The sequence below is a fragment of the Phocaeicola sp. GP0067 genome (assembly GCF_031119655.1).
In the GTDB taxonomy this organism is placed as follows: Bacteria; Bacteroidota; Bacteroidia; order Bacteroidales; family Bacteroidaceae; genus Phocaeicola; species Phocaeicola vulgatus.
Window position 1 is genome coordinate 1 of record NZ_JAVHZY010000021.1, and the last position, 81,024, is coordinate 81,024.

At 42.9% G+C, this 81,024-nt stretch carries 80 protein-coding genes and 1 riboswitch; of the genes, 23 read left to right on the forward strand and 57 right to left on the reverse strand.

The genetic code is table 11. The features are described 5' to 3' along the window. Both RE317_RS14960 and RE317_RS14965 read left to right on the forward strand, forming a co-directional pair. Positions 1–209 (forward strand): hypothetical protein (locus tag RE317_RS14960; RefSeq protein WP_303446029.1); only part of this gene is annotated, 209 nt, incomplete at its 5' end. 77 nt (positions 210–286) lie between these two features. Next, a complete protein-coding gene (locus tag RE317_RS14965; RefSeq protein WP_022508713.1) occupies positions 287–1,564 on the forward strand; it encodes a phosphoribosylaminoimidazolecarboxamide formyltransferase in 1,278 nt (425 codons plus the stop codon). Between the two features lie 101 nt (positions 1,565–1,665). Here the strand turns inward: RE317_RS14965 and RE317_RS14970 are convergent, their stop codons facing one another. The 10 genes from RE317_RS14970 to hpt all read right to left on the reverse strand — a co-directional run bounded on the left by RE317_RS14970 (position 1,666) and on the right by hpt (position 8,786). Then, entirely contained in the window at positions 1,666–2,337 is a 672-nt protein-coding gene (locus tag RE317_RS14970) for a porin family protein (protein WP_005853566.1), read from the reverse strand. A gap of 146 nt (positions 2,338–2,483) precedes the next feature. Continuing rightward, on the reverse strand, positions 2,484–3,089 hold the full coding sequence (locus RE317_RS14975; protein ID WP_005840300.1) for a porin family protein: 606 nt from the start codon (positions 3,087–3,089) through the stop codon (positions 2,484–2,486). A gap of 203 nt (positions 3,090–3,292) precedes the next feature. Further along, positions 3,293–3,829 (reverse strand): outer membrane beta-barrel protein, encoded by a 537-nt coding sequence (locus RE317_RS14980; protein WP_008667901.1) that lies wholly within the window; start codon positions 3,827–3,829, stop codon positions 3,293–3,295. A 204-nt stretch (positions 3,830–4,033) separates the two neighbouring features. Further along, complete coding sequence (locus tag RE317_RS14985; RefSeq protein ID WP_005839609.1) at positions 4,034–4,225, reverse strand: hypothetical protein; 192 nt, start codon at positions 4,223–4,225, stop codon at positions 4,034–4,036. 3 nt (positions 4,226–4,228) lie between these two features. Then, entirely contained in the window at positions 4,229–4,852 is a 624-nt protein-coding gene (locus RE317_RS14990; RefSeq protein ID WP_005853570.1) for a M23 family metallopeptidase, read from the reverse strand. 9 nt (positions 4,853–4,861) lie between these two features. Continuing rightward, positions 4,862–5,521 carry a B3/4 domain-containing protein gene (locus tag RE317_RS14995; RefSeq protein ID WP_005839606.1) on the reverse strand — a complete coding sequence of 220 codons (660 nt, stop codon included), beginning with the start codon at positions 5,519–5,521 and terminating at the stop codon, positions 4,862–4,864. A 39-nt stretch (positions 5,522–5,560) separates the two neighbouring features. Next, the gene (pgeF, locus tag RE317_RS15000) at positions 5,561–6,343 is read right to left on the reverse strand and encodes a peptidoglycan editing factor PgeF (RefSeq protein ID WP_005853572.1); all 783 of its coding nucleotides are present in this window, start codon (positions 6,341–6,343) and stop codon (positions 5,561–5,563) included. Then, complete coding sequence (gene obgE, locus RE317_RS15005; RefSeq protein WP_005839602.1) at positions 6,340–7,524, reverse strand: GTPase ObgE; 1,185 nt, start codon at positions 7,522–7,524, stop codon at positions 6,340–6,342. The genes pgeF and obgE overlap by 4 nt, the downstream gene beginning before the upstream one ends. Before the next feature lie 115 nt (positions 7,525–7,639). Further along, entirely contained in the window at positions 7,640–8,209 is a 570-nt protein-coding gene (locus RE317_RS15010; RefSeq protein ID WP_008667898.1) for an adenylate kinase, read from the reverse strand. Between the two features lie 40 nt (positions 8,210–8,249). Further along, positions 8,250–8,786, reverse strand: coding sequence for a hypoxanthine phosphoribosyltransferase (gene hpt / locus RE317_RS15015; RefSeq protein ID WP_011965263.1), 537 nt, complete (start codon positions 8,784–8,786; stop codon positions 8,250–8,252). A gap of 119 nt (positions 8,787–8,905) precedes the next feature. On the opposite strand from hpt, the gene RE317_RS15020 reads away from it, so the two are divergent. Together RE317_RS15020 and RE317_RS15025 are read left to right on the forward strand one after the other, a co-directional pair. After that, positions 8,906–10,441: a bifunctional ADP-dependent NAD(P)H-hydrate dehydratase/NAD(P)H-hydrate epimerase gene (locus tag RE317_RS15020; RefSeq protein WP_005853577.1), complete on the forward strand. Its 1,536-nt coding sequence runs from the start codon at positions 8,906–8,908 to the stop codon at positions 10,439–10,441. Positions 10,442–10,477: 36 nt separating this feature from the next. After that, positions 10,478–11,527, forward strand: coding sequence for a DUF4831 family protein (locus RE317_RS15025; RefSeq protein ID WP_005853578.1), 1,050 nt, complete (start codon positions 10,478–10,480; stop codon positions 11,525–11,527). Between the two features lie 81 nt (positions 11,528–11,608). Here the strand turns inward: RE317_RS15025 and RE317_RS15030 are convergent, their stop codons facing one another. Beyond that, positions 11,609–12,997 carry an MFS transporter gene (locus RE317_RS15030; protein ID WP_005838636.1) on the reverse strand — a complete coding sequence of 463 codons (1,389 nt, stop codon included), beginning with the start codon at positions 12,995–12,997 and terminating at the stop codon, positions 11,609–11,611. 173 nt (positions 12,998–13,170) lie between these two features. Here RE317_RS15030 and RE317_RS15035 point away from each other — a divergent pair, with 173 nt between their 5' ends. Further along, positions 13,171–13,722, forward strand: a complete 552-nt coding sequence (locus RE317_RS15035) for a DUF3332 domain-containing protein (RefSeq protein WP_005853580.1) — start codon at positions 13,171–13,173, stop codon at positions 13,720–13,722. Between the two features lie 80 nt (positions 13,723–13,802). Next, the gene (locus tag RE317_RS15040) at positions 13,803–15,035 is read left to right on the forward strand and encodes a DUF4934 domain-containing protein (RefSeq protein ID WP_008667891.1); all 1,233 of its coding nucleotides are present in this window, start codon (positions 13,803–13,805) and stop codon (positions 15,033–15,035) included. A gap of 80 nt (positions 15,036–15,115) precedes the next feature. Here the strand turns inward: RE317_RS15040 and RE317_RS15045 are convergent, their stop codons facing one another. The 3 genes from RE317_RS15045 to RE317_RS15055 are packed head-to-tail and all read right to left on the reverse strand — an operon-like array spanning position 15,116 to position 20,825. Then, the gene (locus RE317_RS15045; protein ID WP_008667889.1) at positions 15,116–16,489 is read right to left on the reverse strand and encodes a TolC family protein; all 1,374 of its coding nucleotides are present in this window, start codon (positions 16,487–16,489) and stop codon (positions 15,116–15,118) included. After that, a complete protein-coding gene (locus RE317_RS15050) occupies positions 16,486–19,701 on the reverse strand; it encodes an efflux RND transporter permease subunit (RefSeq protein ID WP_005838650.1) in 3,216 nt (1,071 codons plus the stop codon). The genes RE317_RS15045 and RE317_RS15050 overlap by 4 nt, the downstream gene beginning before the upstream one ends. Before the next feature lie 8 nt (positions 19,702–19,709). Beyond that, positions 19,710–20,825 carry an efflux RND transporter periplasmic adaptor subunit gene (locus RE317_RS15055; RefSeq protein ID WP_008667887.1) on the reverse strand — a complete coding sequence of 372 codons (1,116 nt, stop codon included), beginning with the start codon at positions 20,823–20,825 and terminating at the stop codon, positions 19,710–19,712. A 147-nt stretch (positions 20,826–20,972) separates the two neighbouring features. Between RE317_RS15055 and RE317_RS15060 the strand changes: the two genes are divergently transcribed. After that, positions 20,973–21,803, forward strand: coding sequence for a helix-turn-helix domain-containing protein (locus tag RE317_RS15060; protein ID WP_005853589.1), 831 nt, complete (start codon positions 20,973–20,975; stop codon positions 21,801–21,803). A 171-nt stretch (positions 21,804–21,974) separates the two neighbouring features. Here the strand turns inward: RE317_RS15060 and RE317_RS15065 are convergent, their stop codons facing one another. Beyond that, positions 21,975–22,979 carry a class II fructose-bisphosphate aldolase gene (locus RE317_RS15065; RefSeq protein ID WP_005943012.1) on the reverse strand — a complete coding sequence of 335 codons (1,005 nt, stop codon included), beginning with the start codon at positions 22,977–22,979 and terminating at the stop codon, positions 21,975–21,977. Positions 22,980–23,310: 331 nt separating this feature from the next. On the opposite strand from RE317_RS15065, the gene RE317_RS15070 reads away from it, so the two are divergent. Beyond that, positions 23,311–23,565 (forward strand): type B 50S ribosomal protein L31, encoded by a 255-nt coding sequence (locus RE317_RS15070; RefSeq protein ID WP_005838658.1) that lies wholly within the window; start codon positions 23,311–23,313, stop codon positions 23,563–23,565. Positions 23,566–23,649: 84 nt separating this feature from the next. Here RE317_RS15070 and RE317_RS15075 read toward each other — a convergent pair whose 3' ends face one another. Then, positions 23,650–24,297, reverse strand: a complete 648-nt coding sequence (locus RE317_RS15075) for a DUF3256 family protein (protein WP_005838660.1) — start codon at positions 24,295–24,297, stop codon at positions 23,650–23,652. Positions 24,298–24,410: 113 nt separating this feature from the next. Between RE317_RS15075 and RE317_RS15080 the strand changes: the two genes are divergently transcribed. After that, the gene (locus tag RE317_RS15080) at positions 24,411–25,709 is read left to right on the forward strand and encodes a phenylacetate--CoA ligase family protein (RefSeq protein WP_005838662.1); all 1,299 of its coding nucleotides are present in this window, start codon (positions 24,411–24,413) and stop codon (positions 25,707–25,709) included. Between the two features lie 11 nt (positions 25,710–25,720). Then, entirely contained in the window at positions 25,721–26,149 is a 429-nt protein-coding gene (locus tag RE317_RS15085; RefSeq protein ID WP_005838664.1) for an amino acid-binding protein, read from the forward strand. A 42-nt stretch (positions 26,150–26,191) separates the two neighbouring features. Here the strand turns inward: RE317_RS15085 and RE317_RS15090 are convergent, their stop codons facing one another. From RE317_RS15090 to RE317_RS15110, 5 genes are all read right to left on the reverse strand, one after another. Then, positions 26,192–28,918, reverse strand: coding sequence for a substrate-binding domain-containing protein (locus RE317_RS15090; protein WP_008667879.1), 2,727 nt, complete (start codon positions 28,916–28,918; stop codon positions 26,192–26,194). 196 nt (positions 28,919–29,114) lie between these two features. Continuing rightward, complete coding sequence (locus RE317_RS15095) at positions 29,115–30,002, reverse strand: carbohydrate kinase (RefSeq protein WP_005838670.1); 888 nt, start codon at positions 30,000–30,002, stop codon at positions 29,115–29,117. A 27-nt stretch (positions 30,003–30,029) separates the two neighbouring features. After that, positions 30,030–31,190 (reverse strand): MFS transporter, encoded by a 1,161-nt coding sequence (locus RE317_RS15100; protein ID WP_008667877.1) that lies wholly within the window; start codon positions 31,188–31,190, stop codon positions 30,030–30,032. A gap of 15 nt (positions 31,191–31,205) precedes the next feature. Further along, positions 31,206–33,089, reverse strand: a complete 1,884-nt coding sequence (locus RE317_RS15105) for a DUF4980 domain-containing protein (protein ID WP_032939365.1) — start codon at positions 33,087–33,089, stop codon at positions 31,206–31,208. A 148-nt stretch (positions 33,090–33,237) separates the two neighbouring features. Next, positions 33,238–35,556: a TonB-dependent receptor gene (locus tag RE317_RS15110; RefSeq protein ID WP_005838677.1), complete on the reverse strand. Its 2,319-nt coding sequence runs from the start codon at positions 35,554–35,556 to the stop codon at positions 33,238–33,240. Between the two features lie 635 nt (positions 35,557–36,191). Between RE317_RS15110 and RE317_RS15115 the strand changes: the two genes are divergently transcribed. Continuing rightward, on the forward strand, positions 36,192–36,803 hold the full coding sequence (locus RE317_RS15115) for an HU family DNA-binding protein (protein WP_008667872.1): 612 nt from the start codon (positions 36,192–36,194) through the stop codon (positions 36,801–36,803). Between the two features lie 41 nt (positions 36,804–36,844). Here the strand turns inward: RE317_RS15115 and lgt are convergent, their stop codons facing one another. Both lgt and RE317_RS15125 read right to left on the reverse strand, forming a co-directional pair. After that, positions 36,845–37,651 (reverse strand): prolipoprotein diacylglyceryl transferase, encoded by an 807-nt coding sequence (gene lgt, locus RE317_RS15120; RefSeq protein WP_005838681.1) that lies wholly within the window; start codon positions 37,649–37,651, stop codon positions 36,845–36,847. A gap of 106 nt (positions 37,652–37,757) precedes the next feature. Continuing rightward, a complete protein-coding gene (locus RE317_RS15125) occupies positions 37,758–38,657 on the reverse strand; it encodes a diaminopimelate dehydrogenase (RefSeq protein WP_005838684.1) in 900 nt (299 codons plus the stop codon). Between the two features lie 175 nt (positions 38,658–38,832). Here RE317_RS15125 and ruvA point away from each other — a divergent pair, with 175 nt between their 5' ends. After that, complete coding sequence (gene ruvA / locus RE317_RS15130; RefSeq protein WP_005838686.1) at positions 38,833–39,426, forward strand: Holliday junction branch migration protein RuvA; 594 nt, start codon at positions 38,833–38,835, stop codon at positions 39,424–39,426. Positions 39,427–39,513: 87 nt separating this feature from the next. Here the strand turns inward: ruvA and RE317_RS15135 are convergent, their stop codons facing one another. Next, positions 39,514–40,338, reverse strand: a complete 825-nt coding sequence (locus RE317_RS15135; RefSeq protein ID WP_008667869.1) for a hypothetical protein — start codon at positions 40,336–40,338, stop codon at positions 39,514–39,516. Positions 40,339–40,355: 17 nt separating this feature from the next. On the opposite strand from RE317_RS15135, the gene RE317_RS15140 reads away from it, so the two are divergent. The 4 genes from RE317_RS15140 (at position 40,356) to nrdG (ending at position 45,533) form a co-directional block, all read left to right on the forward strand. Further along, the gene (locus RE317_RS15140) at positions 40,356–41,858 is read left to right on the forward strand and encodes a CCA tRNA nucleotidyltransferase (RefSeq protein ID WP_008667867.1); all 1,503 of its coding nucleotides are present in this window, start codon (positions 40,356–40,358) and stop codon (positions 41,856–41,858) included. A gap of 4 nt (positions 41,859–41,862) precedes the next feature. Next, positions 41,863–42,498 (forward strand): hemolysin III family protein, encoded by a 636-nt coding sequence (locus RE317_RS15145; RefSeq protein WP_008667865.1) that lies wholly within the window; start codon positions 41,863–41,865, stop codon positions 42,496–42,498. Positions 42,499–42,579: 81 nt separating this feature from the next. Then, positions 42,580–42,763: riboswitch (cobalamin riboswitch) on the forward strand. Positions 42,764–42,792: 29 nt separating this feature from the next. Further along, positions 42,793–45,069, forward strand: a complete 2,277-nt coding sequence (locus RE317_RS15150; RefSeq protein ID WP_005838694.1) for an anaerobic ribonucleoside triphosphate reductase — start codon at positions 42,793–42,795, stop codon at positions 45,067–45,069. Positions 45,070–45,074: 5 nt separating this feature from the next. Next, the gene (nrdG, locus tag RE317_RS15155; protein ID WP_005838696.1) at positions 45,075–45,533 is read left to right on the forward strand and encodes an anaerobic ribonucleoside-triphosphate reductase activating protein; all 459 of its coding nucleotides are present in this window, start codon (positions 45,075–45,077) and stop codon (positions 45,531–45,533) included. A gap of 573 nt (positions 45,534–46,106) precedes the next feature. Here nrdG and rseP read toward each other — a convergent pair. Genes rseP through tsaB form a run of 7 tightly spaced genes read right to left on the reverse strand, consistent with a single transcriptional unit; the run spans position 46,107 to position 52,754 of the window. Continuing rightward, positions 46,107–47,450, reverse strand: coding sequence for an RIP metalloprotease RseP (rseP, locus tag RE317_RS15160; RefSeq protein ID WP_005839240.1), 1,344 nt, complete (start codon positions 47,448–47,450; stop codon positions 46,107–46,109). Positions 47,451–47,506: 56 nt separating this feature from the next. Further along, entirely contained in the window at positions 47,507–48,655 is a 1,149-nt protein-coding gene (locus RE317_RS15165) for a 1-deoxy-D-xylulose-5-phosphate reductoisomerase (RefSeq protein ID WP_005853614.1), read from the reverse strand. Between the two features lie 7 nt (positions 48,656–48,662). Continuing rightward, positions 48,663–49,520 (reverse strand): M23 family metallopeptidase, encoded by an 858-nt coding sequence (locus RE317_RS15170; RefSeq protein ID WP_008667863.1) that lies wholly within the window; start codon positions 49,518–49,520, stop codon positions 48,663–48,665. 18 nt (positions 49,521–49,538) lie between these two features. Next, positions 49,539–50,057, reverse strand: coding sequence for a ribosome maturation factor RimM (rimM, locus tag RE317_RS15175; protein ID WP_005839232.1), 519 nt, complete (start codon positions 50,055–50,057; stop codon positions 49,539–49,541). Positions 50,058–50,068: 11 nt separating this feature from the next. Next, positions 50,069–51,373: a UDP-N-acetylglucosamine 1-carboxyvinyltransferase gene (gene murA / locus RE317_RS15180; protein ID WP_005839229.1), complete on the reverse strand. Its 1,305-nt coding sequence runs from the start codon at positions 51,371–51,373 to the stop codon at positions 50,069–50,071. Between the two features lie 18 nt (positions 51,374–51,391). Beyond that, entirely contained in the window at positions 51,392–52,018 is a 627-nt protein-coding gene (locus RE317_RS15185) for a DUF4290 domain-containing protein (RefSeq protein WP_005853616.1), read from the reverse strand. A gap of 46 nt (positions 52,019–52,064) precedes the next feature. After that, positions 52,065–52,754, reverse strand: a complete 690-nt coding sequence (gene tsaB / locus RE317_RS15190) for a tRNA (adenosine(37)-N6)-threonylcarbamoyltransferase complex dimerization subunit type 1 TsaB (RefSeq protein ID WP_005839224.1) — start codon at positions 52,752–52,754, stop codon at positions 52,065–52,067. A 95-nt stretch (positions 52,755–52,849) separates the two neighbouring features. Between tsaB and RE317_RS15195 the strand changes: the two genes are divergently transcribed. From RE317_RS15195 to nadD, 4 genes are read left to right on the forward strand one after another with little or no spacing between them, the layout of a single operon-like run. Further along, a complete protein-coding gene (locus tag RE317_RS15195; protein WP_303266255.1) occupies positions 52,850–53,725 on the forward strand; it encodes a YicC/YloC family endoribonuclease in 876 nt (291 codons plus the stop codon). A gap of 46 nt (positions 53,726–53,771) precedes the next feature. Beyond that, positions 53,772–54,341, forward strand: coding sequence for a guanylate kinase (gene gmk, locus RE317_RS15200; protein WP_005839220.1), 570 nt, complete (start codon positions 53,772–53,774; stop codon positions 54,339–54,341). Between the two features lie 4 nt (positions 54,342–54,345). After that, positions 54,346–54,528 (forward strand): hypothetical protein, encoded by a 183-nt coding sequence (locus tag RE317_RS15205; protein WP_005839218.1) that lies wholly within the window; start codon positions 54,346–54,348, stop codon positions 54,526–54,528. Then, positions 54,510–55,082, forward strand: a complete 573-nt coding sequence (gene nadD, locus RE317_RS15210; protein WP_005839217.1) for a nicotinate (nicotinamide) nucleotide adenylyltransferase — start codon at positions 54,510–54,512, stop codon at positions 55,080–55,082. Before RE317_RS15205 ends, nadD begins: the two co-directional genes overlap by 19 nt. An 82-nt stretch (positions 55,083–55,164) precedes the next feature. On the opposite strand, the gene RE317_RS15215 is transcribed toward nadD, so the two are convergent. Both RE317_RS15215 and RE317_RS15220 read right to left on the reverse strand, forming a co-directional pair. Beyond that, positions 55,165–55,635, reverse strand: a complete 471-nt coding sequence (locus RE317_RS15215) for a DUF3836 domain-containing protein (protein WP_005839215.1) — start codon at positions 55,633–55,635, stop codon at positions 55,165–55,167. Positions 55,636–55,861: 226 nt separating this feature from the next. After that, the gene (locus RE317_RS15220) at positions 55,862–56,701 is read right to left on the reverse strand and encodes a metallophosphoesterase (protein WP_005839213.1); all 840 of its coding nucleotides are present in this window, start codon (positions 56,699–56,701) and stop codon (positions 55,862–55,864) included. 73 nt (positions 56,702–56,774) lie between these two features. Here RE317_RS15220 and RE317_RS15225 point away from each other — a divergent pair, with 73 nt between their 5' ends. Beyond that, positions 56,775–57,665 carry a 1,4-dihydroxy-2-naphthoate polyprenyltransferase gene (locus tag RE317_RS15225; RefSeq protein ID WP_005839212.1) on the forward strand — a complete coding sequence of 297 codons (891 nt, stop codon included), beginning with the start codon at positions 56,775–56,777 and terminating at the stop codon, positions 57,663–57,665. Positions 57,666–57,715: 50 nt separating this feature from the next. On the opposite strand, the gene ispF is transcribed toward RE317_RS15225, so the two are convergent. The 3 genes from ispF to RE317_RS15240 are packed head-to-tail and all read right to left on the reverse strand — an operon-like array spanning position 57,716 to position 59,467. Continuing rightward, a complete protein-coding gene (gene ispF / locus RE317_RS15230) occupies positions 57,716–58,198 on the reverse strand; it encodes a 2-C-methyl-D-erythritol 2,4-cyclodiphosphate synthase (protein WP_008667861.1) in 483 nt (160 codons plus the stop codon). Next, complete coding sequence (locus RE317_RS15235) at positions 58,195–58,812, reverse strand: fumarylacetoacetate hydrolase family protein (RefSeq protein WP_005839207.1); 618 nt, start codon at positions 58,810–58,812, stop codon at positions 58,195–58,197. Before RE317_RS15235 ends, ispF begins: the two co-directional genes overlap by 4 nt. A gap of 4 nt (positions 58,813–58,816) precedes the next feature. Next, a complete protein-coding gene (locus RE317_RS15240) occupies positions 58,817–59,467 on the reverse strand; it encodes a redox-sensing transcriptional repressor Rex (protein ID WP_005853629.1) in 651 nt (216 codons plus the stop codon). 117 nt (positions 59,468–59,584) lie between these two features. On the opposite strand from RE317_RS15240, the gene RE317_RS15245 reads away from it, so the two are divergent. Continuing rightward, positions 59,585–59,923: a translation initiation factor gene (locus RE317_RS15245; protein ID WP_005839203.1), complete on the forward strand. Its 339-nt coding sequence runs from the start codon at positions 59,585–59,587 to the stop codon at positions 59,921–59,923. A 59-nt stretch (positions 59,924–59,982) separates the two neighbouring features. Here RE317_RS15245 and tsf read toward each other — a convergent pair whose 3' ends face one another. From tsf to RE317_RS15300, 11 genes are all read right to left on the reverse strand, one after another. Then, a complete protein-coding gene (gene tsf / locus RE317_RS15250) occupies positions 59,983–60,972 on the reverse strand; it encodes a translation elongation factor Ts (protein ID WP_005839201.1) in 990 nt (329 codons plus the stop codon). A gap of 132 nt (positions 60,973–61,104) precedes the next feature. Next, entirely contained in the window at positions 61,105–61,944 is an 840-nt protein-coding gene (gene rpsB, locus RE317_RS15255) for a 30S ribosomal protein S2 (protein WP_005839199.1), read from the reverse strand. 132 nt (positions 61,945–62,076) lie between these two features. Continuing rightward, a complete protein-coding gene (rpsI, locus tag RE317_RS15260; protein WP_005839197.1) occupies positions 62,077–62,463 on the reverse strand; it encodes a 30S ribosomal protein S9 in 387 nt (128 codons plus the stop codon). A gap of 6 nt (positions 62,464–62,469) precedes the next feature. Further along, entirely contained in the window at positions 62,470–62,931 is a 462-nt protein-coding gene (gene rplM / locus RE317_RS15265; RefSeq protein WP_005839194.1) for a 50S ribosomal protein L13, read from the reverse strand. A gap of 299 nt (positions 62,932–63,230) precedes the next feature. Then, entirely contained in the window at positions 63,231–63,476 is a 246-nt protein-coding gene (locus RE317_RS15270; protein WP_005839191.1) for a hypothetical protein, read from the reverse strand. Continuing rightward, the gene (locus RE317_RS15275; protein WP_005839189.1) at positions 63,466–64,041 is read right to left on the reverse strand and encodes a zeta toxin family protein; all 576 of its coding nucleotides are present in this window, start codon (positions 64,039–64,041) and stop codon (positions 63,466–63,468) included. Before RE317_RS15275 ends, RE317_RS15270 begins: the two co-directional genes overlap by 11 nt. Positions 64,042–64,401: 360 nt before the next feature. After that, the gene (locus RE317_RS15280) at positions 64,402–64,896 is read right to left on the reverse strand and encodes a DUF4488 domain-containing protein (protein ID WP_005839187.1); all 495 of its coding nucleotides are present in this window, start codon (positions 64,894–64,896) and stop codon (positions 64,402–64,404) included. A 162-nt stretch (positions 64,897–65,058) separates the two neighbouring features. Further along, entirely contained in the window at positions 65,059–66,462 is a 1,404-nt protein-coding gene (gene asnS, locus RE317_RS15285) for an asparagine--tRNA ligase (protein WP_005853636.1), read from the reverse strand. A 22-nt stretch (positions 66,463–66,484) separates the two neighbouring features. After that, positions 66,485–67,948 carry a pseudouridine synthase gene (locus RE317_RS15290; RefSeq protein ID WP_117873785.1) on the reverse strand — a complete coding sequence of 488 codons (1,464 nt, stop codon included), beginning with the start codon at positions 67,946–67,948 and terminating at the stop codon, positions 66,485–66,487. Positions 67,949–68,023: 75 nt separating this feature from the next. Further along, the gene (gene purB, locus RE317_RS15295) at positions 68,024–69,370 is read right to left on the reverse strand and encodes an adenylosuccinate lyase (RefSeq protein WP_005839180.1); all 1,347 of its coding nucleotides are present in this window, start codon (positions 69,368–69,370) and stop codon (positions 68,024–68,026) included. Between the two features lie 93 nt (positions 69,371–69,463). After that, on the reverse strand, positions 69,464–70,729 hold the full coding sequence (locus RE317_RS15300; protein ID WP_005853642.1) for an MATE family efflux transporter: 1,266 nt from the start codon (positions 70,727–70,729) through the stop codon (positions 69,464–69,466). A gap of 246 nt (positions 70,730–70,975) precedes the next feature. On the opposite strand from RE317_RS15300, the gene RE317_RS15305 reads away from it, so the two are divergent. Continuing rightward, positions 70,976–72,469, forward strand: coding sequence for a M28 family peptidase (locus RE317_RS15305; RefSeq protein WP_303266254.1), 1,494 nt, complete (start codon positions 70,976–70,978; stop codon positions 72,467–72,469). Positions 72,470–72,566: 97 nt separating this feature from the next. Here RE317_RS15305 and RE317_RS15310 read toward each other — a convergent pair whose 3' ends face one another. From RE317_RS15310 to RE317_RS15355, 10 genes are all read right to left on the reverse strand, one after another. Further along, positions 72,567–72,932, reverse strand: coding sequence for a GntR family transcriptional regulator (locus RE317_RS15310; protein WP_005853646.1), 366 nt, complete (start codon positions 72,930–72,932; stop codon positions 72,567–72,569). After that, complete coding sequence (locus tag RE317_RS15315) at positions 72,929–73,822, reverse strand: hypothetical protein (RefSeq protein ID WP_005853648.1); 894 nt, start codon at positions 73,820–73,822, stop codon at positions 72,929–72,931. The genes RE317_RS15310 and RE317_RS15315 overlap by 4 nt, the downstream gene beginning before the upstream one ends. A 14-nt stretch (positions 73,823–73,836) precedes the next feature. Continuing rightward, positions 73,837–74,679: an ATP-binding cassette domain-containing protein gene (locus tag RE317_RS15320; RefSeq protein WP_008667848.1), complete on the reverse strand. Its 843-nt coding sequence runs from the start codon at positions 74,677–74,679 to the stop codon at positions 73,837–73,839. Between the two features lie 185 nt (positions 74,680–74,864). Next, positions 74,865–76,280 carry a lipopolysaccharide assembly protein LapB gene (locus tag RE317_RS15325; protein WP_008667847.1) on the reverse strand — a complete coding sequence of 472 codons (1,416 nt, stop codon included), beginning with the start codon at positions 76,278–76,280 and terminating at the stop codon, positions 74,865–74,867. 23 nt (positions 76,281–76,303) lie between these two features. Then, complete coding sequence (locus tag RE317_RS15330; protein ID WP_008667846.1) at positions 76,304–77,248, reverse strand: PstS family phosphate ABC transporter substrate-binding protein; 945 nt, start codon at positions 77,246–77,248, stop codon at positions 76,304–76,306. Between the two features lie 9 nt (positions 77,249–77,257). Continuing rightward, complete coding sequence (locus RE317_RS15335; protein WP_008667845.1) at positions 77,258–78,070, reverse strand: energy transducer TonB; 813 nt, start codon at positions 78,068–78,070, stop codon at positions 77,258–77,260. 29 nt (positions 78,071–78,099) lie between these two features. Beyond that, a complete protein-coding gene (locus tag RE317_RS15340) occupies positions 78,100–78,750 on the reverse strand; it encodes a biopolymer transporter ExbD (RefSeq protein WP_005839162.1) in 651 nt (216 codons plus the stop codon). Positions 78,751–78,762: 12 nt separating this feature from the next. Continuing rightward, positions 78,763–79,368, reverse strand: coding sequence for a biopolymer transporter ExbD (locus RE317_RS15345; protein ID WP_008782507.1), 606 nt, complete (start codon positions 79,366–79,368; stop codon positions 78,763–78,765). 28 nt (positions 79,369–79,396) lie between these two features. Next, positions 79,397–80,212, reverse strand: a complete 816-nt coding sequence (locus tag RE317_RS15350; protein ID WP_005853661.1) for a MotA/TolQ/ExbB proton channel family protein — start codon at positions 80,210–80,212, stop codon at positions 79,397–79,399. Positions 80,213–80,322: 110 nt separating this feature from the next. After that, positions 80,323–80,727 (reverse strand): hypothetical protein, encoded by a 405-nt coding sequence (locus RE317_RS15355; RefSeq protein ID WP_008667842.1) that lies wholly within the window; start codon positions 80,725–80,727, stop codon positions 80,323–80,325. Between the last annotated feature and the right edge of the window lie 297 nt (positions 80,728–81,024).

The following is an 81,024-nucleotide window of genomic DNA, read 5'->3' on the forward strand; positions in this document are numbered from 1 at the left end:
GTTACGAAACACAAACCATAGAGCTCTCAAAAGTGCTGACTCCGCAAACACTGGGGAAAAACTGTAGGAGAAAAAATAGAAAAACAGTCGCATCAAGCTCGGATCATACTTCCCCACCAAAGTCCGACAAACCCAAAATTCCGAATAAAGAAATGAAACTTAGTTCCTGTTTAACTGTTGTTCCGTATTCTTTTGAAAGTTCTTTTTAAAGAAAATTTAAATATATTTTCATATTGCAAAGCAATTCCTATCTCACATTCCAACTTCCCCAAAATAACACCCGAGCATGTTGCCTGCAACCAAAAACAGTTCTTATAACCTGTCTTCCCCATTTATTTTGTACCTTTGCCACACATTGAAAATCTATAAACCGAAATATTATAAAACTATGGCAAAGGAATTAGAATTAAAGTACGGATGCAATCCCAACCAAAAACCGTCACGCATCTTCATGCAAGAAGGGGAATTGCCTATCGAAGTATTGAACGGACGTCCCGGATACATCAATTTTCTGGACGCTTTCAACAGCTGGCAACTGGTCAAAGAATTGAAAGAAGCTACCGGACTACCCGCAGCAGCCTCCTTCAAGCATGTCAGTCCGGCAGGAGCCGCAGTAGGAATCGAGTTGAATGACACCTTGAAGAAAATTTATTTTGTGAATGACTTGCCACTTACCCCATTGGCTACCGCATATGCCCGTGCTCGTGGCGCTGACCGCATGTCTTCTTACGGAGACTTTATCGCATTGAGCGATACTTGCGACGAAGCTACCGCGCGCCTCATCAACCGTGAAGTTTCAGACGGCGTCATAGCTCCCGATTACACACCGGAAGCGCTGGAAATCCTGAAAAACAAACGCAAGGGAACATACAATGTAATTAAAATAGACCCAGCTTACCGCCCTGCACCTATTGAACACAAAGATGTATTCGGCATTACTTTTGAACAGGGCCGCAACGAAATCAGACTGGACGAAAGCCTGCTGACTCATATTCCAACTAAAAGCCAGCATTTTCCAGACGAAGCAAAACGCGATTTGATTATTGCCCTTATCACCTTAAAATATACACAAAGTAATTCTGTTTGTTATGTAAAAGACGGGCAGGCTATCGGCATCGGTGCCGGCCAGCAAAGCCGCATCCACTGTACACGTCTTGCCGGTAATAAAGCGGATATATGGTATTTGCGCCAACATCCTAAAGTAATGAATCTGCCGTGGGTAGAAAAAATCCGCCGTGCAGATCGTGATAATACAATTGATGTCTATATCAGTGACGATCATGAAGATGTTCTGGCTGACGGCATCTGGCAACAATTCTTCACAAAAAAACCGGAAGTGCTGACTCGCGAAGAAAAGCGCGCGTGGCTGGATACCATGAAGGGGGTATCATTGGGTTCGGATGCTTTCTTCCCATTTGGTGACAATATAGAACGTGCGCATAAGAGCGGAGTGGAATACATAGCACAAGCCGGAGGCTCTGTACGTGATGACCATGTAATTGACACTTGTGACAAATACGGCATCACCATGGCATTCACTGGTGTTCGTTTATTCCATCATTAATTATTCATACTCAGTGCAAATTGCAACACGGATTTACAGATAAAAAGCAAACCATACTTAGCCTGTAAGATCCGTGTTTACAATCCATATAAAAAATCGTCTTAAAATTTATATCCCGCTGTTACAAAACCGGTAATATTCTTCCCTTGAAGTTCTTTTTGAAGTTTGCACAGCCCTAATCGTCCTTCCACTCCTATCACATAATGCCGGTATTCCACCGATAAACCTATCGCCACTCCATAATCGAAACGACGCAGATCAAGTCCATCTTTGCCAAAAGTATTTATTTCAACCACATTTCCAGTATTCCAATCCGGTGTAGACGATGATGACCAGCTATACCCTAAAGCCTTGGTTTTGCCACCAATCCCCCATGCGCCATAGGGACCTGCCGCAACAAGTATATAAGTATTCCGATCCATTGCAAACCGGGCTGCCACCATTACAGGCAACTCCAAATAGGATGCATTTACTTTAGCCTGAGCCGAAATTCCATCTGTTTCAACAATCGTATGATTAGTGCCTTTGGAAACAAACGAAACGCCTGTTTGTAAAGACCAGATCTTATCAAAAGGGCACTCCAAGCCAATGCCTAATTTATACGCCAGTTTTACTTTAGGAGATCCCATATTATCACCTATAATATTTGCCATGCCTATACCGGCCTTTATACTCCAATCCACCTGACTCTGAGCCGGAGTCACCATGCTTACCATCATAAACAGTGCAAAAAGAAGTAGTTTTATCACTCTTACCTTATCTATTAATGCCATATCCCTAAAAAATTGTGTCTTTAATCATAATCTGCAAATATAGCTTTTATTTCATAAACCACGCTTCATCTAAAAAAAATGGCTGCTTCTTTCTAAAAGAGAAACAGCCGTTCTTTATATATTTAAAGGTAAGATTATATCTGTGGTCAGAATTTATAACCAATAGTGGCCAATGCAGAAAGGTTATGAGCACTAACACCACTAGCTACTTTAGTAAAACTTGTGCCAGTTTCAACACCTACAACTATGTTGCCAAATTCAAAAGCAACTCCTAACCCCAAACCGGCATCAAACCTTTTTAAACCATCATCACCGAAAGTATCAGCCTTCTCGGATACACCATCTATTTTAGTTTTTCCGCCAACTCCATAAGCCAAATACGGACCACCTTTGAAAAGAAGATCAAAATTGCTGGCCGTATGTATCCGAGCACCAACCATCAAAGGCAGTTCCAAATAAAGCTGGTTGATCGTCACATCAACCACGTCCCAGGCGTCAGTTACTCCATCACCTTTCACACCTTTAGAAATAAAGTTCAAACCTGTCTGGAAAGACCATATATTAGTATTAGCAAAAGGTACCTCCAAACCTATACCCACTTTATAAGCAAATTTAGCATCTGTACCATCCGTATCATCACCATACCAGTTTGACATACCAATACCCGCATTCACATTCCATTTCAGATTTGATTGTGCAGAGACACCTAGTGTAACCAATGACAATAAAATAAAAAAGGCTAGTTTTTTCATGACTGTTTGTTTTTAGTTAATAATAAATTTCAGTTCCCAATTCCTTTGTACCGTCATTACATTCACAAATATAAGCTTTATTTTGGAAACCAGTCCTAATGTGTAAAGAAAATAAGCGGAATCTTTCATAAAATGAAAAATTCCGCTCACCAAACTATTATATAGTTATATGATTCCTGATTATCAGATACATTTATATATGATTAGAATATATAATGAAAGCCAAAGTTTAACTCATCTGTATCAAAATCTATACCAACATTTTCACTCTCATATCCATGATTCTCTTTTTTGGAATATCCAAGAAAACCATACTTGGCAACCAGACAAAAATGATCAGACAATTTGATGGCAATACCCGGTTTAATACCAATATTCCACGAATTCAAAGCGTCATTCCCCTTCGTTTTTGAAGTAGAAAAGCCAAATCCGCCATCGGCAAATAATCGGACTACATCACTATTCAAAAAGAAATAACGCGCATAAGGAGCAATAGTGAAAGTATTAGTTTTCACATCACCGCTTTTATTATATTCATAACCGACTACTGTACCGACAGACCAATCTTCATTTAGTTCATAACCGACCTCCGGCAGAATCTTGAAAGTAGTATTCTTAACTTCTGTTCCTTCTGTTTCCACTTTATCAGAACCTACTCCAAATGTTCCACCTACATACACCTGCGCATTTGCAGTAATAGCAATCAATGCTACAATAACAGACAATACAATCTTTTTCATCTCTTTTGTCATTTTTAAATTAAACTTTTTACCTATTAATCCACGCCGAAGAGGTTTGCCTTCTTTGTGTTTTACATTGCAAAGGTACAGTTTATTCTATGTTTTACAACATATTTTATATAAAAACGAATAATTCCAAAACAAAGGAGAGGATAATTGTTTAATTATTAATAAAGTACTGAATATTAAATTCAATCTACATTCCTATTTATTCTTATGTCTGTTAGCACGTTTTTTACGAAACTCAGCTTTCATCTTGGCAGCTCCCGACCCATGCAACCCTGTTATATAGCTTTTCTTTTTAGCCTTGGTCTTCACTTTATCTTCTTGCTTACCACTAGGAGATTTACCACCTTTGAATACAATTCCTTCGGTGATTGCTTTTTCTATGTCCATCGTCTATTTTTTAGGTGTTAAATTCTGTTTTACTATCACTCTATTGCCGGCTTTGGTACAAACAATTTCCGTTTTGTGCAAAGTACGGTCTTTCATATCAAAAATCAGATTCGGATTGAAATGTTGTCCATCTATCCGGAATTCCAGATGAAGGTGTTCAGTAGTGGCACGTCCGGTTCTGCCTGTCAATCCTACTGCATCACCGGCCTTCACGATATCTCCGGATTTTACCAAATTCCGGGAATTATGACTATAAATACTTTCCAATCCATTATCATGACGCACAACAACTACATTTCCATAAGCAGCGTATGTTTTTGCCATACGTACTATTCCATCAAACGCACAACGGATAGTATCATTGGCCTTAGTCTTTATATCCGTTCCACTGTGCCCCCGGCGGGCTCCGTATGCAGAAATCACTTTACCACCGGGAAGAGGAAAACAATATTCATTCTCTTTTATACTATCCAGATGAATGGAGAAACTTTTGCGCCCGTTAAAAAGCCCGGGAGTCTTGACTCTGATATGGTTTACTTCCATTGCGGTAAAATTACTCTTGGCCGGCCCCCCAGCCCATGCCGCCACACTTATGAACAATAAAAATAGTAATTGTGTGCTTTTCATTATCTCATTTTAAAAATAAATTAATTCTTCATCCTTGGACGCTGCAAACTCTTTCAAGAGCTCCAACATATAATCTGCCGCTTCCTGCAAACCTTCCTTGCCGCTATATCCATTAATAATAGTCAGCAGATGCGTAGTTCCTGCCTCCAGTTTAGTACGCTCGTTATCACTGGTCGGCGTACCGATTCCGCCCATAGCATCTCTGTAAACAGGCATTCCTTCTATATTCAACTCTCCACGTCCTATCCCTTCATAAGGCTCTCCGGATTTACCGATACCCAACACCAATGTATCTCCTTGTATTTTATCCGCATCAAAGCCACCGATGGAATATCCGTAACGAATAGATACCAAGTTAATAAGATCTACCAAAGTATCTATCTGATACAAGGAAATTCCACGCAGGATTCTACGGCAGAGCGCTTCCCCCGAAGGACGATAACGGCTAGGGTCTTTCCCACATTTCTTATAAGCCTCCCGAGTGGCATGAATCGTAACCATATCCTTAATGGAATCCGTAGTGTACATTTCACGATAGCGTATAGTGAACTCGTCTATCTTTTTCCACAAAGATTCGCTATAAGCAGTGTTCTCTACCGTAGCACGGATGGCTATACCGGCAAACTGCGGACAGGCTTTCTTTATTTCTTCCGATACTTTTATTTCCATATTTATTTTTATACTGCGTTATTCCAACGAGCGTATTCCTCAGACACCTAAAAGAATGCCCGATAATATCCTTCCCGACCGGATTCCTTGCCGGCGGGCCGAAAAGAAATCATCGTTATTATGATACGTACAAATGCCGGATATCTCAATATGTTCAGGCTTCACACCGTATGCCAACAATTGCTGACGGTTGGCTTCCCACAAATCAATATGCCATTTTGCTTCTTTACGGGCAATCTGATTCATATCAAACCCCGCCTCACAAAAAGCTTGATAAACTTCATCCCCTACTTCAAAAGCCTCCAATGAAATACTGGGACCGATGCAAGCAATGAGATCTTTCCCTTGCGAGCCGTATTGGTTACCCATGACTGAAACTGTCTTCTCCACAATCCGGGCCACCGTACCACGCCATCCGGCATGAATGGCAGCCACTACCTTCTTTCGGGTATCATATAATAAAACAGGAACACAATCGGCCGTAGATACACACAAGCAATAACCGGGAATGTCTGTTACCAATGCATCCACTCCTTCCAATTCAGTATTTACCTGAATAGTATCCACAACTTTCACATGGTCACTATGGGTCTGATGCGGAATTACGAGTTCTACCGATTCCCCGGGTAACAAGCTACGCAGCAATTCCCGGTTGCGGTTCACATCTTCTGCCTCGTCCCCGCAATATCCGTTACAATTGAACGAAGCGTAGTTTCCCTTACTACAACCTCCGTGACGGGTGGTAGAAAAACAAGAAATGTTGGGATATGCCTTCATCAGCTCATATCCCAACATTTTATTATCTGATGTCAGCCGTTTCATTTCTTTTCCTCTTCTTCGTCCCAATTCTCATCTTCATATTCATAATCGAAGTCATCATCGGCATCTTCTTCATATTCATATTCAAAGTCCTCATCCTCACCCATGTCTTTCAACTCTTCCTGCAGTTTGGCAACATCTTTGGCGCGATGAACAATTGTTTCCGTACGGACACCTTCCAACTTATTGCTGTCCTTATTCAATTCTGTCCATAAAATATCCTTCAGCTGCTGTATCCCCAAGCCAGTTACCGACGAGATAAAGATATGCGGAACATTATCCGGCAATGTCGGCTCCAACATGGCAATCAGTTCTTCATCCAACATGTCACTTTTGGTAATGGCAAGCACACGTTGTTTATCCAACATTTCCGGGTTGAAGGTAGCCAACTCATTCAGCAGGATTTCATATTCCTTACGGATATCATCTGTATCACCCGGTACCATAAAGAGCAACAAAGAGTTGCGTTCTATATGGCGCAGGAAACGAAGTCCCAGTCCTTTTCCCTCACTGGCCCCTTCAATAATTCCGGGAATATCCGCCATGACAAAAGATTTTCCTTCGCGATAGGACACGATACCCAAATTCGGCTCCAGCGTAGTAAACGGATAATTGGCTATTTTAGGACGTGCCGCCGATACGGTAGACAATAAAGTGGATTTCCCTGCATTTGGAAAACCTACCAAACCTACATCAGCCAACAGTTTTAATTCCAAAATAACCATCAGCTCCTGCATGGGTTCTCCCGGTTGTGCAAAACGTGGCGCCTGACGGGTTGCTGTACGGAAGTGCCAGTTTCCCAATCCCCCACGTCCTCCTTTCAACAGAATTATTTCTTGTCCGTGTTCGGTGATATCACAGATATATTCACCTGTTTCAGCATTATAAACCACTGTACCACAAGGTACTTCAATAACTTTGTCTTCACCATCTTTACCAAAGCTTTTGTTCTTCGATCCATTGCCGCCGTGTGTGGCAAACACGTGGCGGTCATACTTCAGGTGAAGCAATGTCCAATAATTACGGTTTCCCCGCAAAATAACATGACCTCCTCTACCGCCATCACCACCGTCAGGGCCACCATTGGGTACATACTTCTCACGACGCATATGCGCAGAGCCTCGCCCGCCCTTACCCGAGCGGCAATATATCTTCACATAATCAACAAAATTCGATTCAGCCATAATTAATAATTTACTAATTTATCAATTTACTAATGTGCCAACGAAACTGTACTCCATGTATCATTATGCAGACTGACACATTGGCGGACTGCTGCATCAGCACATTAGCATATTATTATAATTTTTCAACAGCAGCAACAATGTCGGCAAAAATAGCATCCATCGTACCCAAACCGTGAATGTGCTGATATTTACCTTCGTTCTTGTACCAGTCAATCAGCGGAGCCGTCTGCGAGTGATAAACAACCAAACGTTTCTTTATTGTTTCCTCGTTATCATCCGCACGTCCCGATTCCTGTCCACGCTTAATCAGGCGAGTCATCAATTCTTCTTCGGGTACATCCAAGTCCAACATAACAGATACTTCCTGTCCACGTTCGGCCAGCATTTTCTTCAACGCTTCTGCCTGGGCGATGGTTCTGGGAAATCCATCAAAAATAACCCCTTTGCTTTCCTTAAAGCTATCCAGCGTGCTTGCCAGAATATCAATAATCAATTCATCAGGCAGCAACTGGCCCTGATCGATATATCCTTTGGCTGTCTTTCCCAATTCTGTACCTTTCTTAATCTCAGCACGAAGCACATCCCCTGTTGAAATGTGATTAATACCGAATTTCGCTACAATACGTTCACTCTGAGTACCCTTACCAGAACCCGGAGCTCCAAAAATTACAATGTTCAACATCTTGTTTTACCTTTTATTTTTATATTTAGTTGTACAAATTTCATTCCATTACGGTGTAAATATCCCGATAGTTACGTCCCAAGCCATCATAATCCAAACCATACCCCACAATAAAATCATTAGGAATACGCATGGCCACATAATGTATATCCAGTTCCACCTTCAATTTATCAGGTTTCAGCAGCAAGGTAGCGATACGGATCTCTTTCGGTTTTCTAGCTTGTAATGTTTCCAACAAGTGCTTCATTGTCACCCCGGTATCCACAATATCTTCCACAATCACCACTGTACGACCCTCAATATCATCATTCAAACCTACCAACTCTTTTACCTTTCCTGTAGAAGAAGTTCCTGCATAAGAGGCCAGTTTCACGAAAGAAATTTCACTGGGAATGGTAAGGTTACGCATCAAGTCGGCAGCAAACATGAATGCGCCGTTCAATACACTTAAAAACAAGGGATTAGTTCCTTCTAAATCCCGATTAATCTCACTCGCTACCCGTGCCACTTCTTTTAAGATCCGTTCTTCAGGAATGAAAGGAGTGAAACGTTTATCTTTGATTTGAATGGTATCCATAACCGCTATTTTATTAAATTGCTGCAAAAATAACATTTTTATTCCAAGTATCGAAGTATTCACATAACCTCTTTTTGTAAATAGTGTTATCTTTGTACGTTCAAACAAAAGAGATTGTCATGAAAATTATTTCGAGCACCCAACTAAAAGAGCTGGACAAGTACACGATTGCCAAAGAACCGGTTGCCTCCATTGATTTGATGGAACGGGCAGCCGAAGAACTGACTCGTGCCATTACCCACCGATGGGATACTTCTTTCCATATTGTAGTATTCGCCGGACCGGGAAATAACGGGGGCGATGCGCTTGCCGTAGCCCGTATGTTGTCTAAGCAAAACTATCACGTAGAAGTCTTTCTGTTTAACACCAAAGGAAAACTGTCGGAAGAATGTCAGACCAATCTTGAACGGTTAAAAGAATGCGGCTCGGTGTACTTTACTGAAGTAAGCACACAATTTGATCCTCCAGTCCTGACAGAAAGGCATCTGGTAGTAGACGGATTATTCGGTTCCGGACTCAACAAACCACTGAACGGTGGATTTGCTGCCGTAGTGAAATATATTAATGCATCCAAGGCACAGGTAGTAGCCATTGATGTACCTTCAGGATTAATGTGTGAGGACAACACTTATAATATCCGTCAAAACATGATACGCGCGGATGTCACTCTCAGCATTCAGCTACCTAAGTTATCCTTTCTTTTCCCCGAAAACGAAGACATTGTAGGCGAATGGCAACTATTGGACATCCAACTGAAAAAAGACTTTATTGATACAGCACAAAGTCCCTACTATATCACAGAGGAAGAAGAAATTCGCAGCCTCATCAAACCGCGGAAACGATTTGCCCACAAGGGAGCTTTCGGCCATGCACTGCTCATCGCAGGATCTTATGGCATGGCAGGAGCATCCATTTTATCTGCCCGTGCCTGCCTGCGTTCGGGAGTGGGATTACTGACTGTCCATGTACCTATCCACAACCATGATTTACTTCAGACCACTGTTCCCGAAGCCATTGTACAGACAGACATACACGACCATTATTTTGCCGAGCCCGTGGATACAGACCGTTATCAAGCCATAGCCATCGGTCCGGGGTTGGGACAAGAAGAAGATACAGCGTTGGCCATGATGGAACAAATACAAGGTTGTCCGGTACCTTTAGTGCTGGATGCGGATGCCATTAATATTTTCGGCACTCACCGCAACTGGCTCAGCCGGATGCCGAAGCGCTGTATTCTCACCCCCCATCTAAAGGAACTGGAACGACTGATAGGTAAATGCATGGATACTTACGAACGGCTGACAAAGACGAAAGAACTGGCAGCCTATCTGCAAAGCTATATCATTATAAAGGGATCATGGAGCACAGTTGTCACCCCCGAAGGAAATTGTTATTTCAATCCCACCGGGAATCCAGGTATGGCAACCGCCGGCAGCGGTGATGTGCTGACCGGTATTCTGGCAGCCTTATTGGCACAAGGATATACTCAAGAAGATGCATGCCGCCTGGGCGTCTACGTACATGGTCTGGCAGGAGACATTGCAGCGGAAGAAAAAGGAGAAATAGGAACCACCTCAAGTGATCTTATTGACGCATTACCCGCAGCATGGAAGAAATTAACAGAAACAAAAGGCAGATTTACAAAAGAATAGCTATATTTGCTTACATATATGATAGAATATAGAAATATGAAAAAAGGATTAATCGCAGCAGGGTTACTGGTTTCATTAAGCGGCACCGCACAAGATGTCAGTACATATACTCCCGGAACCATGGGAGAAGGAGTGGTTTATTATTTGCCTAAGACCGAAATAGAATTGCAAGTCACCGCAACCAAAGTTGTCTACACGCCCGGAGAATTCTGCCAATACGCCGACCGCTATCTGCGCCTTACAGGCATATCATCCCAACCGGAAGAACATTGGGAAATAAACAGTATCAAGGTAAATTCCATAGGCATTCCTGACCCGGACAATGCATACGCTGTAAAACTGAAAGACAAAAGTGCGGCCTCACAGGTAGAATTGACTCCTGAAGGAATCATAAAGGCTATCAACACCACCTCTCCTATAGAGAAAGCACCTGTGACAAAAGTTGCCGATACGGCCAAAAAACGTATTGACCCACGCAGTTTTATGACCGAAGAGATTCTGATAGCCGGTTCTACCGCTAAAATGGCTGAGTTGGTGGCGAAAGAAATCTACAATATACGAGAAAGCAAAAACAGCCTGACCCGCGGGCAAGCAGATTATATGCCCAAAGACGGAGCCGCTTTAAAACTCATGCTGGACAATCTGGATGAACAGGAACAAGCCATGATGCAAATGTTTGCCGGCACAACAGACCGCATAGAAAAATCATTTACCATCCGCATAAAACCAGAAGCGGACATGAAAGAAAAAGTAGCTTTCCGTTTCTCAAAGAAACTAGGGATGCTGGATGCCGATAATTTATCCGGTGAACCTTATTATATTTCCATCGTCAACCAAGAAACATTGCCACCGATGGATCCGAAAGGCAAAGAAAAAAAGAAGACGGATGGTGTTATTTACAATATTCCGGGAAAAGCTCAGGTTACCGTATTCACTCCAAACAAACGTTATTTTGACGGAGAACTACCTGTTACACAATTTGGGACAACGGAATGTCTGATAGATAACCTTTTTAATAAAAAAGTAAATACACGAGTGATCTTTAATCCTAATACTGGAGGAATTGTGAAGATTGATAAAGACTAAAGCTCCATCTCACCCCTACATAGCAAAATGAGGGTATCCATAATACACTGGACACCCTCATTTTCACTAAAAGACAATCAATTATTTTTTAATATTTGGTTCCTCCAATCCATACCCCTTTTTCTTATTCTCACCTTTCAGCCACAAAGCAAAGAACAATGCAGCCACACCAAAGCCTGCAAATATCCACATGGGAAGTGTATAATCATAAGTCTGCATTCCATCTACTACCGGTCCTTTGCAATACTCATTCAAGACAAAACCAATCAAAGCAGGTACACCCATCAACCCCCAGTTTTGTACCCAGAAGATCAAAGCGTAAGCTGTACCCAACTGCTTTTCCGGAATAATTTTAGGAACAGAGGGCCACATAGCCGATGGCACCAAAGAAAAGCCAATCCCCAATATAATCATAATGATAGTGGCAAACCACCATACATTCAAGACAGGTAACGCAAACATTGTATGAACAAAAATCAACAGCACAGAACCGATGATCATCAGCGTAGCTCCCTTGCCTATCCGATCGTACACATTACCGAAAAGCGGAGTAAGGAACAAAGTTCCCAATGGTAACAGGCTAGGAATAGTACCCGCCAATTCCGGATCTACATTATATTTCTGCACCATCAGGTCTGTAGCATATTTCAAGAAAGGGAATACGGCAGAATAAAACAACACACACAGCAACGCAATCAGCCAAAATCCTTTATTGGTTACAATCAACCAAATATCTTTCATACGGAAAGGCTCTTCAGGTTCCGCCCCTTCTTCTTCTAAAGAAGCATCCAGTTTCTTATCATAGAAAGTATAAATAAAAAATGCTACCGTACCAATACAAAGCATAGTAAGGCACAGCAACAATGGAGCAGGGATATTAGGATGGAACACACCCTCATCATCAGTAATACCAAAGAAAGTAGCGATAGGAACCGTAACAGCCAAAGCCAGCATAGTGCCTAAACGGGCTGTCGCCATCTCCATACCCATGGCCAGAGCCATTTCTTTTCCTTTAAACCACTTCACAATAATTTTTGAGACCGTGATGCCTGCAATCTCTACACCGACACCAAATATAGCATATCCCAACGCAGCCAGTCCTACCTGGGTTTTCATTCCAAGCAAAGTGCTTCCCTCAGCAAATGTAGTAGAAATAGCATAATATTTTAACCCACAGCCCAACACCATCAAAAGGCATGCTCCCATACCAGTAAAGCGCACTCCCATCTTATCCAAAATGATACCACCGATAATAAGCATAAAGGCAAAGACATTGAACCAACCGTATGCACTGGTAAAAATACCATAATCCAGACTATCCCACAGCAGCTCCTTTTCAAGCATCGGTTTTAAGGGGGACATTACATCGGTCAAAAAATAACCGCATAGCATGGTGAAAGCCACCAACGCCAACACACTCCACCGAAGAACCTTGGAGTCATTGAGCTTTTTTTGAATTTGTTCTTTCATTCTTTTATAAGATTTTTGATTAATAGTTTTTCATGTTCAGCTTACAAAGATACAGTTTTTTAGGTAGAGAAGCCTCTTTCCATAAAAAAGTTCTATCTTTGCGTGACGATTAAATCGTTTTATTGTAGGAAATCGTCATAAAATTACTTTTTATAAACTTAACTTTATTGATCATGAAAAAAAGCAAAACATTTCTTGTTTGCGCCATGTTGAGTGGCAGCGTCTTATTTTCATCATGCATCGGTTCTTTCGGATTATGGAATAGTTTGAAAGACTGGAACCAGGGGGTAAGCAACAAGTTTGTCAACGAACTTATCTTTCTCGCTTTCCATATTGTCCCTGTTTATGAAATTGCTTATCTGGCAGACGCATTGGTTTTAAATTCCATCGAATTCTGGAGCGGTTCCAACCCTACAGCTTCTATCGGTGAAGTAAAAACAGTGCAAGGAGAAAATGGCGAATACTTGGTAAAAACCAACGAAAACGGTTATACCATTACCAAAAAAGGAGAAGACAAATCTGTAGATTTGGTCTATAACAAAGAAAACAATACATGGAATGCCGTAGCCGACGGACAGAGCTTCGAACTTGTGAAAATGAACGAAGACGGAACGGCTGTTTTGAGCCTGCAAAACGGAACCTCCATGACTGTCACTCCTGATGCACAAGGTATTGCTACCGCAAGAATAGCTACAGGAAACTCCTTGTTTTTTGCTGCAAGATAATAAACACAACATCATTTAAACACAAAGAAAAGAAGTTGCCCATGCAAACAACTTCTTTTCTTCCATAAAACAATACTACTATGAAGAAGCAAATCATGCTGGGCGGCCTACTCCTATTATTAGGCTCCTGTACTCCCCAAAACAAAGCGAATGACCCGAATGCAATTGACATTGCCGTAAGTCTGGAACACCTCACAGAATTAAAGACCTCCCAATTGGGAAAACAAATCCGTTATATCCCTTTGGAAACAACAGACTCATCCCTGATTGGCAACTCCTATTCCATCAAGTTATCTAAAGACCATATCTTTGTCTCTACCAACGGACGATGCCTGTCATTCAACAAGCAAACCGGAAAATATCTTGGCAGCATCGGGCACAAAGGAGAAGATCCACAAGGCTACAGCAATGCCAGCTGCTTTATTCACCCCCATACCAACCATCTCTACTTTTATCGCCAACCCGACAAGTTGGTAAAATACGATACAAAAGGTAACTATCTAGGGCAAGTACACCTACCACAAAAGATTTCCCCATCCCTTTACTTTACTTTTTCCGACTCCCTTATTCTTGCTCATTATGGAGAAGGAATAGGACAACCGCAAACAAGTGCGTTACTTTACTTCAACGAACAGGGAGAAGTAAAAGACTCATTGCCGGAATTTGCCAATCCGGGTGATCCTATGGGCATGGACCAGATATCCAGCATCAACGTATTCAAGCAATTACCCGGCAACGCCAACATAGGAGGGTTAATATATATAAATTATCAGGATGGAACAATGACTGTTCTTCCTATAGACCAGCCTTCACTTTGGCTGAGCAACGGCAGCATACGTTTCAGAAAAGCGTTCAATGACACAATCTACGACATTAAAGGACACGAAGCTACTGTCCATACCACTTTCCATACCGGGCAATGGCATTTCCCGGCTGAAAAAATGGGACAAAAAGAGGATACAGACAACTACATCGTTATAACCGGTATTCTGGAAACTCCCAAACATCTCTTCTTTATATCTCTACAGGAATTATACGACAAGAGAAAACCCTTCTACGGTATTTACGACAAAGAAAAACATATTACTTATATGAATGATGCCAATGTGGGGCTGACAGATGACCTGACGCATTTCATGCCTTTCTATCCCATCACTTGTACAGAAGAAGGAGAGTATGCCGCTTTATTGGAGATAGGGAAAATAGACGAATGGATGGATAAAAATCCGGGAATTGTCCAAGAAGGAAAGCTAAGCTTTTTACAGGAAATCAATGAAGAATCCAATCCGGTTTGTGTTATAGTGGAACCTTGACAACCATAAAAGAACGCTGCTTTCCTCACGGAGAGCAGCGTTCTCTTTCTTCAACACGTTGAAGATAACAGTATGCTAAATTAGTCACGACCTCCACCCAATGCCTGATAGAGATTGATTACGCCTTGCATTTCAGTAAAACGGTTAGCAACCTGAGTTAACTCCGCATTAAGCAAAGTCTGCTGAGCCGTCAAAACTTCCAGATAAGTCGTATTCCCATGTTGCATCAGCAAAGAGGTACTTTCCAAAGCTTTATTTAATGAATTTATTTGTTTATCATAATAAACTGATTTATCACGGGCCGTCTGATATTTCACCAAAGCCTCGTTCACTTCACTTCCTGCATTCAACAAAGCCTGTTGAAAACTCAGTTTGGCTTCTTCTTGCTGAGCTTTAGCTATCTTTAGCTGTGCTATGTTCGCACCTTTATTAAACAGTGGCTGGGTCAACGAAGCTACAGCCGTTGCAATGAACTTGCCCGGATTGACAATCATACTTCCTGCTGAATTAGTCCATCCCGCACTTCCACTTAAAACAATAGAAGGATAAAAGGCGGAACGAGCCTGATTTGTGGCATAGAAAGCTGCTTCCAACGAACGCTCCGCACTGCGTACATCGGGACGGTTGGCAAGCATTTGCACAGGGATGCCTACCGGGAAATGTTCCTTCATCATATAAGAACTGTCCCATGTGCCCGTTCTCTCAATAGCATGAGGAGATTCAGCCAACAACAACGACAAACTGTTTTCTACCTGGTTAATTTGTTCTTTCAGATCAAGAACTGAAGTACATATAGTATAATATGTAGCTTCCATTTGTGAAACGGCAGCTTCATTTGCCAATCCGGCTTCCATCAGAGCACGGGTTGCATCTACGGTTTCTTTCCAGGACTTTTCAGTCCGGACAGAAATGGCCAGCTGATTGTCCAGCATCAGCAAGGTATAGTAAGTATTAGCTATACCGGCTATCAGCTGTGTCCGGACAGCCTGTTTATAGTCACGGCTCTGTTCCAGCAATGCTTTCGCCTGGCGTTTCGCATTACGGATGCGGCCGAAAATATCAATTTCCCAACTTGCCGCCACCGGTAAAGTATAAGTTTGTACAGCTTTTCCTTTGTCAAAACTACTTGCTGTCCCCTGAGGTGACAGAGCGAAAGAAGGCAGATAAGCCAATTTGGCTGACAGCATAGCAGCTTCCGCCTCTTTCACACGCCATTGTGCTGACTGCAAATCCGTATTGTTCCGCAAGCCTTGCTCTATCAATTCCTGAAGCCGCGGATCTGTAAAAATCTCCTGCCAGCTCAGATTGCCGATATTATCCACGGTATCAGCAACTGCCACCTCTTCCCCATACAAATTATCGGGCACTTCGGTTGCAGGTTTATATTGGGTATATATGCCGCAGCTACTCAGTGTGAGCGCTGCGACAGTCAGAGTGATGATCTGTTTTTTCATTTTTTCTCTTCGTTTTTGCTTTCGATGTGGTGTTGTCTCTCTTCTTTTGCTTCTACACATTCCTCTTGAATCTGCCAATCGGCCGCCGGCTGAAACTGAATAGGACGTACCTTTTCCTGTAAATATTGGAATACGATAAACAAAGAAGGTACAATAAACAGCAACGCCAGCGTACCGATCACCATTCCACCCACAGTACCTGTTCCCAGCGAACTGTTTCCATTAGCACCTACTCCACTGGCAACCATCAACGGGAACAGACCGAAAATCATAGTCAGTGCCGTCATCAGAATAGGACGCAAGCGGGCTTTGGCGGCAGAAAGTGCAGCGGAAGTCAGGCTCATACCTGCCTTACGACGCTCGGTAGCGTACTCGGTCAGCAAAATGGCAGTCTTAGCAAGCAAACCTATCAACATAATCAAACCGGTCTGCAAATAAATATTGTTCTCCAGTCCCATCATCTTCGCAAACAGGAAGCTACCCATCAGCCCAAACGGAACAGACAACAACACCGCAAACGGAATGAGGAAACTTTCATAAAGTGCACTTAAAATCAGATAAATCATCAAGAAACAGATAGCAAAGATGATAATGGTAGTACCTCCCTGGTCGGTCTCTTCACGGGTAATACCACCAAAGTCGTACCCAAAACCTTTGGGAAGTGCCTGTACGGCAGTTTCCTGAACGGCACGGATGGCATCACCGGTACTATACCCTTCGGCAGGCATTGCATTTACAGCAATAGAATTGAACATATTGAAACGGCTCAGCGATTCTGCCCCATAACTGCGGGTCAATGTCACAAACTGGCTGAGAGGAGCCATCTCGCCATTAGACATACGCACAAAGATATTATTCAACGAGCTTTCATCCACACGATACTTCGGATCTGCCTGAATCATAACCTTATATACTTTAGAGAAACGATTAAAATTTGAAACATACTGCCCACCATAATAGCCGGACAATGTGCTTAGCACAGCATCCGGAGTGATACCGGCACGCTTACATTTGGACGCATCCACTTCTACCGTCCATTGCGGATAACGGATATCAAAAGTAGAGTATGCCATCGCGATCTCGGGACGTTGGTTCAGAGCACCCAGATATTGTTGAGTGGTATTGAAGAAAGTGCCCACATCACCACCTTGTTTATCCTGCATATGGAGTTCCAACGCATTACCCATACCATACCCCGGAATCATACCCGGAGAAATAGCAAATATACTGGCATCCTTGATGTCTGCCGTACGGCCATATACCTGTCCGATTACTGCCTGAACATCATTTTCCTTTCCTTCACGCTCATCCCAAGGTTTCAGTTTCAGAATCAACATACCAAAAGAGTTACCCTGTCCGGCTAGCAGACCATAACCTGCCACACGCTGCACATGCAGCACCTGAGGAATATCCATCATGCGCTTTTCAATACGCATCATTACGTCATTAGTCGTTTTCAATGAACTACCTGCCGCCGTGCTGACATTCACAAATACAACCCCCTGGTCTTCATCAGGCACCAAACTGGTTTTAGTTGTATTCATCAAGAAAGCCAATAGTACTACCGAGGCCGCAAGAAGTGTCCATACCATCCATTTGCGTTTGATAAAGAACAATACCCCTTTCTTATATCGTTCAATCATTGCATCGAAAGCAGCATTGAACGCTTTACGGAAACGTGCTGCAAAATTGTTTTTTTCCGTTCCATCCTCATTGATATACGGTTTCAAGAACAAAGCACACAGCGCCGGACTCAAAGTCAGTGCATTGACGGCAGAGATACCTACGGCAACCGCCATAGTCAAACCAAACTGAGTATAGAAAGTACCCGAAGTTCCACTCATAAACGAAACCGGAATAAACACAGCCATAAATACCAACGAAGAAGAGATGACCGCATTGCTAATCCCCTTCATCGCATCAATACTAGCCATATAAGAAGAACGATATCCCACATCAAAACGCGCCTGCACCGCCTCGACGACAACAATGGCATCATCCACCACCGTACCGATCACCAACACCAAAGCAAACAGGGTAATCAGGTTGATACTGAATCCTGCTATGGACATAAAAGCAAATGTACCAATCAAGGACACGATGATCCCCACCAACGGAATAATAGTAGAACGGATATCCTGCAAAAATACATATACAATTAAGATTACCAAAAAAATGGCCTCGAACAAGGTTTTTATCACCTCATGGATAGATGCATACAAAAAGTCATTGGAGCTCATAACCTGAACCATCTCCACCCCTTTGGGCAGATCCTTCCTTGCTTCTTCCAAAAAGGCATCAATATTATTGTTTACTTCTGTCGCATTCGATCCTGCCGTCTGAAAAATCATACAGGAAATACCAGGATGACCATTCATAGCCCCATGATAGGCATAGCTTTCCTCGCCCATCTCTATATCGGCAATTTCTTTCAGCTTCAACACTTCGCCATTATCCGAAGACCGGATCACAATTTCCCCAAACTCTTCCGGAGTAATCAGACGCCCTTTATACTTCATTGTATATTGATAAGTTTCATCAGAGTTTTCTCCGAATGAACCGGTAGCCGATTCAATATTCTGTTCAGCCAACACTTGGGTCACATCCGATGGAATCAATTTATACTGGGCCATCACGTCAGGCTTCATCCAGATACGCATACTATAGTCACCCCCCATAATCATCATATCACCCACACCCTGGATACGAAGAATAGCAGGTTTCAAGTTAATACTGATATAGTTGGACAAGAATTTCTCATCATACGAATCATCCGGACTATATAGTGAGAACATCTGCAAAATACTGGTCTGCCGCTTTGAGGTAGTCACACCCACCTGCGTTACTTCTGCCGGTAACTGTCCGGTTGCCTTCGATACACGGTTCTGCACATTGACCGCTGCCATATCGGGGTCTGTCCCTTGTTTAAAATACACAGTGATATCCACAACTCCGGCATTTGAAGCGGTAGAAGTCATATAAGTCATATTTTCCACACCGTTAATCGCTTCCTCCAACGGAGCGATAACACTCTTCTGAAGAGTTTCCGCACTGGCACCAAAATAAGAGGTACTTACCTGAATGGTAGGCGGAGCAATATCAGGATATTGTTCGACGGGCAAAGTGAACAGCCCGATGATACCCACTACCACTATCGAAATAGAAATAACAGCCGACAGGATGGGGCGTTCTATAAAGGTTCTTAAATTCATAGTCTTTCTTAATTCTGTTTTACTTTAATGGGAGTACCTTCACGCAGCAAACCTACGCCTTCCGCTACAATGACATCCCCCTCTTTCAATCCATCGTTCACGATATATTCCTGTCCTCCATTTACACGGGTCACACTGACAGGAGCTGATTGTGTCTTGCCGTCCACGACTTTATATACGTATGTAATATCCTGAATTTCAAAAGTGGTAGCCTGAGGAATAACCAAACTTCCTTTCATCGTAACCGGAAGAATCACATTTCCCGATGTTCCGCTATACAGCAACCCATTCTTATTCGGGAATACGGCACGCAGACTTGCGGTACCCGTATTACGGTCTACCACCCCACTGATGGTTTCAATGCGTCCCTTTTCGCCATACATAGACTTGTCATTCAATTGCAGTTCCACTTCCGGCATATTTTTCAACGCTTCTGCTTTGGAACCATATTGACGGGTCAGAGCCAACAATTGATTTTCAGTCATCGAAAAGTAGACATACATATCCGAATTATCAGAAACCGTAGTCAACGGTTGTGGCAAACTGGCACTAACCAATGTACCTACCCGATAAGGCAATGTACCAATCACCCCATCCGAAGGACTTTTCACTTCTGTATACGAAAGGTCATTGCGGGCACTCACCTCCTGCGCTTTCGCCTGGGCCAACTGGGCCTTGGCAGTAAGCCATGAGTTTTCTGCCGTCCTCAAATCAAATTCAGAAACTACTTTCTTTGCAAACAATTCTTTCTTGCTATCGTATGTCAACTGTGCTGTTGCCAGTCCGGCTTTCGCCGATTCCACATTGGCGACAGCTGTTTCCAATGCCGCCTTATAAGGCACTTGGTCAATAATAAATAAGACTTGCCCTTTACGCACTGCCTGTCCTTCCTCCACACAAAGCCGGGTAAGGAAACCGGAAACTTGCGGATAAATATCAATATCCTGGCGGCCACGGATCGTAGCCGAATAAGTAGTAGACAAAACTTTGTCCGACGGTGATACCTTTAATACCGCATACTCCGCCTCCATTTGTGCAACAGGCGCCTGTTTACACGACGCTGTCAAAGCAGCACAACCAACCAATACCATTAGTCGCATCCATTTTTTGTTCAATGTCATCATATTCCAATCTTTTTAAATTCGGGGCAAAGGTAGTTGGAATTTCTCATCCCCAAGCGTTCAATTCGTAGCGACAAATGTTCAAAACAGGAACAAACAACTCATTATATCAAAAAAAACATTTAAATTCGCGTCAAAATAAGAACAAGAATGGAAATTTTACACACCACTAATGAAGAGCCCTTTGTATCGGGGACCGGCCACTTTGCCGGCTGGGCGAACCGTTTGATGAAGCTAGAAGACACGGCTATCCTTTTCTGCCGGGAGGGACATGCGCATATCATGATTGATTTGCAGGAGTATGAGCTGGCGCCTAATACGCAAGTAGTTTTGCTGCCGGACACAATTGTCAATTTCACCAATATCAGCCCCGATTTCACCATCTCATATATCGCTTTCTCGCGCATATTGTTTCAAGAAGTGACGGCGCGCCTTGACCTTTCCTTCTTCCGTTTCCTCAAGGAGAACCCTTGCGTAACCCTTCCTGAGGAGCGCACGCGGAGCATCAACGGGCTTGCTTCGGGCATTGAAGACCTTTATCACGACCGGGACAACTGTTTCCGCCAGCAAATCCTGAAGAATTATATCCAGAGTTTCCTGTTGGATATCTACGACAAGACTCATCGCCTGTTTCTCATGAAACGTCCCGAAGGTATCAGCCGGCAGGAAGAGCTGTTCAAGCGGTTTATCCAGTTGGTACACAAGCATTGCACCACCCAGCGTGAAGTCTCTTTTTATGCCAACAAGTTGTTTATCACTCCCAGATACTTATCTACTGTGATACAGAATGTGACAAACACCACCGCCAAAAGCATCATAGACAAGCATGTCATTCTGGAAATCAAAGTGTTATTGAAATCAACGAACTTAAGCGTGCAGGAAATATCCAATCAGCTTTGCTTTCCGGACCAGTCCTTCTTTGGGCGTTATTTCAAGAAGCATACGGGGCTGTCGCCTTTGCAGTATAGAAACCAGAATTGACTACTGCATAGTAGTGGGTGCATTACTATGCAGTAGTTGGGCAACTACTATGCGGTAAATGCTTCATTACCCTATAGTAGTTGAGAACCCTTCAGCGTTTATGACGGATAAAGTAAAAGGCTGCCTTCACCTCCGAAAGCAGCCTTTACCTTATTATATAGGATGAATTAATTATTCAGCCAATTTATTGTCTGAACCCAGCACGTTAATAATTTTGTGCTTGTACAGTTTTTCCATATTGTCACGAGCCGGACCTAAGTACTTACGCGGGTCGAATTCTGCCGGTTTTTCAGCAAAAGTCTGACGGATAGCAGCAGTCATAGCCAAACGAGAGTCTGAGTCAATGTTGATTTTGCAAACAGCAGACTTGGCAGCCTTGCGCAATTCTTCTTCAGGGATACCGATAGCAGCCTTCAATGCACCACCATACTTGTTGATTGTTTCAACTTCTTCCTGAGGAACTGATGAAGAACCATGAAGAACGATGGGGAATCCCGGAAGTTTTTCCATTACAGCATCCAATACTTCGAATGCCAAAGGAGGAGGAACCATACGACCTGTAGCAGGATCAATGTGGCACTGTTCCGGAGTAAATTTGTATGCACCGTGAGAAGTACCGATAGAGATAGCCAATGAGTCGCAACCTGTACGAGTAGCAAAATCAATTACTTCTTCAGGGTCAGTATAAGTATGATGATCAGAAGAAACTTCATCTTCCACACCGGCCAATACACCCAATTCACCTTCTACAGTTACATCAAACTGATGAGCGTAGTCAACCACCTTCTTAGTCAAAGCAACGTTTTCTTCGTAAGGCAGGTGAGAACCGTCGATCATTACAGAAGAGAAACCTGAGTCGATACAGCTCTTGCAAGTTTCGAAAGTATCTCCGTGGTCAAGGTGAAGAACGATTTCAGGTTTTGCACAACCTAATTCTTTTGCATATTCTACAGCACCCTGAGCCATGTAACGCAACAAAGTAGCGTTAGCATACTGACGAGCACCTTTTGAAACCTGCAAAATAACCGGAGATTTTGTTTCTACTGCAGCTTTGATGATAGCCTGCATCTGTTCCATATTGTTGAAGTTGAATGCAGGAATTGCATATCCACCTTTGATAGCCTTAGCAAACATATCTCTAGTGTTTACCAGACCTAAATCTTTGTAATTAACCATTGTTCTAATATTTATAATTGTTAGTGAATTAAATTCCACTGCAAAAGTAATCATAAATGCGCTAACTATGGCAAGTTCACACCAAAAATATCTCATAAAAAATGATTTTATTAACTATTTTCTTCACTAAAACATACAAACTGATTATATTGTAATGTCTACCTTACAATACTATAAAAGAAGAAAATAAGGCTTTTAGAAGAAAAAACAGCCCGAAGTTTTTTCTATTTCAAAGAAAAGCAGTATCTTTGCGGTCCAAAATGGACCATTACACCCAATATTGTTTACCAGACAAGTAAAAAAAATAATAACAATAAAATAATATACAGAAATGAAAAAAGGTATTCATCCTGAAAACTATCGTCCCGTAGTATTCAAAGACATGTCAAACGGTGATGTATTTTTGTCACGTTCAACTTGTAGCACAAAAGAAACCATCGAATTCGAAGGTGAAACTTATCCGTTGGTAAAACTGGAAATTTCTAATACATCACACCCGTTCTACACTGGTAAATCCAAGTTAGTAGATACAGCTGGTCGTGTAGACAAGTTCATGAGCCGCTACGGCAACCGTATGAAAAAGTAATTTGTAACTTATACATAAGTTCCAAAATAAAAGGCTGCAACCCGATAAGTTTGCAGCCTTTTATTTTATCATACGTATCCACCTTTATTTCAAAGATACATCATTATACTTTCCCCCCTTCCATTCATACACTACAGGTTCTTTCCTGATGTATACAACCAATTTTTCCCGTTCCGTCTTTGCCAGATAATCCGGAGTAGTATAAGTAAAAGAAATAATAGGTTTGTCTTCTGATAAAGTGGCTTTCACCAACTCCATATCCGCCTTCTCTCTAATCGCGGCATAAGCCTCATCGGTCAGCGTATCCACCGGCAGATAAAAAGCCCCGACGGAGGGAAGCTGAATAAAATCCTCCTTCGCCAGTTGCTGCCAGTCCGTATTATAAAAACGAACTTCACTATCACAAGCCGGACCGCAAACAGTATTCACTACACAAATCACCTTTACAGAATCATTCAAGGGTAACAGTTTCATTTCCATAGAGCTACTTCCGGTGGTTTGCAGAAACAAATAATCATCCGTCAGTCTTTTCAGTTCAGATACTTTGCCAAAACGATTTTTCACTTCCGCTTTCATATTGCTTGCCAGAAAATCCACACAATCCTCACGATTTACCTTTGTCAATAAAGGAGCCACCGAATCGGGCATGGCAATAAAAAGAGTTTTCATATCCTGAGCGTACAATGAAAGCCCACATAACAGCATACCTATTACAAACAATGTCTTTTTCATCACATTTTCAAATTAAAATCCTCCAAAGATACATATTTTGTCAGCTTATTCCCAACCGCATTATATTTTTTTCTATTTTTGTCGGACTGATAACCAACTAAACAGGAAATGCTATGTATTTACACAAAGAGTTAGAGACCCTGACACGACCCGAAATTGAGAAACTACAATTGGAACGACTGCAAAAGACTGTCCGCCATTGCATGAATTCCCCTTTCTATAAACAACGGTTTGCCGAAAATCATCTGAGTCCGGAAGATATCCGTTCATTGGATGATTTACAGAAAATCCCGTTTACCACCAAACAAGATCTACGTGACACTTATCCTTTCGGACTGGCGTCCGTACCTTTGGAAAAAACAGTCCGCCTTCACTCATCCAGTGGAACAACCGGAAATCCCACTGTCATTCTGCATACCCAAAAAGACCTTGACGAATGGGCTAATGCAGTGGCCCGCTGTCTTTATATGGTAGGATTACGTCCGGGAGATATTTTCCAGAACTCTTCCGGCTATGGAATGTTCACCGGCGGGCTGGGCTTTCAATATGGTGCTGAAAGGCTGGGAATGCTGACTGTACCTGCCGCTGCCGGAAACACCAAACGCCAGTTGAAATTCATCTCCGATTTCGGAACCACCGCCTTGCACGCCATTCCCAGTTACGCAGCCCGTATGTACGAGGTAATGCAGGAAATGGGGATTGATCCGCGTCGTGACACCAAATTGAGAACATTGATCATAGGAGCGGAACCTCATTCCGAAGAACAACGCCGCCGCATCGAAGATATGCTGGGTGTAAAAGCCTACAACTCTTTCGGTATGTCCGAAATGTGCGGTCCCGGTGTGGCTTTTGAATGCCAGGAACAAAACGGATTGCATATATGGGAAGACTATTATATCGTAGAAATCATCGACCCCGACACATTGGAACCTGTGCCCGAGGGTGAAGTGGGCGAACTGGTACTGACCACCATCAACCGCGAGGCGATGCCGTTATTGAGATACCGTACCCGTGATCTGACCCGCATTCTGCCGGGGGAATGCCCCTGCGGCCGCCATCACAAACGTCTGGACAGAATGAAAGGGCGCAGCGACGATATGATTATCCTGAAAGGGGTCAATATCTTCCCCATTCAGATTGAAACGATTTTATTGCAATTCAAAGAATTGGGCAGTGACTATCTGATCACACTCGAAACCGCCGAATCTAATGACGAAATGACTGTAGAAGTGGAATTGAGCCAACTGTTCACCGATGACTATGGACGCCTGCAAGCATTGACCCGGGAAATTACCCGCCAACTGAAAGATGAGATATTGGTTACCCCACGTGTGAAACTGGTACCCAAAGGAGCACTGCCTAAATCGGAAGGTAAAGCAGTCCGTGTGAAAGACTTACGTAAAACCTTTTAAAAAATAAGTTTATGACTATACAACAATTATCCGTCTTCATCGAAAACAAATCGGGGACACTACAGAAAGTATTGAACTTATTGAAAGAAGCAGGCATACAGCTGATTGCCTCTACCATTGCCGATACAGTAGAGTATGGCATTTACCGTATCATCTGCTCGGAACCCAAACGCGCATACGAGACGCTGAAAGAGGCAGGAATCTCCGTGGCACTCTCCGATGTGTTCGCCATCACACTAGACAATCAGCCGGGGCGGGCGGCAGACGCCATCACCATTTTCAGTGAAGCCCAAATAGGCATTACTTATCTGTATTCCTTCCTGTTAGGAAATAAAGGCATCTTGATTTTCCGGACAGACAATCCGGACAGAGCAAGGGAAGTGATTATTCTTAATAATCTCTCTTTTGTAGCCGAAAAAGATTTATCAACACTGATTTAAAGTATTCCTTGTAGGGGCGGAGCTGCGTGTCCGCCCCCACAATTATCCTCTGCGTTTCAAGAAATCCGTAGGACTTTCTCCGAAATATTCCTTGTAACACTTGGTAAAATAAGAAGGAGATGTAAAACCTACCTCATACGTTATCTCGGATATGGTTTTCTCAGAAGAAGCCAACAAAGAAGCAGCTTTCTTTAATCTGGCAATACGCACCAGTTCATTGGGAGAATAATTGGTAAGTGACTTAATCTTACGATAAAGCTGCACCCTGCTTAATCCCATCTTACTGCCTAATTCTTCCACACTTAACTCAGAATCTGTCAAATTTGCTTCTATCAGCTCTCTGAAGCGCTCCACAAATCCTTTATCCACCTCGCTTACAGACTCTTTAGACAAAGTAATCTTATCTCCGAAAAACTGTTTCAACCGCTTATGGTTATCAATCAGATTCCGAAGACGCACCAATAACAATTTGGAATTAAAAGGTTTGGAAATATAAGAATCCGCTCCACATTCAAACCCCTGTATCCGCTGTTCATCCAAAGAACAGGCAGTAAGCAACATCACCGGAATATGAGAAGTCTGTAATTCCATTTTCAGCTTCCTGCAACATTCCAATCCGTCCATCACCGGCATCATCACATCACAGATAATGGCATCAGGCACATATTTCATAGCTTTCTTTAATCCGGCATGTCCGTCGGCAGCCTCTATCACCGTATATTCCTCTTTCAATAATGATTTCACATAGCCACGTACATCCGCATTATCGTCAATTATCAAGATGCATTCCTTATTCTCATCCGGAAGCCGTTCTTCTGTTTCCGTCTCCTCCAATTCCTCCACCACCGTCGGCTGTGTAGTGTGCGGTTCCTGTATCCGATCTACAGACTGCCCCTCCACTATCTCCATAGGAATATCCACCGTAAACACTGTTCCTTTTCCTTCCACACTGTCCACCGTTATCACCCCGCCGTGCAACTCGACAAAAGCCTTTGCCAAAGCAAGACCAATACCTGAGCCCGCATGGTTCACATCCATCTGATAAAAGCGGTCGAAAATATGCCGGATGTGCCGGACAGAGATTCCCGAACCGGTATCAGCAACTACCAGACGGACATATCTTCTATTTTCCTCCTTTATTAAAGTAGAAAGTGTGACAGTGATAGTTCCATTCTCCGGGGTAAACTTAAACGCATTGGACAATAAATTAAAATAGACACGTTCCATCTTTTCGGCATCCAACGCCATCAGACAGTCTGTCCGGTCATCGTCCACGTCCAGAACAAAATGGATATGCTTTCTCAAAGCCAATGTTTGAAATGCATGGCTCCATTCCTGTAATTGCGCACGCAGGTCCATATTGGTTCTCACCAACTCCAGTTTACCATTTTCATACTTACGGAAATCAAGAATCTGGTTGACCAGCCTCAACAGAATATTCACATTCTTATGTACCACTTTCAATAAGGATCGTTGCTTAGAGGTCAAGTCTTTATCCTCTAAAAGCTGTTCCACCGGATCGGCAACCAAAGTAAGCGGAGTACGGAAATCATGAGAAACATTCGTAAAGAAGACCAGCTTGGCATGAGTCGCCTCTTCCAACTGCTTGGAGAGGCTGATCAGTTGGTCGCGTTGTTCCTCCAATTGTTTCTTTTGACGGGATAACTCCATGTTCATCCGGTTCTTTGTCCAATACGCACGGACGATGATCGCCAATAAGGCAGCAAACAGTAACAGGATAATCAGACATGCATACAGAAACATGGTCTGGGCAGAGTATCTTGACCAATATTCGTCCACCTGATTATTCAGCCGTTCTATCTTTCCGTCCTGTTCGGCAATGTGGTCTGTCTGCAACTGCATGACACGGGCATTCGTTTTATCAACAAGGGCTGTTGATAACTTAGTATCCCGTTCATACGGACGCTTCTCCAAAATATCCATCGCCACCTGCATCACTTTATCTCCTCCGGTAGGGTAAATAAAAGTGGCATCCAACACCCCTTCCAGTACCTGCTCCACTCCATACCCCTTGCCAGGCAACGCATCAATACCGACAAACAACATTTCCTTTTCCAACTGTCGCTGTCTGGCCGACAAATAAGCCCCGACAGCCATGCGGTCATTTTGGGCAAAAACCAGATTTATACCCTTATTGTCTTGAAGTATGGAATCCATTTTCTCCCCAGCCACACTTTGCAGCCAGGCTCCGTCCACGCTGGCGGCAATTTCTATTCCAGGCTCTGCCTTCAAGGCATCCGCCAATCCTCTATGACGCTCCATAGCCGGAGTGGAACCTTCCAGTCCCGTTATCTCCAAAATCTTCCCTTTTCCACCCAAACGGTTCACAATATATTGTCCCACATCTTTGCCAATCTCACAATTATCAGCGCCCACAAAAGCCGTATAACGGTCCGACAAAATCTTACGGTCAATTACCACAACAGGTATTCCCAGCCCGTATGCCTTCTCCACAACAGGAGTGACAGCCGCCGCCTCATTCGGAGCGACAATCAATAAATCAACTTTCCTGTCAATAAAATAGTTGATATCTTCTATCTGATTCCGGTTATTATCTTTCGCGGTACGGATCTCCACCTCCACCCCATCATAAAACAAGGCTTCACGTACAATTTCATGATTCATTTTATGCCGCCATTCGTCATCACTACATTGTGAAACACCAATGTAATAGCGCGTATGTTTCTGACTGCACGATGTCAGAATTCCCATAAGGCATAAAATCAAAAACAAAAGATGTTTTTTCATGTTCCTCAAGGTATTTATAGATAACAAAGATAAAAGGTAACCGCTAATAAAACAAACATCTGCAAGAGAAAGTAAAAAAAAGAACATCGCGAAGAACCTGATTACATCTACTTTGTATTTACAGGTTCTTCGCGATACAGCCTCAGAGAATATGATTTCCAATCCAATTTGAATGAGTATCCGCAATCATTAAAATTTAAATCAACTCATTCTTTAAACGAGCCGGCAACTCAGGCATAGCCCCGTTTTGCGTACATACGTATGCAGAAACCTCAACAGCCAGTTTATGCGCCTCGGCAACCGGCTTTCCCTTCAAAATAGCAGCTACAAAAGTCGCCGTGAACGAATCGCCCGCACCTACCGTATCGGCCACCTCCACCTTCGGAGTCTCTACAAATGAAATCTCACCCGGAGTAAAGACATAACTGCCATTGACACCACACGTTAAAATCAACATCTTCAGATTATATTTCGCCAACAGAATCCAGCATTTATCCTGCAAGTCTATGCCGGGATAACCGAACATACGGCTCACAGTGACCAACTCCTCGTCATTAATCTTTAAAATATTACATTTTTTCATCGAGTTGCAAAGAATCTCCTTCGTATAGAAACCTTGGCGCAAATTCACATCGAAAATTTTACATTGTCCTTCTCCTTCGGGCATCACATCCAGAAAACGATTGATTGTTTCCCTTGAAACCACACTACGCTGTGCCAACGAGCCGAAGCATACGGAACGGGTATTCTTTGCCAACTCTTCCAAAGCAGGTGTAAAAGGTATATTATCCCAAGCCACCCCTTCTTTTATATCATACATAGGTACCCCATTAGGGTCCAGTTCCACCTGTACGGTTCCTGTGGGATAAGGCACTTTCTCTATCTGATACTTCAAGTTCTTGCCATCAAAATTCTCAAGTATCTCATTACCCAGCTTGTCATCGCCAATCGCACTGACCACCCGGCTGTCAAAACCGAATTGTGACACATGATAAGCGAAGTTTGCCGGAGCACCACCAATTTTCTTTCCTTCGGGCAGCACATCCCATAGTGCCTCACCCATTCCTACGATGATTTGATTCATGATATTATTTACTGTTTACAATTAAAATCATTTCTTTATTTTCAAGGTATACATCAACAAATAGATAACTCCGACAGTCATCACCGCCACAGCGCCACTCTGCCCCATGGCATCACTGGCAACTCCCATGGCCAACGGAAATACCGTACCGCCGAACAGCCCCATAATCATCAATCCGGAAACTTCATTTTTCTTTTCGGGCATGGCAAACAATGCCTGCGAGAATATAATAGAGAACACATTGGAGTTACCGAAACCAATCATGGCAATGCAAATATAAATAATTGTTTCCGAATGGAATATAAATAATCCCACCATTGCCAGCAACATGAACACGACACTGAGAGCAAAGAAAGACTTTGCAGAAGCCTTTTGCAAGATAAAGGCTCCGAGGAAGCAACCCACCGTACGGAAAATAAAATAAAGACTTGTTGCAAAACCGGCCTCAGCCAATGTCATATCCAAACGCTCCATCAAGATTTTAGGAGCCGTTGTATTCGTACCGACATCAATACCGACATGGCACATGATCCCAATGAAAGACAAGAGAATAAACGGTTTTCCCAACAAGGAAAAGCACGCTTTGAAGCCGGACGCTTTATCGGGTTTCTCTTCCTCAATAGGAGTCAGCCCCAACAACACGATGGCAAAAACGGCTATCACCATATAAACAGGAAATAATACCCGCCAGCCAAGCCCGAAAGTAGGAATAGCCTGCATCGCTCCCCACATGGCAATGTAAGGGGCAAGAAAGGAAGCAATAGCTTTTACAAACTGACCGAAAGTCAATGTACTTGCCAACTTTTCCCCCGCAATAATATTACTCAGCAACGGATTCAAAGAGGTTTGCATCAATGCATTACCGATACCCAGTAAAGAGAAAGAAATCAACATAAGCGTATAGCCGTCGCCGAATATAGGGAGCAGCAAAGAGGCAAAAGTGACAATCAGACTCAGAAGAACTGTCTTCTTACGCCCTATCTTATTCATCAGAATACCTGTAGGTACGGAGAAAATCAGGAACCAGAAGAAGACCAAGGAAGGAAATATATTGGCTTGAGAGTCTGTCAGATCCAGATCCGCTTTTACATAATTCGATGCAATCCCCACCAGGTCTACAAATCCCATGGCGAAGAAACACAGCATCACCGGAATTAATTTGGCATACAGATTTTTATTGCTATTCATGGCTTTATACTTAGTTTACAAACCTAACTTATATATTGTGAAATTTGAAATCTTCATCTCTCCTCCTTTACTATAAAAACGCAAAGAGTTATAAGGTTCATTCGGGAATACCAGATTAGTCATGGCAACGCGGCCACCGTCAACAAACAACTCCACACTTCCATTATCCACAAAAACTTGAATTTTATGTGCCTTCGCGGTGTTTATCGGAGCCCAAGTCCCCAAAGCAAAATCATTTTTATAATTCACCGTAACCTCTTTATAACGAGCATAACTTTCTTCAGTATCCAAATCATGCGGTTTTACCTTCTTGCCAAAATCTACAATACCACTTTCCGCACGGTCCATTACCACACGTCCCTCCGAAGCGTCCAAATAAATCTTCACCTTCTCACCCAAACTGTTCAGCAATTCAAAACCAGCCTCTTTACCAGCCGACACCAGTTGCAATTCCAGTTCAAAAGCGCCGTCGTTATTTTCAAAAAGTGTTTCTAAACGCTTCTCGCCATTTACTGTAAAATCATCCAGCTTTTTAGAATCTTTCCGCAAGTGCTCCGTTTCCTTTACCGGTGCGGCACTCAGATAAAGCTGTTTGTCTTCTCCCGTATACAGACTCAGCTCACGCGGCAAAGCATTGGCACTGCGGAACTGTTGTATAGGAGTATAGTTAGCATACTGCCAGTTGCTCATCCAAGGTACGGCAATGACACGGTCGCCGGTATTCGAGAAACAAACAGTGGCATAATGGTCTTTTCCCCAGTCGAGCCATTTCACCACCTCGGGTTTCGTATCACATACAAACTGATGCCCGTCAAAGTCTCCTGTAAAATACATCGTACCGCTGCCTCCATAGACAAATCCCGGATTGATATTGACAATCATCACCCATTTCATCCTGGTCCGGTCACCATCTACAGGCAGTTGGATGAAATCCGGACATTCGAACTGATTGGGCTGAGGACCAAATCCTTCTCCAAACTCACTCATGTATTCCCATTGCTTCAAGTTGGCAGATGAATAAAAACGCATATTCTTGTCCGCACTGACAATCATAATCCATTTCTGTTCGGGTTCATACCAAAAGACCTTCGGGTCACGGAAATTCTGTAGTCCGTCAAACGGAGTAAGAACCGGATTCTGTTCATACTTCGTATAAGTACGCCCGTTGTCCGTACTGTATGCCATACTTTGCACCTGGCTCTGCCCACCGGGTATATTACGGTGCGAAGTATAAAAAGCGACAATTGTATTTTCACCGTAGCCTGCGCTGTTATGTTTATCCACAATGGCACTTCCCGAAAAGATATGCCCCAATGTATCACGGGCAATCGCCGGGTCAAGATGCTCCCAATGAACCAAATCCTTGCTCACGGAATGTCCCCAGTGCATATTTCCCCATACGGAGCCGTATGGATTATATTGAAAATAAAGGTGATATTCACCGTCTTTATAAACCAGTCCGTTGGCATCATTCATCCAGCCATAAAGCGGAGTGTGATGATAAACCGGACGGAACTTATCCCTGTTTGCCGTATCAAATGTATCCGAAACCCGGATGCTGTCCCAACACAGCGCATCTGCCGCCACCTTCTTTATAATGACAGTAGCTTCCTCACTTCCCTGAGGCAAGGCAAACGGAACATAATATTCAACGCTGTCTGTAGCCAGACGCACATCCATATCGGTATCTGCGGGGCTCCCAGTATCCAGCCTTACCAGTCCTTCCTTGCTGCTCTCCTGAATCGGAAGCAACAAATATTTAGCGGGACGGACAATATGTACGATTGTCACCGTATCTCCCTGATGTTCGAAAACCAGGTCATTTTTTTGTGACTGACAAGAAACAGCGCCTCCTGTAAAGGCTAAACCTAATGCAAGGTTAACAAGATTTGTTTTCATGAAGTATAGGATATTAAAAGTTTTGTTTGATTGTTTTTCGTTATCGGCAAAGTTAACGGAAACCTGCCTTACCGGCTGAAACATTTGTTTCATTCTTATGTATAAATGTTACTTTTCCACCATAAAGAAGAATTAAATCCCTCTTGAATCAGAATGTTATTTTCGCCGCAAATTCTACGGTGAACGGACGGATATAGCTGCCTGCCATCCATGCGCCGTTATATGCCGCCGCATTCTCCTTATCTACCAGCTCGGCTCCCGAAATACTTCCTTTCGCCCCGGTCTGGTTCAAGAAGTTTATCACAGTTCCGCTTAAGGACAGATGTTTGTTCACATTCCAGTTTATTCCACCGAATGTTTCCCAACGGCCGTTGAAATAATAAGCATTTTTAATATTTGCATACGTCTTGCTGAAGTAACGGAAACTGGCCCATACCTTCAAGTCTTTGGTAATGTTGTAACTAGGGTCCAGCTCAATCAGCACCTTCGGAATTTCGGTAACGATATTGCCGGTGGCATTGATACCCGATGTTGTCCCGTCACTAAAGGTCACTCCCGTTTCATACTTCTTATACTTCGGGCTTTGGTAAGTGAACAGGAAGTGGAAATCAAATCCTTTGAAAGGTTTCACCACCGCATCCGTCGTCCACCCTATTGTTTCAATATCATAACTCAATGCAGCCGCCTTAATATCCTTATCATTATTCGGATTAATCAGATTCAAGGTAGAGTTGTTGTTAGTCTTGGCAATGTAACTGAACAGTGAGGTCAGACTAATCCAGTCATTATTGAAATAAATACCCGCACGCCCCAACGGAATCGTAATCTTATCTACATTCGGCATCTCGGCAGGAGCAAAGTTCGACATATTCGGCCGCTGGGTATTGTAGGTGAAATCGGCGGTAAAGCCAAACTGCTTTGTCATTTTATAAGTGGCGGCAGCCGTGAAAGCCATGTTCAGCCAGTTGTAACTGAAATAACGGGGAGCTATCTTCGTACCATCGGCTGCAACTGCCCCGATATGATAACCGGCAAAGCGGCCTACCGGATTGCCTTCGGCATTATATACCGCCAGGTTCTTTCCTGCCAGACGCTGGTACTCGAAGCGTGCGCCATAATACACATTCCATTTATCGGTGATGTCCCAGTCGTGAGTAGCATAAAGAGCCAGTTTGTTTTCATGTCCTTTGTAATATTCGGAAGCATTCTGGTTCAGATTATAATAAGGAGTGTTTCCGTAATGATGAATATCCTTCGTATCGGCGCTGTACAACATTTGGGGATATTCTTCCACCGTATGGTCATACATGGTAGTGTTCGAAGCATAGTCCACATCATAATACCATTCGTTCACCCCCACACGCCAAGTCATATCATCATACTTCCGCGACAACTCGGTGGTAAAGAAGAACTCATCTATATTCCCCCGGTTGAAACAGGACATGCGGCTCTGTACATATCCCTCATAAGGATTCAATGTTCCATCCAGTCCTTTGGTGCTATAGCCGTCGGCTCCTACTTTCTGCTCCATAGACATCGGAGTCTGGTACAGATAGGAACCCAAAGCATGGTCATACTTCATATTGATTTTCCACTCCAACCCGTTATCCCACCGGTAACGGTTCAGAACCGTCAACTGATTTCCTTTACTGGCCGTAGCATCATACAGACTGATCTTTTTCATCTCGCCGGTACGCATGTCCATATAAACCATATCCGATACATTGGGCAGATAAGAAGAAGTCCCCAGTCCGAAACCGGGAATTTCCTTCACACTCCCATCGCCTACATAAATAAATGGTGCACCGGTGGTAGCATTGGACAACCAATGGCTGTTGCTGTAATGGTAGATGGCAGAGAGCTGTCCACGTCCTTCATTGTAGAACTTGGTCAAGGCAAACTTATAGATCTGAGTCCGGTCCTGATATTGCGCAAAACGCAGTTTGAACGAACCCGGATCAAAATTCTGATAGATGCTGCCGCTGTAAAACCAATCTTTTCCGATGCTTCCATTCAGATTGAAGTCAAATTGCTGTTTACCGAAATGATTGGTGCCGTAGTTCAGCACACCATTCATTTTCTTCTCTTTATCCAAGCCGAGTTCCGTAAACGAATTGACAGCATAACCTATATTACCGGTAGTAATCGCTGTTTCGGAAATCTTCAGCAATCCGGTATGTCCCAAGCTGCTGTCTCCGCGCCAATGCGTGTTTACATTATGAGGATTCGAATTATATACCACAGGCAGACCATTTTCGAGTACATTCACATCACCACCGGGCAGACCGATAGAGATTTCACGAGGACCATTGGCACTAGCCGCATTCAACATGACATTGCGATTGCCTTCCTCTTTCGAATCAGAGGACACTTTGGTAGAATCTTGTTGTGCATAACCATTCAAGCAAGCGGCGGCAAGTAAAATAATGACCGCGCCCATCCGGTTCTTTTGCTGATTTTTGTTCATAGCATTAAATGTTTTTAGAAGTTTTTCTGAGGCAAAGGTAGGGGACAGCCGGCAACCTCTATAAAACATTTGTTACAGCTGCCGGCATTTTTGTTTCATTGCAACAAAAGTGACGGATTATGTAACATTTCTCGTGAACCATACGCCTTTTCACCTCTAAAAACAAATTCATGCCAATTTTCCTTCAGCCTTCAGTTTGGGCTGTTTTTCCCCATTCCATCGAAGAAAACACCTGAAGGATAATCCTTCAGCCTACTGTCAGCCCGCCTCCTCTTTTTCTATCCGAAGTATGCCGGTAATCAGCATAAAACACTTACCTTTACAGCACACCAACTGAAAAGAAAGACACCACAATGAAAGGAAAACCCCTCAAACCTTCAAGGGAAACATCTAATTTGCCCGTACAAGCTCTTTTCTCCTATGAATTAATAGGTTTTTCCAGTATGATTAAGTACTTTTGTCCTGAATACTAAGACAGACTCCGATGGCAGACTGTACAATCCACTATAGCAGACCGTACAGTCCACTACAGTAAACCGTACGGTCCATTGCCTGCGTCTATAGAAGTTAATAGAAAGAATCCCCTTAGCGTTCAGCAAGAAACGACTTAATCTCCCTATTAAAAAGCATTAAACATGGCAGCAAAGTATGATTTCAAAACCTCCCCCGACATACAGGGAGAGAAGGAACAGCCCACCCTGTATCCGCAAATTGTAGTATCGGGCACAAAAAACCTGAAAGACCTGGCTAAAGACATCGCCCGGCGTTCTACCGTCCACGAAGGGACCGTCGTCGGTCTGTTATGTGACCTGGAAAGCATTATCGCCAATTACCTGGCAGACGGTTATAACGTAAAACTGGGAGAACTGGGCACATTCTCGGCCACACTGACTTGCCGCAAGGTAACGGACAAAAGCGAGATACGCGCCGCATCGGTACATTTTGACAACATAAAGTTCAAACCCACCCGGAAATTCCGTAAGGAGGTACGAAGCAAAGGAAAGCTGGAACGGGCGGAATATGGTTTCCGGACCTCCTCCACCCGATATTCAGCAGAAGAACGCTTTGTACGGCTGACAAATTATCTGAAAGAGCACTCCATTATCACTTGCAAGGAATATTGTGCCTTGACAGGGTTGCTGAAAACAAAAGCCGGCAGCGAACTACGCCAATGGAGCAGCGAAAAGAAAATAGAAAGAAACGGACGCGCCCCGCACGTGATATACAGGGCGATGCCGGAAGGCTGAAAAGGTATCCTTTCACCTGCTTCCCCCCTCTCCCGGAACCTTTATTCTTTCCGGGTGCGGCTGGTGGCTATGAGATACGCCCCCAGCAGAATCAGCGGCACACTGAGCCACTGCCCTATGTTAAAAGTCATATCCGCCTCTTCGGCAACCTGCGGATTCTTCATAAACTCCAGAGCAAAGCGAGTGCCAAAGAATATAAGCAAGCTTACTCCGGTTATTAATCCCACCCTCTTTTGTAAATGGTATGTATGGTACATCACCCAGGCAGTTACACCGGCAACCAGGCAATACAGCATTTCATAAATCTGAGTAGGATGGCAAGGCAAACCTTCATACAGCTGATGCCACTCCCGGGAACGGACAAATTCAAATCCCCAAGGCAACGTGGTGGGATATCCGAATATCTCGGAATTCATTAAATTACCAAAACGGATACAGAAGCAGACAATCGCCACAGCAGGTATCATGCGGTCAAACAACCACCACACACTTTTCCGGGTTACTTTTTTCGAGTACCACATCAGAGCCAGAATGATGGCGAACACCCCTCCGTGACTTGCCAGCCCGCCTTTCCAAATCTTGAATATTTCAACAGGATGGGCGCCATAATAGTCCCATTCATAAAACAGACAGTGCCCCAGACGGGCGCCAATGACCGTACTGACTATGCAATAGACAAAAAGCTTGTCCACCCACTCTTCCGGATACTTCTCTTTTTTGAATAAACGGCTTACCATTTCATAAGCCAATATGAAACCAAGGCCCCACATCAGCCCATACCAACGCACTTCCCAACTACCTACTTTAAATAAGATAGGATCCACATCCCATACAATACTTGCTATCATTGTTCTATTTCTTTGTTTATGAACACAAAGGAAATAAAAAAATCTCTTCTCCGGAATAAAACAGAGAAGAGATTTTCAGAATATCGTTCTTTTTGAGGAAACCTCTTTATACCAAATGGGCAATCAGTTCCTCACGGTCGCCGCACAGCAGATCAATTACAGGAACTTCGATCATGGTATAACATCCGGGCTGCTGTTTCATGGAGGCGCGTGCCACGCAAACCAGCACCTGCGCGGTAAGAGCCGGATTATTAATCTTCATGTCAAACTCGAACAACTGATTGTGAGTCTTGCCCGATACCCCTTTGCGAACCAGGTTAACGCCATGACCCACGTCGTTCAAATCGTCCACACATGGAACTTGTTTTACATGTGTCTCGTCATTTACAAAATAAGGATCCGACTTGATGGCGGCTTCCACAGTCTTGAAGTCCGCACCTTCCTCCAGTTCCACATACACCATACGGCGATGGATACCGGTTCCCACAGGAATAGTCATGGACAAAGCATCCTTCACTCCATCAATGGCACGGACTGCTACGGAATGCCCCATGCTGCGTCCCGGACCGAAATTGGTATAAGTAATGCCCTTCGGAGCGATGGCTTCCAGCAGTGTACGGACTACAGAATCGCTTCCCGGATCCCATCCGGCAGAAATAATAGCGACAGCCTTACCGGCCTTTGCCGACTCATCCAATGAACGGCGGAGAGAAGTGATTTGCGTATGAATGTCGAAACTATCTACCGTATTGATACCCATTGCCAGAATCTCTTTCGCATATTCTTCCACGCTACGGGTCGGAGTAGCCAGCACAGCCACATCCACATCTTTCAATTCCTTTATATCTTTCACCACAGCGTATGCTTCCAACTCGGCAGGCTTGTTTTCCGCACCGCTACGACGGACGATACCTGCAATCTCAAAATCGGGAGCAGCTTCCAAAGCCTCCACTACATACTGACCAATGTTACCGTATCCAACCACGGCCGCTCTTATTTTTTTCATCTTTTATTGGGTTTAGTTTACTATTATCTGTTAATTCGCTGCAAAAATAAACATTTTGCCTCGTTTTTTTGTTCACTACGACCTAATAATTTAAAAATATTCTTGCCGAACTTATAATTTAAAAGATAGATGTCCTATTTTTGCAAAGAACTGTAAATTTTCAAATGAAACAACCATGATAGAATATATTAAAGGAGACATTGCGGAGATTACTCCGGCAACGGTGGTTTTAGATTGTAACGGGATGGGGTATGGCATCAATATCTCATTGAATACGTATTCGGCCATTCAGAATCAGAGCAATACGAAATTATATATTTATGAAGCGATCCGGGAAGATGCCTACGTACTCTACGGATTCTCGACCAAACAGGAACGGGAGTTGTTTTTGTTACTGATTTCCGTATCGGGCATCGGCGGCAACACGGCACGTATGATTCTGTCGGCCTTATCCCCTTCCGAGCTGTGCGGAGTAATCAGTTCCGGTAATGACAAGTTATTGAAAACAGTAAAAGGCATCGGCCTGAAAACTGCCCAACGCATCATAGTGGACTTAAAGGACAAGATCGCCACTTCGGGCGTGGAAACGGTGAACAGTGAAATGTTTGCCAATCCGGGCAATACGGAAATTCATGACGAGGCTGTCGCCGCACTCACCATGCTGGGATTCGCACAAGCCGCATCACAAAAGGTAGTGGCTGCCATACTGAAAGAGGAGCCTGCCGCCCCGGTAGAGAAAGTGATCAAGCTGGCCCTGAAGCGATTGTAAGGGCTGTACATGAAACAAGGAACACGGACAATGCGGACTTTGGGGAGATTCTCTTCAAGATCCGCATTGTTTGTGTTCCCATCCACATCACTTCTCTTCCTCCTGTTCCTGCATTTTGCGGGTTACAAACTCTATTTTCAAGTTCGCTTCTTTCTTATCTTTACGGATTTGTTCCATGCCGGACAGGATGCGCGCCAACTCCGTCAATTCTGCAATTGCCTTACGGTCATTGGGTTGCATAGCTGTTTTATAAGTACGGTCTCCGATAAACTGAAGTTGGATATTCTTATCTTTGTTCGCTACAATAAAAGCGATAACGCCGCCGTCTTCCCCCATCTTGTAATCGGCCTTCTCGATTGCACGGCCCAAGTCAGTGGTTTCATAGCTGTCTTTCGAGGCGGGAGTTTCGGCAAAGGTACCCCCCACACTCACCTTCACCGCCGTGTGATGCAACGTGCCGCCAGCACAATAAATAGAGGTAAGGGACATTTCCCCCTGCTCGTTCACCTGTCCGCGCAAGAATGAACGGCCTATATTCTTTTCTACCGTCTGGGTGGGATAAAAATAGTTACCCACCTCCTGATATGCAGTATCTTTCTCAAGAACAAAATTACCCTTGACGGAATCCAGCTGAGCTTGTTTCACCACCATCATGCTATCCAGGTAAATCAGACTTTTCCGCTGTTCTTTCAAATCCACCTGCTGCATCAGCTTGACTCCCTGTTTTCTGGCTTCAAACGCTTTCGGATAAAGGATGCGGATACTGTCTATCTGCAATTTGGCCTCATTAAAGTTCTCTTTTTCCAAAGCCGCTTCGGCCTTACGCAAATTTTCTTGCGCTTTCTTCTCGCCGCCATCATCACAACCGGCCAGCAACAAGGCAAATAATGCTACTAATCCTATCTTTTTCATGTACTTGATCGTTTTATATGCAGGCAAAAATACAATTTAATTGCGTGATTTCTCCTTATCCTGCGCAAAAAATCGTAAATTTGCCCCTCTTTAAGATGAATATGGAACTAAAAGAACATTTTAATAATAAGATATTCAAGTTAATCTCCGAAACGGCAGACGAACTGGGATTGGAATGTTACGTTGTAGGAGGTTATGTACGAGATATATTTTTGGCACGTCCCTCGAAAGATATAGACGTTGTAGTAGTAGGAAGCGGAATTGAAATGGCACAGACCTTCGGCAAGAAGCTGGGACGCGGAGCACACGTTTCTGTTTTTAAGAATTTCGGCACGGCACAAGTTAAATACCATGACACGGAAGTGGAATTTGTCGGTGCCCGTAAAGAGTCGTACAGCCATGACAGCCGTAAGCCCGTAGTAGAGGACGGCACCCTGGAGGATGACCAAAACCGGCGCGATTTCACGATCAATGCCATGGCAGTGTGCCTGAACAAAGCACGTTTCGGTGAACTGGTAGATCCTTTTAACGGGCTGGACGATTTGAAAGAGAGAACTATCCGTACACCGCTGGACCCGGACATCACTTTCAGTGACGATCCGCTCCGCATGATGCGTTGTGTCCGGTTTGCCACACAACTGAACTTCTATATTGACGACACCACTTTCGAAGCACTGTCACGCAACAAGGAACGCATTCATATTATCTCCAAAGAGCGCATCGCCGACGAGTTGAACAAGATCCTGCTCGCCCCCATACCGTCCAAAGGCTTTATAGAACTAGACCGCTGCGGACTGCTGCCTTTGATTTTCCCCGAACTGGTGGCGCTGCAAGGAGTGGAAACCCGGAACGGGCGTGCCCATAAAGACAACTTCTATCATACCCTGGAAGTTGTGGACAATATTTCCAAACATACCGACAACCTATGGCTGCGTTGGGCTACGCTGTTGCATGATATAGGCAAGCCACGTACCAAACGCTGGGAGCCACGTATAGGATGGACTTTCCATAATCATAACTTTATCGGTGAGAAAATGGTTCCGGATCTCTTCCGCAAGATGAAACTGCCCATGAATGAGAAGATGAAATATGTCCAAAAGTTGGTCAGCCTGCACATGCGCCCCATTGTTATCGCAGATGATGTAGTAACCGATTCCGCCGTGCGACGTCTGCTTTTTGAAGCCGGAGATGATATTGACGACTTGATGCTGCTGTGCGAAGCGGACATCACTTCAAAAAATGAAGCACGAAAACAAAAATTCCTGGATAACTTCAAACTGGTACGCCAGAAGCTGAAAGACCTGGAAGAAAAAGACCGGATACGCAATTTCCAACCTCCGGTAGACGGAGAAGAAATTATGCGGATATTCGACCTGCAGCCCTGCCGTGAAATAGGCAGTCTGAAAAGTTCTATCAAGGATGCCATACTGGATGGAATCATCCCTAATGAACATGATGCCGCTTTAGAACACATGTTGAAGAAAGCAAAAAGCATGGGATTAACTCCCAAAAACTTATAAGAAATTGACCATACACTATACCAAAGGAGAAGAGTGGGCCAATACCCTGTCACATGGCGTTGGTATCCTAATAGGTATCGCCGGCGGCGGTTATCTGTTGCTTACTGCCATGAAAAGTGGCAATCCGTGGGCAACAGGCGGCATGTGGCTCTACCTATTCGGTATGCTGTCTTCCTATATCAGCTCCACCTGGTATCATGCCAGCAAACCATCTCCTCACCGCGAAGTGTTGCGCAAATTCGATCATGCTTCGATTTATCTGCATATCGCAGGCAGCTATTCCCCCATCATGCTGATAGCCTTGCGGGAAGCAGATTATTGGGGATGGGGAATTTTTAGTTTCGTATGGCTATGCGCCCTCGCCGGGATCATTCTATGTTTTTGTAACCTGAAAGAACATAGCAACCTAGAAACAATTTGCTATATAGCCATGGGATGCAGCATTTTTGTAGGTTTCAAGCCGCTCTGCCAACATGTGCCTCCCGCTTTTATTTATTGGTTAATCGGCGAAGGAGTGTCTTACATCACCGGAGCTGTCTTTTATTCCTTCCCCAAATTGCCCTATATGCACTCTGTTTTCCATCTGTTCGTATTAGGAGGAACGGTCTGTCACATGATGGCATTGTGGTACATTTTATAACCTTCCCATCTTCAATAAGTTATCCGTTTTGGGAAACTTTTATTCATTTTTTAAACAGAAAGTTTCCCAAAATGTTATACCTTTGCAGCTGTCCGACAAGGTGAAGTTAACCACTTCCAAGAGGGAATGCCGTGAAAATCAGCAACAGTACCCGCTGCTGTAATTCTCGTAGAGCTGAAACAATATGCCACTACAAAACCATTTGCGGGAAGGCGTTTTAAGGGAGAGATAAGTCAGAAAACCTGCCTGGAAGGACAGCCAAGTTTTTTAAATTAACAATTAATTTTTCAAACAATGAATTACGCTGAGATTTGTATTATTAAGCGTGATGGAAAGCGGGAAGACTTTTCCATCAGTAAAATTAAAAATGCAATCGGCAAGGCATTCCATGCCTCCGGAATTGACAATGAAGACAAACTGATTGCTGAAATTACCATGCGGGTTATCAGCAATTTCGTATCTCCAACCATCAGTGTGGAAGAGATTCAGGACCTGGTAGAAAAGGAACTGATGAAAGTACGTCCCGAAGTGGCCAAGAAATATATTATTTATCGCGAATGGCGGAATACGGAACGCGACCGTAAAACGCAAATGAAGCACATCATGGACGGCATTGTAGCCATCGACAAAAATGATGTCAACCTGAGTAATGCCAACATGTCCAGCCATACTCCCGCCGGACAGATGATGACTTTTGCCTCGGAAGTTACTAAAGACTATACCTATAAATACCTGTTGCCTAAAAAATATGCCGAAGCACATCAGTTGGGCGACATACATATACATGATTTGGATTACTATCCCACCAAGACTACCACTTGTATCCAATATGACCTGGATGACTTGTTCGAACGCGGCTTCCGCACTAAAAACGGAAGTATCCGTACTCCACAGTCCATTCAAAGTTATGCCACTCTGGCCACCATCATATTCCAGACAAACCAGAACGAGCAACACGGCGGACAAGCTATTCCCGCCTTCGACTTCTTTATGGCGGAAGGGGTACGGAAGACATTTCGCAAACATCTGAAAACTTTAACCGAGTTTTATATAGAAGTAGAGGGAAAAGAACCCGGAACAGAGGCTCTCAAGAAAATTGAAGAGAAAGCATACGCCATGACGCGCAAAGATACACATCAGGCCATGGAAGGATTCATCCACAACCTGAACACCATGCATTCGCGAGGGGGAAATCAAGTCGTGTTCAGTTCCATCAATTATGGAACAGACACTTCTCCCGAAGGCCGCATGGTCATAGAGGAACTGCTGAAAGCTACCATCGAAGGCCTGGGTACCCGTGGCGAAGTACCGGTCTTCCCCATACAGATATTCAAGGTTAAAGACGGAGTATCTTATTCCGAAGAGGACTATAAGAAAGCCATGGAAAACTTCGAAGCGGCACTGGAAGGCAAAATGGAATTCCAAGCTCCCAATTTCGACTTGTTTCTGAAAGCCTGCCGTACCACCGCAAAAGCCTTGTTCCCTAATTTTATGTTTTTGGATACTCCTTATAACAAAAATGAGAAATGGGATATCAAGGACCCTAAACGTTACCGCTATGAACTGGCAACTATGGGATGCCGTACCCGCGTATACGAAAATATAGCAGGTGAAAAAAGTTCATTAGGACGTGGCAACCTGTCATTCACCACCATGAATATGCCCCGGCTGGCCATCGAAGCACGCATCAAGGCAGAAAGTCTGGAAGAGTCAGGCAAGAAAGAGGCCATAGAAAGAAAAGCAAAAGAAATATTCATGGAAAGTGTACATGCTTTGTCCGAACTGATTGCCGAACAATTGTATGCACGCTACCAGTATCAACGTACAGCCCTGGCACGCCAGTTCCCGTTCATGATGGGGAATGATGTGTGGAAAGGCGGAGGAAAACTTTCGCCCAACGACCAGGTGGGGGATGTATTGCGTCAAGGCACATTAGGGATAGGCTTTATCGGCGGACACAATGCCATGATGGCTCTTTATGGAGAAGGTCACGCACATAGCCAGAAAGCATGGGATACATTATTCGAAGCCGTTACGGAAATGAATAAAGTGGCAGACGAATACAAACAGAAATATCAGTTGAATTTCTCCGTACTTGCCACTCCTGCCGAAGGACTTTCCGGACGCTTCACCCGTATGGACCGCCGCAAATACGGCATCATTCCCGGCGTGACGGACAATGACTATTATGTAAACTCTTTCCACGTAGATGTAAAAGAGCCCATCACCATCACCGAGAAGATAAAACGGGAAGCTCCTTTCCACGCCATTACCCGCGGAGGGCATATCACTTACGTGGAACTGGACGGAGAAGCTCAGAAAAATGTAAAAGCCATAGCCAAGATTGTAAAAGTAATGCATGACGAAGGCATTGGATACGGTTCCATCAACCATCCTGTTGATACTTGTCAGGCTTGCGGTTACAAAGGAGTCATTTACGACAAGTGCCCTGTTTGCCAGAGCGAGAATATAATGCGAATGCGTCGCATTACCGGGTATTTGACAGGCGACCTCAGCACTTGGAATTCAGCCAAGCGTGCTGAAGAACGTGACCGGGTAAAGCATGGATAATCAGCATGAACTTGTTATTTACCTATCCTGAAACAATAGTCGACGGTGAAGGCATCCGCTATTCCATCTATCTGGCCGGATGCCGTCACCATTGTCGCGGTTGCCAGAATCCCGAATCCTGGAATCCATCGGCAGGCACTCCGCTCACACCGGAAAAAATAGAAAAAATGATCTGCGAAATAAATGCCAATCCATTATTGGACGGAATCACCTTTTCCGGTGGAGATCCACTTTATCATCCCCAAGAATTCCTGGCTCTGGTCAAACAGATCAAAGAAGCTACCGGACAAAACATCTGGTGTTATACTGGATATACATTTGAACAGATACAAAACGATGAAATGTTAAAACCGATACTGGATTATGTGGATGTTATAGTAGACGGACGATTTGAGCCGGATTTGTACTCTCCTTACTTGGAATTTCGGGGCAGCAGTAATCAACGCATCATCCGTGTGCGATAACGCTAAAAGAAATAAAAAAGGGGTGTTTTCTTGATATATATCATGAATTCACCCTTTTTTATGTTTTTCAGCATATATTTACTTGCTAATTTCAAGAAAAGCCGTACCTTTGCAATGTGGTTGTGAAACCAAATATTAAGTTAATAAAGAAAAGAACAAAATTAGGTATTAAGTATTAAGGTAAAGATTTTAATTTAAGGTATTAGATTTAGGTAAAGAAAGATTGATTTAGAAAGGTATTAGTAGTAAGATTTAAGGTAATTAGAAAAAGAAAGTTTTCAGGAGATTAGTTTTATAGGTATTAAAAGAGTTGTTTTTTTAGGTACAAGAGAGAGAGGATAACACAACTGAGACGAGAAAGATGAAAAGAACCCCATAATGGAGGGGGGTTCTTCAGGATGTGAGCGGGTTTGATAAAAACTTTCGCTCTTTTTTTATGTCTTTTTTTCACCACGGGAGAGAAACAATATAAAAAACGCAGATTTCCGCAAAGACGATTGATTCAATCTTTGCGGAAATCCGTGCCTATCGGCATTGTTATAAAAATGCCGTGTCCTTTTCTGTCATGCAGACCTAGAACAAGAATCGCATGATATCATTAAAGTTCGCCCAAATGAGCAAGGCAAACAGTAAAAACATACCTACCATCTGTGCATATTCCATAAACTTGTCACTCGGCTTACGGCGGGCAATGATTTCATAAAGCAGGAATAATACATGTCCGCCATCCAATGCCGGAATAGGCAGAATATTCATAAACGCAAGAATGATTGACAGAAAAGCAGTCATTTCCCAAAAACGATGCCAATCCCATACTTTCGGAAAAATACTTCCTATCGTTCCAAAACCACCTACGCTCTTGGCTCCTTCCTTAGTGAACACATATTTCATATCGTTCACATATCCCTTCAACGTATTTACCCCCAATTGCACCCCGGCAGGAAAAGATTCAAAGAAACCAAATTCACGGGTTGTTTCTTTATAATCAGCCAATGAAGAGAATGTTGCACCCACTCTAAACAAAGAGTCTGTACGCACCGTCACGGTGTCACGCAGTCCGTTACGCGAATATACCATTTGTAGAGAAGCATCTTTATCTCCTGTAGCTTCCGCATCAGCCTGCATATTATCCAGTTTTTCCACCAATGCATTCCATGAGTTCAACCTCTCGCCATTGACCGCGACCAGACTATCTCCCTTCTGTATACCGGCCTTATCCAAGCCACCGCCCGGTATCACCGAGTCAACGACATTAGGAACTAACGCCGTAACAAACATCGGATCATCCTTTGCTATATCCAACAAGCTGATCTCAGGCATATATACTTCGGCTTCCTTTCCGTCGCGCAATACAGTCACTGTACGTGCCTCAGCAATATCACGAAGCATATCCACCCCGAAACGCTCCAATGGTTTTTCATCTGCACGAAGAAGAATATCACCGTCACGGAAACCTATTTCCCGGGCACGCTCATTAAATTTCATACCATGAGTCATGTCTTGCAGCGATACAAAAGAATCTCCCCAATGGAATAAAATCATGGAATAGATGAAGATAGCCAGCAAGAAATTCATCAAGACACCACCCACCATGATAAGCAGACGCTGCCAAGCCGGTTTTGAACGAAATTCCCATGGCTTAGCAGGCTGTTTCATCTGCTCGGTATCCATAGACTCGTCTATCATACCCGAAATTTTCACATATCCCCCCAAAGGCACCCAGCCAATACCATATTCCGTATCACTGTTCTTCGGTTTGAATTTGAACAAAGAAAACCACGGATCAAAAAATATGTAGAACTTCTCTACTCTTACTTTAAAAAGACGTGAAAAAAGAAAATGTCCTCCCTCATGAATAATGACCAATAATGAAAGGCTCATTATCAATTGAAGAGCACGAATCAAAAATGTTTCCATCTAACTATTTACTATTTTATAATTTATAATTAACATAATTCTCTGCCAACTACCATTTAAGATGACAAAAGGGACAACGCTACCCGACGCGCCTCAGCATCAGTATCCACATAGTCTTCATAAGTCGGTTCCTTGATATAAGCAACTTTACCCATAGTCTGTTCTATGACATCACTCATACCCAGGAAAGATATTTTGTCTTTCAGGAAAGCATCCACCACCACTTCATTAGCTGCATTCACTATACAGGGCATATTTCCGGCCCGATACAAAGCCTCGTATGCCAATGCCAAATTACGAAAACGTTTGGTATCAGGCTGTTCAAAAGTCAGGTCTGTTATACGGGCAAAATCCAACCGCTCGAAAGAAGATTTCACGCGCTCCGGATACGAAAAAGCATATTGAATAGGCAAACGCATATCGGGCATGCCCAACTGTGCTTTCACGGCCCCATCCTCAAACTGCACCATAGAATGAATGACAGATTGTGGATGAACTACCACTTCAATTTGCTCCGGACGCATTCCGAATAACCATTTAGCCTCAATCACTTCAAACCCTTTGTTCATCATGGAAGCCGAATCAATGGTTATCTTCGCTCCCATCTCCCAATTGGGATGCTTCAAAGCTTGTGCTTTGGTCACTGTTTGCAACTGCTCCATGGTATAAGTACGGAACGGCCCTCCTGAAGCTGTCAAGATCACTTTCTCCAACCGGTTATTTATTTCCAGACACTGGAAGATAGCCGAATGCTCCGAATCCACGGGAAGTACAGGTGTATGGTACTGATTTGCCAGTGCATTAATCAACTCCCCGGCTACAACCAGTGTTTCTTTATTAGCCAAAGCAATAGCTTTACCTGCCTTTATCGCATTTATAGTAGGACGCAATCCGGCATAACCTACCATAGAAGCCAGTACAATGTCAATAGGTTGTGATTCCACAATTTGAGAGAGCGCATCCGCTCCTGCATATACTTTGACAGGCAGATCACTCAGCGCCTCTTTCAATTGAAGGTATTTTTCCTCATTGGCTATCACTACCGCCTCGGGCATGAACTTACGGGCTTGTTCTACCAATAAATCGACCCTGTTATTGGCTGTCAACGCATAGACCTCATATAAATCTGGATGTTCCTCTATTACCTGTAAAGCTTGTGTACCGATAGAGCCGGTAGAACCTAATATCGCTATTTGTTTTTTCATAATGTTGTTAAAATACAATGTATTTTGAGGGATCAATCGCACGTCCCTTATGCCATAATTCGAAATGCAGATGCGGTCCGGTAGTTTTTTCACCGGTATTTCCTACCAATGCAATAGCTTCACCACCTTTCACCGGATCTCCTTCTTTCTTTAATAACGAACCACAATGTTTATACACCGACACAAAATCCTGTCCATGCTGTATCTGAATAACATAACCGGTTTCTGCCGTATAAGTAGACAAAATCACTGTCCCATCCAATGTTGCCAACACACTTTCATTTGGATTAGCGGCAATGTCCACACCGTAATGCCTGTTCTCCAAGTCAAAATTAGATGACATCATGCCCCGTGTAGGACGGTAGAATATCAATCCGGAAGCGGCATTATTATCATCAACAGCCGTCAGATTATATCGTTCCGATTCTTCATATTGCTTGCGAAACTCTTCTTCCTGCCTGGTACGTTCCATCAAAGAATCAGAACGAAGAATGGTCAGAGAGTCGATAGATTGGACTGTATCAGCTTTTACTTTCCCGCTAAATATATCCTGAATGTTCATGATATACATATTCTGCCTCGTCACCACTTGTTGTAACGAATCGACCCGCAAGGCATTGGTCACCACCTGCGCACGTACCTCACTGTTCATATATCCCGGCAAATAGTTACGTAAAGGAGTAAAAACAATGATAGTTGCCGAAATCAGGAAAATTACCGTTACGGCAGACAGCAATACAGACACACCATTGAGTTTGGAAACGTGCAGTCCCACAATCTCCTCCAACGTATTTTCATTGGTAATGGTCAGTTTATACTTAAACTTGAAATTATGCCAAAATGCTTTCCTTCCTTTTTTCTTCATTGTGCGCACCTTCTATATTTATATCAAGCCATCAGGTACTTCGACCGTCAGCAAACGCTTTTTCTTATCCAATTTGATGATAAATTCCTCGTGGGCAGGCAGCAAAAGTTCCTCGCCATCCTTCTCAATGGCAAAAAGGACATTCATCGTACTGTCATCCACCGCCACAATCTCGCCCAACTCACCATGATTCACATCTTCCACCTTAAAGCCAATAAAATAGTTCCAGGTAGGTATATCATCCGAATCTTCCTCCTCACCGACATATTTCTTCGGGAAATAGACCTCTACATTCGTAAACATACGGGCCTTTTCCGAGGTATCCACCCCTTCCAGTTTGACTAAAGCAGTGGTATCTGAACGAAAACGATACTCTTCAATAAAGAAAGGCACGAATATACCGTCTAACAAACAGACCAGATACTCACATTCCACACGGTCAAAAATATCATCCGTAAAAGTGAATGAGATTTCTCCTTTTACTCCATGCGGTTTGTTGAATATACCAATCTTGAAAACTTCATCTTTCTTAATCATGATTGATTTCTCTAAATTCTAGTAATACGTGCGCCAAGCGCATTCAAACGCTGGTCTATATTCTGATATCCCCGGTCTATCTGCTCTATATTGTGTATGCGGCTTATACCGTCGGCACTCATTGCCGCTATCAGCAAAGCAATACCGGCACGGATATCGGGTGAAATCATATTTCCGGCGCGAAGCTGGAAATTACGGTCATGCCCTATCACAACGGCACGATGAGGGTCACATAATATAATCTGTGCTCCCATATCTATGAGCTTGTCCACAAAGAACAGGCGGCTTTCAAACATCTTCTGATGAATCAGTACACTGCCTTTCGCCTGTGTAGCCACCACCAGTACCACACTGAGCAAGTCGGGAGTCAGCCCCGGCCAGGGAGCATCTGCTATGGTCATAATAGAGCCATCAATAAACGATTCTATCTGATAATGTTCCTGCTCGGGGATAAACAGATCATCTCCCCGCTGTTCCACTCTGATACCTAAACGACGGAAACTTTCTGGAATAATGCCCAAATTTTCATGCGATACATTCTTAATGGTAAGCTCACTTCCTGTCATAGCTGCCATTCCGATAAAACTACCTACTTCAATCATATCAGGCAACACCCGATGCGTACAGCCATGCAGACTTTCCACTCCTTCAATAGTCAGCAAATTAGATGCAATACCGGAAATCTTCGCCCCCATGCGGTTCAACATACGACAAAGTTGTTGCAGATAAGGTTCACAAGCTGCGTTGTAAATGGTCGTTTTGCCCTTCGCCAGGACAGAAGCCATCACAATATTAGCCGTACCGGTAACCGAAGCTTCATCCAGCAACATATAAGTACCTTCCAAATGCTCTGCGCAAATACTGAAAACACTTCGTTCCTCATCATAATTAAAACAGGCTCCCAGTTTCTGAATACCGATAAAGTGAGTGTCCAAACGCCGGCGGCCAATCTTGTCACCGCCCGGTTTTGAAATCAAAGCCTTTCCAAAACGGGCAACCAACGGACCAACCAACATGACTGATCCACGCAGACTGGAACATTTCTTTAAGAATTCATCACTCTCCAAGTAGTTCAAATCCACAGTGTCAGCCTTAAATGTATACGAATCAATCCCTGTTTTTGATACCTTGACACCCATATCACGTAACAACTGAATCAGATTGTTCACATCCAGAATGTCCGGAATATTAGTTACGGTCACTTCTTCCGAAGTCAGCAGAGTGGCACAAAGAATCTGTAACACTTCATTTTTAGCACCTTGCGGGTGTATTTCGCCGTGCAATTTATGTCCTCCTTCAATTACAAACGAAGCCATGGTATCATTTTTTAGGAATTAATATTTCTTTCTTTGGTTGTTGTTTTGTTGCGGTCTGCGCTGATTGTTGTTCTGTTGCGGCCTGCGTGGAACATAAACACGTTGCTGTTCATTCAAATGCAGGTCTTCAGGGGTCAGATTAATCATTCCCTTAGAGTAATCGCGAAGATCATCCAAGATTTTCTGATCCTCCACCCCGTCTTTGTTCCAGTTCAGGAAACATTTCTTCATGTGGTTTGCAATCAGGCTGATCAGCTGCTTCTTCTCCTCACCTTCCGGATAGTCCACTGCCTTTTTAATCATGCTCTCCAAAATACGTCCATAATGACGGTAACGGATTCCATTATGCGGATAAGGCAACATATCGGGTTTCACCTCCAGGCTTTCTTTCTTCACAATTTCATACGGATAATCGATATCCAGCTTGAAATCGGCCATAATAGCCAAATGATCCCATAATTTATGTTTGAAATCGGGCACATCCCGCAAATGCGGAAACATACCGCCCATAATGTTGATAATCGTGTTCGCACAACGTTGGCGCTCAGCTCTGTCCTCGATGGTCAAGGCGTGGTCTACCATGTTCTGCACACTTCTGCCATATTCAGGAAGGGGTAAAGTTCGTTGTTGAGTATTATACTCCATATATATTTAAAATTTATGATTTATGCACTGATTTGTTCATCGGCTGTTACAAAAGCTTTTTGGGTTTGGAAGCTACAAACTCTTTCAAATAGAAAGGCTCAAAATAAGCCACATCCTTAAAGTTCTGCCTTACCATTTCCTTTTCTGCCAATGGGAACATCCATTTACCTAACGGACGGATGTCATCAATAAAATGAGCATTGGGATGAGTAATCTGCCCACGGCATTTGGCTGCACCGTTACCAAAAAAATAGACCGGATGTTCATTCAGGAACTCCAAATAGGAATGCTCATCAACAATATCGGCGGCAATTTCCCTTTTCACGCCCAATGCGCGGTCATAAACAGCTGCATAGACTTCCATGCGACGTGCGTCTATCATAGGACAGAGCAAGGCATCCTCAGGCAAATCATGATGTAACAACACCGGCACACACAACACCTCCAATGTCGGCAGACCGATAAGTGGCAAATTACGTCCATAGCAAATACCCTTCGCCATAGAAACACCAATACGCAGCCCTGTGTACGAGCCGGGCCCGCAACTCACAGCCACTGCATCCAACGGCATACCATGACTGTCGACAAAAGATAAAGCCTCATCTACAAATACGCCCAGCTGCACGGCGTGTGAAGGTCCTTTCAAATCCTCTTTGGAGAACACCGCCAATCCATCCTCACTGACGGCAACAGAGCAGGCCTCTGTTGAAGTTTCAATATGCAAAATACACGACATAATGCTCTACTTATATAATATAATCTGCAAATATACACTTTTATTTATACTTCATTTCCATAAAAAGATTACTTTTGCAAAAAAACATATTAGTTATGATACAGTCAATGACCGGATACGGTAAAGCAACCGCTATATTCGGAGAAAAAAAAATTAACGTAGAGATCAAGTCTTTAAATAGTAAAGCAATGGACTTGTCTACACGGATCGCTCCTTTATACCGTGAAAAAGAAATGGAAATCCGCAATATGATTTCCAAATCATTGGAACGCGGTAAAGTTGATTTCAGCCTGTGGATAGAGAAAGACGTTTCGGATACAGCCACTCCCATTAACGCCGCCCTTGTAGAAAACTACTACAATCAGATAAAATCTATTTCCGAAATGACCCATATACCAATGCCCGAAGATTGGTTTGCAACCCTTCTACGAATGCCTGATGTACTGACCAAAGCCGATGTACAAGAACTTTCGAAAGACGAATGGGAGGTAGTCCGCCGGGTAGTGGAAGAGGCCATCAACCATTTGGTAGATTTCCGCAAACAGGAAGGAAGCGCCTTGGAAAAGAAATTCAACGAAAAGATTGACAACATCGAGCGTTTGTTAAAGTCCATCGAACCCTACGAAACAGAGCGTGTAGCCAAGATACGTGAACGCATTACAGATGCTTTGGAAAAGACCATCAGTGTGGATTATGATAAAAACCGCCTGGAGCAAGAATTGATTTATTACATTGAAAAATTAGATATTAACGAAGAGAAACAACGACTGAGCAATCACTTGAGATATTTCCGTGAAACCATGGCAGGCGGTCATGGACAAGGAAAAAAACTTGGTTTCATAGCACAGGAAATGGGACGCGAAATCAATACGACCGGCAGCAAATCCAATCATGCCGAAATGCAAAACATCGTAGTGCAGATGAAGGACGAACTGGAACAAATCAAAGAACAGGTGTTAAATGTAATGTAACCGGTTCACATACCGGACACCATTCTCATAAGCAAAGAATCAAGATATGGCAACAGGAAAACTTATCATTTTTTCAGCCCCCTCAGGTTCGGGCAAATCAACCATTATCAACTATCTGTTGACACAAAACCTGAACCTGTCTTTCTCTATTTCTGCCACCAGCCGCCCTCCTCGCGGAAAAGAACGGCATGGTGTGGAATATTTCTTCCTATCTCCTGAGGAATTCAGACAACGCATTGCCAATAATGAATTTCTGGAATACGAAGAAGTATACGAAAACCGTTTCTACGGAACCTTGAAAGCACAAGTGGAAAAACAATTGGAAGCCGGACAAAATGTGATTTTTGACGTAGATGTGGTAGGCGGATGTAATATCAAAAAATATTATGGCAGCCGCGCATTGTCTGTTTTCATTCAACCACCCAGTGTAGAAGAACTCCGTAAACGCCTGCAAGGCCGTGGTACTGATGCCCCCGAAGTGATTGAAAGCCGAATTGCAAAAGCAGAATTCGAATTGGGGTTCGCCGATAAATTCGATACCGTGATAGTAAATGACGATTTGGAGAAGGCAAAGGCGGAAGCACTGAAAGTTATTAGAAACTTTATTGAACAATAAGACGATGATCAAAGATCCGAAAAAACTGGCCCAAAGAATGTCGATACTTTGTATCCTCATTGGTTTTATAGCTTTGGCTGTGGGTATCATTGCAATGGCAATGGAACAATACATTATTGCCATAGCAATGGGTATTGTCACTGTAGGACAAGTATGGAATTACAATAAATGGAAAAGAGTAAGATAAAGACCGGTATTTTCGGCGGCTCATTCAATCCTATCCACATGGGCCATCTGGCACTTGCCAATTATTTATGTGAATATAATGGACTAGATGAAATATGGTTTCTCGTCTCTCCTCACAATCCATTAAAGCAACAAACGGATTTATGGGATGATAATCTGCGATTGGAACTGGTAAAACTGGCCATTGCGGATTATCCCAAATTCCGGGCTTCCGACTTCGAATTCCACCTGCCTCGTCCTTCCTATACTATACACACATTGGATGCTTTACACAAAGCCTATCCCAACCGGGAATTCACCCTTATCATCGGGGCGGACAACTGGCTTTTATTCCCCCGTTGGTACAAAGCAGAGGAGATTTTAAAGAATCATCATGTAATGATCTATCCCCGTCCGAATTTCACTATTGATCCAACAACCCTTCCTCCTTCCGTGCAATTAGCCGATACTCCGTTATTGGAAGTCAGTTCTACTTTTATCAGACAGGCACTGGCAGAAGGACGAGATATACGATATTTCCTGCATCCGGCAGTATATGAACGACTGAAAAAATAAAAATCCCCGGGAGGATACAATCCAAATTCCCCGGGGAAAAACACATCAATTATTTAATCTAAAATTCAAAGGACGCACTCCATTAACGCTTTGCCAGCAGTACCTTACTATTTATCAATCCGTCCAACTCCCAGCCTGTCGTATCCTTTTTATATGAGTGCCACGCCAAAAACTTCCCAGCTTCATCTAACGTATATACATATTTCTGCGTAGGGACAAACGCTTTTTTATTTTTATTCCACAAAGAATAATCAATATGCGCTTCTGTGTCTGTGTACGTAACTTCCATACAATAATAATTTATCCAATCCGTGCCATTCCATTTCATACTTTTCTTCTCTATGATTTGTCCCTTATCGTTGTATCTGAACTCAAAACGATACTCCGGAGTCAGGAAAGTACCTTCCTGTTCATAAACGACCTTAGCCGACACCCGACCATTTTCCACCTCTTCATTTGTAATCTTCACAGGCTTGGCCGCATTCAATGTTAATACACTTGTCATTGCAAAAAGAACTGCCATCATGGCTTTAGTGAGCATTGTAGTTTTCATAATGTCTTATTTTTAATGTTTATAATTCGTGTTTATTTGTGTCTTTATTTATAAGACGCAAATGACTCTCAAAACGTTGCAACATGATCCGTTTTTTTTCTTGAGTCGCTTCACTTTATAAAGTGCAAAGTACATGCCATGGAATTAATCCACTAAGTATCAACAAGTAAACATAAAAAGGGTGTCCGATTATGGACACCCTGTACATTATTAACGGACAAACAGTCTATTCTTTCTGCTTTTCAACACGATGCAAGACTACCAGAACAACTTCGCTGGGAGTAAATAAACGGACGTCAACGCGCGAAGTACCCAATCCATTGGTTATAATAATCGGAGTACCTTTGCTATTCTCTTTCCAACCAGTCAGAAAACGGTTTCCATAAATAGAGTGCTTTACCGGAGAATATTTTTTAAACAAGCTCACCTGCCCACCATGAGTATGCCCCGCTAACACCAAATTGGCATTCGACACATCGGTATCTTCTGCATAATCGGGAGTATGCGTGAGCAATATAATAAAATCATCCGCCGGAAAATGCTGGGATGGAGAGTCACCATTCTTTTTTAAATCAAACGGATTGCGTACACCGCTCACTATAATATACTGACCATCTTTCATCAGCTTATAGCTTTTATGTTCCATCAACCGCACATGATTCTTTTGCATGGCCTCCACCACTTCGGAATAACAATAGCCATAATCATGATTTCCCATCACAGCAAATGTTCCGTAAGGCGTATAAACTCTGCTCAAGGCGGTGAACAAAGTATCCAGATTTCCACCTTTCTTGCCACGATAATCTCCACCCAACAGCAAGACATCGGCATGCATTGACTTTAATGCCCGCACCGCGCTGTTCAATTCACTCCTCTTAAAGCGACTCTCATAATGAAAATCCGAAGCAAACCCTATCCGAAAACCGTCAAAAGCGGGTGGAATATCATAACTATAAAAATCATATTGCTTCACACGCCCTACCCCCGGAAACTCGGACAAAGTAGCTGTGGCGCAAGAAGACAAAAGAATAACCGCTAAAAGCAAAAAAAGAAACTGTTTCTTCATAATCCTTTCTATTTGGAGACAAAGATACAGAATTAATTGTTTTATCTTTGCACAACCTTAATTATAAATAGAAATGGAAATTGTTCAAGTTAACTCAATAAAAGCATGGCTTCTAGCCGCCCGCCCTAAAACATTGGCAGGAGCCGCCACTCCGGTTTTACTGGGATGTGCCTTGGCCTATGCAGACAGCTGCTTCCAAATGACACCAGCATTGCTTTGCTTTGCCTTCGCTTTTCTGATGCAGATAGACGCCAACTTCATTAATGATTACTTTGATTATCTGAAAGGCAGTGACCGTGAAGACCGTTTGGGTCCTGAACGTGCCTGCGCGCAAGGATGGATCACACTGAACGCCATGAGAAAGGGAATCGCCCTGACCACAGCAACAGCTTGTTTAGCAGGGTTATGCCTATTAGCTTATGGAGGGATTGAAATGATTCCAGTAGGAATTTTATGTGTTTTATTCGCTTTTCTTTATACAGCAGGACCTTATCCGCTAGCTTATCACGGATGGGGAGACATACTTGTCATTGTCTTTTTCGGATTTGTACCGGTAGGCTGCACTTACTATGTGATGTGCCGTGACTGGACTTGGAATGTGACACTCGCCTCTCTAGCTTGCGGACTGATTATAGATACCTTGTTGATGGTGAATAATTACCGTGACCGCGATCAGGATGCAAAAAGCGGAAAGAAAACAATCGTAGTACGCTGGGGAGCCAATGCAGGGCAACAATTATACTTATTTTTGGGATTGGCTGCCGCATGGCTTTGTTTATTGTTTATTCCTACCGGGCACATTTGGGCTGCATTATTACCCCAAATTTATCTGTTACCTCACTTCATGGCATGGCAAAGAATGGTAAAAATCAACAGGGGAAAAGAATTAAACAGCATATTGGGAGAAACCTCCCGCAATATGCTGCTATTCGGCGTATTACTAGCATTCGGCCTTATCCTATAATCTTCTGGCAAGATCTTGCCAGAAGATATTTCCCAATAAAGCGCAACAAATCATTCCGCTTTCTCTATCAATACAGTGGCATAAGCGGAAATGCCCTCCTCCCTGCCCGTGAATCCCAGCTTCTCTGTAGTGGTAGCCTTTACGGAAACATCATCCACATCAATCCCCATCAAATGAGCAAGTACCAACTGCATTTCCGGAATCCGCGCTTTCAATTTAGGACGTTCAGCACAAATCGTTGCGTCCACATTACCTACTTTATATCCTTTTGCAGTAATCAGGTCCACCGTTTCAGCCAATAAAATCTTGCTATCAATATTCTTGAATTCACCCGCAGTATCAGGAAAATGATAACCTATATCACGCATATTGGCAGCTCCCAGCAAAGCGTCACAAATGGCATGAATCAACACATCGGCATCCGAGTGTCCCAATAATCCCAATTCATGTTCAAATTTTATTCCTCCAAGCCATAGTTCACGACCGGTTACCAGTTGGTGCACATCGAATCCAAATCCTACTCTTATTTTCATCTTACATAAAAATCTAATAATTTCTCACCTTCCAAATACCCCTGCAAATGCTGTCCTATGCCGACTGGCCCTACTCCCACAGGAGTTCCCGTATAGAGCAAATCTCCAATCTTTAATGTAAAAAACCGACTAACGTATGCAATTATCTCATCCACCTTAAACAACATATCCGCAGTGTTGCCTCTCTGCACTGTTTTTCCATCTATATCCAAATGAAAGTTTAAATTCTGTATATCCTTAAATCTGTCTACCGGCACAAAATCACCTATGGCAGCCGAGCTATCAAACCCTTTACACAGCTCCCAAGGCTTGCCTTCCTCCCGGAACCGCCGCTGAAGGTCACGTGCCGTAAAATCTATTCCTACCGTCACCGCATCATAATACCGACTGGCAAAACGCGGAGCAATATTCTTTCCCAAACGATTAATACGTACTACCAATTCTGTTTCATAATCCACCTGCTGAGAAAAATCAGGAATAAAAAACGGCTTGCTGTCTTTCAGCAGAGCCGAATCCGGTTTCATAAAAATAACCGGTTCTTCCGGTAATTTTTCATCAGCATGTAACTCGTGGCAATGTGCAACGTAGTTCATTCCTACGGCTATAATCTTCATATTATTATTCTTGAATTACATTTAATCTGTTAAACATTACAGCCAGATGGGCATAAAGTGATGTATTCTGCACCACAATATTTTCCGGTACACGAATACGGAACGGTGTAAAGTTCCAAACAGCCTTAATGCCACCCGCTATCATTTTATCTGTTATCTCCTGTGCTATATTAATAGGCACAGTCAATACCCCGATATTCACATCACAGGATTTCATTTTTATCTCAAATTCATCCGAATGATAAATAGGAATTCCATTTATTTCCTTCCCGACCAATCCGGGATTAATATCAAACGCACCTACTATCTCTAATCCAAAATGATGCAGCCCCGAGTCGCGCAATAAAGCACCTCCCAAACTACCGACACCAAACAAAAAAGCTTTATGCATTTTGGTAAATCCCAAGAAACGCTCCAGCACCTCTATCAACGCATCAATCTCATACCCCACACGTGTACGGCCGGATATATTTACATAAGAAAGATCTTTCGCTATTTGGGAAGCATCTACATTGATTTGCTTGGATATTTGGGTAGAAGACACGTACGTTTCTCCCTGTTCTTTCATCAGTTTCACATTCGAAAGATACCACGGAAGCCTGCGCAAAGTCGGCTCAGGCACTTTATCCGAGAATTTATGCATACGTATATCCATCTTTTTCTTTAGGTATTATCATTAGGTAATTTGCAAAAGTACACTTTTATTTGTTACATTGACGGATAGAGTATAAAAAAAGTCTTATCTTTGAGTATTCATTTAAGCAAAATTCACATGAAAAATAACGATTGGAAAGAACGTCTGAATGTGGTTTATTCCACAAATCCTGATTTCAAGTATGAAAGCGTTGAAGAGGAAGCGGTTGAGACATTAGATAAAAAACAACAGAAACTCCGTGTCAATATAGAAAAAAAAGGACGGGGTGGCAAAACCGTGACATTAATCAACGGGTTCATCGGAACAGAAAATGACCTGAAAGAGTTGGGTAAATTATTGAAAAGCAAATGTGGAGTAGGCGGTTCAGTAAAAGACGGGGAGATCCTTATCCAAGGAGAGTTCAAGCAACGGGTCATCGAGTTATTGAAAGCTGAAGGATATACCCAGACCAAATAACCGGAAAAAAGAAAGGGACTGTTGTCACACAGTCCCCCATTCTATAATTGCGGAAAATCTTATTCAGCACGTAAAGTGAAACGTTTGAAAGCAACGATCTGCAATTCAGGATCAGCTTCCTTCAACACTTCTCTTACAGTCTTCTTACCATCCATGATATCCTCCTGGTTCAGCAAGCAAACTTCCTTCAAGAACTTACCCAGACGACCTTTAGCAATGTTTTCAATCATCTGTTGCGGCAAGTTGGCAGCTTTTTCAGCAGAAACAGTAGCAATGATTTCCTTAGCTTTGGCAATATCTTCGTCAGTAATCCAGCCCTTAGCCTTGTTACTTTCCATGTGCTCTTCGCTGTCTACATGTGCAGGGTTGATACCAGCCTTCTTCAAAGCAACTTCAACAGCCTTGTCTACTTGTTCTTTCTTAGTCTTATCAATAGCTACCTGTATTTCAGCTTCTTTTACAGATTCAGGAACACCGGCTTCATCAATTGCAATAGGATTCATAGCGGCAATCTGCATAGCAACTCCGTGAGCGGCAGCTTCAGCTTCCTTATTCATGGCAACAATAGTACAAAGCTGGTTATTTCCCTGGTGGTTATAAATAGAAGTATAAGCACCTTCAACCACATTGTAGCCATCCAATTCCATTTTTTCACCAGTGATACCGCTACGGTCTGTTACTGCATCCTGTACAGTACCGTTACCCATAGGCAAAGCCTTTACTTCTTCCAAAGTCTTGCATCTGTTGGCAACAGCAGCATCCAGAATAGCTTGAGTCAACGCTACGAAATCAGCATTTTTAGCAACGAAGTCGGTTTCGCATTTCAAAGCGATGATAGCAGCAAATTCGCCATCCTTTTTTGCCAGCACACAACCTTCAGATGCTTCACGGTCAGAACGTTTTGCAGCAACAGCCTGTCCTTTTTTACGGATAATTTCCATTGCTTTATCGATATCGCCGTTTGCTTCAGTCAAGGCGTTCTTGCAATCCATCATACCAGCTCCACTAATCTTACGAAGCTTGGTTATTTCAGCCATAGTTACAGCCATAATATTCCTTTATTTTTTAATTGTTAGTAATATCTTTAAAACAGAATTGAGAATTGAAAATTGAGAATTGAGAATTAACAGCATAATCTGCCCCTTCCCCAATTTTCAATTCTCAACTCTCAATTTATACTATTAAGCTTCTTCGTCTTCTTTCAAGAAAGCGGCAGCCTTAGCAGCATTGATAGCTTCTTCTTCGGCTTTATCCATACGAGCCTTGGTATTTTTCTTCTTACCAGCACCCTTAGGAGCATTTTCACCGGCAGCTTCCATATCTACTTTTTCAGCTTTTCTTTCTTCCAAGCCTTCAGCGATAGCGCCACAACAAGCATCCAAGATCACTTCTACAGACTTAGTAGCGTCATCGTTTGCAGGAATCACGAAGTCTACGTTTGAAGGATCTGAATTTGTATCAACGATAGCAAATACAGGGATACCCAGACGGTTAGCTTCACGAACTGCAATGTTTTCTTTCAACACATCGATAACGAACAGTGCTGACGGCAAACGAGTCAAATCAGCGATAGAGCCTAAGTTCTTCTCCAATTTAGCACGCTGACGAGAGATTTGCAGAACTTCTCTCTTAGAAAGGTTTGAATAAGTACCATCGTTGGTCAACTTATCGATAGTAGCCATTTTCTTCACAGCCTTACGGATAGTCGGGAAGTTAGTCAACATACCACCCGGCCAACGCTCGATTACATAAGGCATATTTACAGAAGCAGCTTTCTCAGCTACTACTTGTTTAGCTTGTTTCTTAGTAGCAACAAACAGGACTTTCTTACCTGATTTTGCGATTTGTTTCAGTGCATCAGCAGCTTCATCTACTTTAGCAACTGTTTTATGGAGGTCAATGATATGGATACCATTGCGTTCCATGAAAATATAAGGAGCCATTGAGGGATTCCACTTTCTCTTAAGGTGTCCGAAGTGGCAACCGGCTTCCAATAATGTATCGAAATTAGTTCTAGACATTTTGTTATTCTTTAAATCGTTTACTTTCTTTTTTGTTTATCTCAACCAACCATCGGGTAGTCCGCTACCAAGTAGAGTCCCGCTGGTTTAGATACTAAACGCTTCTTAACCAGTTCCAAGTAAAACCGGATATTAACGTTTACTGAACTGGAATCTACGACGTGCTTTGGGCTGACCCGGTTTCTTACGTTCTACAGAACGAGAATCACGTGTCATGAAGCCTTCTGAACGAAGAGCTGTTTTATCTTCAGGGTTGATTTTAACCAGCGCACGGGCGATAGCCAGACGCAAAGCCTGTGACTGACCTGTAAAACCACCACCGTAAAGATTTACTTTGATATCATATTTTTCAGCAGCCTCCAGCTTGTTCAAAGGCTGTTTTACTACATACTGAAGAATAGTTGATGGAAAGTACTGTGCAAGGTCTCTCTTGTTAATAGTAATCTTTCCTGTACCTTCGCTTACGAACACGCGTGCTACGGCGCGTTTACGTCTGCCTAATGCATTTACTACTTCCATTCTTTATTATTTAAGTGAGTTTATATCAATTGATTTCGGAGTCTGAGCTTCATGTTTATGTTCACTACCAGCGTAAACATACAAATTGCCCAGCAACTGTGCTCCCAGACGATTTTTAGGAAGCATACCCTTTACTACTCTCTTCAACAGTTTTTCTTCACCGTTAGGTTTCTTCATCAACTGGGCAGGAGTCATTTCTCTCTGACCACCGGGATAACCTGTATAGCGCAAGTAAACCTTGTCGTTCCACTTGTTTCCGGTAAATTTCACTTTGTCTGCATTAATGATAATAACATTATCACCGCAGTCAGCATGAGGGGTAAAGTCTGGTTTGTACTTTCCTCTCAACAGTTTCGCAACTTTCGAACCGAGACGGCCTACGACCTGATCGGTTGCATCGACAACAACCCATTCTTTATGAGCTGTTTCTTTGTTTGCAGAAATGGTCTTGTAACTTAAAGTATCCACTCTTAAATTCTTTTTTAAATGTTAACTACTAAAAAACAATTCTTCCCAGCGTTTCTAACCGTTCCCGGACAAAGAACTATTAACACGCTAAGAATTAATTCTTTATAAACTTTTGATAATAATCGGCTTGCAAAGGTACGGCTTTTCTTTGAACTGACAAACAAATTAAGATATTTTTTCCTCCTGCTTTTTGCATACAAAAGGCTGATACAACCACATCTAGGCTTTGAATAACGGAGTAAAAACATAGGGAAGAAATTTTGATTCTTCCCTATACATATACAGTTATTCATATATTTTCAACGATTCCAGCCACTCTCCATCTCAGAGCAAGTACAAACAGCCACAGATGCCGCATTGTTTCCACCGGACTGACGAAGCTTTAAAAGTTCAGTTGCTGAGATCCGAACTACTTTTCCATCGGGACGACCATAACACAGTGTCCCTTCGCGCCGTGCAGTTTCCTCTATCAACCGCTGTTCCGCTAGTTCTAAACCATAACGCAACTTCGCACTTAATTCCTTATATTCTTCTTCAGTTGACATAACTTCTGATTTTAGTAAAAAGTTCTTGATTATAGATATGGACCTCATCTCCCAAACGGAAGGCGTCCGCCACAATAACACGCGGTGTGCAGCTATTGTCCGCAAGCATCCAATAATCCACGCAAGGCATATAAATACGGAAAAAGTTTTCCAACCCCGAACGATAACGACGACGGATAATGGGAGCAGGTACATCATGCCCTCCGTTGGCAACACGCTGTTTCACTCGCTCTATAGCCAGTTCAGGCGAATTCAGCCAAAAATAAATAAGGCTGACACTATATCCTTGATTTTGTGCCTGCTGGATAAGATTGATATAAGAACGGGTGGACAATGTAGTTTCAACAGAAAAACTGACTCCGGCTGACAACAGTTCTCCGATGCGTTTCAGCATCAGTCGTCCCGCTTCGATTGCTACACTTGAGGGGTTAAAAGGAGAAAGTCCCTTGGCGATTTCATCGGCATTGACAAATTCACGGCACTCTAAAATTTCGGGTAATACCGTATACGAAGCAGTCGTTTTACCAGCTCCATTACACCCCGCTATTATATAAAGTTTAGACATTAATCTCCTTTTCTATTTCTGTTATTGGCGACAAAGTTAACGATTATTTCCAATTTTTGTTCTCGAAAAGACATAAAAGTGATGAAGAATAGCACATTTTTTGAAATTCTGTGCAAATTAAAAAGAGATTACAGGAATTTTACCGTATATTTAAGCAACCTGCAAAGAGGTAACAGTTACTCACTACATCATTTTATTGGAAACAATTAATACATAGACACCTTTCATTTAAGTATCCAAACAAGTAATCATATAAACAAGACACATATCCCACCATATAGATAGGGACCACACTTTCAAAAAATGAAAGAGCAGCCCCTCCCCAATGACTATCCTTTGTTTATAAACAAAGATTCAAACTTATCTGACCAAATCCTTTGGATAAACAGGAGGCATTTTCACCCGTTTCCAAGTTTCATAATACCAGGAATTGATTTCATTTCCATCCTTATCCGTTTTCACAAAAAACTTCAGTACCATGACATCGCCCCCCTTCATCTCAAATTCCAAAATGTTATCCACACCTACCAATTGTGGAAGATGCAGATTTTTCTCCACATGCTCTGTATAAGCATTAGGAGCAGTCTGCCGATAGGTACCGGAACCAATAATAATAGCTCCATGATTAGGAATCATGGTCATATTGGTAAACTTGCCGTCATCAGACAAAATTTTAAAAGAATTACTTGGTTTCAACTCACCCGGCACCTGAGGAGTACCTGATACATAAAAGCACATCTGCCAAATCCCTTTCAAATTGACAGGGGCTGCATCCGATTTTTCCTGTCCCACTACACGCGAAGTACCGATTAGCAAGAATGCTATCATCAGTAGGAATAATTTTTTCCGTTTCATAGCTGTATATATTTAGTTAACAAATTGCGTTATGTGGATACAACAAAATTAGAAAAATTTTTCAAACTTTCTGCTTTTCAAATAACTTTTTTACAGTTAAACACAAAAAAAATCCTGCTCTATGTTATAGGGCAGGATTTTTTGAATTATTATTTCCTACAATTAGAATTCAGCATTGCGCGGAGTACGTGGGAAAGGTATCACATCACGAATATTGGTCATACCGGTAACAAACAGCAACAACCGTTCAAAACCAAGTCCAAAACCAGAATGAGGACATGAACCAAACTTGCGGGTATCCAGATACCACCACATATCCTTCATCGGAATTCCCAGTTCCTGAATGCGGGTCATCAATTTGTCATAATCAGCCTCACGTTCAGAACCACCTATTATTTCGCCAATCTTCGGGAATAATACATCCATTGCACGCACCGTCTTGCCATCCTCATTCTGCTTCATATAGAATGCCTTGATTTCTTTCGGATAGTCTGTCAGGATTACAGGACGTTTAAAGTGCTCTTCCACCAAATAACGTTCATGTTCAGAGGCTAAGTCTACTCCCCAATATACCGGGAATTCAAATTTATGACCTTTTACTACAGCTTCCTCCAGTATCTTGATACCTTCCGTATAAGGCAGACGGACAAATTCTTCCTTCAGCACGCCCTGCAAACGTTCTATCAATCCTTTATCGAACATATCGTTCAAGAACTTCACATCATCATAGCAGTTGTCAAGCGCCCACTGTACACAATATTTAATAAAGTCTTCGGCCAAATCCATATTATCAGTAATATCATTGAACGCAACCTCAGGTTCAATCATCCAAAACTCGGCCAAGTGACGCGGCGTATTGGAGTTCTCCGCACGGAATGTAGGTCCAAATGTATAAATAGCCCCCAAAGCAGTAGCAGCCAATTCACCTTCCAACTGTCCGGAAACCGTCAAACTGGCTTGTTTGCCAAAGAAATCATCATCATAAATAATCGATCCGTTTTCATCTTTCTTCAAATCATAAAGATTCTTGGTAGTAACCTGGAACATCTGTCCCGCACCTTCACAATCGGATGCTGTGATAATAGGTGTATGAAAATAGAAGAAACCACGTTCATGGAAGAACTTATGGATAGCGATAGCCATGTTGTGGCGGATGCGGAATACAGCTCCAAATGTATTGGTACGGGGACGCAAATGAGCGATCTCACGAAGAAACTCCATCGTATGACCTTTCTTCTGTAACGGATAAGTATTATCACAAGTACCTAATACTTCGATTCCACGCGCTTGAACTTCGGCAGCCTGACCAGAGCCAATGGATTCGGTCAACTCACCGTTCACACTGATACATGCACCGGTGGTGATCTGCTTCAACATTTCTTCGTCAAAGTTTGCCAAATCAACAACAATCTGCACATTATTTATTGTAGAACCGTCATTCAGGGCGATAAAATTTACCTGTTTGCTACCGCGGCGGGTACGAACCCAACCTTTTACATTGACCATCGCACCAAAATCACGGCGCTTCAGCAAGTCAACAATCTTTGTTCTACTAATTTTTTCCATTGTTTTGTCTCTTTATTGTTTATTATTCAAATGAGCCCATGCGGAGCATGTTCACTTCTTGTTCCGTCAGGTAACGCCAGTCACCGCGACGCAAACCTTTTTTAGTCAGGCCAGCAAAATAAACGCGGTCCAGCTTGATTACCTTATATCCCAAGGATTCAAAAATACGACGCACAATACGGTTCTTTCCGGAATGGATTTCAATACCGACTTGTGACTTGTCTGTTTCCGATGCATAGCTGATGGCATCTGCATGGATCTCTCCATCATCCAATGTCACACCTGCTGCAATCTGGTCAAGATCTGCCTTGGTTACATTCTTATCACAATATACATGATAAATCTTCTTCTTCAAATACTTAGGATGAGTCAGCTTGGAAGCCAAATCACCATCGTTAGTTAACAGTAATACACCGGTAGTATTACGATCCAAACGCCCAACTGGATAAATGCGCTCCTTACAAGCACCTTTCACAAAATCCATTACAGTCTTACGTTCCTGAGGATCATCAGAAGTAGTCACACAATCCTTCGGTTTATTCAACAAAATATAAGTTTTGCGTTCAATACTTACCGGTTCGTCATGGAACTTCACTTCGTCAGTACGCTTGATCTTAGTACCTAATTCGGTTACCACTTCACCATTTACACTGACTACACCTGCTGTAATAAACTCATCAGCCTCACGACGGGAACATATACCTGCATTAGCCAAGAACTTGTTCAGACGAATCGGCTCATTTGGATCGGTCAATATATCTTTATATTCAATCTGTTTCTTCAGACTATACTTTGCATTCGGGTTATAATCAGCCGTACGGGGGCGATAGGGACGATTGTATCCACCACCTTGATAACCACCGGTACGAGGACGATAAGGACGATCGCCGCCTTGATTATAACCGCCGGTACGAGGACGCGGAGTGTAAGAACGCTGTTCACCACCTTCACCGCTGTTAAAACGGGGACGCGGAGTATATGGACGCTGCTCACCACCTTCGCGATTATATCCTCCGGTGCGGGGACGCGGAGTATAAGGACGCTGCTCACTACCTTCGCGATTATAGTTTGTACGGGGACGGTATTGACGTTCACCACCTTCCTCACCATTATTGAAACGAGGGCGCGGAGTATATGGACGCTGCTCACCACCTTCACGATTATAATTTGTACGAGGACGGTATGAACGTTGTTCTCCTCCATCCTCACTGTTAGGATTAAAGCGGGGACGTTGCGGACGGTCACCATTATTATAGCGATTATAGGAAGGACGGTCACCGTTGTTATAAGAAGAACAGTAAGGACGGTCGCCACCTTCGCGATTATAGCTGTTCGTACGAGGACGGTAAGGACGCTGTTCGCCGTCGTTGTTGTATCTGTTGTAATTACTGTCTCTGTTATAAGACTTATAACCACCATCACGGCTTACATTCTGGTTTTCTTCGTTTGCAGCACCTTCTTGTCTGCTTTCATTTTCTGTACTCATGGTTTTCCTTTTGTTTATTAATTAATGTATAACGCCCTCTCGGGCTTTTTTGATTAAAATCCAACTAACTATTTTTTAAATACCTGTATAATTATGCGGTGTAATCACTCGCAGTTCCTTTTTAATATCTTCGCTTACATTTAGTGTTTCTATGAATTCTTTAATAGCCCCTTCTGTGATAGCTTGGTTTGTACGGGTCAAAGCTTTCAATGCCTCATACGGATGAGGATAGGCTTCGCGGCGCAAAATAGTCTGGATAGCTTCCGCCACCACACTCCAACAATTATCCAAGTCGGCATAGATTGCTTTCTCATTCAGCAACAGTTTACGCAGACCTTTCAACGAACTTTGGATAGCAATCACAATGTGACCGAAAGGTACACCGACGTTACGCAACACAGTAGAGTCTGTCAAGTCACGTTGCAAGCGGGAAACAGGCAACTTAGAAGAAAGGTGCTCCAAAATAGCGTTTGCCATACCTAGATTACCTTCAGCATTTTCGAAGTCGATGGGGTTTACTTTGTGCGGCATAGCGCTGGAACCGACTTCGCCCGCTTTAATCTTCTGTTTGAAGTACTCCATAGAGATGTACTGCCAGAAGTCGCGGTTCATGTCAATCATAATGGTATTGATGCGCTTCATGGCATCAAAGATGGCTCCCAGATTATCATAATTAGAAATCTGAGTAGTATATTCCTCACGTTCCAACCCCAGCTTCTCTGCCACGAACTGATTTCCGAATGCTTTCCAGTCATATTCGGGATAAGCTACATGATGTGCATTGTAATTACCCGTCGCACCACCGAATTTAGCCGTGACAGGACAAGCTTTCAATACAGCCAGCTGACGATTCAGACGATAAACGAAAACCATGATTTCTTTACCCAGGCGAGTAGGAGAAGCAGGCTGCCCATGTGTTTTTGCCAACATAGGGATATTTGCCCATTCTTCAGCGTATGTAGTCAACTGAGCAATCAGCTCTTCAATTTGCGGATAGTACACTTGTTCCAATGCCTCCTTTATAGACAACGGTACAGAAGTATTGTTTATGTCCTGTGATGTCAATCCGAAATGAATGAATTCCTTGTATTCCTCCATTCCGCCCAACTTATCGAATTCTTCTTTGATGAAATATTCTACAGCCTTTACATCGTGGTTTGTTACACTTTCTATCTCTTTAATACGCTGTGCATCAGCTTCTGAAAAATTCTTATAAATAGCGCGCAATGCATCAAAACGTGCATGATCAAAGCTTTTCAGCTGTGGCAACGGTAGTTCACACAGAGTGATAAAGTATTCAATTTCTACCTGCACACGGTACTTGATGAGTGCAAATTCAGAAAAATAAGAGGCCAAAGCTCCCGCTTTTCCTCTGTATCGACCGTCAATAGGTGATATTGCCGTGAGTAAATCGAGCTCCATATTATATTCTTTGATAATTATCAGACTGCAAAATTAATTCTTTTTCTTGAGTTTAACGGCCTGAAGATGCATAAAGTTTGCGAAAATGAAGATTTATTTCACAAATCCCTTTTTAGTCCATTTCAGACTGTTCCAACGCTGTACAAAGATAATACCACGAAGATTTTCATCCAGCACAAACGCACACCACATACCTACCAATCCCCATCCCCAATGAATGCCGAACAAGAAACCACAACCTACGGCAACACTCCACTGAACAACAAATCCTACATAAAACGGATAATTTACATCACCCGTTGCACGTAAAGCATTCGTCGCATAAATATTAATAGCCCGTCCCACTTCCAAAATCACATCAATAAACAGGATAATAGTACCCAGACGGATAATTTCCGGATTATCTGTCAACCAGCTAAACAAGGTATGCCCCATCAAAGCCCAGATACAGGATAAAACCAAAGAAACCAAAATAGAAATACGCATCACATATTTGCCTAACAGATAGGCTGCATGAATTTTCCTTTCACCTACCAGATGTCCGATACAGATGGCTCCGCCTTGTGCCATGGCAATAGCAAACAAATAAACGAACATCACTATATTCACCACATAGGTACGGGTAGCCAGCGCTTCATTCCCCAACATATTAATAAAATAGGTCAATACTACCTGAGAGAAACTGTAGGACATATTTTCTCCGGCCGAGGGGACTCCGATTTTCAACAGGTTTTTCAGCTCGACAAACGGGAAGGGGCAAAAATAGGATAACGGAAATCTGGGAATATGCTTGCGGAAAAGAATTACAAAAAGTATCACCATAGATACCCCTCGGGCAAATGCTGTAGAGATAGCCGCACCTTCCACTCCCAAAGCCGGCATGCCGAACTTACCGAAAATCAGCGAATAGTTACCGATGATATTCAGAATATTCACAACTACCGTTACCATCATGGGATAAACCGCTTTGTTAGCACTACGCAAAGAGGCAGAAATAGTCAGAGATATGGCTTGAAAAAAAGCGAATGCCCCTACTATCTTCATGTAACTCACTCCATATTCCATCAGTTCGGGACGAAGTCCCATCATAGATAGCAGAGAAGTGGCTCCATAGTGCAAAATGGCACTGACAAACAGACCGAACGCCAAATTGAGTATCAATGATACTCCCACCACCTGCACCATATTCTTGTGCATTCTTGCTCCCAAATATTGCGAACAGAGTACGGAAGTTCCTATATTGATCACCTCGAATATCAGGAAAGCAAACATGATGAGCTGGTTGACCACCCCGACGGCAGCCACACTATTGTCTGAATACTGACTCAGCATCACGGTATCTACCGCGCCCAGCATCATAATCAGCAATGTTTCAATGAAAATAGGAACCGCCAGTCTGGCAAGGTTCTTTCGTACACTTCTCGGTTCTTGAATTACGTCCACTTGTTACCCTTGATTTTCGGGGTGCAAAGGTACGGACTTTTCACGATGTAACGGTTTGATTTATATCAAGAAATACGAACTTAAGATTTTTACAAGGAGATAAACAGGAATCTGATCTTTTCTTTTTATCTTTAGAACCGAATCTTAAATCAACATATTAACATGAAAAAAGGACTCCTCTTGTTATCTGCAATTCTTGCATTGGGCTCCCTGTCTTCATCCGCCCAAAGAAGAACGGCTACCATGACTGATGAAGAAATGTACCTTGATGCCATGCATCGTAACATCACTACCGAAAAGATTTTCGGTTATGTAAAGCAACTTTCAGACCCGGCCTTGGAGGGACGACTCGCAGGTTCGCCCGGAATGGCTAAAGCTGTAGATATCGTAAAAGGATATTTTAAAGAGTGGAAACTAATACCTCGTGGTGAGAATGGTTCCTACATACAGCTATTCCCCCACCCTTGTGTAGAGATACAACCGGGAAGCACTATGGATATCCTATTTCCTGTCACCCAAGACAAGAAAAAAACTGTATGGATCTCCAAGACATACCCTTGGGCAGATGGTTGGTTTGCCGGAGGAATGACCAGTAACGGAGAAGTGACAGCCGATGTGGTATATGCCGGATTTGGCGTTACAGCACCCGAATTAGGATATGATGATTACAAAGACATAGATGTAAAAGGCAAGATTGTGCTGGTAGAGGGAGAAACACCCAATATAAGCCGTAACCCCGATTCACTGGCCATGTGGTACAAACATACTTTGCACCAAACCAAGCTGAACAACGCTGCAGCCCATGGTGCGGCAGGCTTGTTATACAAATGGGTTCCCGGTCCGAATGCCCCCTATAATCCGGGATTTGTCTATTGTCATGTTACAGACACTGTGGTCAATGATATTTTCAGGGGAACAGGCAAGACCTATAAAGAAACCATCCGGCAGATTTATAAGACTCAGAAGCCTGCCTCTTTCCATACCGGAAAGAGAGCCCACATCAAAATGAATGCTACCTATAATCCCAATGCTACTGGAAAAAATATTTTGGGCATGATCAAAGGCAGTGATCCTATACTATGCAATGAATATGTAATCATTTCCGCCCATCTGGACCACTTAGGAATGATTCCTTTCCTAATTGAAGGAGCGAATGACAACAATTCTTCCTCCGCTGCCATGCTGGGAGTAGCCGAAGCACTGGCAAAATCAAAGATAAAACCGAAACGCAGCATCATCTTTATGAGTGTGGACGGCGAGGAAGCCGGACTCACCGGAAGTACCTACTACACCAACCATCCCCTTGTGCCCCAAAACAAAGTGGTAGCAATCCTGAATCTGGAACAAGTGGGTGTAGGTGAGATGCTAGGAGCGAATTATCACTATAAATACCCCGAACTGGCTGAGCTATCAGAGAAAGCCAATGATAGGTATGTACATCGACGTCTGTTCACTAGTGAGACTCATTTCCTGACCCGCCCTCGCACAGACGGTGCAGTCTTTATGAAAGCCGGTTATCCATGTATAGACTTATGGGCCTTGGGAAGCGGTTATTACCATCATCCCAAAGATAACACCCAATCTATCAATCCCGATATCCTCCGAGCTGCAACCGAATGGTTATACTGGACTACAATTTTTATAGCAGACAAGTAACCGGATATAAGAAATCCCGGCGAGTCATCGCTCTGCCGGGATTTCTTTATCTAACCGATGTTGTGTATGTGTTGTCGTAGATGTGCTTGGTGTTGTGTCATTGTTGAGTCAGATATTCCTTATACATTTTTTCTATCTCCTTCATGGGAATATCCAATGTCTTCACTTGTCTGAAAAACTCAGGCAGGTCTTCATGCAGGAATGTATTTTTCCGTAAAGCAATAATCCGGTCTTTAGCCCCTGCTGATACAAAATAACCAATGCCGCGTTTATTGTAAATAATCTCTTGTCCCTGAAGGTAATCATACGTGCGGACCACCGTATTTGCATTCACCTCCACTGTGGCGGCGTATTCTCTGACCGATGGAATACGCTCTTCTTCCATATATTGTCCTTGCAGGATTTCATCACATATCCGGTCAGCTATCTGCAAGTAAATGGATTTACTTTCTTTAAATTTCATAGCAAGCGGAATTTGGGTTTAATAACTTGTGAACGGGTAAAGAGCCGGTAACTCAGCCACCAGTTGAACATGGTGAATGCACTGAAGAACGCCACTCCTAAGGAAAGTAACTTGTTTAATGTCATCCACTGGGAATTAGCTTCCAGCCATTCGGCGAAACTACGCATACCGTCATTGCCTACCCATGATATGATATGTACTGACAAGACCGAACACAGAATAGAAATAAGCATCAATGTACCCAATGTCTTGAAAAAAGGTTTCTTGTACCAATAACTACCTCCTAGAATATAAAGTGAATGTGACCACACCAAGAAAGCCCATCCGCACAGCTCACCCAACCAATTCTGGTACGGCATATTCATAGCATAGCCTGATCCCCTATATATCTGCTCACCATCTACCGAAGCCATGGAAAGAAGGTTATATAAAACAGATTGATGGAATGTTTCAGGTACATTAAATAAAGGGAGTAACAGATAACGGGTAATTTCCGCCAATGACGCCGCAACAAAGACAGCCACCGCCAGTCCTACCGTAACAATTAAGAACCGTGCCACAAATTTCTCTATCATGGTTGCCGGAAGCATCAGAAAAGCGATGCGTTTTTCTTTGGTAATCATGTTCTCCATAATGTTGGCAGCATAGACAATGCCGAAAATACCGATGATAAGAACAAACGCCCCCAGCACATTAGAACAGTAATGCTGAAAAGCCACCTGAGGATCACTATACGACGACGCCTGTTTCGACATTGTGAACACCATCACCAATAAAAATCCGGCATAAATCCCGATCAGACGATAAAGATTTGTTTTCCAATTTTCCATAATTTCGCGTTTCATGACCATTGCAATACGCGGAAAGCTAAAGAATTTATTCGTATCCATAGTGTTTGTGTATGTTACTTGTTAAACATTGACTGCATTTTTTCTCTCTCTGACAGCATAGCGTTAAACAGTACTTCCAGATTCAAATTCGTCTCCTCATTATGCGTGTTTGGGAAGATGACACTGTTTCCCTGGACGGACGGCTGGACATAGAGTGCTGTGTCTGTCGGTTCATTCATGCCTTGCTCTGCAAAATAGACTTTGTCACAGATGGTCTTTACCGATGCATTCAACAATACGAGGGTACCGTCAATAATAACCACATGATCCAGCAGGCTGTCAATATCTCTCACCTGGTGCGTAGAGATGATGACTGATTTTTCATCGGTCATGCCAGAAGCGATTACTTTACGAAACTGACTTTTAGAAGGAATATCCAATCCATTACTGGGCTCGTCCATTACCAACAAAGAGGTATTGGTAGCTAATGCAAAGCACATAAATGCTTTCTTCTTCTGTCCCATCGAAAGCTCGCCCAAATGAATATCTTCATTCATATCAAAATCACGAAGGCAAGTGCTCAAGAGTTCATTGCTGAAATTCGGATAAAACGGAGTATTCAGCTTCAAGTATTGTTTCAAACTGACTGATGGCAAAGCAAATTCTTCAGGCACTAGAAACATGTCCTGCAAAGTCAGGGGATAGCGCATGGAAACATCCACCCCTTTGTAAAGCACCCGTCCGGCCTGAGGACGAAGCAAACCTGTCATTAAATAAAGCAAAGTAGATTTACCTGTACCGTTCTTCCCTAAAAGGCCGTAAACTGAACCTTTGTCCAATGCTAGCGAGAAGTCATCAAAGACTTTCTGTTTTCTCGTTCCATAACTGAAAGACAAGTTCTTTACTTCAATCATCATTGTGTTTATGGTTTTATTAGTTATTTAGTGTATTAGTTGATTAGTACACTGTAAATGTATATAGTTTATTTGAATAAACAAGAAGAATGACTCATCTTTAATATTCATTAACCGTTAAACGAATTAAGCGGGCGGCAACCAAGTACTGTCCGCTCAACTCAAATGATAAATGAAAAAAAGAAGGACTATTTAATTCCTCCTAGTGCTTTAGTAGCAGTTTCGTTTCCAGGATCAATTTCCAATATCTTATTCCAATACAGTTTTGACTGGTTATAATCTTCTTTTACAAAATAATAATATCCCAAATAGCTGTTACATTCCACCAACACTGATTTAGTAGCATCAGGCTTCTGTTCCAGAATACTCAGTGCAGCCTCATAATAAGGCTTTGCCAATCCCTGAGTTGTTTCAGGATCACGCAAAGAATTAACACGGGCACGCCAGAAGTTTCCTAAATAGTTATCGGGAACTTTAGCAGCCACTTGTGCAAAAATAGTATCGGCTTCAGCTAGATAAAGTGGTTGCTTATCCTGATAAGCAGAATCAGTAGCCGCATAATAGTTCAAACGTCCATATAAAAACAGGTCACTAATATCCGGATCACTTTTCATTCCGCCCAAATAATTTTTGTAAGCCTCTATTGCCTTCGGAAAATCACGTTCCTTTTCGTATACATCAGAGATATCTTTATAGATTTCCGTATGCGATTTGTCCATGGACAGTGCTTTGTCAAACTGTGCCACCGCTTCATCATACTGCTTGTCAGCTTCCAGCAAACGGGCGAAATAAACGTAATCCAAATATACATAATCCGGATTACCGGGATTAGAAAAGAAAGTGGCAGCTGCTTCCAGTCCTTCTTTGTAATCCTTTAATTCCAGATTATCATACATCGCCAGACGTTTCAGCACATGATTTTCCGGAGCAAGTTCCAAACCTTTCTTTGCCATATCCGAAGACTGCGCATAGTCCTTATTCAGATATAGCAACATGGCATAGCGGGTATAGTCCTGTTCGGTAGGCATACCTACTTTCAGATAACTTTCATAAGCTTCTTTTGCTTTGCCATACTGCCCCATCGTATAATATACATCGGCCAATTCCTTACTGATACGGTTATCGTCCGGAGTCTTGGTCTGCAAACGCATCAGCATATCCAGTGACAGTTGGGGGTCTACCCCTTTATATACCTGTGCATATTTAAAATAAGCTTCGCTGCAATTTTCATCCAGATAAATAGCCTGGTTATAATCACTGCTGGCTTTGTTCACATCATTTAGTTTCAATGCCACATCACCACTCAGCAGATAGGCTACAGCACATTTACTGTTCACATCTTTAGCGCGCTGTGCATATTCGGCAGCCTCTGCTGTTTTTCCCTGGTCCAGATAAGCCCGGCCTATCTCTACCAACAAGGAAGTATTCTTCTTATTTTTACCTTTCAGCAGTTCATCAAAAGCCTCGGAGGCTTTTGCCGGATTCTCCTTTATCATCGTGGCAGCCTGTTTCACCTGGGGTGACCATTCGCTGCCTGCTGATGTCTGTCCCCACATAGTTACGGCCAGGCACAGGCTCATCACGGTTAATACTAATTTCTTCATGGTTCTTCTTTTTTGTTCATTTATTATTCCTCTTTTACATCTACAATCCTTACGGCAGCCGTAGCAGGTACCAATCCTGATTTCAAGATGATACGCTGTCCCCGGAAATCTGTCAGGAAAGAAGTCAGACCACTGGGCAGGCCACTTTTAGGATCATTGAGTAAAATGTACACATTGCGAGTTAGCGGATACTGGTTCAAAGCCAGATAAGCTTGATAAGGCTTGAAACTATTTCCCACTGTAGCCGAATCCGCACGGCTGACAGCCATTATCCGAATGGCGTCATTGAAAGAGAGTCGCGTACTATCCGCAGGATTTCCTATCCAGTTGACACCGATAACCCCTAAAGCTGCGGGATTCTTAGCCACATACGAAATCACCTCCGGATTTGTTTTCTGCGCCTTCAGGTCCTTCGACAAAGGCATACCGCCGCAGATCGAATCAAGTACATAATGTACGGTGCTCGAATTGGGATTATCAAATACCAGTTGGAGCTCACCCAAACGGGAAGCAGGATTCAACTGTTTCCAGTCAGTAACTTTCCCCGTCAGTATTTCTTTAAACTGGTCAACCGTAATTAATGAATCCGTATTTTGCTTGTTCACTATCAAGGCCAAACCATCTGTCGCCATCTTTACCGATACAGGAAAGAATTTCTTGTCATTAAGATAGGCTGTTTCCTGCGTGGTCAGTTGCCGGGTGGTTATAGCCAGACGTACACTATCCGCCAGCAAAAGTTTCATGGCTTCCACTTCGCTGCAATAAATGGGATGCACGGTGGCATCCGGTGTCAATGCATGAAACACCTGTAACTCTTCTTCTATAATGGGACGGAAAGTTTCGTCCACCGCTATCGTTATAGTGCCAGAGGTCAACGTATCGTCTTCCCCCGGTTTGGGTTTGTTGCCGCAGCCCGAAAGCAGCAGCAACAAAGCAGCCAACAATGCAATATACAGCTTCATCATCATATATAGATATTATTGTAGCTTAAAAGTTATAGGAACGGTATAGTACACGGGAACATTACGTCCGTTCTGTCTTCCCGGAATCCACTTCGGCAATGACTGGATCACCCGGATGGCTTCCTTGTCGCAATACGGGTCCAGAGAACGCATCACCTTCACATCCTTTACGTCACCTGTAGCCGAAACCACAAAGCGGACAAACACTTTACCCTGTATTCCATTTTCCTGCGCAATGGTAGGATAATGCAAATTCTTTGCTATAAAAGACAGCAATTCTCTATCACCACCCGGGAACTGAGGCATCTGTTCTACCATAGTATATGGTTTTTCTTCTGCTTCGGGGGCTTTGGTTATCACTTCTTTCAGTTCAGCAATATCTTTACCGTTCAGCTCATCATTACCTTTCACATCGGCAATAGAGATAGCCACTTTGGTCTGAGTCAATTCTTCCTGACTCTTTATCTCTTCATCATCACGCACTTCTTCATCTTTTTTGATGACAGGAGCTGTAAATTTGATAGAGCTTTTCAGAGCGGGAGGCGGAGCCACCGGTTCCACTTTCTTGAACTCTTCCTGTTTCACTTCGGGTTCTTCCAGTTGTGACAAGATAGTCACCTCCGTCATCACCTCTTTCTGCTTCGGGGTTGCCAGTTTTACCAATGTCGGTATACTGAAACCTATGGCAGCAATGATCACTACAATTACCATTGCCCACGTGTGGCGTTTAGGTGAATTGGCACGCATCTTATAGGCACCGTATGCCTTGTTCTTACCTTGGAATATCAGTTCACACCATTCAGGTGAGGTCAAATCTATTTTTGCCATTTTCTTTTCCTCCTTTTAAATGTGTGTTACTATTCCGCAATGTCTTTACTCAGATCGCCCTTCGTATCATAGTTCTTGATCAAGAACTGATCTGCATCAGCGATGTCTGTAATTACATACTTACCTATATTGCATATTTGCATTTCATCCAGAGCATCAATCAGATTCTTGTATGAAGAGTCATCCGTTGCTTTAATAATAACAGTCGGGGTATCCTTTCCGCTTTTTATTTCAGCCAGTTTTTTCGTATACTCCTCCTCTGATATCTTTAGATCAGCTTTCTGTTTTTTCAGATCGTTTACTTCACGAACTGCCGCCGAGTTCTTTTTAAGAAGAATGGAACGCAGACCATCTGCATTATAGGAAGTTTCCTTCAGCGATGTATAGTCTTTATAATTAGGTTCTCCTTCATAATAATACAATTTATCTCCTCCGGCCAGTAACAGGGTAATTGCTTGTGAAGCCTTCACCTTGCTCTGCTGCTCTTCAGTGATGTTCTTGTCATTGCTCGGCATACTTATTTCCATCGTCTGAGGTTTGCTCAGCGTGGTACACAGCATAAAGAAAGTAATCAGCAACATGTTCATATCCACCATAGGCGTAAAGTCTACGCGGACAGTCATCTTTTTTTGCTTCGAACCCTTTCCTTTTTTGCTGCTTTCTTGTACTTCAGCACTCATAATTATTCGGTTTTATTTATCAGAAGTAGTCTTCAGAGAAGTAATCAGATTGTACCGGTTCTCTCTGAGGTCCTGAAGTGAGTTCATTACGTTTTTAATCACAGCGTAGGGAGTTGACGCATCAGCTTTGATAGCAATACGTAAATCAGGATTCACCTGACGAGCACTGCGTACCCATGATTTAAACTGATTATCTGTACTGTCACAGGGGATACCTTCATTTTTCAACAGTTTATCCTGCTGGTCGGAAGGCAGATCCAGATATTTCTGCATGCTTCTCATTGGAACACCAAATGTAGAAGCTGTCACAAATTTCTTCTCCTGCTCAGGAGTAAAATCAACTCCGTACTCCTCACCCATTTTCTCCAATACGGCCTTCATGTCGGGCTGTTTGTCGAGGCTCATAAATATTTTCCCTTGCGGGTCCACCAGAATCTGAAGGATATTCGTTTCCGGAATCTTGATTTCAGAAACGGAGGCTGGAGTAAACACCTGTACCGGCTCCTTCTTTACGAATGTTGAAGTCAACATAAAGAAAGTAAGCAGCAACACAGTGACGTCACTCATGGCCGTCATATCTATGAACATACTTTTCTTTTTAATCTTTGCTCTACCCATAGCAGTTTATTTTAAAGGGTTGGCACGATTATTTATGAGAAGCCGCAAAGGTCTGTACAATAGAGAAACCTACTTCATCAAGGCTGTAAGTCAATTTATCAATCTTATTAGTGTAGTAGTTATAAGAAATAACCGCCAATGCACCTGTCAAGATACCGAATGCCGTATTGATCAACGCCTCGGAAATACCTTGTGACAAAGCCATGGAGTCCGTACCACCACCGGCAGACAAAGCTGCAAATGAACGGATCATACCAATTACCGTACCGAGTAGTCCCATCAAGGTACCCAATGTGGTGATTGTACCGATAACAGGCAGATTCTGCTCCATCATAGGGAGCTCCAGTGCAGTTGCTTCTTCCAATTCTTTTTGAATGGCCAGTACTTTCTGGTCCTTGGAAAGTGTCGCATCGTTTTCCACGTCGGCATACTTTCTTAAAGTCGAAGTAACTACATTGGCTACAGAACCGCCTTGTTTATCACATAGCTCTTGTGCCTTTTTCATATCACCAGCGGCCAGGGTAGATTTAATATTAGCGACGAATTTCACCAGCGAACCTCTGCCAAAAGCAGACCGGATGGCTAAATAACGCTCAACGCTCAACGCTATGACGGTGAGCAACAGGGTCTGGATAATGGGCACCACTACACCACCTTTGTAAATTGTTCCCAGGAAACTGCCCGGCAACGGATGGTTATTAGGGTCATTATTCATAAAGTTGGATGGATTCCCCAATATGAAGTGATAGATACAAACTGCAATGATAAAGCAGCATATAATTACCCAACCCGCATTTTTAATACCTACAATCTTATTAGTAGTTTTATTTTGAATAGTTTCCATGATATATGTTTTAATTAATCGTTATAGTTAAAAAAATGACAATTCTATACCAACCCCGACACTCTGCAGGGCGCCGGAGAAGGTGAAACAACTAAATTTATAACGATTAATTAAATCAAAATGCGTCTCAGCGTGAACACGAAATAATGACATGCCGGAGACACACAATGAATGGGATTAGACGGAAAGATCTTAGCGCGGTCAGTTGCCAGTATTTCTTCCCGTAGTGAAAAACGACCTATGAGAATTTTTAAGAAGTTCTGTTGAAGTTCCTCTGCTCTGCGGATACGGAGATCATCGGGCATTAGTTTCGCTAATACCTGCTGTTGCCCTGTGAGTAAAGAGTGGGTGAAAGACATGGTATCCAATGTACCATGATCAGATGCCATATTATCTTGATGTTCTGTAGTAGTAGCATATCTGTCAATAGCGGAAGAAACAACATCTGCATCGACTCCCTGATAATTAAACATTAAAAGCAGGGCTATTAATCCTATTTTGACGATAAGCTTCATTTTGGCTACTAGTTTCGAAAGATTCTCGGTTTATATTATTGAAACAATTCTATTGTTTTTTTGTTCAAGCAGACCTAAAAATTATTCAAGTTCAAGTGGTAAATATATTCGATAATCATAAAGAAATTATGAAATACAATCTTTTTAACCCCTTTTCTAATTCTAAATAAAAACCTGCCCCTTCCGGACAGTTCCGTGGGAAACGTACCCACCCACGGGGAAAAAACGGTAGAGGTCACATTTCACACGTGCGGATACAAAAAAAGCCTCCGGAACTTCTTCAAGTCCGGAGGCTTC

What these genes read in the sequence shown, in the direction of transcription:
- RE317_RS14965 (WP_022508713.1), top strand. Translation starts at nt 287, where the DNA reads ATGTTGCCTGCAACCAAAAACAGTTCTTATAACCTGTCTTCCCCATTT.
- RE317_RS14970 (WP_005853566.1), bottom strand. Translation starts at nt 2,337, where the DNA reads ATGGCATTAATAGATAAGGTAAGAGTGATAAAACTACTTCTTTTTGCA.
- RE317_RS14975 (WP_005840300.1), bottom strand. Translation starts at nt 3,089, where the DNA reads ATGAAAAAACTAGCCTTTTTTATTTTATTGTCATTGGTTACACTAGGT.
- RE317_RS14980 (WP_008667901.1), bottom strand. Translation starts at nt 3,829, where the DNA reads ATGAAAAAGATTGTATTGTCTGTTATTGTAGCATTGATTGCTATTACT.
- RE317_RS14985 (WP_005839609.1), bottom strand. Translation starts at nt 4,225, where the DNA reads ATGGACATAGAAAAAGCAATCACCGAAGGAATTGTATTCAAAGGTGGT.
- RE317_RS14990 (WP_005853570.1), bottom strand. Translation starts at nt 4,852, where the DNA reads ATGAAAAGCACACAATTACTATTTTTATTGTTCATAAGTGTGGCGGCA.
- RE317_RS14995 (WP_005839606.1), bottom strand. Translation starts at nt 5,521, where the DNA reads ATGGAAATAAAAGTATCGGAAGAAATAAAGAAAGCCTGTCCGCAGTTT.
- pgeF (WP_005853572.1), bottom strand. Translation starts at nt 6,343, where the DNA reads ATGAAACGGCTGACATCAGATAATAAAATGTTGGGATATGAGCTGATG.
- obgE (WP_005839602.1), bottom strand. Translation starts at nt 7,524, where the DNA reads ATGGCTGAATCGAATTTTGTTGATTATGTGAAGATATATTGCCGCTCG.
- RE317_RS15010 (WP_008667898.1), bottom strand. Translation starts at nt 8,209, where the DNA reads ATGTTGAACATTGTAATTTTTGGAGCTCCGGGTTCTGGTAAGGGTACT.
- hpt (WP_011965263.1), bottom strand. Translation starts at nt 8,786, where the DNA reads ATGGATACCATTCAAATCAAAGATAAACGTTTCACTCCTTTCATTCCT.
- RE317_RS15020 (WP_005853577.1), top strand. Translation starts at nt 8,906, where the DNA reads ATGAAAATTATTTCGAGCACCCAACTAAAAGAGCTGGACAAGTACACG.
- RE317_RS15025 (WP_005853578.1), top strand. Translation starts at nt 10,478, where the DNA reads ATGAAAAAAGGATTAATCGCAGCAGGGTTACTGGTTTCATTAAGCGGC.
- RE317_RS15030 (WP_005838636.1), bottom strand. Translation starts at nt 12,997, where the DNA reads ATGAAAGAACAAATTCAAAAAAAGCTCAATGACTCCAAGGTTCTTCGG.
- RE317_RS15035 (WP_005853580.1), top strand. Translation starts at nt 13,171, where the DNA reads ATGAAAAAAAGCAAAACATTTCTTGTTTGCGCCATGTTGAGTGGCAGC.
- RE317_RS15040 (WP_008667891.1), top strand. Translation starts at nt 13,803, where the DNA reads ATGAAGAAGCAAATCATGCTGGGCGGCCTACTCCTATTATTAGGCTCC.
- RE317_RS15045 (WP_008667889.1), bottom strand. Translation starts at nt 16,489, where the DNA reads ATGAAAAAACAGATCATCACTCTGACTGTCGCAGCGCTCACACTGAGT.
- RE317_RS15050 (WP_005838650.1), bottom strand. Translation starts at nt 19,701, where the DNA reads ATGAATTTAAGAACCTTTATAGAACGCCCCATCCTGTCGGCTGTTATT.
- RE317_RS15055 (WP_008667887.1), bottom strand. Translation starts at nt 20,825, where the DNA reads ATGATGACATTGAACAAAAAATGGATGCGACTAATGGTATTGGTTGGT.
- RE317_RS15060 (WP_005853589.1), top strand. Translation starts at nt 20,973, where the DNA reads ATGGAAATTTTACACACCACTAATGAAGAGCCCTTTGTATCGGGGACC.
- RE317_RS15065 (WP_005943012.1), bottom strand. Translation starts at nt 22,979, where the DNA reads ATGGTTAATTACAAAGATTTAGGTCTGGTAAACACTAGAGATATGTTT.
- RE317_RS15070 (WP_005838658.1), top strand. Translation starts at nt 23,311, where the DNA reads ATGAAAAAAGGTATTCATCCTGAAAACTATCGTCCCGTAGTATTCAAA.
- RE317_RS15075 (WP_005838660.1), bottom strand. Translation starts at nt 24,297, where the DNA reads ATGAAAAAGACATTGTTTGTAATAGGTATGCTGTTATGTGGGCTTTCA.
- RE317_RS15080 (WP_005838662.1), top strand. Translation starts at nt 24,411, where the DNA reads ATGTATTTACACAAAGAGTTAGAGACCCTGACACGACCCGAAATTGAG.
- RE317_RS15085 (WP_005838664.1), top strand. Translation starts at nt 25,721, where the DNA reads ATGACTATACAACAATTATCCGTCTTCATCGAAAACAAATCGGGGACA.
- RE317_RS15090 (WP_008667879.1), bottom strand. Translation starts at nt 28,918, where the DNA reads ATGAAAAAACATCTTTTGTTTTTGATTTTATGCCTTATGGGAATTCTG.
- RE317_RS15095 (WP_005838670.1), bottom strand. Translation starts at nt 30,002, where the DNA reads ATGAATCAAATCATCGTAGGAATGGGTGAGGCACTATGGGATGTGCTG.
- RE317_RS15100 (WP_008667877.1), bottom strand. Translation starts at nt 31,190, where the DNA reads ATGAATAGCAATAAAAATCTGTATGCCAAATTAATTCCGGTGATGCTG.
- RE317_RS15105 (WP_032939365.1), bottom strand. Translation starts at nt 33,089, where the DNA reads ATGAAAACAAATCTTGTTAACCTTGCATTAGGTTTAGCCTTTACAGGA.
- RE317_RS15110 (WP_005838677.1), bottom strand. Translation starts at nt 35,556, where the DNA reads ATGAACAAAAATCAGCAAAAGAACCGGATGGGCGCGGTCATTATTTTA.
- RE317_RS15115 (WP_008667872.1), top strand. Translation starts at nt 36,192, where the DNA reads ATGGCAGCAAAGTATGATTTCAAAACCTCCCCCGACATACAGGGAGAG.
- lgt (WP_005838681.1), bottom strand. Translation starts at nt 37,651, where the DNA reads ATGATAGCAAGTATTGTATGGGATGTGGATCCTATCTTATTTAAAGTA.
- RE317_RS15125 (WP_005838684.1), bottom strand. Translation starts at nt 38,657, where the DNA reads ATGAAAAAAATAAGAGCGGCCGTGGTTGGATACGGTAACATTGGTCAG.
- ruvA (WP_005838686.1), top strand. Translation starts at nt 38,833, where the DNA reads ATGATAGAATATATTAAAGGAGACATTGCGGAGATTACTCCGGCAACG.
- RE317_RS15135 (WP_008667869.1), bottom strand. Translation starts at nt 40,338, where the DNA reads ATGAAAAAGATAGGATTAGTAGCATTATTTGCCTTGTTGCTGGCCGGT.
- RE317_RS15140 (WP_008667867.1), top strand. Translation starts at nt 40,356, where the DNA reads ATGCAGGCAAAAATACAATTTAATTGCGTGATTTCTCCTTATCCTGCG.
- RE317_RS15150 (WP_005838694.1), top strand. Translation starts at nt 42,793, where the DNA reads ATGAATTACGCTGAGATTTGTATTATTAAGCGTGATGGAAAGCGGGAA.
- nrdG (WP_005838696.1), top strand. Translation starts at nt 45,075, where the DNA reads ATGAACTTGTTATTTACCTATCCTGAAACAATAGTCGACGGTGAAGGC.
- rseP (WP_005839240.1), bottom strand. Translation starts at nt 47,450, where the DNA reads ATGGAAACATTTTTGATTCGTGCTCTTCAATTGATAATGAGCCTTTCA.
- RE317_RS15165 (WP_005853614.1), bottom strand. Translation starts at nt 48,655, where the DNA reads ATGAAAAAACAAATAGCGATATTAGGTTCTACCGGCTCTATCGGTACA.
- RE317_RS15170 (WP_008667863.1), bottom strand. Translation starts at nt 49,520, where the DNA reads ATGAAGAAAAAAGGAAGGAAAGCATTTTGGCATAATTTCAAGTTTAAG.
- rimM (WP_005839232.1), bottom strand. Translation starts at nt 50,057, where the DNA reads ATGATTAAGAAAGATGAAGTTTTCAAGATTGGTATATTCAACAAACCG.
- murA (WP_005839229.1), bottom strand. Translation starts at nt 51,373, where the DNA reads ATGGCTTCGTTTGTAATTGAAGGAGGACATAAATTGCACGGCGAAATA.
- RE317_RS15185 (WP_005853616.1), bottom strand. Translation starts at nt 52,018, where the DNA reads ATGGAGTATAATACTCAACAACGAACTTTACCCCTTCCTGAATATGGC.
- tsaB (WP_005839224.1), bottom strand. Translation starts at nt 52,754, where the DNA reads ATGTCGTGTATTTTGCATATTGAAACTTCAACAGAGGCCTGCTCTGTT.
- RE317_RS15195 (WP_303266255.1), top strand. Translation starts at nt 52,850, where the DNA reads ATGATACAGTCAATGACCGGATACGGTAAAGCAACCGCTATATTCGGA.
- gmk (WP_005839220.1), top strand. Translation starts at nt 53,772, where the DNA reads ATGGCAACAGGAAAACTTATCATTTTTTCAGCCCCCTCAGGTTCGGGC.
- RE317_RS15205 (WP_005839218.1), top strand. Translation starts at nt 54,346, where the DNA reads ATGATCAAAGATCCGAAAAAACTGGCCCAAAGAATGTCGATACTTTGT.
- nadD (WP_005839217.1), top strand. Translation starts at nt 54,510, where the DNA reads ATGGAAAAGAGTAAGATAAAGACCGGTATTTTCGGCGGCTCATTCAAT.
- RE317_RS15215 (WP_005839215.1), bottom strand. Translation starts at nt 55,635, where the DNA reads ATGAAAACTACAATGCTCACTAAAGCCATGATGGCAGTTCTTTTTGCA.
- RE317_RS15220 (WP_005839213.1), bottom strand. Translation starts at nt 56,701, where the DNA reads ATGAAGAAACAGTTTCTTTTTTTGCTTTTAGCGGTTATTCTTTTGTCT.
- RE317_RS15225 (WP_005839212.1), top strand. Translation starts at nt 56,775, where the DNA reads ATGGAAATTGTTCAAGTTAACTCAATAAAAGCATGGCTTCTAGCCGCC.
- ispF (WP_008667861.1), bottom strand. Translation starts at nt 58,198, where the DNA reads ATGAAAATAAGAGTAGGATTTGGATTCGATGTGCACCAACTGGTAACC.
- RE317_RS15235 (WP_005839207.1), bottom strand. Translation starts at nt 58,812, where the DNA reads ATGAAGATTATAGCCGTAGGAATGAACTACGTTGCACATTGCCACGAG.
- RE317_RS15240 (WP_005853629.1), bottom strand. Translation starts at nt 59,467, where the DNA reads ATGGATATACGTATGCATAAATTCTCGGATAAAGTGCCTGAGCCGACT.
- RE317_RS15245 (WP_005839203.1), top strand. Translation starts at nt 59,585, where the DNA reads ATGAAAAATAACGATTGGAAAGAACGTCTGAATGTGGTTTATTCCACA.
- tsf (WP_005839201.1), bottom strand. Translation starts at nt 60,972, where the DNA reads ATGGCTGTAACTATGGCTGAAATAACCAAGCTTCGTAAGATTAGTGGA.
- rpsB (WP_005839199.1), bottom strand. Translation starts at nt 61,944, where the DNA reads ATGTCTAGAACTAATTTCGATACATTATTGGAAGCCGGTTGCCACTTC.
- rpsI (WP_005839197.1), bottom strand. Translation starts at nt 62,463, where the DNA reads ATGGAAGTAGTAAATGCATTAGGCAGACGTAAACGCGCCGTAGCACGC.
- RE317_RS15270 (WP_005839191.1), bottom strand. Translation starts at nt 63,476, where the DNA reads ATGTCAACTGAAGAAGAATATAAGGAATTAAGTGCGAAGTTGCGTTAT.
- RE317_RS15275 (WP_005839189.1), bottom strand. Translation starts at nt 64,041, where the DNA reads ATGTCTAAACTTTATATAATAGCGGGGTGTAATGGAGCTGGTAAAACG.
- RE317_RS15280 (WP_005839187.1), bottom strand. Translation starts at nt 64,896, where the DNA reads ATGAAACGGAAAAAATTATTCCTACTGATGATAGCATTCTTGCTAATC.
- asnS (WP_005853636.1), bottom strand. Translation starts at nt 66,462, where the DNA reads ATGGAAAAAATTAGTAGAACAAAGATTGTTGACTTGCTGAAGCGCCGT.
- RE317_RS15290 (WP_117873785.1), bottom strand. Translation starts at nt 67,948, where the DNA reads ATGAGTACAGAAAATGAAAGCAGACAAGAAGGTGCTGCAAACGAAGAA.
- purB (WP_005839180.1), bottom strand. Translation starts at nt 69,370, where the DNA reads ATGGAGCTCGATTTACTCACGGCAATATCACCTATTGACGGTCGATAC.
- RE317_RS15300 (WP_005853642.1), bottom strand. Translation starts at nt 70,729, where the DNA reads ATGATGCTGGGCGCGGTAGATACCGTGATGCTGAGTCAGTATTCAGAC.
- RE317_RS15305 (WP_303266254.1), top strand. Translation starts at nt 70,976, where the DNA reads ATGAAAAAAGGACTCCTCTTGTTATCTGCAATTCTTGCATTGGGCTCC.
- RE317_RS15310 (WP_005853646.1), bottom strand. Translation starts at nt 72,932, where the DNA reads ATGAAATTTAAAGAAAGTAAATCCATTTACTTGCAGATAGCTGACCGG.
- RE317_RS15315 (WP_005853648.1), bottom strand. Translation starts at nt 73,822, where the DNA reads ATGGATACGAATAAATTCTTTAGCTTTCCGCGTATTGCAATGGTCATG.
- RE317_RS15320 (WP_008667848.1), bottom strand. Translation starts at nt 74,679, where the DNA reads ATGATGATTGAAGTAAAGAACTTGTCTTTCAGTTATGGAACGAGAAAA.
- RE317_RS15325 (WP_008667847.1), bottom strand. Translation starts at nt 76,280, where the DNA reads ATGAAGAAATTAGTATTAACCGTGATGAGCCTGTGCCTGGCCGTAACT.
- RE317_RS15330 (WP_008667846.1), bottom strand. Translation starts at nt 77,248, where the DNA reads ATGATGATGAAGCTGTATATTGCATTGTTGGCTGCTTTGTTGCTGCTG.
- RE317_RS15335 (WP_008667845.1), bottom strand. Translation starts at nt 78,070, where the DNA reads ATGGCAAAAATAGATTTGACCTCACCTGAATGGTGTGAACTGATATTC.
- RE317_RS15340 (WP_005839162.1), bottom strand. Translation starts at nt 78,750, where the DNA reads ATGAGTGCTGAAGTACAAGAAAGCAGCAAAAAAGGAAAGGGTTCGAAG.
- RE317_RS15345 (WP_008782507.1), bottom strand. Translation starts at nt 79,368, where the DNA reads ATGGGTAGAGCAAAGATTAAAAAGAAAAGTATGTTCATAGATATGACG.
- RE317_RS15350 (WP_005853661.1), bottom strand. Translation starts at nt 80,212, where the DNA reads ATGGAAACTATTCAAAATAAAACTACTAATAAGATTGTAGGTATTAAA.
- RE317_RS15355 (WP_008667842.1), bottom strand. Translation starts at nt 80,727, where the DNA reads ATGAAGCTTATCGTCAAAATAGGATTAATAGCCCTGCTTTTAATGTTT.